This window comes from Dactylosporangium sp. NPDC049742 (assembly GCF_040674675.1).
Taxonomy (GTDB): Bacteria; Actinomycetota; Actinomycetes; order Mycobacteriales; family Micromonosporaceae; genus Dactylosporangium; species Dactylosporangium maewongense.
This window is the reverse complement of record NZ_JBFANF010000027.1, coordinates 1-113,453: the sequence shown is the minus strand read 5'-3', so window position 1 is coordinate 113,453 and position 113,453 is coordinate 1. Positions and strand designations below refer to the sequence as shown.

The 113,453-nt window shown below is 73.4% G+C and carries 102 protein-coding genes and 1 pseudogene (1 of these 103 running past the window's edge); 57 read left to right on the top strand and 46 right to left on the bottom strand.

Going from position 1 to position 113,453, the window contains the following annotated elements:
* The 5 genes in view from AB0J72_RS29860 to AB0J72_RS29840 are tightly spaced (at most 30 nt apart) and all read left to right on the top strand, a layout consistent with a single transcriptional unit that may run on beyond the window.
* Window positions 1-459, top strand: partial view of a carbohydrate ABC transporter permease gene (locus AB0J72_RS29860; protein WP_363404286.1) — the 3' portion only. It extends 399 nt beyond the left edge of the window; 459 of the gene's 858 nt are visible here — the last part of the coding sequence; the start codon falls outside the window, past its left edge; it ends in the stop codon at window positions 457-459.
* The gene (locus AB0J72_RS29855; RefSeq protein WP_363404284.1) at window positions 456-1,568 is read left to right on the top strand and encodes a Gfo/Idh/MocA family oxidoreductase; all 1,113 of its coding nucleotides are present in this window, start codon (window positions 456-458) and stop codon (window positions 1,566-1,568) included. The genes AB0J72_RS29860 and AB0J72_RS29855 overlap by 4 nt, the downstream gene beginning before the upstream one ends.
* Complete coding sequence (locus AB0J72_RS29850) at window positions 1,565-2,401, top strand: sugar phosphate isomerase/epimerase (RefSeq protein ID WP_363404282.1); 837 nt, start codon at window positions 1,565-1,567, stop codon at window positions 2,399-2,401. The genes AB0J72_RS29855 and AB0J72_RS29850 overlap by 4 nt, the downstream gene beginning before the upstream one ends.
* Window positions 2,402-2,431: 30 nt before the next feature.
* Window positions 2,432-2,968 carry a sigma-70 family RNA polymerase sigma factor gene (locus tag AB0J72_RS29845; RefSeq protein WP_363404280.1) on the top strand — a complete coding sequence of 179 codons (537 nt, stop codon included), beginning with the start codon at window positions 2,432-2,434 and terminating at the stop codon, window positions 2,966-2,968.
* Window positions 2,965-3,960, top strand: a complete 996-nt coding sequence (locus AB0J72_RS29840) for a hypothetical protein (protein ID WP_363404278.1) — start codon at window positions 2,965-2,967, stop codon at window positions 3,958-3,960. The genes AB0J72_RS29845 and AB0J72_RS29840 overlap by 4 nt, the downstream gene beginning before the upstream one ends.
* A 63-nt stretch (window positions 3,961-4,023) precedes the next feature.
* Here the strand turns inward: AB0J72_RS29840 and AB0J72_RS29835 are convergent, their stop codons facing one another.
* The gene (locus tag AB0J72_RS29835) at window positions 4,024-4,707 is read right to left on the bottom strand and encodes a copper homeostasis protein CutC (protein ID WP_363404276.1); all 684 of its coding nucleotides are present in this window, start codon (window positions 4,705-4,707) and stop codon (window positions 4,024-4,026) included.
* Window positions 4,708-4,806: 99 nt separating this feature from the next.
* On the opposite strand from AB0J72_RS29835, the gene AB0J72_RS29830 reads away from it, so the two are divergent.
* On the top strand, window positions 4,807-5,796 hold the full coding sequence (locus AB0J72_RS29830; RefSeq protein ID WP_363404274.1) for a LacI family DNA-binding transcriptional regulator: 990 nt from the start codon (window positions 4,807-4,809) through the stop codon (window positions 5,794-5,796).
* Between the two features lie 28 nt (window positions 5,797-5,824).
* Entirely contained in the window at window positions 5,825-6,736 is a 912-nt protein-coding gene (locus tag AB0J72_RS29825) for a fatty acid desaturase (protein WP_363404272.1), read from the top strand.
* Between the two features lie 3 nt (window positions 6,737-6,739).
* Here AB0J72_RS29825 and AB0J72_RS29820 read toward each other — a convergent pair whose 3' ends face one another.
* From AB0J72_RS29820 to AB0J72_RS29770, 11 genes are all read right to left on the bottom strand, one after another.
* A complete protein-coding gene (locus AB0J72_RS29820; RefSeq protein ID WP_363404270.1) occupies window positions 6,740-7,687 on the bottom strand; it encodes a DUF916 domain-containing protein in 948 nt (315 codons plus the stop codon).
* Between the two features lie 72 nt (window positions 7,688-7,759).
* Window positions 7,760-8,968 (bottom strand): Ig-like domain-containing protein, encoded by a 1,209-nt coding sequence (locus tag AB0J72_RS29815; protein WP_363404268.1) that lies wholly within the window; start codon window positions 8,966-8,968, stop codon window positions 7,760-7,762.
* 163 nt (window positions 8,969-9,131) lie between these two features.
* Entirely contained in the window at window positions 9,132-9,896 is a 765-nt protein-coding gene (locus AB0J72_RS29810; protein ID WP_360573175.1) for a phosphate ABC transporter ATP-binding protein, read from the bottom strand.
* Window positions 9,897-9,975: 79 nt separating this feature from the next.
* Complete coding sequence (locus AB0J72_RS29805; protein WP_363404266.1) at window positions 9,976-10,986, bottom strand: sortase; 1,011 nt, start codon at window positions 10,984-10,986, stop codon at window positions 9,976-9,978.
* An 85-nt stretch (window positions 10,987-11,071) separates the two neighbouring features.
* Window positions 11,072-11,779: a hypothetical protein gene (locus tag AB0J72_RS29800; protein ID WP_363404264.1), complete on the bottom strand. Its 708-nt coding sequence runs from the start codon at window positions 11,777-11,779 to the stop codon at window positions 11,072-11,074.
* A gap of 82 nt (window positions 11,780-11,861) precedes the next feature.
* On the bottom strand, window positions 11,862-12,956 hold the full coding sequence (locus tag AB0J72_RS29795) for a hypothetical protein (RefSeq protein ID WP_363404262.1): 1,095 nt from the start codon (window positions 12,954-12,956) through the stop codon (window positions 11,862-11,864).
* A 104-nt stretch (window positions 12,957-13,060) separates the two neighbouring features.
* Window positions 13,061-15,832 (bottom strand): hypothetical protein, encoded by a 2,772-nt coding sequence (locus AB0J72_RS29790; RefSeq protein WP_363404260.1) that lies wholly within the window; start codon window positions 15,830-15,832, stop codon window positions 13,061-13,063.
* A complete protein-coding gene (gene pstS / locus AB0J72_RS29785; protein ID WP_363404258.1) occupies window positions 15,829-17,415 on the bottom strand; it encodes a phosphate ABC transporter substrate-binding protein PstS in 1,587 nt (528 codons plus the stop codon). The genes AB0J72_RS29790 and pstS overlap by 4 nt, the downstream gene beginning before the upstream one ends.
* On the bottom strand, window positions 17,405-18,994 hold the full coding sequence (pstA, locus tag AB0J72_RS29780) for a phosphate ABC transporter permease PstA (RefSeq protein ID WP_363404256.1): 1,590 nt from the start codon (window positions 18,992-18,994) through the stop codon (window positions 17,405-17,407). Before pstA ends, pstS begins: the two co-directional genes overlap by 11 nt.
* Entirely contained in the window at window positions 18,991-20,004 is a 1,014-nt protein-coding gene (pstC, locus tag AB0J72_RS29775) for a phosphate ABC transporter permease subunit PstC (RefSeq protein WP_363404254.1), read from the bottom strand. Before pstC ends, pstA begins: the two co-directional genes overlap by 4 nt.
* Window positions 20,001-20,552, bottom strand: a complete 552-nt coding sequence (locus tag AB0J72_RS29770) for a hypothetical protein (protein WP_363404252.1) — start codon at window positions 20,550-20,552, stop codon at window positions 20,001-20,003. Before AB0J72_RS29770 ends, pstC begins: the two co-directional genes overlap by 4 nt.
* 222 nt (window positions 20,553-20,774) lie before the next feature.
* On the opposite strand from AB0J72_RS29770, the gene AB0J72_RS29765 reads away from it, so the two are divergent.
* On the top strand, window positions 20,775-21,494 hold the full coding sequence (locus tag AB0J72_RS29765; RefSeq protein WP_363404250.1) for a peptidylprolyl isomerase: 720 nt from the start codon (window positions 20,775-20,777) through the stop codon (window positions 21,492-21,494).
* 9 nt (window positions 21,495-21,503) lie between these two features.
* Window positions 21,504-21,887 carry a VOC family protein gene (locus AB0J72_RS29760; protein WP_363404248.1) on the top strand — a complete coding sequence of 128 codons (384 nt, stop codon included), beginning with the start codon at window positions 21,504-21,506 and terminating at the stop codon, window positions 21,885-21,887.
* Between the two features lie 378 nt (window positions 21,888-22,265).
* Here AB0J72_RS29760 and zwf read toward each other — a convergent pair whose 3' ends face one another.
* A complete protein-coding gene (gene zwf, locus AB0J72_RS29755) occupies window positions 22,266-23,786 on the bottom strand; it encodes a glucose-6-phosphate dehydrogenase (RefSeq protein ID WP_363404246.1) in 1,521 nt (506 codons plus the stop codon).
* Between the two features lie 298 nt (window positions 23,787-24,084).
* Between zwf and AB0J72_RS29750 the strand changes: the two genes are divergently transcribed.
* Complete coding sequence (locus AB0J72_RS29750) at window positions 24,085-24,543, top strand: hypothetical protein (protein ID WP_363404244.1); 459 nt, start codon at window positions 24,085-24,087, stop codon at window positions 24,541-24,543.
* Between the two features lie 79 nt (window positions 24,544-24,622).
* Here AB0J72_RS29750 and AB0J72_RS29745 read toward each other — a convergent pair whose 3' ends face one another.
* From AB0J72_RS29745 to AB0J72_RS29735, 3 genes are all read right to left on the bottom strand, one after another.
* Window positions 24,623-25,519 (bottom strand): acyl-CoA desaturase, encoded by an 897-nt coding sequence (locus AB0J72_RS29745; protein ID WP_363404374.1) that lies wholly within the window; start codon window positions 25,517-25,519, stop codon window positions 24,623-24,625.
* A gap of 97 nt (window positions 25,520-25,616) precedes the next feature.
* The gene (locus AB0J72_RS29740; RefSeq protein ID WP_363404242.1) at window positions 25,617-26,963 is read right to left on the bottom strand and encodes an FAD-binding oxidoreductase; all 1,347 of its coding nucleotides are present in this window, start codon (window positions 26,961-26,963) and stop codon (window positions 25,617-25,619) included.
* 58 nt (window positions 26,964-27,021) lie between these two features.
* Entirely contained in the window at window positions 27,022-30,744 is a 3,723-nt protein-coding gene (locus AB0J72_RS29735) for a BTAD domain-containing putative transcriptional regulator (protein WP_363404240.1), read from the bottom strand.
* A gap of 126 nt (window positions 30,745-30,870) precedes the next feature.
* Between AB0J72_RS29735 and AB0J72_RS29730 the strand changes: the two genes are divergently transcribed.
* Both AB0J72_RS29730 and AB0J72_RS29725 read left to right on the top strand, forming a co-directional pair.
* On the top strand, window positions 30,871-31,239 hold the full coding sequence (locus tag AB0J72_RS29730) for an Mth938-like domain-containing protein (protein WP_363404238.1): 369 nt from the start codon (window positions 30,871-30,873) through the stop codon (window positions 31,237-31,239).
* A gap of 34 nt (window positions 31,240-31,273) precedes the next feature.
* Window positions 31,274-31,780 carry a shikimate kinase gene (locus AB0J72_RS29725; RefSeq protein ID WP_363404236.1) on the top strand — a complete coding sequence of 169 codons (507 nt, stop codon included), beginning with the start codon at window positions 31,274-31,276 and terminating at the stop codon, window positions 31,778-31,780.
* A 15-nt stretch (window positions 31,781-31,795) separates the two neighbouring features.
* On the opposite strand, the gene AB0J72_RS29720 is transcribed toward AB0J72_RS29725, so the two are convergent.
* A complete protein-coding gene (locus AB0J72_RS29720) occupies window positions 31,796-33,190 on the bottom strand; it encodes a PLP-dependent aminotransferase family protein (protein WP_363404234.1) in 1,395 nt (464 codons plus the stop codon).
* Between the two features lie 46 nt (window positions 33,191-33,236).
* On the opposite strand from AB0J72_RS29720, the gene AB0J72_RS29715 reads away from it, so the two are divergent.
* The 3 genes from AB0J72_RS29715 to AB0J72_RS29705 are packed head-to-tail and all read left to right on the top strand — an operon-like array spanning window position 33,237 to window position 36,822.
* Window positions 33,237-34,532, top strand: a complete 1,296-nt coding sequence (locus AB0J72_RS29715) for an FAD-binding oxidoreductase (protein WP_363404232.1) — start codon at window positions 33,237-33,239, stop codon at window positions 34,530-34,532.
* Between the two features lie 8 nt (window positions 34,533-34,540).
* Window positions 34,541-35,497 carry a HEAT repeat domain-containing protein gene (locus AB0J72_RS29710; protein WP_363404230.1) on the top strand — a complete coding sequence of 319 codons (957 nt, stop codon included), beginning with the start codon at window positions 34,541-34,543 and terminating at the stop codon, window positions 35,495-35,497.
* Window positions 35,497-36,822, top strand: coding sequence for a HEAT repeat domain-containing protein (locus AB0J72_RS29705; protein ID WP_363404228.1), 1,326 nt, complete (start codon window positions 35,497-35,499; stop codon window positions 36,820-36,822). Before AB0J72_RS29710 ends, AB0J72_RS29705 begins: the two co-directional genes overlap by 1 nt.
* 213 nt (window positions 36,823-37,035) lie before the next feature.
* Here the strand turns inward: AB0J72_RS29705 and AB0J72_RS29700 are convergent, their stop codons facing one another.
* Window positions 37,036-37,524 carry a GNAT family N-acetyltransferase gene (locus tag AB0J72_RS29700; RefSeq protein WP_363404226.1) on the bottom strand — a complete coding sequence of 163 codons (489 nt, stop codon included), beginning with the start codon at window positions 37,522-37,524 and terminating at the stop codon, window positions 37,036-37,038.
* A gap of 221 nt (window positions 37,525-37,745) precedes the next feature.
* Between AB0J72_RS29700 and AB0J72_RS29695 the strand changes: the two genes are divergently transcribed.
* The 10 genes from AB0J72_RS29695 (at window position 37,746) to AB0J72_RS29650 (ending at window position 46,705) form a co-directional block, all read left to right on the top strand.
* Window positions 37,746-39,113: a TrpB-like pyridoxal phosphate-dependent enzyme gene (locus AB0J72_RS29695; RefSeq protein WP_363404224.1), complete on the top strand. Its 1,368-nt coding sequence runs from the start codon at window positions 37,746-37,748 to the stop codon at window positions 39,111-39,113.
* Window positions 39,110-40,075, top strand: a complete 966-nt coding sequence (locus AB0J72_RS29690; protein ID WP_363404222.1) for a DMT family transporter — start codon at window positions 39,110-39,112, stop codon at window positions 40,073-40,075. The genes AB0J72_RS29695 and AB0J72_RS29690 overlap by 4 nt, the downstream gene beginning before the upstream one ends.
* The gene (locus AB0J72_RS29685; protein WP_363404220.1) at window positions 40,072-41,553 is read left to right on the top strand and encodes an AMP-binding protein; all 1,482 of its coding nucleotides are present in this window, start codon (window positions 40,072-40,074) and stop codon (window positions 41,551-41,553) included. The genes AB0J72_RS29690 and AB0J72_RS29685 overlap by 4 nt, the downstream gene beginning before the upstream one ends.
* Window positions 41,550-41,831, top strand: a complete 282-nt coding sequence (locus tag AB0J72_RS29680) for a hypothetical protein (protein ID WP_363404218.1) — start codon at window positions 41,550-41,552, stop codon at window positions 41,829-41,831. The genes AB0J72_RS29685 and AB0J72_RS29680 overlap by 4 nt, the downstream gene beginning before the upstream one ends.
* Before the next feature lie 4 nt (window positions 41,832-41,835).
* Entirely contained in the window at window positions 41,836-42,210 is a 375-nt protein-coding gene (locus tag AB0J72_RS29675; protein ID WP_344504715.1) for an ectoine synthase, read from the top strand.
* A gap of 1 nt (window position 42,211) precedes the next feature.
* A complete protein-coding gene (locus AB0J72_RS29670; RefSeq protein WP_363404216.1) occupies window positions 42,212-43,369 on the top strand; it encodes an acyl-CoA dehydrogenase family protein in 1,158 nt (385 codons plus the stop codon).
* On the top strand, window positions 43,366-44,028 hold the full coding sequence (locus tag AB0J72_RS29665; protein WP_363404214.1) for a transglutaminase family protein: 663 nt from the start codon (window positions 43,366-43,368) through the stop codon (window positions 44,026-44,028). The genes AB0J72_RS29670 and AB0J72_RS29665 overlap by 4 nt, the downstream gene beginning before the upstream one ends.
* A 103-nt stretch (window positions 44,029-44,131) precedes the next feature.
* Window positions 44,132-45,136, top strand: coding sequence for an ATP-binding cassette domain-containing protein (locus tag AB0J72_RS29660; RefSeq protein WP_363404212.1), 1,005 nt, complete (start codon window positions 44,132-44,134; stop codon window positions 45,134-45,136).
* A complete protein-coding gene (locus AB0J72_RS29655) occupies window positions 45,133-45,918 on the top strand; it encodes an ABC-2 family transporter protein (protein WP_363404210.1) in 786 nt (261 codons plus the stop codon). The genes AB0J72_RS29660 and AB0J72_RS29655 overlap by 4 nt, the downstream gene beginning before the upstream one ends.
* A gap of 1 nt (window position 45,919) precedes the next feature.
* Entirely contained in the window at window positions 45,920-46,705 is a 786-nt protein-coding gene (locus tag AB0J72_RS29650) for an ABC-2 family transporter protein (RefSeq protein WP_363404208.1), read from the top strand.
* Here the strand turns inward: AB0J72_RS29650 and AB0J72_RS29645 are convergent.
* A complete protein-coding gene (locus AB0J72_RS29645; protein WP_363404206.1) occupies window positions 46,684-47,364 on the bottom strand; it encodes an NUDIX domain-containing protein in 681 nt (226 codons plus the stop codon). The two genes, AB0J72_RS29650 and AB0J72_RS29645, sit on opposite strands and share 22 nt — an antisense overlap.
* A 79-nt stretch (window positions 47,365-47,443) precedes the next feature.
* Here AB0J72_RS29645 and AB0J72_RS29640 point away from each other — a divergent pair, with 79 nt between their 5' ends.
* From AB0J72_RS29640 to AB0J72_RS29630, 3 genes are all read left to right on the top strand, one after another.
* Window positions 47,444-48,559 (top strand): SPFH domain-containing protein, encoded by a 1,116-nt coding sequence (locus tag AB0J72_RS29640; protein WP_363404204.1) that lies wholly within the window; start codon window positions 47,444-47,446, stop codon window positions 48,557-48,559.
* 181 nt (window positions 48,560-48,740) lie between these two features.
* On the top strand, window positions 48,741-49,646 hold the full coding sequence (locus AB0J72_RS29635) for a hypothetical protein (protein ID WP_363404202.1): 906 nt from the start codon (window positions 48,741-48,743) through the stop codon (window positions 49,644-49,646).
* 26 nt (window positions 49,647-49,672) lie between these two features.
* Window positions 49,673-50,731 (top strand): hypothetical protein, encoded by a 1,059-nt coding sequence (locus tag AB0J72_RS29630; RefSeq protein WP_360565366.1) that lies wholly within the window; start codon window positions 49,673-49,675, stop codon window positions 50,729-50,731.
* Between the two features lie 124 nt (window positions 50,732-50,855).
* On the opposite strand, the gene AB0J72_RS29625 is transcribed toward AB0J72_RS29630, so the two are convergent.
* From AB0J72_RS29625 to AB0J72_RS29615, 3 genes are all read right to left on the bottom strand, one after another.
* Window positions 50,856-51,482, bottom strand: a complete 627-nt coding sequence (locus AB0J72_RS29625; protein WP_344504725.1) for an FMN reductase — start codon at window positions 51,480-51,482, stop codon at window positions 50,856-50,858.
* Complete coding sequence (locus tag AB0J72_RS29620; RefSeq protein WP_363404199.1) at window positions 51,479-52,567, bottom strand: LLM class flavin-dependent oxidoreductase; 1,089 nt, start codon at window positions 52,565-52,567, stop codon at window positions 51,479-51,481. The genes AB0J72_RS29625 and AB0J72_RS29620 overlap by 4 nt, the downstream gene beginning before the upstream one ends.
* Window positions 52,568-52,739: 172 nt before the next feature.
* On the bottom strand, window positions 52,740-53,486 hold the full coding sequence (locus tag AB0J72_RS29615) for a CHAT domain-containing protein (RefSeq protein ID WP_363404197.1): 747 nt from the start codon (window positions 53,484-53,486) through the stop codon (window positions 52,740-52,742).
* A gap of 133 nt (window positions 53,487-53,619) precedes the next feature.
* Here AB0J72_RS29615 and AB0J72_RS29610 point away from each other — a divergent pair, with 133 nt between their 5' ends.
* A complete protein-coding gene (locus AB0J72_RS29610; protein WP_363404195.1) occupies window positions 53,620-54,033 on the top strand; it encodes a hypothetical protein in 414 nt (137 codons plus the stop codon).
* A gap of 9 nt (window positions 54,034-54,042) precedes the next feature.
* Here the strand turns inward: AB0J72_RS29610 and AB0J72_RS29605 are convergent, their stop codons facing one another.
* From AB0J72_RS29605 to AB0J72_RS29575, 7 genes are all read right to left on the bottom strand, one after another.
* A complete protein-coding gene (locus AB0J72_RS29605; RefSeq protein ID WP_363404193.1) occupies window positions 54,043-55,083 on the bottom strand; it encodes a LacI family DNA-binding transcriptional regulator in 1,041 nt (346 codons plus the stop codon).
* Between the two features lie 96 nt (window positions 55,084-55,179).
* Window positions 55,180-56,481 carry a DUF1996 domain-containing protein gene (locus AB0J72_RS29600; protein ID WP_360565397.1) on the bottom strand — a complete coding sequence of 434 codons (1,302 nt, stop codon included), beginning with the start codon at window positions 56,479-56,481 and terminating at the stop codon, window positions 55,180-55,182.
* Window positions 56,478-58,580, bottom strand: a complete 2,103-nt coding sequence (locus AB0J72_RS29595) for a discoidin domain-containing protein (protein ID WP_363404191.1) — start codon at window positions 58,578-58,580, stop codon at window positions 56,478-56,480. The genes AB0J72_RS29600 and AB0J72_RS29595 overlap by 4 nt, the downstream gene beginning before the upstream one ends.
* 291 nt (window positions 58,581-58,871) lie before the next feature.
* On the bottom strand, window positions 58,872-59,432 hold the full coding sequence (locus AB0J72_RS29590) for a GNAT family N-acetyltransferase (protein WP_363404189.1): 561 nt from the start codon (window positions 59,430-59,432) through the stop codon (window positions 58,872-58,874).
* On the bottom strand, window positions 59,429-60,274 hold the full coding sequence (locus AB0J72_RS29585; RefSeq protein WP_363404187.1) for a hypothetical protein: 846 nt from the start codon (window positions 60,272-60,274) through the stop codon (window positions 59,429-59,431). The genes AB0J72_RS29590 and AB0J72_RS29585 overlap by 4 nt, the downstream gene beginning before the upstream one ends.
* The gene (locus AB0J72_RS29580; RefSeq protein ID WP_344504700.1) at window positions 60,271-60,771 is read right to left on the bottom strand and encodes a SigE family RNA polymerase sigma factor; all 501 of its coding nucleotides are present in this window, start codon (window positions 60,769-60,771) and stop codon (window positions 60,271-60,273) included. The genes AB0J72_RS29585 and AB0J72_RS29580 overlap by 4 nt, the downstream gene beginning before the upstream one ends.
* A gap of 31 nt (window positions 60,772-60,802) precedes the next feature.
* The gene (locus tag AB0J72_RS29575; protein ID WP_344504699.1) at window positions 60,803-61,183 is read right to left on the bottom strand and encodes a MerR family transcriptional regulator; all 381 of its coding nucleotides are present in this window, start codon (window positions 61,181-61,183) and stop codon (window positions 60,803-60,805) included.
* Window positions 61,184-61,245: 62 nt separating this feature from the next.
* On the opposite strand from AB0J72_RS29575, the gene AB0J72_RS29570 reads away from it, so the two are divergent.
* Window positions 61,246-62,559: an MFS transporter gene (locus tag AB0J72_RS29570; protein ID WP_363404184.1), complete on the top strand. Its 1,314-nt coding sequence runs from the start codon at window positions 61,246-61,248 to the stop codon at window positions 62,557-62,559.
* Window positions 62,560-62,569: 10 nt separating this feature from the next.
* On the top strand, window positions 62,570-63,817 hold the full coding sequence (locus tag AB0J72_RS29565) for a PQQ-binding-like beta-propeller repeat protein (RefSeq protein WP_363404182.1): 1,248 nt from the start codon (window positions 62,570-62,572) through the stop codon (window positions 63,815-63,817).
* A 271-nt stretch (window positions 63,818-64,088) separates the two neighbouring features.
* Here AB0J72_RS29565 and AB0J72_RS29560 read toward each other — a convergent pair whose 3' ends face one another.
* The 6 genes and pseudogenes from AB0J72_RS29560 to AB0J72_RS29535 all read right to left on the bottom strand — a co-directional run bounded on the left by AB0J72_RS29560 (window position 64,089) and on the right by AB0J72_RS29535 (window position 71,644).
* A complete protein-coding gene (locus tag AB0J72_RS29560; RefSeq protein WP_363404180.1) occupies window positions 64,089-64,475 on the bottom strand; it encodes a hypothetical protein in 387 nt (128 codons plus the stop codon).
* Window positions 64,476-64,729: 254 nt separating this feature from the next.
* A pseudogene (locus AB0J72_RS29555) lies at window positions 64,730-65,263 on the bottom strand (transposase); the annotation flags it as partial.
* 198 nt (window positions 65,264-65,461) lie between these two features.
* Window positions 65,462-67,885 carry a glycoside hydrolase family 3 N-terminal domain-containing protein gene (locus AB0J72_RS29550; protein ID WP_363404178.1) on the bottom strand — a complete coding sequence of 808 codons (2,424 nt, stop codon included), beginning with the start codon at window positions 67,883-67,885 and terminating at the stop codon, window positions 65,462-65,464.
* A 262-nt stretch (window positions 67,886-68,147) separates the two neighbouring features.
* The gene (locus tag AB0J72_RS29545) at window positions 68,148-69,464 is read right to left on the bottom strand and encodes a pectate lyase (RefSeq protein WP_363404176.1); all 1,317 of its coding nucleotides are present in this window, start codon (window positions 69,462-69,464) and stop codon (window positions 68,148-68,150) included.
* Window positions 69,465-69,561: 97 nt separating this feature from the next.
* Entirely contained in the window at window positions 69,562-70,668 is a 1,107-nt protein-coding gene (locus AB0J72_RS29540) for an LCP family protein (protein WP_363404174.1), read from the bottom strand.
* A gap of 31 nt (window positions 70,669-70,699) precedes the next feature.
* Window positions 70,700-71,644, bottom strand: a complete 945-nt coding sequence (locus tag AB0J72_RS29535; protein ID WP_363404172.1) for a sulfotransferase — start codon at window positions 71,642-71,644, stop codon at window positions 70,700-70,702.
* Window positions 71,645-71,741: 97 nt separating this feature from the next.
* Here AB0J72_RS29535 and AB0J72_RS29530 point away from each other — a divergent pair, with 97 nt between their 5' ends.
* On the top strand, window positions 71,742-72,167 hold the full coding sequence (locus AB0J72_RS29530; RefSeq protein WP_363404170.1) for a hypothetical protein: 426 nt from the start codon (window positions 71,742-71,744) through the stop codon (window positions 72,165-72,167).
* A gap of 186 nt (window positions 72,168-72,353) precedes the next feature.
* On the top strand, window positions 72,354-73,790 hold the full coding sequence (gene gndA / locus AB0J72_RS29525) for an NADP-dependent phosphogluconate dehydrogenase (RefSeq protein WP_363404168.1): 1,437 nt from the start codon (window positions 72,354-72,356) through the stop codon (window positions 73,788-73,790).
* Window positions 73,791-73,857: 67 nt separating this feature from the next.
* On the opposite strand, the gene AB0J72_RS29520 is transcribed toward gndA, so the two are convergent.
* Window positions 73,858-74,301 (bottom strand): hypothetical protein, encoded by a 444-nt coding sequence (locus AB0J72_RS29520; RefSeq protein ID WP_363404166.1) that lies wholly within the window; start codon window positions 74,299-74,301, stop codon window positions 73,858-73,860.
* Between the two features lie 460 nt (window positions 74,302-74,761).
* Between AB0J72_RS29520 and AB0J72_RS29515 the strand changes: the two genes are divergently transcribed.
* The 13 genes from AB0J72_RS29515 to AB0J72_RS29455 all read left to right on the top strand — a co-directional run bounded on the left by AB0J72_RS29515 (window position 74,762) and on the right by AB0J72_RS29455 (window position 85,176).
* The gene (locus tag AB0J72_RS29515; RefSeq protein WP_363404164.1) at window positions 74,762-75,199 is read left to right on the top strand and encodes a DUF3307 domain-containing protein; all 438 of its coding nucleotides are present in this window, start codon (window positions 74,762-74,764) and stop codon (window positions 75,197-75,199) included.
* A gap of 41 nt (window positions 75,200-75,240) precedes the next feature.
* Window positions 75,241-75,732 (top strand): sigma-70 family RNA polymerase sigma factor, encoded by a 492-nt coding sequence (locus AB0J72_RS29510; RefSeq protein ID WP_363404162.1) that lies wholly within the window; start codon window positions 75,241-75,243, stop codon window positions 75,730-75,732.
* On the top strand, window positions 75,725-76,885 hold the full coding sequence (locus tag AB0J72_RS29505; protein ID WP_363404160.1) for a hypothetical protein: 1,161 nt from the start codon (window positions 75,725-75,727) through the stop codon (window positions 76,883-76,885). Before AB0J72_RS29510 ends, AB0J72_RS29505 begins: the two co-directional genes overlap by 8 nt.
* A gap of 81 nt (window positions 76,886-76,966) precedes the next feature.
* Window positions 76,967-77,521, top strand: a complete 555-nt coding sequence (locus AB0J72_RS29500; protein ID WP_363404158.1) for a hypothetical protein — start codon at window positions 76,967-76,969, stop codon at window positions 77,519-77,521.
* Entirely contained in the window at window positions 77,518-77,907 is a 390-nt protein-coding gene (locus tag AB0J72_RS29495) for a DUF393 domain-containing protein (RefSeq protein ID WP_363404156.1), read from the top strand. The genes AB0J72_RS29500 and AB0J72_RS29495 overlap by 4 nt, the downstream gene beginning before the upstream one ends.
* A complete protein-coding gene (locus AB0J72_RS29490; RefSeq protein WP_354890972.1) occupies window positions 77,885-78,568 on the top strand; it encodes a TetR family transcriptional regulator in 684 nt (227 codons plus the stop codon). The genes AB0J72_RS29495 and AB0J72_RS29490 overlap by 23 nt, the downstream gene beginning before the upstream one ends.
* 149 nt (window positions 78,569-78,717) lie before the next feature.
* Window positions 78,718-79,920, top strand: coding sequence for a glutamate-cysteine ligase family protein (locus AB0J72_RS29485; protein WP_363404153.1), 1,203 nt, complete (start codon window positions 78,718-78,720; stop codon window positions 79,918-79,920).
* A 126-nt stretch (window positions 79,921-80,046) separates the two neighbouring features.
* On the top strand, window positions 80,047-81,342 hold the full coding sequence (gene egtB, locus AB0J72_RS29480; RefSeq protein ID WP_363404151.1) for an ergothioneine biosynthesis protein EgtB: 1,296 nt from the start codon (window positions 80,047-80,049) through the stop codon (window positions 81,340-81,342).
* Entirely contained in the window at window positions 81,342-82,082 is a 741-nt protein-coding gene (gene egtC, locus AB0J72_RS29475; RefSeq protein WP_363404149.1) for an ergothioneine biosynthesis protein EgtC, read from the top strand. Before egtB ends, egtC begins: the two co-directional genes overlap by 1 nt.
* Window positions 82,083-82,084: 2 nt before the next feature.
* A complete protein-coding gene (egtD, locus tag AB0J72_RS29470; RefSeq protein WP_363404372.1) occupies window positions 82,085-83,056 on the top strand; it encodes an L-histidine N(alpha)-methyltransferase in 972 nt (323 codons plus the stop codon).
* A gap of 670 nt (window positions 83,057-83,726) precedes the next feature.
* Window positions 83,727-84,410 carry a hypothetical protein gene (locus tag AB0J72_RS29465; protein ID WP_363404147.1) on the top strand — a complete coding sequence of 228 codons (684 nt, stop codon included), beginning with the start codon at window positions 83,727-83,729 and terminating at the stop codon, window positions 84,408-84,410.
* On the top strand, window positions 84,407-84,691 hold the full coding sequence (locus AB0J72_RS29460; RefSeq protein WP_363404145.1) for a hypothetical protein: 285 nt from the start codon (window positions 84,407-84,409) through the stop codon (window positions 84,689-84,691). The genes AB0J72_RS29465 and AB0J72_RS29460 overlap by 4 nt, the downstream gene beginning before the upstream one ends.
* An 11-nt stretch (window positions 84,692-84,702) precedes the next feature.
* A complete protein-coding gene (locus tag AB0J72_RS29455) occupies window positions 84,703-85,176 on the top strand; it encodes a hypothetical protein (protein ID WP_363404144.1) in 474 nt (157 codons plus the stop codon).
* 431 nt (window positions 85,177-85,607) lie between these two features.
* On the opposite strand, the gene AB0J72_RS29450 is transcribed toward AB0J72_RS29455, so the two are convergent.
* Window positions 85,608-86,582: a GNAT family N-acetyltransferase gene (locus tag AB0J72_RS29450; RefSeq protein ID WP_363404142.1), complete on the bottom strand. Its 975-nt coding sequence runs from the start codon at window positions 86,580-86,582 to the stop codon at window positions 85,608-85,610.
* On the bottom strand, window positions 86,579-87,160 hold the full coding sequence (locus tag AB0J72_RS29445; RefSeq protein ID WP_363404140.1) for a dihydrofolate reductase family protein: 582 nt from the start codon (window positions 87,158-87,160) through the stop codon (window positions 86,579-86,581). The genes AB0J72_RS29450 and AB0J72_RS29445 overlap by 4 nt, the downstream gene beginning before the upstream one ends.
* 100 nt (window positions 87,161-87,260) lie before the next feature.
* On the opposite strand from AB0J72_RS29445, the gene AB0J72_RS29440 reads away from it, so the two are divergent.
* Entirely contained in the window at window positions 87,261-87,863 is a 603-nt protein-coding gene (locus AB0J72_RS29440) for a TetR family transcriptional regulator (protein WP_363404138.1), read from the top strand.
* A gap of 41 nt (window positions 87,864-87,904) precedes the next feature.
* On the opposite strand, the gene AB0J72_RS29435 is transcribed toward AB0J72_RS29440, so the two are convergent.
* A complete protein-coding gene (locus AB0J72_RS29435) occupies window positions 87,905-88,984 on the bottom strand; it encodes a hypothetical protein (protein WP_363404136.1) in 1,080 nt (359 codons plus the stop codon).
* 225 nt (window positions 88,985-89,209) lie between these two features.
* Here AB0J72_RS29435 and AB0J72_RS29430 point away from each other — a divergent pair, with 225 nt between their 5' ends.
* Window positions 89,210-92,173, top strand: coding sequence for a protein kinase (locus tag AB0J72_RS29430; protein ID WP_363404134.1), 2,964 nt, complete (start codon window positions 89,210-89,212; stop codon window positions 92,171-92,173).
* A 25-nt stretch (window positions 92,174-92,198) separates the two neighbouring features.
* Complete coding sequence (locus AB0J72_RS29425) at window positions 92,199-92,627, top strand: protein phosphatase (RefSeq protein ID WP_363404132.1); 429 nt, start codon at window positions 92,199-92,201, stop codon at window positions 92,625-92,627.
* Here the strand turns inward: AB0J72_RS29425 and AB0J72_RS29420 are convergent.
* Window positions 92,620-94,788 (bottom strand): glycoside hydrolase family 3 C-terminal domain-containing protein, encoded by a 2,169-nt coding sequence (locus AB0J72_RS29420; protein WP_363404130.1) that lies wholly within the window; start codon window positions 94,786-94,788, stop codon window positions 92,620-92,622. The genes AB0J72_RS29425 and AB0J72_RS29420 overlap by 8 nt on opposite strands.
* A 104-nt stretch (window positions 94,789-94,892) precedes the next feature.
* Between AB0J72_RS29420 and AB0J72_RS29415 the strand changes: the two genes are divergently transcribed.
* Window positions 94,893-95,522 (top strand): helix-turn-helix domain-containing protein, encoded by a 630-nt coding sequence (locus AB0J72_RS29415; protein ID WP_363404128.1) that lies wholly within the window; start codon window positions 94,893-94,895, stop codon window positions 95,520-95,522.
* A 43-nt stretch (window positions 95,523-95,565) separates the two neighbouring features.
* Here AB0J72_RS29415 and AB0J72_RS29410 read toward each other — a convergent pair whose 3' ends face one another.
* Window positions 95,566-97,137 (bottom strand): bis-aminopropyl spermidine synthase family protein, encoded by a 1,572-nt coding sequence (locus tag AB0J72_RS29410; protein ID WP_363404126.1) that lies wholly within the window; start codon window positions 97,135-97,137, stop codon window positions 95,566-95,568.
* A gap of 583 nt (window positions 97,138-97,720) precedes the next feature.
* Here AB0J72_RS29410 and AB0J72_RS29405 point away from each other — a divergent pair.
* The 5 genes from AB0J72_RS29405 (at window position 97,721) to AB0J72_RS29385 (ending at window position 103,432) form a co-directional block, all read left to right on the top strand.
* Window positions 97,721-99,796: a M4 family metallopeptidase gene (locus AB0J72_RS29405; protein WP_363404124.1), complete on the top strand. Its 2,076-nt coding sequence runs from the start codon at window positions 97,721-97,723 to the stop codon at window positions 99,794-99,796.
* Window positions 99,797-99,942: 146 nt separating this feature from the next.
* Window positions 99,943-100,449 (top strand): hypothetical protein, encoded by a 507-nt coding sequence (locus AB0J72_RS29400; protein ID WP_363404122.1) that lies wholly within the window; start codon window positions 99,943-99,945, stop codon window positions 100,447-100,449.
* Window positions 100,446-101,564, top strand: a complete 1,119-nt coding sequence (locus AB0J72_RS29395; RefSeq protein ID WP_363404120.1) for a sensor histidine kinase — start codon at window positions 100,446-100,448, stop codon at window positions 101,562-101,564. Before AB0J72_RS29400 ends, AB0J72_RS29395 begins: the two co-directional genes overlap by 4 nt.
* Window positions 101,561-102,241: a response regulator transcription factor gene (locus AB0J72_RS29390; protein ID WP_363404118.1), complete on the top strand. Its 681-nt coding sequence runs from the start codon at window positions 101,561-101,563 to the stop codon at window positions 102,239-102,241. Before AB0J72_RS29395 ends, AB0J72_RS29390 begins: the two co-directional genes overlap by 4 nt.
* A 54-nt stretch (window positions 102,242-102,295) precedes the next feature.
* Window positions 102,296-103,432, top strand: coding sequence for a hypothetical protein (locus AB0J72_RS29385; protein WP_363404116.1), 1,137 nt, complete (start codon window positions 102,296-102,298; stop codon window positions 103,430-103,432).
* Here AB0J72_RS29385 and AB0J72_RS29380 read toward each other — a convergent pair.
* From AB0J72_RS29380 to AB0J72_RS29360, 5 genes are all read right to left on the bottom strand, one after another.
* Entirely contained in the window at window positions 103,423-104,103 is a 681-nt protein-coding gene (locus tag AB0J72_RS29380) for a class I SAM-dependent methyltransferase (protein ID WP_363404114.1), read from the bottom strand. The genes AB0J72_RS29385 and AB0J72_RS29380 overlap by 10 nt on opposite strands.
* A gap of 226 nt (window positions 104,104-104,329) precedes the next feature.
* Window positions 104,330-105,442 (bottom strand): alpha/beta hydrolase, encoded by a 1,113-nt coding sequence (locus tag AB0J72_RS29375; protein WP_363404112.1) that lies wholly within the window; start codon window positions 105,440-105,442, stop codon window positions 104,330-104,332.
* A gap of 98 nt (window positions 105,443-105,540) precedes the next feature.
* Complete coding sequence (locus AB0J72_RS29370) at window positions 105,541-106,206, bottom strand: response regulator transcription factor (RefSeq protein WP_363404110.1); 666 nt, start codon at window positions 106,204-106,206, stop codon at window positions 105,541-105,543.
* Complete coding sequence (locus AB0J72_RS29365) at window positions 106,203-107,477, bottom strand: histidine kinase (RefSeq protein WP_363404108.1); 1,275 nt, start codon at window positions 107,475-107,477, stop codon at window positions 106,203-106,205. Before AB0J72_RS29365 ends, AB0J72_RS29370 begins: the two co-directional genes overlap by 4 nt.
* A gap of 28 nt (window positions 107,478-107,505) precedes the next feature.
* A complete protein-coding gene (locus tag AB0J72_RS29360) occupies window positions 107,506-111,744 on the bottom strand; it encodes an AAA family ATPase (protein ID WP_363404106.1) in 4,239 nt (1,412 codons plus the stop codon).
* Between the two features lie 104 nt (window positions 111,745-111,848).
* Here AB0J72_RS29360 and AB0J72_RS29355 point away from each other — a divergent pair, with 104 nt between their 5' ends.
* Together AB0J72_RS29355 and AB0J72_RS29350 are read left to right on the top strand one after the other, a co-directional pair.
* The gene (locus AB0J72_RS29355) at window positions 111,849-112,361 is read left to right on the top strand and encodes a GNAT family N-acetyltransferase (protein WP_344504653.1); all 513 of its coding nucleotides are present in this window, start codon (window positions 111,849-111,851) and stop codon (window positions 112,359-112,361) included.
* A 167-nt stretch (window positions 112,362-112,528) separates the two neighbouring features.
* Window positions 112,529-113,453: biosynthetic peptidoglycan transglycosylase (locus tag AB0J72_RS29350; RefSeq protein ID WP_363404103.1), on the top strand; the 925-nt coding region annotated here is incomplete at its 3' end.

The following is a 113,453-nucleotide window of genomic DNA, read 5'->3' as shown; positions in this document are numbered from 1 at the left end:
TCCGCGGTCCTCGGCGTGCAGGTCATCGGCACCCGGTGGGCGCTGTTCGTCACGTACCTGACGTTCGCGCTGCCGTTCTCGACGTGGGTCATGGTGACGTACCTGCGGGGGCTGCCCACGGAGCTCGACGAGGCCGCCCGCCTCGACGGCGCCTCCTCGTGGCGGATCCTGCGCTCGATCATCATCCCGCTCAGCTGGCCCGGCCTCGTCGTGGCGAGCATCTTCGCGTTCCTCCTCGGGTGGAACGACGTGCTGTTCGCCTCCGTGATGACCAACCCCGACAGCCGCACCGTCGCGGTGGCCCTGCAGGTGTTCGGCGCCACCCAGGAGGGTGGTGCCATCCCGGTCTACGGGCAGCTGATGGCCTCCGCGCTGATCTGCGCGCTGCCGGTGGTGGTGTTGTACCTGGTGTTCCAACGGTTCCTGGTCGGCGGCCTGACCGCCGGGGGAGTGAAATGACAGACCTGATCAACGTGGCGATCGTCGGCAGCGGCATCATCGGCGGCAACCACGCCGACGCGATCCTGCGCCATCCCCGGCTACGGATCGTGGCCCTGGTCGACGCGGTCGACGCCGCGAACGCGGCCCTGGCCGCCCGGATCGACCCGCCGCCGTCCTGCCACCGCACCCTGGGTGCCGCGCTCGCCGCCGAGCGGGTGGACCTCGTCGCGATCTGCACGCCCAGCGGCCTGCACGTCGAGGCCGCCGAGGAGACCCTGCGGTCCGGCGCGCACCTCTTCGTCGAGAAGCCCCTGGACGTGTCGCTGCCGAAGGCCCGCGCGTTCGCGAAGGTCGCCGCGGAGGCCGAGCAGCGCGGGCTCGTCTGCGCCGTCGTCAGCCAGCACCGGTTCGACCCGGCGATGGTCGCCGTGCGGCGGGCCGCGCGGGATGGCCGGCTCGGCCGGCTCACGTCCGCGGTCGTGTCCATGCCGTGGTGGCGGGACCAGGCCTACTACGACTCCGCCGACTGGCGCGGCACGTGGGAGTTCGACGGCGGCGGCGCCGTCGCCAACCAGGGCATCCACCTCGTCGACCAGATGCTGGCGCTGCTCGGCCCGCCGGTCGAGGTCACCGCCCGCACCACCCGGATCGCGCACGAACGGATCGAGGTCGAGGACCTCGCCGTCGCCACGCTCCGCTTCGCCGGCGGCGCGCTCGCCGTGCTGCACGCCAGCACCAGCGCCCACCCCGGCCTGCCGGTGCGGCTGCAGTTGCACGGCACCCGCGGCTCGGCGGTGCTGCACGACGACCAGCTGGAGTACTTCCACAGCGCCGACACCGGCGAGACCGCCGCCGACCTCGTCGCCGCCGAGGACCTGTACGGCGCGCCGAAACCGGCGGACGGCTTCGTGCTCGGGCACCTGCGCCAGTACCAGGACCTCGTCGACGCCATCGACGAGCGGCGCCCGCCGGGAGTCCGGGTCGCCGACGGCCTCCTGGCCCTCGCCACCGTGCGTGCCGTGTACGTGGCGGCCACGCTCGGCCGGCCGGTGCTGTTCGACCAGGTCCTCGACGGCGTCCACGACGACGTGCAGCCGGTGGTTTCGACACAGGAGGTTCAGGCGTGAGGTTCTCGGTCTTCACCGCATCGACGCCCGACTGGGCGCCCGACGAGGTCGTGCGGCACCTCGCCGCGCAGGGCTGGGACGGCGTCGAGTGGCGCGTCGTCGACCAGGATGACGCCGACCAGCCCGGCTTCTGGAAGGGCAACCGGGCCACCTGGCCGCTGACCGGCCTGGAGGCGGCGCTGCCGGAGATCGCCGCCCTCACCCGCGGCGCCGGCCTCGAGTTCTCCGGCGTCGGCGGCTACGCGCGCAGCTTCGAGCACGACGACGTCGCCCGGCTCCTCGCCGCCACCGCGATCCTCGGCGCGGGCCGGGTCCGGGTCACCATGCCGCTGCTGTCGACCGGCCGCTACCCGGACCTGTTCGGCGCCACCCGCAAGGACCTCGAGTGGGCGACCGGCCTCGCCGAGCAGCACGGCGTCACGATCCTCATCGAGCTGCACCACGAGACGATCGTGTCGTCGGCGTCCGCCGCGATGCGCCTCGTCGACGGGCTCGACCCGAAGCACGTCGGCGTCATCCACGACCTCGGCAACCTCGTCATCGAGGGGCACGAGGACCACCGCGCCGCGTTCGAGCTGCTCGGGCCCTACCTGCAGCACGTACACGTGAAGAACGTCGCGTGGCAGCCGGTGTCCGAGGCCCCCGACGGCACGGTCACCTGGGCGCACGACTGGGCACCGCTGCGGACCGGGCAGGCACACGTCGGCCGCTACCTGGCGGCGCTCACCGCGCACGGCTACGACGGCTGGGTCACCGTCGAGGACTTCTCCACCGCCGTGCCGCTGGAGCAGCGCACCGCCGACAATCTCGAATATCTGCGGAGCCTGCTGTAACGCCTCCCGGGGACGGGACATAGAAAGGGTATGGACGACGCAAACGACCGCGACGCCGGCTGGTTCCGGGACGTGTACGCCCGCCACTACGCCGACGTCGTGCGCTACGGTCTGCGCCGGCTCGACGGGACCGCCGCAGCGGAGGAGTTCGCGCAGGAAGTGTTCCTCGTCGCCTGGCGGCGGCGCGGGGAGGTGCCCGAGCCCGCGCTGCCCTGGCTGTACGGGGTGGGCCGCCGACTGCTGGCCAACCACCGTCGGGCGCGCCGGACGGCCCCGGCGCCAGGTGCCCTCGGCGACCACCCGGCCGCCGACCGGCACGACGGCCTCACCGAGCTCCTCGCGGTCCGGGCCGCGCTGACTCGGCTGTCCGACGACGACCAGGAGATCCTCCGGCTCGTCGCGTGGGAGCAGCTGTCCGTCGCGGAGGCGGCGCTCGTCCTGAGCTGCGGCGTGACCGCGGCACGGGTCCGGCTGCACCGTGCCCGGCGTCGCCTCACCGTCCTGCTCGCCGGCACTCCTGCCCCTGCACCTCCCTCTGCACCTACCCGAACGGGAGGAACCCGATGACCGAGCGCACCCTCGACCTACTGGCTGCCGCCGACCCCGCCCGAGACGTGCCGGTCGGCCCCGGCGACGTGGAGACGCTGCTGCGGCTGGCCGCCAACGACGTCACCAGCTACGAGCTGCACCTTCCCGACCGCCGCCGGCGGCGGGCCCTGGCCGGGGTCGCGGCCGCCGTCGCGGTCGTGGCGGTGACCGGGGCGGCCGCGGCCGTCGTGCTCGACCGGGCCCCGGCCAACCGTCCCGTCGCGCCCAGGGTGTGGCCGTCGGACTGCCTCGCAGAGCTGGCCGCGGGACTGCACGCGGCACCGTATGAGGCAACCACCGGCCAGTACGAGTACGTGCGAAACGCAGGACGCTACAGCCACAGGGCGCCGACGCCTGGCGGGGTCGCCTGGGTGCAGTACGTGGGGGAATATTCCACCTGGACCACCGCCGACCGCCGGAATGTGCGTCAACGCACGGTCATCGAGTCGGTGACGTTCGCCGACGACGCGTCGCGGGCCTACTTTCAGAGCCACCCGGAGCGGATGCAGACGGTCGGTACGACCGTCGTCGACATGCGCCAGGGCGTACCCCCGGAGTTCATGGGAACGAGCTCACCCCCGCCCCCGGATTCATTGATCGACGGGCTCGACACCACGGGAAGCACCTTCCCACCAGCGCAGGTGCTCGCCAGCGCCTCCGGGCTGTACGGGTATCGGATCCTGGACGCCGCGGCCCGGTCCGCGTTGCTGAGGTTCATCGCTGCCGCCGACGGCGTCGTCTGCGAGGGCGAGGCCACCGACCCCACCGGCCGCCGGGGCGTCGCCGTCACAGGCCCGCTCGACAGTTCCCTGGAAAGGGGCCCGTTCGAGCACGGTGTCAACCGGATCCTCGTGGATCCTTCGACCGGCGATCTCCTGGCGGCAGGTTACGCCGACGGCACCGGCACCATCTGGCTGGCCGTCTACCTCGAGCGCGGCTTCACCGACTCCCGGCCCGCTGTGACCCAGTGACGGCACCGCTCCCCCATGATCCCGGATGGTTCCGGTGGCCAGAGGTGCCGCAACCGTCCGGGATCATGGCAAGTGGGGCGTGTCCAGGGTGAGCCGCAGGTCGCGCACCAGGAAGGGGTCGACGGGGGTCGTCCAGGTGCCGCCCTCGCGGACCGCGCTGCCGGAGTGGAACGCGGTCACCCCGGCCGCCCGCAACGGGGCGACGTGTTCGTGCCGCAGGCCGCCGCCGGCGAGGACCTGCGGGCGGGTGGGGGCCTCCGCGAGGATCGTGGCGAGGCCGTCGGGCAGGCCGGTCGGTGCGCCCGAGGTCAGCACGGCGTCCAGGCCGGGCAGACCGGTGACCGCGGCCCAGGCGGCGCGCCGGTCGGCCGCGTGGTCGATCGCCCGGTGGAAGGTCCACGGCGCGCCGTCGAGGACCTCCAGGACCGCCAGGACCGCCGGGAGGTCGACCGCGCCGGCGGGAGTGAGGAAGCCCAGGACGAACTCGGCGGCGCCGGCCGCCCGGAGGTCCTTCGCGGTGCGCCGCAGGGCCCGGACGTCGCCGGCGGCGAAGCCCGCGGCGGTGCGCACCATCACGCGGACCGGCAGCTCGGCGGCGTCCCGGACCGCGGCCACGGTCGCCGGCGCCGGGCTGAGGCCGTCGGCCGCCATGTCGCTGACCAGCTCCACCCGGTCCGCCCCGCCCTCCAGCGCCAGCCGCGCGTCCACGGCGTCGAGGGCGATGACCTCCAGCAACGGCCTGATCATGGTTCAATCGTGCCAGCGCCGTCCCCGGACCTGCCCGTGCCGGGCCGCCGAGGTGTCCGGCGGCACACCCGGGCGGGTCAGGGCGCTAGGGTTGGTGCGGTGCAGCACAAACGCCCCACCCTGGACGACGTCGCGCAGGCCGCCGGGGTGTCCCGGGCCACCGTCTCGCGGGTCATCAACGGCAACCCGCGCGTCGCGGCGGACGTCCGCGATCTGGTGGACCGGGCCGTCGAGCGGCTCGGCTACCGGCCCGACCCGGTCGCCCGGGCGCTCGCCCGCGGGCACGGCGACGTCGTCGAGCTCATCGTCATCGACGACGAGCCGACGTGCTTCGGCACCAACCCCTACTACGGGCGGGTCGTCGCCGGGATCGTCGACGGGCTGCGGCGGTCCGAGGCGCAGATGCGCGTGCACGTCGTCGGGCAGGCCGACGCGCCGCGGCTGCTCGACCGCGTCGCGCACACCGTGAGCGCCGGCGCGATCCTCGTCAACGTGCCCGACCCGCTCGCCGCCGCCTTCCACGCGATCTGCCCGCGCGTGGTGTCGATGGGCCGCACGGCGGCGCCCGTGCCGTCGATCGTGCCGGACAACACGACGGGGGCGTACGCGGCGGTCCAGCTGCTGCACCGCAACGGCCGGAAGCGCATCGCGGCCGTGCCCGGGCCCGAGCACATCGCCGACGCCGTCGACCGCCGCGCGGGCTACCTCGCCGCCGTCCGCGACGCGGGGCTCGAGCCGATCACCGGCGAGGCCGGCGAGTTCAACCGGACGTCGGGCGCGGAGACCACCCGCCGGCTCCTCGCCGAGCACCCGGACATCGACGCGCTGTTCGTCGCGTGCGACCTGATGGCCTCCGGGGCGCTGCAGGCGCTCGCCGCCGCGGGCCTGCGGGTCCCCGAGGACGTGGCGGTCATCGGCTTCGACGACAGTCTCATCGCCACGTGTACGACGCCGCCGCTGACCTCCGTCCGCCAGCCGGTCGAGGAGATGGCGGCCGCCGCCACCCGGGCGCTGCTCGGCAGGGAGACCGGGCCCGGCTGGCACGGCACGTTCCCCACCACACTGACCGTCCGCGACAGTTCAGGCTGAGTTCTCCTACCGGCGCTACGTTTCGGGCATGGCTGCCCGTCAGACATTGATCACGGGGGTACTGACCACCGCCGCCGCCGGCACGCTCGTGCTGCAACTGCTGATCCTGCCGGTGTGGCTGCTGCCCGCCGACCCGCGCTGGGGCTGGCTGCTCGTGCCCCTCGCGCTCACCACCGTGCCGCTGTGGTCGCTCATCCACGAGGGGATCCACGGCACCCTCCTGCGCGACCGGACCTGGAACGACCGCCTCGCCCGGGTCCTCGCGACCGGCTACGGCGCCCCGTTCTCGCTGCTGAAGGCCGGGCATCTGCTGCACCACCGGTACAGCCGCACCCGCCGCGAACGGACCGAGGTCTACGACCCCGCGGTCACCACCTGGCTCGCCGCCGCCCGCGGCTACTACCCGCGCCTGCTCGGCGGCCTCTACGTGCTGGAGGCCGCGTCGGTGGTCCTCGCCGCCGTGCCCGCCGCCGGGTGGCGGTGGCTGGTGCGCCGCACCGACTCCCTCGACTCCGTCACCGGGCTGCTCTTCGAGCGGGTCTCGAAGCGGGACACGCTGCGCCGCTTCCGCGTCGAGGCGCTGGCGGTGGTCGTCACCTACGCCGGCTCGGCCGTGGGCTACGGGCGGCACGCGTGGATGCTCGCGGTCGCCGTCGGCGGGCGGGCGCTGCTGGTGTCGCTCGCCGACAACGCCTACCACTACCGCACGGAGCTGGAGCGGCCGCTGGAGGCGATGAACCTGCGGCTGCCCCGGCCCCTGGAGCTGTTCGTGCTGGCGTTCAACCTGCACAGCGTGCACCACCGGCACCCTGGGCTGCACTGGTACGAGCTGCGCGGCGCCTTCCACGCCGAGGCCGACGAGTGGCATCTCGGCTGGGGCGCCGCCGTCGTGCGGCAGCTGCGAGGGCCGATCCCCGAATCGGCCCTGCGCCGGCGGTGACGGTCAGGCCCGCAGCAGGCGGCGGCGCAGCCGCCAGCGGACGACCAGCGCGACCGCGCCCAGGACCAGGACCAGCAGCCCGACGAGCCCCCACGGCGACGCCCACACGGCGGCGCTGCGGCTGGCGATCGGCAGCCGGCCCTCCTTCGCCTCCGCGTTGACCGTGACCGCGGCCGTCAGGCGCCCCAGCGACATGACGCCCGGGATGCGCTTCTGGACGCTCAGCTCCGCGCCGGGCAGCAGCTCCGGCACCGTGATCTCCTCGCTCTCGCCGAGGGCGACGCCGAGCAGCCCGCTGGCGCGGACCCGGGCGGTGCCGTGGACGCGGACGTTGCCGGCGTTCTTCAGCCGGTACGTGACGACGAGGTCGCCGGTGCCGAACGGCAGCGCGGGCGAGCCGTAGTCGACGTCGAGCGAGGACACCTGCACGAGCGGCTGGACGGGTCCGGCGACCCGCAGGTACATGCGGGCGGCGATGCGGCGGTCGACGTTGACCTGCTGGCCCTGCGGGTTCGTCTCGCGCTCGATGACCGAGGCGACGATCCCGCCGGCGTGGTCGCCGGGCGTCGCGTTGGTGGGCACGCGCAGCGTGAAGGCGATGTCGGCGCGCTTCTTCGGCTGCACCGTGTAGGACTTCGGCGTGAGGTCCGTCCACGCGCCGATCCCGGTCGGCTGGGTGGAGCCGGTCAGCAGCGCGAACGCGCCGTCGGGCGCGGTGAACGCGTCCGTGGAGTAGACGGTGAAGGTGATCGGGGCGTCGCTGAGGTTGCTGACGCCGACCATGTCGGTGATGACGTCACCGGGCTTCGCCTCGAAGTCGAAGGCGGCGCGGCCGTTCGGGCCCTCGGGCCCCGACGGGGTCACCGCCCAGCGCAGGTCGCCGCCCTCGCGGGCCCCCGCGGGAGCGGGCGCTACCAGTACCGACGCGGCAACCGCCAAGACGAGAAGCATTCGACGCACGGAAGTCCTCCTACGACGCAAGGGTGCGGCCCGTGACGGACCGCACCCTGCTTGATGAACCGATCAGGCGAGCGTCAGCGTCAGGGTGGCGCTGTACGCACCGGGCGCGACGTTGTCCGGGATGACCAGGGTCAGGCCGGCGCCGCACTCGAACGTGCCGGCGCTGCTGCCGACACCTCCCTTGCAGAGGGTCGACGGGTTGCCGAGGCCGGACGCGTTCGCGCCGGTGACAACCGCGCCCGAGCCGCTGACCTTGGTGGACGACGGGGCCCAGCCGAGGTTCGAACCCGGGATGGTGCTGGTGGCACCGCTGAAGTCGCTGACCTGGCCGACGAGGTTCCAGCCGGCGTTGGTGCCGCGCAGGTCCACGACGGTGGCCTTGTTCAGGTTGCCGGTCGCCTGGCCGCCGACCGAGCCGCCGGTCAGCGCGACGGTGGTGCCGGCCACGTTGAGCGAGAACTGACCCGGCGCGATGTCACCGGTGATCGTCTGCTCCTTGGTGATGGTGCCGGCCGGGGCGGTGATGGTGAACGGGACGTTCACCGACGCCGAGGCCTTGTACTCCGCCGTCGCCGGCGAGAAGGCCGCCGAGAGCGAGAACGCGCCCACCGGCAGGTTGTTGACCGTGAGGGTCGCGGTGCCGTTGACGACCGGCGCGGTGCCGATCGCGGTCGCGCCGCGGTTGAACGTGACCTGGCCGGTCGCCGCGGCCGGGGCCACGGTGGCGGTCAGGGTCACCGGGGTGCCGGCGACCTGCGGGCTCGCCGGGGAGACCGCGAGGGAGGTGGTGGTGTCGACGGCCGGCTCGGCCGCGCCCTTCACCTTCCAGTTCTCACCGGTGACCGTGATGACCGTGCGGAACATGTCCGGGTGGTCACCGGCCGACTCGCTGGTGCACAGCACCGCGATCTCGTAGTCGCCGTTGGTGAGCGGGGTGCCGCCGTACGCCGCGACCAGGGCGCGGTTCGCCGCGAGGGTGAACGGAGCCTGGTCGTAGGTGCCCTCGTCGCCGACGCGGGCCAGGTTGCGGTAGTCACCGCTGCCGACCTTGCCGATCTTGAGGCCGGCGTTGGTGCCGTACGTCGCCGGGCAGGCCGCCGACGTGAGCGCCGACAGGGCCGGGTTGGTCGTGGTCAGGCCCTGGGTGGGCGTGAGCGTGAGCGTGCCCAGGTCAGCGGCGTTGGCCGGGGCCGCGGCGAGGCCGACGACCGCCACGGAGGCCGCGGCGGCCAGGACGACCGCCCGGACCAGCAGGGACTTCGGACCCTTCATGAATCACTTCCTCCACTCGAAAGAGGCGTGCTTGCGTTGCGGGATCAGGTTTTCGGCGCGGCGTTGCCCGGCGGGCAGGCCAACTCATACGCCGGACATGCGCAAAGCGAATTCGAGGTGTCAGCCCCTTGTTCGCCTCGGCAACTCGTCCGGACCGGCCGTTTTATCCGAACCGGCCGTGGACGTAGTCGGCGGTGCGGCGGTCCTGCGGGGTGTCGAACATCGCCGAGGTCAGGCCGTGCTCGACGATGACGCCCGGGGTCCCCTGCTCGGCGAGGAAGAACGCGCAGTGCTGCGACACCCGCTGCGCCTGCTGCATGTTGTGGGTGACGATGACGATGGTGACCTCGGTGGACAGCTCGCCGATCGTCTCCTCGATCCGCCGGGTCGAGGTCGGGTCCAGCGCGGAGCACGGCTCGTCCATGAGCAGCACCCGCGGGCGCACGGCCAGGGACCGGGCGATGCACAGCCGCTGCTGCTGGCCGCCGGACAGGGCCCCGCCGGGCGAGCGCAGCCGCGTCTGGACCTCGTGCCACAGCCCGGCCTTGCGCAGGCACTCCTCGACGAGGTCGTCCTTGGTGCGGCGGGACGCCCGCACCGCGGTGAGCTTCAGCCCGGCCAGGACGTTGTCGTAGATGGACATCGCCGGGAACGGGTTCGGCTTCTGGAACACCATGCCGACGTGCCGCCGGGCGTCGGTGATGCGGCGCGACGGGTCGTAGAGGTCCTCGCCGTCCAGCAGCACCTCCCCGGCGAGCTCGGCGCCGGGGACCAGCTCGTGCATCCGGTTGAGGATGCGCAGGAACGTCGACTTGCCGCAGCCGGACGGGCCGATGAGCGCGGTGACCTGGCCCGCGGGCATCCGCAGCGAGACGCGGTCGAGGACCTTGTGGCCGCCGAACCACGCGGAGATGTTGCGCGCGTCCAGCTCGGCGGTCGTCGGGGTTTCGGCGGTGTGCGGTTCGAGCGTCGTGCTCGTCACGGCAGGTCCCTCACAATCGGTGTGGTCACAGGACGTTCGGCAGGAGCCGGACGGCGACGTCGGACGTGGCGGTGCCGATCACGGCGAGGACCGGGACGCCGACGATCCACGCCTGCACCCCGCCCCACCGCCGGCGCGCCCAGGTGATGCCGAGGCCCGCGGCGAGCAGCGCCTGCCCCCACAGCACCAGCGGCATCCAGGCCGCGTCGTCGCCCGCGAGGACCCGCTCCGACGCCGGCAGCTGCTTCGTGCCGAGCGGCCGCGGCGGCGCCGGCACCGTCTCGGTGCCGTTGTCGAGGTCGGCGTCGACCCGGATCACGTCGGACGGGAAGAACATCGCGCCGGCCGCGGTCATCAGCGTGACCCGGCTGCGGCCCACCGCGACCGGTGCCGGGGTGAGGTCGCCGGCGTGGCGCACGCCGAGGACCACGAACGCGAACTCGCCCTGGCCGGTGACGACCTCGATCCGGTCGCCGGAGTTGAGCAGGAACAGGCCCGCGAACGGGGCGCCGTAGGCGGCGTGCCGGCCCATGATGATGCTCGTGCCGGCCTGCCCGGGCAGCGGCGTGTCCCGGCGGTGGCCCGGCCCGGACTGCATGACCTCGCCGGTGGTGCCCTCGAACACGACCTGCTGGAGGCCGAGCGCGGGGATCCGCAGCACGGCGACGGGCGTGCCGAGCGCCAGCAGCTTGCCGTCCGGGCCGGTCTGCCCGACGGGGGCGGTGGCCTCGGCGAGGGCGGCGCGGAAGTCGGCGTACGCGGTCTGCTGCACCCGGCCGTACCCGAGCTGCGACAGCAGCGCCACGTGCAGCGTGAAGCCGACGAGCAGCACCGCGAGGATGCTCAGCCCGTTGCCGGCGATCCGCAGCCCCGACGCCGGCCGGTCCGGCGGCGTGCCCACCGTGCCGGGCAGGTCTGGCTTCCCGGCCTCGGGCGCCGCCTCCGGCGCCTCGGACGTCATCTCGATCGCCGGCTCCACCGACGGGAGCTGCATGGTGACCGTGCCGCCCCCTTCGCTGCGCTCCGGGCCGCTCACGCCGCCACCTCCGCTGCGCTCCGGCGTCGGCCTGAGCCACACCTGCAATGCCGATTCGCGGCCGCTCCGCTGCGCTCCGGGCCGCTCATGCCAGCCGCCGGCGGCGGACGAGGCGGACGATCAGTACACCGGCGGCGACGAGGCCGAGACCGATGGCCGCGGTGCGGGCGACCGCCGAACCGGTCCGTGGCAGGCCGCCGCCGGGGGTGCCGGTCGGTGACGGCGAGGCGCTCGTCGCGGCCGGGCCGACCTCGGTGTTCAGGGTCTGCTTGTTGCTGGTGCCGCCCGTGCCGCCGGTGGGCCCGGTGGTCGGGCCGGTCGTGGGGCCGGGGCCGCCGCCGCTCGCGGTCCAGGTGGTGCCGCTGACCCGGATCGTGGCGCTGAAGACGTCGGGGTGGTCGCCGGTGCTCTCGCTGGTGCAGACGATGATGAGCGTGTAGTCGCCGTCGGTGATCGGCGTCGTGCCGAAGGCCGCCCGCATCGACCGGTTCGGCCGCAGCGTGGGCGGCACCGCGTCGTAGTTGCCCTCGTCGCCGACCCGGGTCAGGTTCGCGAACTGCGACGTGCCGGCCCTGGCGATGCGCAGGCCGGCGTTGGTGCCGTAGGTCGCCGGGCAGGCCGCGGACGCGGTCGCCGTGGCGAACATCGGGTCGGTGTCCACGGTACCGGTCGCCGGCGTCACGGTGATCGTGCCGAGCGGCGCGGCGTGGGCCGTGGCCGTCAGGGGACCGGGCAGGGTGACGGTGGCCACGGTGACGGCGGCGGCCATCGCGGCGATTCGGCGCAGGCGCATGGAGGATCCTCGTCTCGACAGGGATGGCCGGGCGTCCACAGTGGACGCCCGGCCGGTAGGCCTTACAGTGCTGCCGCGGTGCTCAGGACGCGGCCTTGAGCGTGGTCGAGCCGCAGGCACCCTCGAACAGGGTGGCGCCGGCCGTGGCGCGGAAACCGAACCCGAAGAGCTCGATGACCGACTGGTTGACGCAGACCGCGGACGTGGAGCCGACGAACGTCTGCGCGATGACCGGCTCCGCCAGGCGGCGGGTCGGGACCACGTTGTAGACGTCGCGGATCAGCTGCGGACGGAAGTTGATGTTGAGCTTGCCGTTGACGATCGGCTGGAGGCCGTTGACGCGGCCGATGCGGGAGGTGCCGCGCCGGTCCTCGACGACGACGCCGGTCTGGGTCGCGATCGCGGCGGCGTTGCCCTGCGCGATGAACTGCCCGACCGAGAACGGCATGATGTAGTCGTTGTGGCCGGCGAGGACCCGGGCGTCGTGCTCCTGGATCTGCTGGCCGTTCACCGTCTGGATCAGGCACGGGTAGTCGCCGTTGGCGATGTCGGTCTCGGCGATGCCCATCTTGCTGAGCCAGAAGGACCGGGTGCCGGAGCCCGGCTGCACCAGCAGCGGCTTGACCGGCACACCGCTGACGACCGTGGTCAGGCAGCGGTAGATGCGCTGCAGCTGCACGAAGGTCAGGCTGGTCGGCAGGTCGCTGTCGGTGTTGACCGCGAACGACACCGCGTCCACCCCGAACGGGATGTACGTGTAGTTGCCCGTGGTCTGCGGCGAGGAGCCGCCGCCGTAGCTGGACGAGCGCGCGAAGTCCACGCACCCGGTGACGTTGACGCCCTGGTAGACGTTGCCGCCGTCGTTCTCGGACGCCTTGAGGGCGGTCCGGCCGGCACCGGAGCCGTCGGGACGGTTGAACTCGCAGCCGGTGGTCTTGGTCTTGATCAGGCCGGTCGGGCGGGCGTCGTAGGACGCGATCACCTTCGAGCCGCCGCTGGTCACGGTCTCGCCGAGACCGTTCAGCACGTCCTGGGTCGTGTCGGAGCCGACGCCGGCCAGCTGGCGGTACTCGCCGGCCGGCGGGTTGGCGGCGGCGGGTGCCGCGGTGACCGTCAGGGCGACAGCAGCGACCGCGAGGCCGAGGCTGACAGCCCGTCCGAAGGTCAGCACCTTCATGCGTTTCCCCTTCTACTTCAGCATGTTCGAGAGGCGAACGGGGTCATCATTCGCAGGCGGTTCGTAGCAGGCCGGTCGCCAACATGTAGGCCGGATGAACAGGCTCACCGGCGTTCGCGTCGCCGGGCCACACCGGTCAGGACGGGGCCGGCGGCGGCCGCGAGGAGCCCGGCACCGAGGACCATCGACAGCAGGTACCGCTGGGCCCAGTCGACGGGTTCGGGGTCGGTGGACCGGGCCGCCGGAACGGGCGCCACGGACAGGCTCGGCCGGGCGCTCGTCGGCGCCAGCGACGGCGTCGACCCGCGCGCGGGCACGGTCCCGGCCGCCACGGGGGTGGTGGCCTCCGCGGGCTCCGGCGGCGCGGTCCAGCCGGCCCGGATCGCCACGGCGGCGCTGCGGGCCTTGGCCTTCAACGCATCGGGCAGCGGCACATACCCGGGCGGCAGGTCCCCGACCGCGACACCTTCGCGCTGGCCGTCACCGGCGGCGAACTCGACGAACTTCGCGTAGCCCTCCCGGACCGCGCTGCCGCGGCTCGGGTCGACGGCGGCGTAGGTGAGCATCGTCAGCGGGTACGCGCCCGGCTTCTTGAGGCTCGGGTCCAGCGCCAGGACGTCGGGGTTCGCCGTCGCCCCCATCGCCGCGACCGCCGTCTGCAGGCTCTGCTTGGTCGGCGCGACGTACTGGGTCAGGTCGTTGGGGTTGTTGCCGTTGAGCAGGCTCGCCGAGTAGAGGCCGAACCGGGCCGCCGACGCCGAGTCGGTGATCGCCATGACCCACCGGTTGCCCTGCTGCTGCGGCGGCGACCGCTTCAGCGTGACGATCTGGTGGTCGCTGCTCTCGTACTTCGCGACGTCGAACTCGACCTCGGAGTGCGTGTCGGTCTTCAGGGTCTGCTGCGCCCCGTCGGTCATCGACGAGGTGTACGGCTGCTTGTTGAAGATGCACACCTTCAGCTCCGGCACGATGTCCGGGGCCGGCTGGCTGCAGGTGGGGTCGGACTTCGGGAACCGGTCCGGCACCACGCCGTCGAGGCCGAAGTTCGTGTAGAACGAGTTGACCTTCATGTGGTACGTGACGCCGGTGACCGGGTCCGTGTACGCCGGGTCCGGGACCCCGGACAGGAAGTCGCGGGCCGGCTTGTCCGCGAGGATCCACGCCCACACCGCCCGGTTCGCCGCGGAGCCGCCCAGCGGCACCATGACCGGCTGGATGTCGCGGTTGAGCCGGGAGAACCGGAAGTCGGGGTTGATCGTGCGGAACTCGGGGTCCGCGATGATCGTGCGGTAGTTCTCCTTGAGGTGCTCGGCCCTGGAACCGTCGGGGATGTCACGCTGGTAGGAGGACGTGAGCAGCTTCGCCATCAGCTTCGGGGTGAGCCGCATCCCGTTGACCTGTTTGGCCCGCAGCAGTTCCTCCTCCGGGTTCGTCGAGCCGGGGTTCACCTGGTTGTCGATGGTGAACGCGACGACCACCGACGACAGCGCCACTGGCGCGTGCACCGGCGTCGGGCCGCCGGGCCGGGCGGTCACCGGGCTGGAGGTGAACCCGAGCCCCGGCGAGTCGTCGCCGGTGCCGCGGACCTGCCCGGCCGTCTCGTCGTCGGAGGTCGGCGTGTACCCGTACACGTTGCCGGTCTTGCCGCACAGTGCCGGCTGCCACGCCTGCATCGCCGGCGCGATCATCTCCGAGCCGACCGTCGGGCGTTCGGCCTGGTCGATGGGGCACGGCGTGTGGACGGACCGGAAGTCCAGCCGGACCGCGACGTGGTGCTTCCAGTGGCTGACGGCCATGGGTGAGCCGCTGACGGGCAGGCCCGTGCCGGTGAGGTCCGCGCCGGTCAGCGGGTCGGTGTGGCCGCGCGGCACGATCACCAGCCAGCACGGCTGGATGACGCCGGCGGAGTCCGGCAGGCCGCAGCCGAGGTGCGGGGCCTCCATGTCGGTCTGCGTCTCGAACACGACCCGGCCGGTGCCGTCGCCGGCGGTGTAGCCGTAGGGGATCTCGTTGGTCTTGTTCCGGTCGAAGTACTCGGCCATGACGACGTCGGAGCCGGTCTGCGGGCCCAGGCCGCCGGGGTACGGGTCGGACGCGCCGCCGTGGCCGATCCGGGTGCCCTTGACGGAGCGGAACGGCGCGATGACCGCGTCCTCGGGCAGCGTCTCGTCCGGCTCGTGGACGCCGTTGATGCCGATGGTGCGGATCGTGCCGCCGCCGGGCGCGTTGTCGCCGCCCCACAGCGGGGTGTCCAGCAGCGCGCCGAACTGGCACGTCTCCCGGCCCCAGTTGGGGTCGGGCTTCCCCGGCACGTGCGGGGCCGGGTCGGGCGCGTCGGGGTTGCCCCAGCACTGCATGAACGCGAACACGTTCTGCCCGAGCGTCGCGTCGGGGGTCGGCGGCGCGCCCTTCCAGGAGATGGTGATGCCCTGGTTGCCGAGGTCGCGGGTCTGCGACACGGTCATCGTCGTGCCGGCGAACTCGCCGGTCAGGTTGATCGTCTGCGCCGACGGGGTCGGCACGTCGACGCCGAGCGGCGGGGCGAACGTGTCGCCGGCGGTCGCCGACGTGCCCCGCACGAGCGTGCCGAGCAGCAGCATCCCGACCACGCCGGCGCCGGTCAGGCGGCGGCGCCACGCCGCGCGGGTGGCCGTCCGCGCCGCGCGCCCCGACGGCGGCAGGTCGGCGACGACGTCCCGGGCGTCGGGTGCGTCGCGGCGCGCGCCGGGCGCGGGCCGGGCGTCGCGCTCGTCGCGGCCTGCGCCGGGCGCGAGTCGGGCGTCGTGCTCGTCGCCGCTTGCGCCGGGCGCGGGCCGGGCGTCGTGCTCGTCGCGGTCTTGGTCCGGTGCCGGCGGGCGCGGTGCGGGGGCGCTCATCGCCGGCCGCCGTCACGGTCGCGCCGGCCGCCGAGGGAGCGGGCCAGCAGCGGCGGGCCGAAGATCAGGCCGAGCAGCAGCGCGGCGGCGACGATCATCAGCGCCCGGCGCAGGCCCCACGTGCCGGCCTGGTCCAGCGACACCGGCACACCCGCCACGTCGTTGCCGCCGGCGGCCTGCGCCGCGTCGACCGTCTCACCGGTGTCCGGGTCGACGACCGGGGGCGCGGACGACGACGCCGACGGGCCTCCCGTCGCCGCCGGTCCGGTGGTGCCACCACTGCCACCGCCGGTCCGGGTCGGCGTCTTGGCGCCGCCGGTGCCGGTGGCGCACTGGTCGCCGCTGGCGACGTTGTCGCACTCGGGCGGGAAGGGCGCCGTCGCCGCCAGGGCGTTCTCGCCGTTGGGGCCGAAGGTCGGGTTCTGGCACTTGGTCACGTCCCACGGCGAGGAGGCGCTGCCCGGGATCCGCGCGACCTGGGCCGCGGCCGCGTCGACGAGGTTCCTCGGCAGCGGCGAGTACCCGAGGTCGTCCGCCTGGGCCTGGCCCTTGCACAGGAAGTAGTGCGCGAACTCCGCGAGGGTGTAGCCCTTGTCCTCGGTCATCCGCATCTGGGTGTCGGTCGGCAGGATCATGTACGAGTACGACGACAGCGGGTAGGTGCGCTTGTCGTCGTTCGCGTAGACGTTGTCGAGGTTCTGGGTCAGGTCGCCGTTGATCGTGGCGTGGGTCAGCGCCACCGCGACCGCGGTCGCCGTCGGCTCGACGAAGTAGCCCTTCGTGTTGCGCACCTTCACCACGGGGAAGTTGGCGGTCTTCGCGTAGGAGTACTCGACGTAGGTGATGGCGCCCTCGTACCGCGGCTGCGCGACGTAGCCGGCGACGCCGTTGGAGCCGCTCTGCCCGATGTTCTTGCCGCTGATCACGGGGAAGTAGGAGGTCAGCCCGCACGGGTTCTGGTTGCGGCCGACCGACCGGCAGAAGTCGCCCCAGATGCCCTGGTGCTGCTTGCTGAGCCAGAGCGTGAACTGGGCGCTGGTGCCGGAGCCGTCCGAGCGCACCACGGGAATGATCTTCCGGTTGGGCAGGGCCAGCTTCGGGTTGTCCGTCTTGATCTGCGGGTCGTCCCAGTACGTGATCTTGTTCGTGAAGATCTTCGCGATGGTGTCGCCGGACAGGCGCAGGTTGGTGACCCGCTGGCCGCCGATGGTCAGGTTGTACATGAACGAGGTGCCGCCGGCGACGATCGGCATGTACGTGTAGCCCCGGCCGGTCGGCGGCGAGTCGATGTCGCGGGTGGCGCTGTCGGCCATGCCGTACGGGATCTCGGAGACGCCGAAGTCGACCTTGCCGTTGGCGAACTGCTTGCGGCCGTCGGTCGAGCCGGTGTCGGCGTACGACACCTTCAGCCCGAACTGGGTGACGTTGCCGATCCACGCGCGCAGCGCCGGCTGGCTCCAGGTGGAGCCGGCGCCGGCGATCTGCACCTTGATCGGGGCGGCGTACGCGGGACTCGGCTGCGCCGCGATGGCCAGAAGCCCGAGGACGACCCCGGCCGCGGTCTTGGCGACGCTACGGAACATCGAGAAACTCCTTATCGGATTCACCGCCGGGATTCGCCGGCCGGCGGCGCTGGAACCGCTTGACGTCGAGGGCCGACGCGACCGCCCGGCGCCGCAGCTGCCCCGGGGAGAGCTCGCCGGGGCCGCGGCCGCCGATGACCCGCGCCGCCGCGAAGAGCACCAGGACGAGCAGCATGAGCAGCGCGCCGGCGCCGAAGCCGCGGGTCACCATCTCCTGCTGCGGGAAGCGCACGCTGTTGAACACCAGCAGCGGCAGCGAGACCTGCGGGCCGGCCGCCGGGTTGAGCGCCATGAACTGGGTGAACCCGGCGGTGATGAGCACCGGCGAGGTCTCCCCGATGCCGCGCGCGGTGCCGAGGATGACGGCCGTCGTCAGGCCGGAGCGGGCCGTCGGCAGGACCACGTGCCAGACGGTGCGCCACTGGGAGGCGCCCAGCGCGTAGGACGCCTCCTTCAGCGTCCCCGGCACGAGCCGCAGCACCACGTCGGCGGCGCGGATGATGATCGGCAGGGTCATCACCGACAGCGCGATGCCGGCCGCCAGGCCCGACTTGTTCTGGTCGAGCGCCAGGATGAGGCCGGCGTAGATGAACAGGCCCGCGACGATCGACGGCAGCGCCGTCATCGCCTCGACGAGCGTGCGCACGAACCGGCTGAAGCGGCCCGGGATCTCACCGAGGAACACCGCGCAGGTGATGCCGAGGGGCACCGACAGGATCAGCGCGATGCCCATCTGCTCGAGCGTGCCGACGATCGCGTGCAGCGCCCCGCCGACGTCCAGCGGGCTCGCCGGCTGGACGACGCTCATGTCCTCGACCCAGAAGTTGCCGTGCACCAGCGCCGGCCACGCCCGCCAGAACGTGAAGCCCACGACGACGATGAGCAACGCCAGCAGCAGCATGCCGATGCCGGTCATGACGGCCGCGGCGATCCGGTCGCGGATCGCGGGCCCGTCCTCGGTGAGCGAGGTCAGCAGCCCGAGGAACGCCAGGAACGCGAAGAACACCACCACGATGAAGCCGAGCACGCCGTCGAACGGGGCGATCTGGCCGAACAGCAGGGCGGTGAACGCGAGCGCGGCGATGAGCGAGCCGGTCACGTTGAGCCGGTCGAGGCGCCGGCCGGCGCGCAGCTCGCGGCGCCGCTCCTCGCCCGGGGCGGCCTCGGGCAGCGGGCGCCGCACGAACGTCAGGGCGGTGTCGGGGCGCGCGTGCCGCGGTCCCCCACCGGCGGGTGCCTTCGACGGACCGGCCGCCCGGGTCGTGCCGCCTTGCCCGCTCCCGGCCGCCTCGGGCGTCGCCGCGCCGGGCGTCGCCGCACCGGACTCAGGCCGGTCCGGCTTCGTCAGGTCGACACGGGTCCGCTCGATCGCCGCGGCGGCCTGGTCCTGGTCCTGCTTCTGTGCCTGCGCCGGCCCGGTCGCCGCGGCGGTGTGGGCGTGGTCCTGGGCCTGCGCGGCCGCCGCGGCAGCGTGGTCCTTCGGCTGCGCGCCCACCTCGGCGGCGTGGTCCTTCGGCTGCCCGGTCGCCGGGGCCGTGTCCGGCTGGTCCGTCGTCCGGGCGGTGTCGGTGGAGGTCATGTGCCGGCTCCGGAGCGGGTGCGGCCGATGACGATCGACGCGGCGAAGTTGACCAGCAGGGTCATCACGAACAGCGCGAGGCCCGCGGCCATCAGCGCGGAGACGGCGAAGTCGGCCGAGTCCCCGTAGCGCAGCGCGATCAGCGACGACACCGAGATCGCGCCGGTCTGCAGCACGTGCCACTGGATGTCGAACACCGGCGAGATGATCATGTACACGGCGATGGTCTCGCCCAGCGCCCGGCCCAGGCCGAGCATCGAGCCGCCGATGACGCCGCCCTTGCCGTACGGCAGGACGACGGTGCGGATCATGCCCCAGCGGGTGCCGCCGAGGGCGTAGGCACCCTCCCGCTCCCCGATCGGCGCCTGCGAGAAGACCTCGCGCGAGATCGAGCAGATGATCGGGGTGACCATCATCGCCACGACCGTCCCCGCGACGAAGCTCGACGCGGTGAACACGGTGATGCTCGACAGCGGGTTGGTCGTGTCGTAGTCGGCGACCTCGAAGATCGGGATCCAGCCGAGGTACGTGGCGATCCACCGCGACAGGTGGATGATGTTCGGCTGCAGCAGGAACACGCCGAACAGGCCGTAGACGACGCTCGGCACGGCCGCCATCATGTCGACCAGCGTCACCAGCATCCGGCGCATCCGCCGCGGCGCGTACTCGCAGATGTACAGCGCCGTGCCGACGGCCATCGGCACGGCCAGGACGATCGCGATGCCGGCGATGATGACGGTGCCCGGGACGACGGCGGCGATGCCGAAGCTCCCGGAGATCGGGTCGGGCTCCCACTGCTTCGTGGTGAAGAAGCTCCACCGCACGACGCTGAGGGCGGTCACCGCGCGGTACGCCAGGAACGACCCGACGAGCAGCGCCACCAGCAGCACGGTCGCGCCGGCGGCCCTGGCGACGCCCCGGAAGACCCGGTCGGCGGGCGAGGGGCGCCACTTCAGCCGCCGCGGCTCGTCGACCTCGTCGACCGCCGCGGGAGCCTCGACGACCGTCATGCCGGCGGGTTGCCGGGGGTCGCCCGGTACATCAGGCGGGCGCCCTGGGCCCGGACGTCGCGCTCCCCGAGGCGGGGGCGGTCGGCGTACGGGCCCCGGGCGCCCCGCGGCGCCGGGCGCGGCGGGAGGACCGCCGTGTCACCGCCGGCGCCGGGCACCAGGGGATGACCGCCTCGGACGCTGCGGGTGCCGGCCACCACGACCGCCGCCGGCACGGCTTCCAGGAAGCGCTCGAGGTTGTAGTGGCATTCCCTTGCGCGCAGATAGGAACGACTGGACATTCCGACGGTGCTGCCGTCGATTTCAACCCGCCAGACCCACTGCCCGCTGGACTCCACCGCGGCGACCGTGCTGCTCGCGCCGGCGAACCCGGCCCGCAGGTACAGCACCGAGTCGCGACAGGCTCCATAGGTGTCGAACAGCCGTGCCGCTCTGCCCAGCGGCCGGTTGTTCGGCGAGACCAGCATCCAGGTCGTGGCCTCGGCTACCGTGCCGTCATCGGCGGCCGCCGCGGCCAACGCTAAGAAGACGAACCTCGATTGTTGCACCAGCTACCCCTTCGTCCACCCGGCACGCCCACCCTCTGGGACACACGCTCGGGACAGCGCATGTCCAACAGGCGCGGCCGTGTGCGCACGCCGGACATGCAAGAGGTGAACAACGGGAAGGGGCACTGCCGCTGCTATGCCGCCGATCCGGGCCCAATCGGGCATCGGCCTTGACGCGGTACATCGACATCCGTTAGACCTCTAAAAGATTCCCAATCTTCGATGGAGGACAACGTGGTCCGGATCCGTGCCGTCGTGGTCATGCTCGCGGTGGCGGCGTTCGCCGTCGCACCCACACCCGCCTCGGCCGCCGCTCCCGGCGGACCGACGACCGGGCCGTGCGCGTACACCCCGACACCCGACGACCCGGCGGTCCGGCCGGTGCCGCTGCCCCGCGACCCGCGGCACACGCCGTCGCACGGCACGGTGACCGTCACGCTCTTCACCAACCTGGGCCTGATCCCGCTGACCCTGGACCGGGCGCAGGCGCCGTGCACCGTGCAGAGCTTCCTGCACCTGACCCGGCACGGCTTCTACAACCGCACGATCTGCCACCGGCTGACGACGTACCCGACGCTGAAGGTCCTGCAGTGCGGCGACCCGTCCGGCACCGGCGAGGGCGGCCCGGGCTACAAGTACAAGGACGAGCTGCCGACCGACCTGCCGCCGGCCCCGACCGACCCGACCGGCGCCCGCAAGGTGTACGCCCGCGGCGTGCTCGCCATGGCCAACGCCGGCCCCGACACCAACGGCAGCCAGTTCTTCCTCGTGTTCGCCGACTCGGCGCTGCGCCCCAACTACACGATCTTCGGCAGCGTCCGTCCGCTCGGCCTGCACACCCTGGACCGGATCGCCGCGGGCGGCGTCGCCCCCACCGACGAGGACCCGGCCCCGGTCGACGGCGCCCCGGCCCTGCGTACCTCGATCCTCCTGGCGGCGTAGATTCCCGCTGTGGCTCACTACAGCAGGCTGTACACCATCGTCCTGGACGTGCCCGCGTCCGACGAGGACACGACCGTCACGTTCTGGCGGGGCGCGCTCGGCGCCCCGCTGGAGCGCGTCGGCAAGTACCCCGACTTCCACGGCGCCCGCATCCCGGGCCACGACCTGGTCCTGCTGACCCAGCGCCTCGGCGAGGGCACCCCCCGGGTCCACCTGGACTTCCACACCGACGACCTGGAAGCCGAGGTCGCCCGCCTGGAGTCCCTGGGCGCGACCCGCCTCGACCGCCACGACCGCTGGTGGACCATGCGCGACCCCGCCGGCATCACCTTCTGCGTCGTAGTCGACCCCCCAGGCACCCTCAACCCCACCAACGCCACCGAATGGCCCTGACGGACTCACCCCGTTTCCGTGATCCGGAAGACTTATTGCTGCTGTAGCGACCATAAGTCTTCCGGATCATGAGAAACCCCCACCCCCGCCACCGCGAAAGGGAAAGGTGCGCGCCGACACCACCACGGCCCGCCACCCCTGACCCCGTTTCCGTGATCCGGAAGACTTATTGCTGCTGTAGCGACCAAAAGTCTTCCGGATCATGAGAAACCCCCACCCCGGCCACCGCGGAGGGCGGGCACGGGATGGGCGCGGATGCGCGATCCGGCCGCGCGGAGCGCTGGCTGTGCGAGCGCAGCGAGCATTGGGGGTCCGGGGTGAGAATCCCCCGGCGGGCCCCGCCGCGGCAGCGGTGGGGAGGCGAGCTATAGCCGAAGGCTAAGGGCGGGAAACAGTGTTGCGCCAGGCGCGCCCGCTGCGTTCGATGAGGCGGTTGGCTTCGGTGGGGCCCCAGGAGGCGGCCTCGTACGTCGGGATCGGGCCGGTGTCCTCGGACCAGCGCTCCAGGATCGGGTCGACGATGCGCCAGCACTGCTCGACCTCGTCGGAGCGGATGAAGAGGGTCGTGTCGCCGATGAGGGCGTCGAGCAGGAGCCGCTCGTAGGCCTCCGGGGACTCCTCGCGGAAGGTCTTGTCGTAGGAGAAGTCCATGCTCGCCGAGCGGACGCGGAACGAGTGGCCCGGGACCTTGGCACCGAAGCGCAGGGCGATGCCCTCGTCGGGCTGGATGCGCAGGATGAGGGCGTCGGGCTGGAGCTCGGTCAGCTGCCGGTTGGGGATCGGCAGGTGCGGCGGGCGCTGGAACTGCAGGGCGACCTCGGTGACCCGGCTCGGCAGGCGCTTGCCGGTGCGGACGTAGAACGGCACGCCGGCCCAGCGCCAGTTGTCGACGTCCAGGCGCAGCGCGGCGAAGGTCTCGGTGCGTGACAGCGGGTCGACGCCGGGCTCCTCGCGGTAGCCGGCCATCAGCTCCTCGCGGGAGCCGCCGCGCGTGTACTGGCCGCGGACCGCGATGTCGTCGATGGCCCGACCGCTGGGCAGGCGGATGGCCTGCAGCAGCTTCACCTTCTCGTTGCGGACCGCCTCGGCGCTGAACGACGCGGGCGGCTCCATCAGCGCGAGCGCGAGGACCTGCAGCACGTGGTTCTGCACGATGTCGCGCATCGCGCCGGCGTGCTCGTAGAAGCTGCCGCGGGTGCCGACGCCGAGCGTCTCCGCGACGGTGATCTGCACGTGGTCGACCCAGGTGCGGTCCCAGATCGGCTGGAAGATGGCGTTGGCGAAGCGCAGCGCGAGCACGTTCTGGACGGTGTCCTTGCCCAGGTAGTGGTCGATGCGGAAGACCTGCGACTCGTCGAACGCGGCGTGCACCGTGGTGTCGAGCTGCTTCGCGCTGGCCTCGTTGTGCCCGTACGGCTTCTCGATGACCAGCCGGGCGAACGACCCTTCGCGGGCCCGGTGCAGGCCGGCGCCGGCGAGGCCGTTGATGACGAGCGGGAACGCCTCGGCGGGCGTCGACAGGTAGAAGATCCGGTTGCCGGCGGTGCCCCGGTCGCGGTCGAGGTCGTCGAGCACGGTGGCGAGCCGCTTGTAGGTCTCCGGGTCGTCGTAGCCGCCGGCGATGTACCGCACGGCGCCGTTGAGCTGCGGCATGCCGGACAGGCCGCGGTCGCCGAGCACGGCATGGATGAACTGGTCGTCGTCCATCGGCGTCCGGGCGACGCCGACCACGGCAAACTGCCCGGTGAGCCGGTTGTGCCTGGCGAGGCTCTCGATCGCGGGGATCAGCTTGCGCCGGGTGAGGTCACCCGAGGCGCCGAAGATGACGACGGTCGCCGGTGGGGCGTGCCGGTCGTCGGACTCCTGCGGGATGGTGACGTGCTCACTGTCGCTCAGCATGGATGCGCGCCTCTCCTCGGACTGCCGCCGTGACACTACGAGTCAACCGCCGCGCACAGCAACGATTCCAGAACGTGACCGGCGTCTCGCGAATCCCACCCTACGGCCCTACAAGCGTTTGCATGACCCTCGATCGCTGCCGGGCGTCCCACCCACCGGGACCCAGGACCCTCATCGAACACAGGAACAACAGTGGGCACCACCCAGCCGGTCGGCTGGTTACGGGCCGCCCCGGCAGGTACCTTAGGGTAGCCAAGAGCATTCGGAGAGTAGTCGTGTCGCAGGACGGGGATGCGCGATGTCGATCACACCGGTAGCAGCCACCACCACCGGTCTCACCGCGACCCAGGTGCAACAGAACCGCCAGATCGATCTGGTCGACCAACAGCGCCTGGAGGACCAGCGGACCCAGGACCGGGCGCAGGAGCAGCGGCTGCAGGACCAGCGCCTGGAGGACCAGCGCAGGATCGACGACCAGCAGGCGGTGCGCCAGGATCTGGTGCGCCAGGACCAGCGCCGCGCCGACGACCTCCAGCAGGCCCGCGACGACCAGTACCGGATCGAGCAGCAGCGGCTGCAGGACGACCGCCGGCTCGAGGACCAGCAGCGGATCCAGGACCAGCTGCGGCTGGAGGACCAGCTGCGGCAGCGGGCGGAGGACGCCCGCCTGCAGTTCGAGCGGACCAACGACGCCACGCAGCGCCTGACGACCCAGACCAACGGCATGTTCAGCGGCCGGGTCGACGTCTACCTCTAGAGACGTCCACCTCTACAGACGTTCACCTGTACAGACGTCCACCTGTACAGACGTCCACCTGCGACCAGGTGGCCGGCGGCTACCTGGCGACGGCGAGGCGGGCCAGGCGCTCCGCGGAGGGCCAGCGCACGTCCCACGCCCACCCGGCCCGCTCGAAGAGCCGGATCAGCGCCGCCGACACGTCGATCTGCCCGGGCAGCACGCCGTGCCGGGCGCTGGTCGGGTCGGCGTGGTGCAGGTTGTGCCACGACTCGCCCATGCTGAGGATCGCGAGCGGCCAGAAGTTCGCCGACCGGTCCCGCGCCGCGAACGGCCGCTCGCCGATCATGTGGCAGACCGAGTTCACCGACCAGGTGACGTGGTGCAGCGCCGTGACGCGCACCAGGCCGGCCCAGAAGAACGCGGTCGCCGCGCCCCACCAGGTCCAGGTGGCCAGGCCGCCGATGACCGCCGGCAGGATCAGCGTGAGGATCGTCAGCGGGCCGAAGAGCCGGTGCACGAGCCGGATGTCGCGGTCGGCGAGCAGGTCGGGCGCGAAGCGCTGCTGGTTGGTAAGGCCGCGGTCGAGGACCCAGCCGAGGTGCGCGTGCCAGAAGCCGCGCACGAGCGCCGCCGGGCCGGTGCCGAAGAGCCACGGCGAGTGCGGGTCGCCTTCCTTGTCCGCGAACGCGTGGTGCCGGCGGTGGTCGGCGACCCAGTGCAGGATCGGCCCCTGCACCGCCATGCTGCCGGTGACCGCGAGGGCGATCCGCAGCCACCGGCGGGCCTTGAACGCGCCATGGGTGAAGTACCGGTGGAACCCGACCGTCGCCCCGAGGCACGTCACGGTGTAGAAGGTCACCGCGAGTGCGACGTCGAGCCAGGTGAGTCCCCAGCCCCAGGCGAACGGGACGGCGGCGACGAGCGCCAGGAACGGCACCGTCACGAACGCGTACACCGCCAACTGCGCGGGTAGCGGGCGCCTAGCGGCCAGCATCGGAAGTGCCACGGCCGCCAGGCTAGGCGGCCACGGTGACCGGCACGCCGCGCGAAGGATGCCAATCGACGACCGCCAGAATGCCGGTCGGCGACGGTCAGATGGCGTGGTTGGCGACGAACAGCCCGGACGGGTCCACGGCGGCCCTGATCGACCGCAGACGATCCCACGCGGCCGGCGGGTAGGCGGACTCGACCGAGGTCGGCTCCTCGGCGAAGTTCAGCAGCCGCGCGCCGGTCGACCACGGTGCCATCGCCGACACGACCCGTGCGGCGTCCCGCACGGCCGCCGCGCCGATCGCCGGCGTGGCCGCGATCCCGGCCGTGTACAGCGCGAACGACCCGTCCAGCGTCGGCAGCGCGCCGGCGCCCGGGGCGGGCCGAGCCAGCGCGCCGCCGAGGTGGCGCAGCTCGGCGGCGACGAGCAGGGACGTCCCGGAGTCCGGGCCGGCGACCGCCAGCAGCGCGTCGACGGCGGCGGGCGGCAGGTCGCCGAGCAGCGCCGACCTCGACACCGTCGGCGTCGGGCCCTCCGGGTCCAGGTGCAGCCGGATCAGCGACGCGGCCGGCGCGTCGTCGAACGTGTCCAGCAACGGCCGCAACGCCCGCAGCGGGGCGACCGTGGAAGGGCCGGCGGGGCCGAGCACGGCACCGTCGATCACGACCAGCCGGCGGCCCCGCAGGGCGGGCGGGACCTGCGGCATCGGCGGGACCCGCAGCAGCCGCAGCGCCGTCGTCGCCTCGTCGGGCGCGGTCGCGGCCCAGTCGAGCCACGCCGGCAGCACCCGCGCGGCCTCGCGCCAGTCCCAGGCGAGCAGCCCCGCGTACGCGGTCCGGACCGGGAACAGGTCGAACTCGACGGCGGTGACCGCGCCGAAGTTGCCGCCGCCGCCGCGCAGCGCCCAGAACAGGTCCGCCTCGGTGGTGGCGTCGGCCCGCACCAGGGTGCCTTCGGCCGTGACCAGTTCGGCGGCGGTGACCGCGTTCGACTGCAGGCCGAGCGCGCGGGCGTACCAGCCGAGGCCGCCGCCGAGGGTGTAGCCGGCGACCCCCACGTCGGGCGACGAGCCGTGCAGCGCGGCGAGCCCGTGCGGCGCGGCCTGCTCGACCACGTCGATCCACAGCGCGCCGGCCTCGGCCCGGGCGGTGCGGCCGGTGATGGTGACGCCCGTCATCGCGGACGTGCGCAGCAGGACCACGTCGTCGAGCGGGCCGAGGGCGGCCGCGCTGTGGCCGGTGCTCTGCACCGCGACCCGCAGCCCGGCGGCGGCCGAGGCGCGGACGACCGAGGCGACCTCGTCGGCGTCGGCCGGGTACGCGACGGCGGCGGGCCGCTGGTCGACCGTGACGTTCCACGGGGTCCGCGCCGTGTCGTACCCCGGGTCGCCCGGGAGGTGCACCGCGCCGCCGCACAGGCCGCGCAGTGAGTTCGCAACAGTGGTCATGGCGTACACCCTGCGGCCGCGCCCTTGGAGCGAACTTGCGGCAGACCTGAGACCTGCGTCAGACGTGCGCGCGCAGCTCCGCGAGGGTCGTGACGCCCAGCTTGCGGCGGATCGCGGCGAGCGTGTCGCTGACGGTGTGCGGGGTCAGGAACAGCGCCTGCGCGATGTCACGGTCGTCGGCGCCGCCGACGGCGAGGGACGCGATGCGCCGCTCGCCGGTGGTCAGCGTCACGGACGGCTCCGCGGGCACGGTCTCGCCGAGGCCGGTGAGCGCGGCGGCGACGACGGCGCGCAGCGGGGCGGCGCCGCACTCCTCGGCGAGGCCGAGTGCCGCGCGCAGCGTCGCCGGGTCGCGGTCGAGCTCGCCGAGCGCGAACAGCGCCCGCGCGTGCTCGAGGCGCGCGTGCGTGCCGGCGAGCAGCTCGACGGCCGCCACCAGGTCCGCCCGGTCGCCCCGCAGCGCCCCGACGGCCCGCAGCGACCGCCCGACGCCCTGCGGCGCCCCCCACCGCCGCATGCCCGCCAGGTCCGCGGACACCAGTGAAAGCGCCTCGGCCGAGCGCCCGAGCGCGGCCAGGGCGGTGGCCCGCAGCGACCGCTCCTCGTACCACAGCGGGTTGCCGGGTGCCCCGACGTCGAGCAGCGCGAGCGCCGGCTCGAACGCCCCCTCGGCGATCAGCAGGGCCGCCTCGGCCTGCCGGAACAGCCGGATCCCGTCGCCGACCCGGGGCCGGCCGCGGTGCTCGTCGACGAACGCGCGGGCCTCGGCCAGCTCGCCCCGGTCGACGAGGGCCCGGACCAGGCACGCCTCGCCGTAGGAGATGCCGAGCGCGGGCGCGCCGCCCCAGCGCAGGCTCTGCTCGTTGGCCGCGATCAGCGAGGTGCAGGCCTCGGGCAGGTCGCCGCGCAGCCACTCCCGCCACCCGCGCCACAGGTGCGCGGCGAGCACGGTGAACAGCGACCCGCGGGTGTGCCCGAGCGTCAGCGCGTCGTCCCAGAGGGTGCCGGGGTCCTGGTCGGCGCCTTCCAGCACGACGCCCGCGATGACCCAGAAGAGTCCCGGGTCGCCGCGCATGAGGATGCCGTCGGCGAGCGCGAACCGGGCCAGCCGCACCGCCTCGTCCAGGTCCACCCCGCGGGCCATCAGCTCCCAGGCGCGGCACGCGGCGAGCATCCGCGCCCCGAGCCCGTCGCCGGAGATCACCGGCACCTCGGCGGGGAACGAGTCCGGGGCACCGCTGTACATGTATGCGGCGATGCGTTCCAGGGCCTGCATCCCCTGCCGCTCGTCGACGAACCCGGCCGCGAGGCGCGCCGACGCCCGCCGCGCGAACTCCGGCGCGTTCCCCTCGGGCCCGGCGAAGATCAGCGTGTGGATGAGCATCCGTGCCACCGCGGCGAACGTGACCGGGTCGGTGATCGGGTCGTCGTACGCGGCCCGCAGGTGCGCGATCGCCGCCGGACCGTCGTTGAGGGTCTCCACCTGCCCGAGCGCGAGCAGCACCGCCGGGCGCTGCGGCGGTGCGGGCGGCTCGGCCAGCGCCCGCCGCAGGTAGGTCGCGGCGCCCTCCGGCGCGCCCCGGTGCAGCGCCGTGTCGGCCGCGGCCCGCAGCACGTCGACGACCCACTGGTCGGCGCGCTCCGGGATCTGCAGCAGGTGCGCGGCGACCTGCTCCGGCGCCGCGGACAGCCCGCTGAGCACGCGGGCGGCCCGCTCGTGGTGCAGCTGCCGCTCGCCGGGCGGCAGGTCCTGGTAGACGGCGTCGCGGACGAGCGGGTGCACGAACCCGACCGGGTACTCGTGCCGCACCACCTCGGCCCGCGCGAGCGCCGCGACGGCCGCCGCGGCGGTGGGCTCGTCGACGCCGGCGAGCGCGGCGATCGTGGGCAGGCCCGCCCCGTCGCCGAGGACCGCGATGGCCCGGGCGACGGCGGTGCTGGCCGCCGGCATCCGCCGCAGCCGGATGAGCACCATGCTGGACACGGCCCGCGAGCCGATGGCCGTCACCGTGCCGGCGTGCGCGTCGGTGGGGCGCACGCCGTTGGCCTCCAGGGCTCGCAGCAGCTGGCGCAGCAGCAGCGGGTTGCCGGACGTGGTGCGGTGGCACGCGTCGACGAACCGCGGCTCGGCGCCGTCGCCCAGCCGCTGCCGCACGAGGTCCGCGACGCCGGCGGCGCTCAGCGGGCCGGGCCGCACCGGCGCGGCCGCCGGGTCCAGCTGCAGCTCGGCGAGCAGCGCCTCGTCGTCGTACTGCTCCCCGGTCCGCAGCGTCGCGACGAGCAGCACGGGCAGCCCGTCGAGGCGGCGCACCAGGTACGCGAGGAACCGCAGCGAACCGGTGTCGCACCACTGCAGGTCGTCGACGACGATGGTGACGGGCCTGGTCGCGGCGACGTTCGCGGTCAGCCAGTAGAGCCCGTGCAGCGCCGCGAACGTGTGGTCGCCGCGCTCGCCGTCCACCGCGAGGTCGAAGACGGACGCGGCGCTCGCGGCGGCGCCCGCCAGGAGCCGTTCCCGCTCGGCCGGGTCGGTGAGCAGCGCCTCGAACAGCTGCCGCACGACGCCGAAGCCGAACTCCTTCTCCAGCTGGCTGCCGCGCGCCGTCAGCGTGAGCGCCCCGTGCCCGTCGGCGATCCTGCGCGCCTCCGTGAGCAGCCGGCTCTTGCCGATCCCGGCCGGGCCCTCGATCATCGCCAGCCGCGGCACCCCACCGAAGGCGTCGGCCGCCGCCATCCGCAGCTCGGCCACCTCCGCGTCCCGGTCGACAAGGTGCTCGTCCGGCGTTTTCCGCGTCTGTACCGCCACCGGGTCGACCTTCGGCGCTGCGCGGACCGGACCCGTGGCCGGCGTACCCTCGCCCGCCGGGTCCTCTGTCACCGGATCGCTCGCGGGGTCCACCCCTGCCGGCGTGCCCTGGTTTGCCGGCGTGCCCTGGTTTGCCGGCGTGCTCTGGTTTGCCGGCGTACTCTGGCTTGCCGGCGTGGTCGGCGCGGCCGGGGCGTCGAGGGACTCCGACTGGGCGAGCACCTCGGCCTCCAGCGCGCGCAGCGCCGGCCCGGGGTCGACGCCGAGCTGCTCCGACAGCGTCTGCCTGGCCCTGCGGAGCGCGGCGAGCGCATCGCCCTGCCGGTGCGCGCGGTACAGCGCGAGGACCAGCAACCGCCAGCGCTGCTCCCGCAGCGGCTCCTCCGCGACGAGCGCCTCCAGCTCGGGCACCAGCAGCGCGCTGTCGCCCAGCGCCAGCCGCGCCGCGAGCAGCTGCTCCCGTGCCACCTCGCGCAGCTGGCGCAGCCGCGCCGCTTCCGCCTGCGCCCAGGTCTCGTCCGCGTACTCCGCGTAGGCCGGCCCGTGCCACAGCCGCAGCGCCGCCTCGAGCAGGTCCCGCTGCGCGGCCGGGTCCGCGGTGCCGAGCGCCTCGGTGACACCCCGGTCGAAGCGCCACGCGTCGACCGCCCCGGCGTCCAGGGTCAGCGCATAGCCGGGCGGCCGCGACACGATCACGTTCCCGCGCGCCCGGGCCGTCGCACCGGGCTCCAGCCGCCGGCGCAGGTGCGACACGTACGCCTGCAGCGCCCCGGCCGCGTTCGCCGGCGGCTGCCCGCCCCAGACGCGGTCGATGAGCCGGTCGGTGGGCACGATGTCGCCCCGGTTGACCACCAGCACCGCGAGCACCGCCCGCTGCCGCCGCCCCCCGAGGTCCACGACCTCCCCGTCGACCGTCGCGGTCATGTCTCCGAGCACACTGACCCACAGCCTGCCGGACAGCGGCGTGACCTGCACCGATCCTCCCCTGCCCGCACCCGTGCCGAGCGATCAACGTACCGCGCTTCACCCGGACGCATCCTCAGCCGTCTGGCGTACTTTCGAGGCTGGTCGTGTGCGGCACCGGATCGGGAGGTTTCCGTCATGCAGGCACGTTCGCCGCGGATCGTGGATGTGAGCTGGGGCAGGCTCGAGGTGGAGGGGGTCGGCGTGGTGAAGGACCTCAAGGCCTGGCCGGGTGGTGGCCGGGCCTGGGACTGGGGCGAGACGGGCACCCGGCACTCCCCCGGCGTCCAGGTCGCCGACGTCGAGGAGCTCCTGGAGCACGGCGCGACGGTGGTCGTGCTGTCGCTCGGCATGGACGAGCAGCTCGGCGTCCCCGACGCGACGGTCGACGCCCTCGAGGCGCGCGGCATCGAGGTACACGTGGCGGAGACCCGGGAAGCCATCGACGTGTATAACAGTCTGGTGGGGTCGGCGGCGGTCGGCGGGTTGTTCCACAGCACGTGTTGAGCCGGGAGCGAATCGGGGGCAGCGGGTGCGGCGGGTGTCGGTGGTGGGCAACTCCGGATCGGGCAAGTCGACGCTCGGCAAGGCGCTCGCGACGCGCCTCGGGGTGCCGTTCGTCGAGCTCGACGCGATCCACCACCTCCCCGGCTGGCAGCCGATCGACGTCACCGCGTTCCGCAAGCAGGTCGGCGAGCTCGCCGACGGCGACGGCTGGGTCATCGACGGCAACTACAGCGCCGTCCGCGACCTCGTCTGGGCCCGCGCCGACACCGTCATCTGGTTCGACCTGCCCCGCCGCACCGTGATGCGCCAGCTCCTGTGGCGCACCCTCCGCCGCGGCGTCACCCGCCAGGTGCTGTGGAACGGCAACCGCGAGCACCTCGGCAACCTCTTCCGCCTCGACCCCCAGAGGTCCATCCTGCGCTGGTGCTGGACCCGCCACCACGTCTACCGCGACCGCTACACCCGAGCCGCCACCGAACGCAGGGACATCGTCTTCATCCGCATCGCCGCCCACCAGGACGCCGCCCACCTCCTGGCCTGAGGGCCGGGTGGGAGCTCATCGGCCGGGTACACCGTCGCGGAGAGCGGCGGCGAGGATGGTGACGCCCTCCTCGATGGCGGGTTCGGCGAGGTGGCCGTAGCCGAACAGCAGGCCCGGCGGGCCGGGGGCCAGGCGGAAGCGGCCGACGCCGTACACGACGAGCCCTCTCGCCAGCGCGGCGGCCTCCACCGCTTCCTCGGACAGGCCGGGTGGGAGCCACGCGACGAGGTGCTGGCCGGCGGCGATCCCGACGGGGCGGAGCCGGGGCAGGTGCCTGGCGAGAGCTGCCAGGAGGGCGTCGCGGCGGCGCCGGTACAGGGGGCGCATCCGCCGCAGGTGCCGGTCGAACTCGCCGCCGGCGAGGAAGTCCGCGAAGGTCAGCTGGTCGATCGCCGGGGAGCCGCGGTCGGCGAGGACCTTCGCCTCGACGACCGGGGCGACGAGGTGCGGCGGCAGGACCATCCAGCCGAGCCGCAGGCCGGGCGCGAGGGTCTTGCTGGCGGAGCCGACGTACGCGACGCGGTCCGGGGCGAGGCCCTGCATGGCGCCGACGGCGGCCCGGTCGTAGCGGTACTCGGCGTCGTAGTCGTCCTCGATGACCAGCGCGCCGGCGGCAGCCCACCGGATGACGGCGGCGCGGGCGGCGGCGGGCAGGACGCCGCCGGTCGGCCACTGGTGCGACGGGGTCAGCACGAGCGCGTCGGCGGCCACGCCCGCGAGGGCCGTGACGTCGACGCCGTCAGGGCCGACGGGGACGCCGGTCACGGCCATGCCGGAGGCCAGCGCGAGGGCGCGGGCGTCGTCGTCGGAGGATGGGTCCTCGACGGCGAGGCGGGTGGCGCCGGCCGCGCGGAGCACCTGGATCAGCAGGTTCGCCGCCTGGGCGTAGCCGCCGCAGATGACGATCGTCTCGGGGCGGGCGTCGGTGCCGCGGACCCGGTTGAGGTACTCGGCGAGGGCGGCCCGCAGCTCGGGGGTGCCCTGGCCGCTGGTGTAGCCGAGCCGGTCGGTGGGCGCGGTCGTCAGGACCCGGCGGACGGAGCGCAGCCACGCGGCGCGGGGGAACCGCGACACGTCGGTGCGCCCGTAGCCGAAGCTGATCCGGGCCGGCGGCTCGGCCTGGCGCGGCGGCGCGGCCGTGGGGGCCGGTCCGGTGGCGATCGTGGTGTACCCGCCGGACCGGCTGGTCAGGTAGCCCTCGGCGGTCAGCTGCTCGTACGCCGTGACGACGACCCCGCGGGAGACGCCGAGCGACGCCGCGAGGGCCCGGCTGGACGGCAGCGCGCTGCCCACGGCGAGCCGGCCGCCGCGGATGCCCGTCCTGATCGCCGTCTCCAGCTGGCGGTGCAGCGGCCCGCCGGCCGGGTCGAGCGCGACGAGCAGCTCCGGATTGGTCCTCTCACGAGCCACAAGAACGGACCTTACCGCGGGGTCCAATCGGCGGGAAGCTCGACGCATGACGACAGGGACAGCAGAGGTGCTCCGGCCCGGCGACCGCGGCTACGACGACGCCCGGCAGGTGTGGAACGCGATGTTCGACCGCCGGCCCGCGATGATCGTGCGGTGCCGGACGGTCCAGGACGTGGCCGGCGCCGTCCGGGTCGCCCGCGAGCGGGACCTGGAGATCTCGGTGCGGTGCGGCGGGCACAGCGCGGCCGGGTTCGGGGTCACCGACGGCGGCCTGATGATCGACCTGACGCCGATGGGGCGGGCGAGCGTCGACCCGGCCCGGCGCCGCGCGTACGTGCAGGGCGGCGCGCTGCTGGGCGCCCTCGACGACGCGGCGCAGCGCTACGGCCTGGCGACCACGGCGGGCAACGTGTCGCACACCGGCGTCGGCGGCCTCACGCTCGGCGGCGGCATGGGCTGGCTCGCCCGGCAGCACGGTCTCGCCTGCGACAACGTCGTCTCCTACGAGCTCGTCACGGCGGACGGATCCGTCGAGCGGGTCTCCGGCGGGGAGCTGTTCTGGGGGCTGAAGGGCGGCGGCGGCAACTTCGGGATCGTCACCGGGTTCGAGTTCGCGCTGCACGACACGGGCACCGAGGCGCTCGTCGTGGAGGCGACGTTCACCGGCCCCGCCCGGCACGCGGCGATGCGCCGCTGGCGCGACGAGCACCTCACCGCGCCGCGGCAGGCGACGTTCACCGCGTCGACCGGCCCCGGCACCCTGACCCTCGGCTATGTCTGGACCGGGCCGGACATTGGTTACCAGCCCTTGTTCACCGAGGGCGGGACCGTGTTGCGGCAGCCCATGTCGTACCTGCAACTGCAGCGACGCGACGACGCCACGGGCCGGCACGCGCTGCGCCGGTACGGGCGCTCGCACTACCTCAAGTCGATGCCCGACGCGGCGGTCGACGCCTTCATCGCCGCCGGCGAGCACTGCGGCGCGGGCCTGCAGGGGTACGGCGGTGCCATCGCCGACGTCGCCGAGGACGCCACCGCGTTCGGCCACCGGGACACCATGTTCGAGTTCGGCGCCGGCTCCTCGTGGACCGACCCCGCTCAGGACGGCGCCCGCCGGGCCGCGGCACGGGCCGCGGCGGCGCTGCTCGAGCCCTTCGCCGGCGGCGTCTACGTCAACTCGCTGGGGGACGAGGGCGCGGCGGGGGTGCGCCGGGCGTACCCGCCCGCGAAGCTGGCCCGGCTGACCGCGCTGAAGGACCGCTACGACCCGGACAACGTCTTCCACCTGAACCAGAACATCCCGCCCTCCGCCGCCCGTTTTTGTCGTACCCCGCCGGCATGATGACGGGCATGACACCCGACGTGCGGGAAGCGATGACCGCGCTGCTCGCCCTTCCGTCCCCGACGCCCGACGACGTCGACTGGGCCGGGTTCGAGCACTTCTACGGCAAGGCCGACGACGTGCCGGCGCTGCTGCGGGGCTTGCCGGACCCCGATCCGGAGGCGGCCGCGCGCAGCCTCGCCACGTTGGGAAACAGGGTGTGCCATCAGGGTGGCAGCAGCGCGCCGGCGGCGCTGGCGGTGCCGTTCCTGATCCGCGCGGCGGCCGACCCGGGCGTCCACGGCCGGGAGAATCTGCTACTGCTGGCGGCTCAGGCCGTCCGCTCCGACCGCACGGGGCAGGCCTTGCGTTCCGACCTGCTCCGGGCCGCCGACGACGGTGACAGCTTCGGCGACCCGTCACCCGAGGCGGCGCGCGCCGCCGTGCTCGCCGGCGTGCCGGCGCTGCTGCCGTTGCTCGGCGACGCCGCTCCCGGCATCCGGTCGGCGGCGGCGTATGCGCTGGCCACGGTGTCACCGGCCGGCTCGCCCGAGGCGGCGGCGGCACTGCGCGGGCGGCTGGCGGCGGAGGCCGACCCGGTGGTGCGGATCTGTCTGGTGCTGGCCGTCGCGCAGCTGGCCCTCGACCACGGCGACGCTGCGGAGGTCGTCGCCTGGGCCGGGGACCTGTGCGGCGGCGAGGTCCATCCGCTCGACGTGCGGTTCGCCGCCGGGCTCGCCTGGCTGTGCGTGACCCCGGCGGCACCGCCGGAGCCGCTGCTGCGGCTGCTGCTGGCCGGCGCCGGCGAGGCGGCGGCTTGGATGCGGCTGGTGCCATGGATGAGCCAGCAGCTGGACCACGGCGTGGGCGCGTGGCTCGTGGCGTTGCTCGGTGACACGCACGGGTTCCCGCTGCGGCCGGACCCGGTGGGCTGGCCGGGGCGGCGGAGGGGCGCGAGGTGGCCGGCCGGTGCACTGCGGCGCTGATGACGCACGCCGATCCGGCGGTCGTGGTGTCGGCGTGCGAGGCGGCGGCACGGCAGGTCAGGATGTGGCGGGACGGGACGGGGGCGATGCTCGAGCTGCTCGCGGAGTGTCTCCACCACCCGAGCCGCGTGGTGCGGTCGGCGGCCGGCTCGCGCCTCGCGCGGTGCGGCGCCGTCCCGGACCGGGTCGCCGACCGGGTCGCGGCCGTGCTCGACCGCGACGACGACCCGGAGCTGCGGGGATGGGCCGCGCTCACCCTCGCCCACCGCGGCGACGCCCGCGCCGTCGCGCCGCTGATCGACCTGCTCACCGCCGACACCTGCGCGCTGCCGGAAGGGTGGATCTGGCTGGACAGCACGCCGCAGCGGCTGCTGGACCTGCTGCGGCCGCACGCGGCCGCGCTGTTGCCCGCGGTCGTCCACCGGCTCACCGCCGAGGACACCGACGGCTGGCGGCACGTCCGGCAGGACCTCGTCGCCGGGCTGTCCGGCTGGGGCGAGGACGCCGCCGGCGCCGCCGAGGCGCTCGCCCGCCTGCTCGGCGACGCGGAGTTCGACCGAACGGCCGGCCATGCGTCCGGGCACAAGGCCGTGGCCATGGCGCTCGGCAGGATCGGGCCGGCCGCCGGGGTCGCGGTGCCCGCGCTGGATCGACTCACCGCCGGCGTTGCGGTGCCCGCGCAGGATCGGCTCGCCGCCGGGGTCGCGGCGCATGCGCTGGATCCGCTCGCCGCCGGGGTCGCGGCGCCTGCGCTGGATCCGCTCGCCGCCGGGGTCGCGCCGGACTCCCTCGGCGTCCTGCTCTGGGCGCGGTGGCGGATCACCGGGGAGGAGACCAGCGCGACCGCGGCGGCCCTCGCCCGGCTCGCCGCCGCCCCGCTGGCCGACGTGACGGCGCTGTCGCTGCTCGCGGATATGGGTCCCGCCGCCGCGGGGCACGAGGCGGTGATCCGCGGCAGACTCAATGACTCCTTCGAATGGGCCCGGGCCGAGGCCGCGAACGCCCTCTGGCGGTGCACCGCCGACGCGTCCGGCGCGCTGCCGGTCCTGACCGGGCTCGTCGACGGGGTTCCGTGGGCTCCGCTGTTCGGGGCCGGCCACGGGACGGTCGTCGGGTGTCTGGCCGACATCGGGCCGGCGGCTGCGCCCGCGGTCCCGGCGATGGTCGCGTTCCTCGACCGGGACCGCAGGCCGGGCACCGACGGGCCGCGGCACGATCCGGTCAGCTGGGACCAGCACGCGGTCGCCACCGTCAGGTCCGCCGTCCACCGGATCCGTGGCGGGCCGGCGCCGCGCGGGGTCTTCGCGGCTGCCGACGGCGGTTGACGTGGTCGACGGCAGCGGTCGGTAGCAGGGCGCGGCAGGCGCGGGACACGACGGGCCACCGGCCGTGCCGGTGGCCACGCGGCGGAGGTTGCGGCGCCGTCGCGTGCGCGCGACCGCGCTCGACCAGCCACGCCGTATGGGCAGGTCCCTGGCGCCCTGTCCGGGTCGTGGACGGCCTCGGTCGCTTGACGAACGTCTGCGTTCGAGGCGGGGTCAGGCCTGCCTGGCGAGGTCGGCGAGCGGCGCGCCGGTGAGCCGGTAGATGGCGATGTCCTCGCCGAGCACGGAGGGGATCTCGGCGCCGATCGAGCGGTAGTACGCGTCGACCGGGTCGTTGGTGGGCCGGCCCCACCACTGCATGTGGCGGTAGCCGCGCTCGGCGCAGACCGCGGCCACGGTGCTCAGCAGGGCGGTGTCGACGCCGGTGCCGAGGGCGTCCTCGCGGATGTAGATGTCGTCGACGTGGATCGCGGTGCCGCGCCAGGTGCTGTAGACCAGCGCCCACAGGGTATACCCGACGACGTCGCCGGTCTTGTCGTCGATCGCGAGGTGGGCCCAGGCGACGGGTGCGGGGCCGAACAGGGCGCGGCCGAGCTCGGCCTCGTCGGTGCTGATCTGGTCGGTCGCCTCCTCACTGGCCGCCATGTCCAGCACCAGCGAGTGGAGCAGGCCGAGGTCGTCGGCGGTGACTTCACGAATCATGGCGGTCGTCCCTGCGCTCGGTCGCCCCGGGACGGGTCCGTCGCGGGGTTCGGAGCGTTCACGATGCCACGCGCGAGTCCGTGGAATTGCCAGTACTGGGGCTTCCCCTAGCATCCGCCGCAACTCCTACCACCACGGGGGGTTCGGTACTGACCATGAGGCATTCGCGGCGACCCCGAGGCATGGCCACCGCGCCCCCGTAGCCCAGAGAGGCGGCCTCCATGGAGGCGGTACGTTTCGATCTCAGCCCCTCGGAGATCCCCGAGACCTGGTACAACATGGCCGCCGACCTCGACTACGTGGCGCCGGCGCTGAGCCCGGCGACGGGCGAGCCGGTGACCCGTGACGACATGCTGCGGACGATGCCGGAGGCGCTGGTCGATCAGGAGCTCAGCCGGGAGCCGGAGTTCGAGATCCCGGGTGAGGTGCGGCAGTTCTACGCGCAGTGGCGGCCCACACCGCTGATCCGGGCCCGCAACCTGGAGAAGGCGCTGGACACGCCGGCGCGGATCTACTTCAAGTACGAGGGCGTGGGCCCGACCGGCAGCTTCAAGCCGAACTCGGCGATCCCGCAGGCGTACTACAACAAGCGGGCCGGCAAGTCGGGTCTGATCGCCGAGACCGGGGCCGGGCAGTGGGGCAGCGCGATCTCGTTCGCGGCGTCGCTGTTCGGCATGTCGGCCAAGGTCTTCATGGTGCGGGTGAGCTTCCAGCAGAAGCCGCACCACCGCTCGCTGATGCAGATGTTCGGGGCGAGCTGCACGCCGAGCCCGAGCACGGAGACCGAGGCCGGACGCGCGGTGCTCGACGAGAATCCGGACTTCCCGGGCAGCCTGAGCGTCGCGAAGTCGGAGGCGTTGCAGGTCGCGTTCGCCGACCCGCGGTGGGGCTACACGCGCGGCAGCGCCCTGAACCACGTGTGCGCGCATCAGACGGTCATCGGCCAGGAAGCCATCGTGCAGATGGAGCGGGCCGGCGACTACCCGGACATCGTGGTGGCGTGCGCGGGCGGCGGCAGCAACCTCGCCGGCCTGGCGTTCCCGTTCCTGCGCGCGCGGATGCACGGCGGGCCGGACGTGCGGCTGATCGCGGCGGAGCCGGCGGCGTGCCCGTCGCTGACGCAGGGCCGGATCGCCTACGACTACTCCGACACCGCCGGGCTCACCTCGCTGACCCGCACGCACACGCTGGGCCACCGGTTCGTGCCGCCGCCCGTGCACGCGGGTGGCCTGCGGGCGCACAACATCGCGCCGCTGGTCAGCCGGGTGGTGGAGGAGGGCCTGATGGAGGCGGTCGCGCTGCGCCAGCGGGACTGCTTCGAGGCGGGGGTGCTGTTCACCCGGACCGAGGGCATCGTGCCGGCACCCGAGTCGACGCACGCGATCCGCGGCGCGGTCGACGAGGCGGTCCGGGCCCGCGAGGAGGGCGTGGCGAAGACGATCCTGTTCGGGCTCTCGGGGCACGGCAACTTCGACCTCAGCGCGTACGAGCGGTATCTCGGCGGCACGCTCGCCGACGACAGCATCGACCCGCGGGCCCTGGAGATCGGGCGCGACAGCATCCCGGTGCTGGCCGGAGCGTCGTCGTGAAGGGGATCAGCGCGCTGCAGTTCCTCCTCCTGGGCGTCATCTGGGGCTCCAGCTACCCGCTGATCAAGCTCGCCGGCGAGGACCTGAGCCCGGGCCAGCAGGTGCTCGGCCGGCTCGTGCTCGGGTCGGCGGTGCTGGTGGTCGTGGCCGCGGTCACCCGGTCGCGGCTGCCGCGCTTCGGCTTCGTGTGGGTGCACATCACCGTCACCACCGTGCTCGGCATGGTCGCGCCGTTCCTGCTGCTGGCCTGGGGCGAGCAGCACACCAGCGCGTCGCTGGCGGGCGTGCTGACGGCGGCCACCCCGCTGCTGACGCTCGCCCTGGCCACGGTGCAGCTGCGCAGCGAACGCGCCACGGTGCGGCGCACGGCCGGGGTGGTCCTCGGGTTCGCCGGGATCGTGCTGGTGATGGCGCCGTGGTCCGACCTGGGCGGCACCATCGGCGGGCAGCTCGCCTGCCTCGCCGTCGCCGGGATCTACGCCGCGCACGCCGTGTTCGTCCGCAAGTTCCTCTCCGACCGGGGCATCCCGCCGGTCTCGTCGGCGACGGCGCAGACCCTCGTGGCGACGGTGCTGCTGGCCGTGCTGCAGCCGTTCCTCGGCTGGCACACCCCGTCGGCGGTGAGCTGGCAGGTGGTGCTGAGCATCGTGTCGCTCGGCGTGTTCGGCACCGGCCTCGCATACGTGCTCTACAACCGCCTGATCGCCGACATCGGCGCGACCGGCGCCTCCGCGGTCAACTACCTGGTGCCGTTCATCAGCCTGCTGCTCAGCGCGGTGTTCCTCGGCGAGGCGATCACCTGGAACGTGCTGGTCGGCGGCGTGGTGATCGTGGCGAGCATCCTGCTCGGCGAGGACCAGCTGCGGCCCGGCGCCTGGCGGACCCCGTCCGGCGACGCGGAGCCACCGGACGAGAAGGAGCCGGTCGCCCAGACCGCACCCGCCGGCCGGGAGGTCTCATGACCGGGCGTGCGCTGGCCGACGCCGTGTACGCCGCGGCCCGGCTCGCTCCGGAGCGCACCGCCGTGTCGTACGGTGGCGGCGGGACCACGTTCGCCGAGCTCATCGCCGCGAGTGAGACGGCCCTGGTGGCGCTCGACGAGCTGGACCTGCCGGCGGGGCAGCCGATCGCGGTCCGCGCGGCGAAGTCGCCGCAGACCGTCGCCCTGATCCTGGCCTGCTTCACCGCCGAACGGCCGGTGCTGCTGCTCTCCGTCGATCTCGGCACGCAGGTGGCTGGCAGCCTGGTCCAGCGGGCCGGGTGCGCCGGCGTCGCGGAAGCGACCGGCGACGGCGCCCTCGACTGGTCCCCAGCGCCGGTCGCGGCCGATGCGCCGGCCCTGCCGCCGGACACGTGCCTGATGCTGACCACGTCCGGCTCGACCGGCGTACCGAAGATCGTCCCGCTGGGCGGGCCGGCGGTGGGCCGCTTCACCGGCTGGGCCGCCGGCACGTTCGGGCTGGGCGCCGGCACCCGGGTGCTCAGCTACGCACCGCTGAACTTCGACCTGAGCCTGCTCGACGTGTGGGCCACCCTGGCGCACGGCGGCACCGTCGTGCTCGTCGACCCCGACCGGGCGGCCAACCCCGCCTACCTGCTGGACCTCGTCACCACCACCCGGCCGCACGTGGTGCAGGCCGTGCCGATGTTCTACCGGCTGCTCCTGGACGCCACAGCCACAGCCGCAGCCGCAGCCGCAGCCGCAGCCGCAGCGGGCGGCGGGGACGTGGTGCCGGACGTGCGGCACGTCGTGCTGACCGGCGACCACACGCCGCCCGCGCTGCGCGCCGCCCTGGCGGACCTGTTCCCCGCGGCGGTCCTGCACAACGTGTACGGCTGCACCGAGACCAACGACAGCTTCATCCACACGTTCGGCGCGGACGAGGCCCGGGACGGCGAGCCGCTGCCGCTCGGGGCACCGCTCCCCGGCGTGCGGGCCTACCTGGCCGGCGACGACGGGGAGCCCTTCGACGGGCCCGGCACCGGCGAGCTGGTGGTGTCGACGCCGTTCCAGACCGTCGGGTACCTGGCCGGCGACCGCTTCCCGGTCCGGGACGGCCACGCCTGGTACCGCACCGGCGACCTGGTCACCCGCGACGACCGCGGCCGGCTCGTGCTCGTCGGCCGCACCGACTTCCAGGTCAAGGTCCGCGGCGTGCGGATCAGCCTGGAGGAGGTCGAGCAGGTCCTGCTCGCCCACCCCGACGTCGCCGAGGCGGCCGTGGTCGCGCTGCCCGACACCGCGGCCGGGGTCCGGATCACCGCCGTCGTGCGCCCCCGCTCCGCCGGGCTGACCGGCCTGCAGGTGCGCACCTGGTGCGCGCAGCGCCTCACCCGCGCCGCCATCCCCGCGGTCTTCGACCTGCGCAGCGTCCCGCTGCCGGTCGGCGTCACCGGCAAGGTCGACCGCGCCCGCCTCAAGAAGGAACTGACCGTATGAGCACCCATCAGCGCGAGATCAGCGAGTACCTCGTCACGCGGTACCTGCCCGGGACCCCGGCCACCGAGCTGCCGGGCGACTACGACCTGCTCGACAACGGCGTCATCGACAGCCTCAGCCTGCTGGAGCTGGTCGGCTGGGTCAGCGAGCGGTACGCCGTCGCCCTCGACCAGATCGACCTGAACCCGGACGACTTCCGTTCGGTGGCGGCGGTCGACCGCTTCATCGCCCGCAACACCCGGGTCCGCGACGCCGCCTTAGCGGCAGAGAAGGAGTGACTCCATGATCGTCCGGGACCAGAGCCAGGCCAAGACGGTCGACTGGGGCAACGGCCTGAGCCGCCGGTACCTGCTGGAGGCCGACAAGATGGGCTTCACCGTCTGCCACACCACGGTGCGCCCGGGCACCAAGTCGCGGCTGCAGTACCGCCGGCACCTGGAGGCGTGCCTGTGCATCCGCGGCACGGGGCGGGTGGTCACCGCGGACGGCCAGGAGTTCGAGATCACCCCCGGCGTCATCTACGCCCTCGACGCGCACGACGCGCACTTCCTGATCGCCGACCCCGACAGCGAGCTCGAACTGATCAGCGTCTTCAACCCGCCGCTGATCGGCGACGAGGTCCACTCGCTGGACTCCGACGAGTACTCCCAGTACTGAGATGGCCTGGTCCCGGGAGCAGCAGGAGCTGCACGACGCCGTGCTCGCGGTCGCCGCGACGCTGGGCACCGACCACGTCGAACGCGACGCGGCGGGCACCTTCGACACCGAAGGCTGGAAGAAGCTCGCCGAGCTGGGACTGTTCGGGCTGCCATTCGCCGAGCAGTACGGAGGACTGGCCCAGGACCTGCCGACCACGATGTACGCGCTGGAGGCCCTCGGCACGGCGTGCCGCGACGGGGGCCTGAGCTTCTCGGCGGTGACCCACCTGGTCAGCACCGGGGTGGCCCTGCACCGGTTCGGCTCGGCCGAGCTCAAGCAGCGGTACCTGCCGGACGTCTGCGCCGGCAGCGTCATCGGGGCGCACGCCGTCACCGAGCCGGCGGGCGGCTCGGACATCACCCCGATGCGCACCACGGCGGTGCCCGACGGCGACGGCTTCGTCCTCAACGGCAGCAAGGCGTTCGTCAGCAACGGGCCGATCGCCGACGTCATCCTCGTCTACGCCCGCACCGGCAAGCTCGGCAACCCGGCCGCGATCAGCACGTTCCTGGTGCCGCGCGGCACCCCCGGGCTCAGCGTCGGCCGGCCGGTGGACAAGATGGGGCTGCGCACCTCGCCGCTGGCCGAGCTGTTCCTCGACGACGTCCGGGTGCCCCGCGCGAACCTGGTCGGCTCGCCGGGCGCCGGCCTGCTGATCCTCGACGCGGTGATGAAGTGGGAGATCCTCTGCGGCTTCGTCGTCAACCTCGGCGAGATGCAGCACCGGCTCGACCGCTGCGTGCAGTACGCCCGCACCCGGCGGCAGTTCGGCGCGCACATCGGCCGCTACCAGTCGATCTCGCACCGGATCGTCGACATGGGCACCGACGTGGAGACCGCTCGCATGTGGCTCTACGGGACCGCCCGCAAGCTGGCCGCGGGCGGCAACGTGACCACCGACGTCGCCCGCACCAAGCTGATCGTCAGCGAGAGCAACGTGCGCTCCGCCCTCGCGGCCGTGCAGATCTTCGGCGGCTACGGGTACACGACGGAGTACGGGCTGGAGAAGGAGCTGCGCAACTCGGTGTCCGGCACGATCTACTCCGGCACGTCGGAGATCCAGCGGGAGCGGCTCGCCGCCCTGATGGGCCTGCACCGCCCGTTGGAAGTGTCATGACAGCGAACCCGACGGCACCTACGTTCTTCCTGGACCACGACCACCCCGCCGTCGCCGCCTTCGTCGGCAATGCCCTGGCCGGCCTGGACGAGGGCGCCACCGACGTCGACAAGGCGGTCCGGCTCTACTACGCCGTGCGCGACGGCATCCTGTACGACGTCTACCACGCCGACCTGAGCCGCACCGGCCTGACCGCCAGCGCCGTCATCGGCCGCGGCCGCGGCTTCTGCCTGCACAAGTCCATCGTGTACGCGGCCGCGGTGCGTGCGGCCGGCATCCCCAGCCGCATCACCTACGGCGACGTGCGCAACCACCTCGCCTCGCCCCGGCTGCGCGACCTCGTCGGCGGTGACGTGTTCTTCCACAGCCTGACCACGGTGCACCTGGACGGGCGGTGGGTCAGAGCCACGCCGGTGTTCAACAAGCTGCTGTGCAGGCTCTACGGGATGGCGCCGCTGGAGTTCGACGGCCGCGCCGACAGCCTCTACCACCCGTTCGACGGCGACGGCAACCGGCACATGGAGTTCCTCAAGTTCTACGGCGACTTCGACGACGTGCCGTACGACCTGGTCATCTCAACCATGCGCAGCAAGCACCCCAGGTTCCTGTCGAGCGCGTCCACGACCCCGTCCGGTTCGCTGGTCGCCGAGGCTCCGTAGGGACCGCCCACGGCCGGCACCGGGGAGAAACAGCGACGGGCGCCACGGTCCGCCGGCGGAAAACGGGTTAATCCGGATCGCGAAGAAATACTAGGCTCCGGCGATGGCACTTGTGGAGGCTCGAGAACTGACCAAGGTCTTCCGCAGGCCGGACAAGGATCCGGGGCTGCGGGGGGCCGTCAAACATCTCTTCGTGCGGCGGTTCGTGGACAAGACCGCCGTCGATCACGTCGACCTGACGATCGAGGCCGGTGAGGCCGTCGCGTACGTGGGGCCGAACGGCGCCGGGAAGTCGACGACCGTGAAGCTGCTCAGCGGGATCCTGATGCCGACCTCGGGTGAGGTCCGCATCGACGGGTTGTCGCCGCAGAAGGACCGGATCGCGATGTCGCACCGGATCGGGGTGCTGTTCGGGCAGCGGACGCAGCTCTGGTGGGACCTGCCGGTGTCGGAGTCCCTGGCGGTGCTGCGCGACGTGTACGGCATCGACCACGGCACGTTCCGCAAGCGCATGGCCAGGTTCGAGGACGTCCTGGAGCTCGGCGAGGTGCTGCCGGTCCTGGGTCGGAAGCTGTCGCTCGGGCAGCGGATGCGGGCCGACCTCGCCGCGGCGCTGCTGCACGACCCGCCGGTCGTGTACCTGGACGAGCCGACGATCGGGCTGGACCTCGCCGTGAAGGACCGGGTCCGGGAGTTCTTCCGGACGGTCCGCGACGAGGGCACCACGGTCATGCTGACCAGCCACGACCTCGGCGACATCGAAGGGTTCTGCCGGCGGCTCGTCATCATCGACGAGGGCAGGATCATCTTCGACGGGGACCTGGAGGCGGTGAAGGACGCGTTCGCCCGCGAGCGGATCCTCAACGTGCAGACGGAGACGGCGGTGCCGCTGGACGACGTCCGCGCCGCGCTGCCGGGCGCGACGATCGAGCCGGGCGAGACGCCGTTGCAGTTCGCGGTGCGGTTCGACCGGTTCGCGATGACCGCGGGACAGGTCGTCACGGCGCTCGCGCCGCTGGCGAACCTCGTCGACTTCGGTGTCGACGAGCCGTCCATCGAGGATGTCATCCGGCGGGTGTACAGCGGGGAACTGGTGCTCCAGTCATGAAGCCGTATCTCGCCCACGCCCGGGCGACGGCGTTGAGCGCGCTGGCGTACCGCGCCAACTTCCTGCTGTCGCTCGGTGGCGTCGCGTTCCAGCTCATCGCGCTGCTCGCCGTCTGGCGGGTGCTGCTCGCCGACGGCCCGGTCGGCGGGTTCGCGTGGCCGCAGATGCGCGCGTACCTGGTGGTCGCGTTCGCCTCCGGCGCCCTCGTCGGCGCGTTCGTCGACTTCCGCATGTCGCACCGGATCCGGTCCGGGCTCGTCGCGCTGGACCTGGTGAAGCCGGTGGACTACCAGCGGGCCAGGTTCGCCGAGACGGTCGGCGGCGTGTGGATCGAGGTCGTGGCGGTGGCGGTGGTCGTCGCGGTGACCGTCGCGGTCGGCGGGGCGCTCGACCTGCCGCCGGGGCCGATGCTGGCGCTGTTCGCCGCCAGCATGGTGCTGATCGTGCCGCTGAAGTTCGCCGTGTCGTACCTGAGCACGCTCGCCTGCTTCTGGACGGAGAACTTCGTCGGCGTGATGTGGGCCAGGCAGGCGCTGACCGGGCTGCTGTCCGGTGCGCTGGTGCCGCTGGTGTACTTCCCGGGCTGGATGGCCACGGCGGCGCAGTGGTCGCCGTTCGCCGGGCTCACCTCCACGCCGGCGCTGATCTTCATCGGGAAGGCGTCCGGGTCGCACGCGGTCCTGCTGGTCGCCACCCAGCTCGGCTGGGTCCTCGTGATGTGGTTCGGCGCCCGGCTGCTGTTCCGGCGGGGGCTGCGCCGGCTGACCGCGAACGGGGGTTGAGATGCGCACGGTCCGGCTCTACGTAAGGCTGCTCGGCGCGCACCTGCGCTCGCTGCTGGAGTACGAGAGCGACTTCTGGATCATGATGGCCGGCACGGTCGTCATGCAGGTCGTCAACGTCGCGTTCCTGGCGGCGATCTTCGCCAAGGTGCCGCACATCAACGGCTGGTCGTTCTGGGCGGTCGTGGCGATGTTCGCGATGGTGGCGATCGCCGAGGGCGTCGGCTCGCTGTTCTTCGAGGGCATGTGGAACCTCGCCTGGCAGATCAACCAGGGCGACCTCGACTACATGATGGTCCGCCCGTACCCGATCGTCCTGCAGGTCAGCAGCATGCAGATCGGGATCAACGGGCTGTCCAACATCGTCACCGGCGGGCTGATGCTGGGCGGGGCGCTGACCCACCTGGACATCGACTGGACCGCCGGCCGGGTCGCGGTCGCCGTCGTGGTGCTGGTGTCCGCCATCGCCATCAAGGTCGCCATCAACCTCGCGACCAACGCGGTGTCGTTCTGGATGCAGAGCCCCAGCCCGCTGTTCGCGTTCGCCGTGCACCAGGTCGGCGACCTCGCCCGCTTCCCCCTGTCCATCTATCCGCTGGCGCTGAAGGCGGCGCTGGGCTTCGCCCTGCCGTTCGCGTTCGTCAGCTTCTTCCCGGTCAGCCTCCTGCTCGGCGGCAGCTCCGCGTGGGTGGGCCTGCTGACCCCGCTCGTCGCCGCCTACTGCCTGGCGGTGGCGTGGTTCGTCTTCTCGCGCGGCCTGCGCCGCTACGAGAGCGCCGGCAACTGACCCTTCCGCAGCAGCGGAGGGTGGAGCACCGGGGCCGTCCCGCGCGTGAACAGCTGCGCGGGGCGGCCCCGCTCGCCGGCCGTGCTGCGACCCGTCGCCTCGACGAACCCCTCGGTCGACGTGACCTTGCGGTGGAAGTTGCGCGGGTCCAACCTGGTGGCCCACACCGCCTCGTACACCTGCCGCAGCTCGGCGATGGTGAACTCGGGCGGGCAGAAGGCGGCCGCGAGGGGCGTGTACTCGAGCTTGGCCCTGGCCCGCTCGACCCCGTCGGCGAGGATGCGGTCGTGGTCGAAGGCCAGGCCCGGCAGCCCTTCGAGGGGCACCCAGTCCGCGGCGGCGGCGTCGCTGCCGGCCCGCGGCGCCGGCGCGTCGGGCAGCAGCGCCAGGTAGGCGACGGTGACGACCCGCCCGCGCGGGTCCCGGCCGGGCGCGCCGTAGCTGCCGAGCTGCTCGAGGTGCCCGGCGCCGCGCAGGCCCGTCTCCTCGGCCAGCTCCCGCTCGGCGGCCTCGCCGAGGTCCTCGTCCGGCAGCACGAAGCCGCCCGGCAGCGCGTACCCGCCCTGGAACGGGGGGATCGCCCGGCGGATGAGCAGCACGCTGAGCGCGCCGTCGCGGATCGTCAGCATCACCAGATCGACGGTCACGGCGAACGTCATGTATTAATCACCACATTGACGAGAAAGGGCGACGACGGTTATCGTCAAGTCGACGATAACTCATCCTGGGAGTGCCGACATGGCCGACGTGACCACCCGCTTCTTCCTGCGCCACCTGCGTGGCGCGCCGACCTCGTGGGTCCGCCACCACGTCAAGGGCAAGGTGCGGCACGAGGGCATCGGCCAGTCGTTCTACTACCGGCCGCTGACCGCCGTGCTGTCCGAGGTCCCGGTCGACGACCGCGAGCTGCCGCTGCTGTTCCACGCCCGCACCGCCGACTTCGCCGACGTCACGGTGCAGGCGACGGTCACCTACCGGATCAGCTCCCCCGACGTCGCCGCCGCCCGCCTCGACTTCTCCGTCGACCCGCGGTCCGGCGCGTGGCGCGGGCAGCCGCTCGACCAGGTGGCCACGCTGCTGGCCGAGCTCGCCCAGCAGCCCGCCCTGGACCTGCTGGCCCGGCTGCCGCTCACCGACGCCCTGACCGCCGGGATCGCGCCCGTCCGCGAGGCCGTCAGCGTGGCGCTCGGCGGCGACCCGCGGCTCACCGACACCGGCGTCAGCGTCGTCAGCGCCCGCGTCGTCGCGATCCGCCCCGAGCCCGACCTGGAGCGGGCCCTGCAGACGCCGACCCGCGAGGCCGTGCAGCAGGAGGCGGACCGCGCCACGTACGCCCGCCGCGCCCGCGCCGTCGAGCAGGAGCGCGCGATCGCCGAGAACGAGCTGCAGAACAAGATCGAGCTGGCCCGCCGCGAGCAGGCGCTCGTCGAGCAGCACGGCGCCAACGCCCGCCGCAAGGCCGAGGTCGACGCCGCCGCGGCGCTCGTCGCGGCCCAGGCCGTCGCCGAGCGCGAGCAGGTCGCGGCCACCGCGGCGGCCGAGCGCTCGAAGATCACGGCCCTCGCCGACGCCGAGCGCCTGAAGGTCACGGCGGCCGCGGACGCGGACGCCGACCGGGCCCGCACCGAGGCCCGGGCCGAAGGCGTCCGCGCCGTCGGGCTCGCCGAGGCCGAGGCGGAGGCCGCACGCCTGGCCGCCTACCGGGACCTCGCACCCGGCGTCCTGCAGGCCCTGGCGCTGCGCGAGCTCGCCGGCAACCTGCCCGAGATCGGCCAGCTCACCGTCACCCCCGACGTGCTGACCGGCCTCGTCGACCGCCTCGGCGGCGGCCGCTCCCTCGGCGGCCCGGCGTGACCGCCGTGTCGAGCCGGACGGTGATGGCCCGCCGCTGGTCCGCGCAGCACCGGATCCTGCGGCCCCGCCACCGCCGCCTCGTCCGCCGCCGCATCGTCGCATCGGGCACCGGCTGAGCCGCCGGCGCCGTACCAGCGACGCAAACGCTTGACAGCATTGGAGAGGGGCTCGTCATGAGCGCATGGGCAGGGCCGTCGTGAGCACGCTCGCGCCACGGGTGGTGCTGGTGTCGCGGCGCAGCGAGCTCGACGAGCTGCTCGCCCGGCACGGCACCCGCGCCGCCGCCGCGTACTTCCTGCGGCAGCGGGGCAGGGACCTCGACGAGGTCGCGGCCCGGCACGCGGCGCAGCAGGCGGCGCTCACCGTCGCCGGCGCGGCCGTCCCCGCCGACTGGCGGCGGGGGCACCTCGACCGGGGCGACCTGTCGCGGTTCCTGTTCTCGCCCGAGGACGTCGTCGTCGCCGTCGGGCAGGACGGCCTCGTCGCCAACGTCGCGAAGTACCTCGACGGGCAGCCCGTCATCGGGGTCGACCCGGCGCCGGACAGGAACCCGGGCGTGCTCGTGCGCCACCAGCCGCAGGCATTGAAGCAGCTGCTGCGGGACCTGCCCGGCCTGCCGGCGCAGGAGCGCACCATGGTGTCCGCGACGCTCGACGACGGCCAGGAGCTGCTCGGCCTCAACGAGGTCTACTTCGGGCACGTCACCCACCAGTCGGCGCGCTACACACTGTCCACATCGGACGGAGCGCGGGAGCGGCACTCGTCGTCCGGCGTCGTCGCCGGAACGGGTACCGGCGCCACCGGATGGTGCTCCTCGATCGCCCGGCAGCGGGCGGACGCGCCGGCGAGCCCGGCCCCCGGCGAGGCCGCGCTGACCTGGTTCGTGCGCGAGGCGTGGCCGTCGCCGGCGACCGGTGTCACTCTGACGAGTGGCCGTCTGGACGGTGCCGAGACCCTGGAGCTGGCGAGCGAGGGCGAGGGCCTCGTGGTGTTCGCCGACGGCCTGGAGGCCGACCGCCTGGAGCTGTCGTGGGGGCAGCGGGTCACGATCGGCGTCGCCGCCAGAAAACTGCGTCTCGTCATGTGACCTGTGGTGTGACACCATCTGCGGGCATGATCCGTGAACGGCTCCACGACCACGCGGTCCTGTTGCACCGCCAGGGCAAGGACGACCCGCTGCCCGCAGGCGGCGAGCCGTTCCCCGACGACCAGCGCCCCCGCACCGGCATCGGCCGCGACGCGCGGCGGGTCGGTGCGGACGTCGCCGCCATCCTCGACGCGCACTTCGCCTCGCCAGCCGCGGCGCCCAGGGCGCTCGTCGGGGCGTTCGACAAGGTGTACGTGCCGACCGCCGACAACGAACACGTCGCCGCCGCGGCGCTACGGGCCGGGCGCAAGCGCGTCCGCCGGACCGGCCGGTGGCTGGTGCGCTTCGGCGTCGACCGGCGCGAGGTGGCCGTCGGCCTGGCGCTGCTCGGCACCGAGGCGACCACCTCGGACAAGGACATCGAGCTGATCCGCACGATCGGGCTGCTGTCCGCGGAGTTCGGCGAGCTCGCCGCCGAGTCGCTGCGCCACCGCGGCCCGGCCGGCATCGAGGCGCTGCTGTGGCTGGCCGCCCGGACCTCGGGCTGGGGCCGGGTCCACGCCGTCGAGGCCCTGTGCACCGTCGCCGTCCTGCCCGAGGTGCGCGACTGGCTGCTGCGGCACGCGTGCGCCGGCGACGACCTCGACGCGGTGACGGCCGGCGCCGTCGCGACCGCCGCGCACCTGCACGCCGCGATCATCGCCGACGAGGTGGACGACGCCCTGCTCGACCACGCCGGCGCGCTGCTGCGGGCGATGGCCGACGGGTCCGGCCAGGGCATGACGCTCGCCGACTACCCGCCGGCGCGGTTCGTGCTGGCCGCCTACGCCCGCCACCTCGCCCGGCGCAAGCCCACCTGGGCCCGCTACGCCACCGCCGCCGTCATCGCCGACCGGATCGCCCACCTCGAGCCGGAGGACCTCGGCTGCACGAAGAAGGAGCGCGAGCGGCTCGTCGAGCGGTTCGAGAAGATCCTCCGCCAGCGCCGCTGGCAGGCCACCGTCCCGCGGCGCAAGGCGAAGAAGGCCAAGCCCGCCGCCACCCGGCGCCGGACCGCCCGGCGCCGGGGCAAGGCCAAGGGCTAGCGACCGCGCGACCCCGGCCCCTGCCCCGGGCGGGGGCCGTAGCGATCGCGGCCCCGGCCCTGCCCTTCGTGCCGGCCCCGGCCTTCGTGCGGGGCCTGGTCCCGGCTTTCGTGCGGGGCCGGGCTCAGCGCCGCAGGTCGTCGGTGACCGCGCGGCCCTGGCCCGACAGCAGCGCGTCGAACGAGGTGGTCAGGGCGAACGGGTCGGCGACCACCGGCGACTCGCGCCGGCCGGCGAGCTCGGCCAGCTCGCGGCCGGCCCGGTCGATGCGCCGGTGCAGCGTCGCGTCGCCGCCGCCGGCCCAGTCCTCGGTCGCGGCGAAGACCGAGGTCGGCGCCACGACCGCGTGCAGGTAGGTGAACATGGGGCGCAGCGCGTGCTCCAGGGCGAGCGAGTGCCGGGCGGTGCCGCCGGTCGCGCCGAGCAGGACCGGCTTGTCGGCGAGCACGTCGTCGCCGAGGACGTCGAAGAACGACTTGAACAGGCCGCTGTACGAGGCGTTGAAGATCGGCGACACGGCGATCACGCCGTCGGCGGCGGCGACCGCGTCGAGGACGTCCTTGAGCGCGGGCGCCGGGAAGCCGGTCAGCAGGTGGTCGGTGATCGCGTGCGCGTGGTCGCGCAGCTCCACCACCCGCACGTCGGTGTCCACCCCCAGCTCGCGGACGGTCGCGGCGGCGAGCCGGTCCGCGAGCAGACGGGTCGACGACGGCTGGCTCAGCCCGGCGGAGATCACCACGAGGCGCTTCACGCGTCCACCTTCTCGGTCTGCCGCGCCTTCAGGGCGGCGTGGGTCGGGGCGTCCGGCACGTGCGCGGGCCGGCCGACCGCGAACTCCTTGCGCAGCACCGGCACGACCTCCTCGCCGAGGATGTCGAGCTGCTCCAGGACGGTCTTCAGCGGCAGGCCCGCGTGGTCCAGGAGGAACAGCTGGCGCTGGTAGTCGCCCACGTACTCGCGGAACGACAGCGTCCGGTCGATGACCTCCTGCGGGCTGCCCACGGTCAGCGGGGTCTGCGCGGTGAAGTCCTCCATCGACGGCCCGTGCCCGTAGACGGGGGCGTTGTCGAAGTACGGCCGGAACTCCCGCTTGGCGTCCTGCGAGTTCTTCCGCATGAACACCTGCCCGCCGAGGCCGACGATGGCCTGGTCGGCGGAGCCGTGCCCGTAGTGCTCGAACCGCTGCCGGTACAACCCGACCATGCGCTGGGTGTGCTCCTTGGGCCAGAAGATGTGGTTGGCGAAGAAGCCGTCACCGTAGTACGCAGCCTGCTCGGCGATCTCGGGGCTGCGGATCGACCCGTGCCACACGAAGGGCGGCACGCCGTCGAGCGGGCGCGGGGTCGCCGTGAAGCCCTGCAGCGGGGTGCGGAACTTGCCCTCCCAGTCCACCACGTCCTCGCGCCACAGCCGGCGCAGCAGCGCGTAGTTCTCCACCGCGAGGGCGATCCCGTTGCGGATGTCCTGCCCGAACCACGGGTACACCGGCCCGGTGTTGCCGCGCCCCATCATGAGGTCCACCCGGCCGTCCGCCAGGTGCTGCAGCATCGCGTAGTCCTCGGCGATCTTGACCGGGTCGTTGGTCGTGATCAGCGTGGTCGCGGTCGACAGCTGCAGCGTGCTGGTCTTCGCCGCGATCCACCCCAGCATCGTGGTCGGCGACGACGGCACGAACGGCGGGTTGTGGTGCTCGCCGAGCGCGAACACGTCCAGCCCGACCTCCTCCGCCTTGAGCGCGATCGTCACCATCGCCTTGACCCGCTCCGCGTCCGTCGGCACCCGGCCGGTCGTCGGGTCCTGGGTGACGTCACCGACGGTGAACACTCCGAACTGCATCTCGCACGCTCCAAGCTCCTGGGTCTGACGCGCAGTAGAACATAGCTGCCGAGTCAAACATTCCGCCGGTGAACTATCGCACGCCCCGCCGCCCCGCGGTGTAACGCACGCCTCACCGGGCCCCGTGGCGGGCGACCCCGACGCGAGTGCCGTGCCGGTGCTGGACCTGCGCTCAGCGTGAGATGGGGAAGGGGTTGGCGCCGGGGCGGGTGAGGAGTTCGGGGACGGAGCCGCCGGGGAGGGAGTTCAGGTCGAGGGCGACCTTTGCCTGGTCGAAGGCCTGCGGGACGGGGCGGTGGAAGGCGAGTGCGGAGTAGAACGCGGCGGCGAAGACGGCGGCGGACCCGTCGTCGATGGGGGCGCGCATGCCGATGACGTGGTCGATGTGCTGGCTGATCGCCTGGGCCTGGGTCGTGGAGTAGCAGGCGTTGAGCACGACGATGCGGGTCTCGTCCCGCACGGTCCGGAACAGTTCGGCCAGGGCGGCGGTGCTCACGCGCTGCTCGCCGCGGGTGCCGGCCGACAGGACGATCTCGCCGGAGCGGTTGCCGTGGCCGCTGAAGTGCACGATCTGGGGGCGGTGCTGGTTGAGGTGCTGCAGGACGTCGGACGGCCGGACCGCCCAGCGGGTGATGAGGTCGAACTCGTCCCGGGCCTGGGCCAGCTGGAGTTTCTCGGTGATCTCGCGGGCCTCGATGTCGAGAGCGAGGCGCTGCGTGCCGGCCGGGTTCGCGGCGAGCATCAGGATCCGGGTGCCGGCCTGGGACCGGCTCCGCGGGTCGACGGCACGGGCCGGGTCGCCGGGCAGGCCGTTGAAGGTGTTCGTCGTGTTGTGCTGGTCGCGCCCGACGATGCTGCCGCCGCGACCCACCCGCGCGCCGGACTGGTCGGACCAGCTGAAGGAGCTGCCGTTCGTCACCCTGTGGCCTGCCTTTCAGCGTCGGTCGCCCATCAGCCGCTGTCTGACGGACGGCGAACGGACGGCGCCGCAGCGGGGTCCCGTCCGTCAGAAGGGGCGGACGGGGCTACGACACCGGAAGGCGGGCACCGAGATGACGAACGACAACTCCTCCACATGGTCCAATCAGGCCGGGGCCCAGGCGGGCAATGGTGGCAGCGTCGTCGGGCGGGACCAGTACAACAACCAGCGCAACACCAAGAAGACCCAGTTCGGCGGGCTCGTCGCGGTCGTTGCCGTGATCGTCGTGGCGATCGTGGCCATCCTCGCCGGCCGGGCCATCTACGCGAAGATCCAGTCCAGCGACCTCACGGCCGAGTCGACCTGCGCGGAGTTCCTGCAGGCGCCGGAGGACGAGGAGCGCAGCGCGATCCGGAAGATCGGCATCGAGAAGGGCGTCGGCGGCACCGGGAGTCCCCTCGCGCTCCCGGCGATCTCGTACGCGTGCAGCAGCCACCCCGACATGCGGCTCGGCGACGTGATCGTGAAGTTCAAGGGCCAGTTCTGAGCGGTCGGGTCAGGCGGAGGCGCGGAGGATCAGTTCCGGGTTGAAGATGACCGAGCGCGGGGAGCGGCCGGGTTCGCGGATCCGGGTGAGCAGGAGCTGGGCCATCTCGCCGGCCATCTCCTCGACGGGCTGGCGGACGGTGCTCAGCTGGGGGTGGCACTCGAGGGCGGCGGTGCTGTCGTCGAAGCCGATGACCGCGACGTCGTCCGGGACGGTGCGGCCGGACTCCTGGATGACGCGGAGCGCACCGTCGGCCATGAGGTCGTTGGCGACGAAGATGCCGTCGACGTCGGGGTGGGCGGCCAGCAGCGCGCGGGCGGCGCGCTCGCCGCCGCCGCGGGTGAAGTCGCCCTCGACGTGGGGGGCGTCGGCCTGGCCGTGGGCGGCGACGGCGGCGTGGAAGCCGGCGAGGCGGTCCTGGGCGGCGGGCATGTCGAGGGGGCCGGTGATGGTGGCGATGCAGCGGCGGCCCAGGGCGGCCAGGCGGTCCACGGCGAGCCGGACGCCGGCGCGCTGGTCGACGTCGACGAAGCTGGTGTGGACGGGCCGGCCGGGGCGGCAGGACAGGACGCAGGGCACGCCGAGGTCGACGAGCTGGCTCGGGAGCGGGTCGTCGACGTGGCTGGAGATGAGCAGGGCGCCGTCGACGTGCCCCTGCCGCAGGTAGCGCATGACGTGCTCGCGGGCGGGCGGGTCGGCCAGGAAGATGACCAGGTGGATGCCGAGCGGGCGGAGCACCTCCTGCGCCCCCGCGGTGACCCGGCCCAGGTAGGGGTCGGTGAACGTACGGGTGAGGAACGGCGTCTCGTAGCCGCGGTTCTCCGGCTCCGACACCACGAGCGCGATCGAGTCGGTGCGGCGGGTGACGAGCGAGCGGGCGGCGAGGTTGGGCACGTAGCCCGTCGCGGCGATCGCCCGCTCGACGGTGCGCCGCAGCTCAGGGTCGACGGTCTGCACCCCGTTGATCACCCGGGAGACCGTGGCGCGGGAGACCCCGGCGTAGTTGGCGACCTGTTCCAGCGTCGGTGGTCGCGTGTCGCTGCCCGTCATGGTTCTCACGGTAGATCGTGCCCCCGCGCGGTGAGAAAAGGGAGCCGTGGATGGACGGCGCTTGCGTCTCGTCCATCCACGGCCAGATTCAGAAACTTACGCGGTGCCGTTGGCGCCGCACTTGACTTTCAGGCGGATGCAGTACGCGACCCGGCGCTCCATCTCGGCCTGCGGCCAGGCGTTGAAGAAGTCGCCGTGCATCGTGAACCCGGCACCCGAGCTGAGCCGGATCCTCGACGGGTCACCGTTCACCGGGTACCGCAGGACCTGCCGCAGCTTGGGCACCGGCACCGGGTGGGTGGACGGGCAGGCGCCGTTGACGGGGTAGGCCATGTGGCTCTTGTGATCGGCCGAGTCGAGGTCGCGGCCGTTCCAGCACTGCGGGAAGTCGAGGTACGACTCCAGCATCGAGTCGGCCGGGCAGTTGATGAAGTCCTTCCCCGCGCCTGACTCGTTGTGGTGCAGGCAGGACCAGCGGGAGATGGTGGTCGCGTCGGGTGCCGTCGCCTTCGCGTTGCCGGCGACGATCCGCAGCCCGAAGGGCAGCGGCTGGGTCTGCTCCCGCACGGCGTCGCTGACGCCTTCACCGAGGTAGTAGAAGGTGGTGATCACCGGCTCCTTCGCGACCCCGTCCTGGTACAGGGTGGGCACCCAGTACGAGGACTTGTCGACGGCCGGGTTGCAGTTGCTCGGGCCGTTGGCGAGGTCGTTGACCGTCGAGTTGCCGTTGGTGACGGTGCTGCCGAAGAAGCTGTGCATGTGCGACGCGCCGGGCAGGCCGGGGAAGACGATCGGGTCGTCCGGCAGCCGGTGGCTGAACGGGCAGTCGGCGAGGAACTCCGCCACCCGGACCGCGCCCGGCGGGATGGTGGTCGGGTTGTTCGTCGGCGTGCTGCCGCCGGTCCCGAACACCTGGAACTCCCACAGCGACACGCCGTACTGCGTGGCCCGCCGGGTCGTGTTCAGCTTCACGTACCGGCCGGAGCCGGACACGTTCAGCGTCTGCACGCCGCCGGTGCCGTTGACGGTGGTGTTGATCGTCGTCCACGAGGTGCCGTTGGCCGACGTCTGGATGGTGAAGTCGCGGGCGTACGCGGCCTCCCAGTTGATCACCACCCTGGTGATCGTGGCGGGCGCGCCCAGGTCGACCTGCAGCCACTGCGGGTCGCTGAACGCGCTCGACCACCGGGTGCCCCCGTTGCCGTCCACCGCGTTCGCGGCGGCGGCGCCCCCGTTCTCCACGGACGACGCCGTGACCGGCTTCCCTTGGGAAATCGGGATCTCAGCGGCGTCCGCGGAGAACGCACGGACCGAAGCGTACGTGCCAACCAGTGCGGTGAGCGCCAGCCCGATCAGGAACTTCCTGGTCAGGCCCCTCCCCAGGACCCGGGCGCTCACTTGTAGACCCGCACGTAGTCGACGTACATCCGGGACGGGAACGGCGTGGTGGCGTCGATCGGGCCCGGGAAGTCACCGCCGACCGCGAGGTTGAGGATCAGGTAGAACTGGTGGTCGTACACCCACGGGCCGCGGGTCGTCTCGACCGTGTCCTTGTCGGCGACCAGGATGACCTGGTTGTCGACGCGGAAGGTCATGTGCTTGCTGTCCCACTCGGTCGAGTAGACGTGGTAGTCCAGCGACAGGTCGACCGTGGAGATCTTCTGGCCGTAGCCGCCACCGCCGTTGTAGGCCGGCGCGTGCAGCGTCGAGTAGATCTCGTTGGTGTTCTTGCCGAGGATCTCCATGATGTCGATCTCGCCGTTGTACGGCCAGGGGCGGCCGGTCAGGAAGTCGGTGCCCATCATCCAGAACGCGGGCCAGAGGCCGTTGCCCTTCGGGACCTTGATCCGGGCCTCGACCCGGCCGTACTGGGTGGAGAACTTGTTGCTGGTGTTGATCCGGCCCGAGGTGTAGTCGCGGCCGCCGAGGGTCTGCTTGCGGGCCTCGATGACCAGCGAGCCGCCCTGGATGCTGGTGTTCTCCAGGTTCGTGTAGTACTGGATCTCACCGTTCTGGCCGGTACCGGGGTCGATCGTCCACTTGGAGGTGTCGACGTTGGTGCCGGTGTTGAACTCGTCCGACCACACCAGGTTCGTCGCCGGGAAGATCGGGTCGGCGGGGTTCGCCGGCGGCTGGACCGGCTGGCCGCCGGTGCCGTACACCTTGAACTCCCACAGCGAGTAGCCGTAGCCGTTGGAGCGCTGCGTGCCGTACATGCGCACGTAGCGGCCGGTGCCGGTGACGTTCAGGGTCTCCTTGAAGCCCTTGCCCGTCGTGGTGTTGTAGATCGGCGTCCAGTTGGCGGCGTCGTTGGAGGTCTGGATCTGGTACGACACGGCGTACGCCGGGTCCCACTGCAGCACGACCTGCTTGATCTGTGCGGTCGCGCCGAGGTCGACGTAGATCCAGCCCGGGTCGACCCAGCCACCGGTCGGGTTCGTCGCCCAGCGGCTCGCCGGGTCGTTGTCGAACGCCTTGTCCGGCGTGCACGGGTTGCAGTTCGCGTCGTTCTGCGAGGTCGACGCGAAGCCCGGCTTCTTGTACGACAGCAGGACCGTGTTGCCGGGCTGCTGGCTCTGGCTCGGGCTGCTGCTCGGGGTGTCGTTCGTGGTGGGCGGCGCGCCCGTCACGCGGACCTGGACCTCCCACAGCGAGTAGCCCCACTGCGTGGCCCGCGCGGTGCCGTTGATGCGCACGTACCGGCCGGAGCCGGTGACGGTCAGCTCCTGCACGCCGCCGGTGCCGGTGGTCGTGCCGTAGATCTGCGTCCAGGTCGTGCCGTTGGTGGACGTCTGGATCTGGAACGCGGTCGCGTAGGCCGCCTCCCAGTTCAGGGTCACGCCGCAGATGGCCTGGGTGGTGCCGAGGTCGACCTGCAGCCACTGCGGGTCGGACGCGGCGCTGGACCAGCGGGTGCCGTTGTTGCCGTCGAACGCGGACGCGGCGGGCGTGCCGGCGTTCTCCGTCGAGGAGGCGGTGGCCGTCTTGCCCTGCGCCACGTTGGCGGTGCCGCAGCCGGACGGCGTGCTGCCGCCGTACACCTGGAACTCCCACAGCGAGACGCCGTAGGCGGTCGCCCGGGCGGTGGTGTTGACCCGCACGTAGCGGCCGGAGCCGTTGACGGTGAGGCTCTGGTTGCCGCCGGTGGAGGTCGTGGTGGCGTAGATCTGCGTCCAGGTCGTGCCGTTGGCGGAGGTCTGGATCTGGTACGCGGTCGCGTAGGCGGCTTCCCAGTTGAGCGCCACGCGGGTGATGGTCTGCGTGGAGCCCAGGTCGACCTGGATCCACTGCGGGTCGCTGAACGCGCTCGACCAGCGGGTGCCGGTGTTGCCGTCAGTCGCGTTGGAGGCGGGGGTGCCGGCGTTCTCCGTCGACGAGGCGGTGGTGGGCTTGCCCTGCGACAGCAGGGTCTCCGCGGCGTCGGCGCGGGTCACGACCAGCACGATGTAGGTGCACAGCATCGCGGCCACCGCGGTGACGATGGCGCCGGTGCGCATGGCGCGCCGGCCGGTCGTAAATCGTGAGAGACGTCGATGGCCGGGGGCGGGTGCCGACCAAGGCATAGGGAGCTCCATTCGTGTCGCTCGGGTGACCAGTGTGTTACGGGGTGATGAGAGAGCGCTCTCTCATCCGGTCACTGTGGACCCTTGGTCGAGTCGTGTCAATGCTTCAGCACGAATGGGAGAGCGCTCTCCAAACATCGACTACCAGCAGCTCACGGGCCGTCGACGCTGCGTGGAGCAGTGACGAACCCTGATATGCCCGGCGCGGGGAGCGCTCTCCCCAGGTCAGGCCCGCGGGCGGCGCATGATCCAGACCGGCAGCCGGCCGTCGACGGTCAGGTGCTCGACGACGTCGAACCCGGCCCGGCGGTACACCTCGACGTTGCCGGGATTGGAGGTCTCCAGCAGCGCGGGCAGCCCGTCCTCCGCCGCCCGGCGCAGGGCCGGTGCCATCGCGGCCCGGGCGAGGCGCCGGCCGCGGTGCTCCGGGTGGCAGGCGAGGACCCCGAGGTACCAGCGCCGGTCCTTCGGCATCACGGCGGCGACGGCGTGCTCGTACACGGCGAACCGCCCGGTCGGCACGTGACCCGACGGCGGCGCGTCCGGCCCGTCCCACATCGCGACGGCCGCTCCCCCGTCGGCGACCCAGACGGTGCCGTGGCCGACCCGCGCGTCGAAGAGCCCGCCGGCCAGCGCCGCCGCGTCGCCTTCGAAGGTGGCGTCGTCCGGGTAGAAGAAGCGGAACGCGGGGTCGGCGGCGAACGCGGCGACGACGGTGGCGACCACCGCGTCCCGGTGCGCGGGGGTCGCCACCTCGATGACGGGCTGGGTCAGGGGTGTGGTCACGTCCAGGTCATACCACGCAGCACCGCGTCGAACCCGGATTTTCCGATCGCCGGATCGACGGCCGTGATCGTGTACCAGACCTGGTGGTCGTCGGACCACCAGCCCGCCGACCGGTCGCCGGGACGGTCGTAGACGGCCGCCGTCCGGCTGCCGAGCCGCAGCGTGTGGTCGGGTTCCGAGAGGACGACGCCCGCGCTCAGCCGGTAGGCGCGCAGCGCGAGGTCCGGGCCGCCGGGCCGGGTGAAGCGCCACGCCAGGACCCCGTGCAGCCGGACCGCCGGGAGCTCGGTCCAGCCGCCGGCCGCCAGGTCGGGCAGGTCCGCGGCGCGGACCAGGACCCGCGGCTCCAGGGGCTCCCGGCCGTCCACGATGCCCCGGCCACCGACCGCCTGAGGCAGCTCGAACGTCCGCGACGCCGGTTGGCTGTCGTCGCCGCAGCCGGTGTACGAACCGGCGAGGTGCAGCGTGATCCGGTTGTCCGCCCACTCGACCCGGTCGTCGGCCGGGTCCCGCTCGACGCACTTGCCGGGCAGCGGCGCCGCGTACACGGTGATCCGGGTGCCGGTGCGGTCGATCTGCGCCACGTCCCACGGGACCTGCGGCACCCACGCCCGGCCCGTGGACGCGGACGGTCCGCCGGTGGGCACGTAGGGCGCCCCGCCGGTGGGCGCGGCGGCGAACCCCGCCAGCACCGCGAGGGCGGCGGCCACCACGGCCCCCGCGCGGGTCATGCGACGCCGGCGGATCCGGCGGCGGATCCCGGCGTGCGGCGCCTGCAGCAGCGCCGGCGGTACCTCGGCGACCGCCCGCTCCAAGAGGTCGGTGACCTGCTCGTCGGTCATCGGCGCACCCCCTCACTCAGTAGCGCCAGCAGTTGCGGATCGTTGCGCAGCGCAGCCAGGGCCCGGGCCGTGTGCGACTTGACGGTGCCGAGCTTCAGACCGAGGGCGCGCGCCGTGTCGGTCTCGGTGAAGTCGCCGTGGAAGCGCAGCATCAGCACGGCCCGCTGCTGCCTCGGCAGGCGGGCGAGGGCACCGGCGAGCAGGTGGCGCAGCTCCACCCCCTCGAGCTCACCCCCGCCCGCCGGCAGTTCCGGCAGCCGCTCCGTCGGCAGCTCCCCCCGCCACTTGCGGCGCCACCAGCTCAGGTACGTGCTGGCCAGCATCGCCCGCAGGTACGCGTCCGGCGCGCCGTCGCGGATCCGCGGCCAGCGCCCGTACGCCCGGGCCAGGACGGTCTGCACCAGATCCTCGGCCCGGTGCCAGTCGTGCGTCAGCAGCCAGGCCGAGCGCAGCAGCCGTGGCCAGGCCGCGCTCACGTACGCCTCGAAGTCGTCCACCGGTTCCCTCCCCCGGGGCGGTCCCCCGCGGTCAACGACGCCGTCCCGGCGAAAGGTTGTCCTCCACCTTCTTGAGATACGCGGCAATCGCGTCGCGGTTGCGCGCCAGGCACGCGATCCGCGCGTCCATCCTGTCGCGCTCGGCCGTGAGCAGCGCGATCAGCTCGTCGCTGGCGTCGGAGACCGTGATCGTGCACGGGTTGTCGGTGCACGGCAGCACCTCCCGGATCACCCGGGTCGGCAGGCCGGCGTCGAGCAGCCCACGGATCTGCTGCACCCGGTCGACGAGGTGTTCGGCGTAGTCGCGGTACCCGTTGTCCTTCCGCTCCGGCGTCAGCAGGCCCTGCTCCTCGTAATAGCGCAGCAGGCGGGCCGGGATACCCGTCCGGCGGGACAACTCACCTATGCGCATGCTCACTCACCCTCGCGTTCCGCTTGACCTTCACATCAGTGTGAACCTCCGACGATGCGGGCATGCCACTGCTCCTGCTGTCCCTCGCGCAGTTCCTCCTGGCCCTGGACTACTCGATCGTCTACGTGGCGCTGCCCGCGATCGCCGCCGACCTGGACCTGTCGCTGACGGCCGCGCAGTGGGTGGTGAGCGCGTACGCGGTGCCGTTCGCCGGCTTCCTCCTCCTCGGCGGCCGGCTCGCCGACCGGGTCGGGGCGGGCCGCCTCTTCGTCGCGGCGACGGTCCTGTTCGGCGCCGCCTCGGTCGCCGGCGGCGTCGCCGGGAGCGGCGAGGTCCTGCTGGGGGCCCGCCTCGCCCAGGGGGTCGCCGCCGCGCTGCTGCAACCGGCGATCCTCGGCCTGCTCGGCACCCTCTTCGTCGCGCGGGCCCGGGCGCTGTCCGTCTGGGGTGCCGTCGGTGCCTCAGGTCTCGCCGCGGGTGTCGTACTGGGCGGCGCCCTCACCCGCGTGTCCTGGCGCTGGACCTTCTTCGTCAACGTCCCGGTCACCCTGCTGTGCGCCCTCGGCGGCCTCGCGTGGCTGCTGCGCCCCTCCCCGCGCGGCGGCAACCGGATCCCGCTGCCGGGCGCGCTGCTCGGCACCGGCGCGGCCCTCGCCGCGGTGCTGGCGCTCACCTTCCCGGGCTCCGCGCTGCTGCTCTGCGCCGTGGTGGCGGTGCTGCTCGGCGCCGGGTTCGCGCTGCACGAGCGCACGTCCCGCACCCCGCTCATCCCGCTGCCGCTGCGCCGGATCCGCAGCCTGCGGGTGGGCGTGGCGGCGACCGCGCTGTACATGGCCAGCGTCGGCGCGGAGTTCTACGTCGTGACCCTGCTCCTGCAGACGTCCCGCGGCTACCCTCCGCTCCGCGCCGGCCTGGCGTTCCTGCCGCTGGCCGCCCTGGTCACCGTAGGTAGCGCCGTGACCGGCCGGGCGGTGCGCCGGTTCGGCTCCCCCGCCGTCCTCTCCGCCGGCTTCGCCCTGGCCGCCGCGGGCCTGGCCTGGCTGGCGGCGTTCGCCGGCGGCTCCTACGCCGGCGGCCTCCTGCCCGGCCTGCTGGTCACCGGCTTCGCCCACGGCATGGTCTACACCGCGATGTTCGTCCTCGGCGCCCGCGACGTCCCGGCGGCGCACCAGTCCTCGGCGGGCGCCGTCCTGACCACGTCCCAGTACCTCGCCGGGGCGGTGACGATCGCGCTGCTCACCCCGGTCCTGACCAGCGGCTCGTTCGCGTGGGCCTTCCTGCTGACCGCCGGGGCGGCCGCGGTGGGAGCGCTGATCGCCGTCGTCGCTGTGCCCGGCTTTTGGCCACACGGTATCCGCGCGGTCCGTGCTGAGTGACACTGATGCGGTGATCGACCTCGATGCCGCCGGCCCGGTGCGGCCGGCGCCGGCCCGCCGCCGCCCCTGGTGGTTGCCGGGGTTGCTCGCCGTGGTGCTGCTCCTGCCCGGCAGCGGGCCGATGACGGCCGACCCCGCTTCGGGGCCACCGCCCCCGTCGGTGGTGCTGGAGGGCGACGGGATCGGCGACATGCGCGCCGACGGCGACACGCTGGTCCTGCTGATGCGCACCGCCGTGGCGGCGTACCGGATGCCGGGCGGCACCCGCCGCTGGAGCGTCCCGGTCGAGCCCGGCGCGCGGCTGCTGGCCGCCTCGCACGGCCGCGTGGTCCTCGCGGTCGAGGAGCCGGCGACCGGCACGGCCGCCCTCGTCGGCCTCGACGCGACGACCGGCACCGAGGTCTGGCGGCGCGACGGGTCCGTGCCGTCGCCGCCGACCGGCGAGGGCCCGCCGGGGCTGCTGCTCGCCCGCGCGGACGACGTGATCGACGGGCGCCTCCTCGGCCTCGACGTCCGCACCGGCGAGGTCCGCTGGCAGCTCGGCACGCCCTCGGTCCGCCGCGTCCTGGCGGCGGCCGGTGGCCGGCGGGAGATCGCCGACCTCGACCCCGACGGCACGCTGCTCATCCGCGACGCCGGCTCGGCCTCGGTCGTGCGCACGGTCGCGCTGCCCGGCCTCGGCGCGGTCGACGGTTTCGACGTCGCCGGCGACCGCCTGCTCGTCTACCACTTCGAACGCACCACGCTGCTGGACAGCGCCGTGTACGACCTGACGACCGGCCGCCGCCTCTGGCAGCGCACCGCCATGGCGGCCGCCGGCGGCCTGTGGTGGTGCGGGACCCTGCTGTGCACCGGCACCGTCGGCCGGACCACGGTGGTGGACCCCGACACCGGCGACCCGCGGTGGAGCATCACCGGCTGGACCGACCTCGGCCCGTTCGGCGACGGCCTCATGTGGGCCACCGAACCCACCCCCGACACCGCCGACCCGGCGCTCGGCGCCGTCGTGCTCGACGCCACCACCGGCCGGGTCGTGCGCCGCTTCGGCCCGTGGGACGTCGTCGCCGCGCTCCCCGGCCACGCCGCCCTGGTCACCGGCCGAAACCCCGGCGGCTCGCTGGTCGCCCGCCTCGACCTCACCACGGGCGCGGTGACCGTCCTGGGCCGCACCGAGCACTGGCCGGCCCCGCCGAAGTGCCTCGCCACCGCCACCCTGCTGGCCTGCCACCGCGAGCGGGTGTCGGTCTGGCAGCTGTGACGCCGGCTACCGGTCCGTTTCGAGGGGGTACCCGCACGTGGCGTCGAGCGTGCCACCCCGGGCCGCTGAACGCGGGCTCGGCGGCCAGGGCCTCGAACTCCTGGGGAAGCCCGTCGAGCAGCCCCGGCCACAGCCCGCCGTCCGTGTACCCGAACATCGACGAATCGTGGTAAGCACCCCGGAGGAAGGCACCCCCGCCGGCGGTGAAGACGATGTCGTACTCCTCACCGCTCCCGTTGCGCATCGTAAGCCGCAGCCAACCAACGGCCGGTCAGGCGCTTCCTTCGCGGCTGCGGATGTACGCCTCGATCTCCTCGTCGGTCGGCGTCCGGAAGTAGTCGTACGGCGCCACCGAGACACCCTCGCACACAAGGCGGGGATCATCGTCCGCAGCCGCAGGGTCGAGGTCCCACGCGCCCAGCGACGCCATCGAGAAGATCGCGAATCCCGGCTCGAAGCGAAAGCCGATGTCGATCGGCTCGTACCGGTGCCCCTTGGCCGCCAAGTCAGCCACGACGTCGTCGAGGAACCGGAAGGTCAGCTGCACCCCGTCGAAGTAGACCTCCTCACCACCGCCGCCGGAGTACCCGATCTCGACCACCTCGACGGTCTCGTCCTGCGCGTAGGTCAGAACGAGGCACGGGCTCGTGTCGTACACCGCCCTGCTGGAACGACCAGGGTGAACGGGGCCACCGATGCGGCTCTCCACGTCCGCACGGCGCTCGCCGACCTTCGCCACCGCCACACCTTCCCCGGGAACGATCTCCATCCGGGCGATTGTGCCAGGGCGGTTTCAGCTGGTGGCGAGGCCGGGCAGTGCCGCGAACCGGGCCCGGATGCCGACCAGCCGGGCCGGGGGCGGCGCGGACGGCGGGTGACCCGCCCGCTGCGCAGCGCCCCGCCCTGAACGAGCCTGAGCATGGCGAACAGGACGTCGCAGCGGCGGCGGGCAAGGCAGATGAGGGCGGCATTGTGGCGTTTGCCTTGAGCTCGTTTGCGGTCGTAGTAGGCGCGTGATGGTGGGTGGGCCAGGGACGCGAACGCGGCGAGGAAGAACGCGCGTTTCAGCTGTTTGTTGCCGCCCTTGGGCGGGCGCTCGCCGCGGATGGAGGTGCCAGAACGGCGGGTGACCGGGGCCGGCGTAGGCGGCCAGATGCCCGGGTGTAGGAAGGCGGTGCCGTCGCCGACTTCGAGCAGGATCCGGGCTGCGGTCCTGACCCCGATGCCGGGCATCGACGTCAGGACCTGGGCAAGAGGGTGAGCATCGAGTATCCCCTCGACCTCACCGGCGACCTGGTCACGCTGCAGCAGGACGTCGCGGAGGCTGTCAGCCAGTCGGGGCAGGACCTTCTCCGCCGCGCTCGTGCCGGGCACGGTCACGGTCTGCTCGTCCAAGGCGGTCATGATCTGCTCGACGAGGCGCTCTCCCAGGCGAGGTGCGTTCTTCGAGGCGATCTCCAGAAGCGTGGAACGGCCGGCTTTGCGCAGACCAGTCGGCCCGCCGCAACGCGAGGTAACGGGGTAAGAACGCCGGACCGCCACGCTGGTGGGACTGGATGGCGTGGCGGTCCGGAAGAGGGCGGGTCAGTCGGGTGCGGGAGTGAGCGCACCGCCGGGGGTGGGGGCCGGCGGCGCGGGCGGTGCTCAGCTGACGGTGCAGGCGGCTCCGTTCACGGTGAAGGCCGTCGGGCGGGGGTTTGTGCCGGTGTACGAGCCGTTGAAGCCGATCGACACGGTGCCGCCGGCGGGGAGGGCGCCGTTCCAGGACTCGTTGCGGGCGGTGACGGCGGCGCCGGTCTGGGACCAGGTTGCCGACCAGCCCTGGGTGACGCGCTGGTTGCCGGGGAACGTGAACGCCAGGGTCCACGCGGAGAGCGGGGTGCCGCCGGTGTTGCGGATCGTCACCGCGCCGCCGAAGCCGCCGCCGCCCCACTCGCTCGCCGTGTACGTGACCGCGCAGGTGGCGGTCGGGTCGGTGCCGCCCGGGGTGGTGACCGTCGCGGCCGCCGAGGCGGGACCCGTCCGGCCGGCGGCGTCGACGGCGACGATCGTGTACCGGGTCGTGGTGCCCGGCGTGAGGCTGGTGAGCTGGTACGACAGGCCCGCGACCGTGGTCAGCAGGGTGCTGTCGCGGTACACGCGGTAGCCGGTCGGTGTGCTGCCGGAGGTCGGCGCGGTCCAGGTCAGCGTCGCCGACGTCGAGGTGACCGCCGACGCGACCGGGGTGCCGGGCTGGCCGGGCGACTCGACGGTGCCGGTGTAGGTCAGGCCGAACCCGAACGGGAACAGCGGTGTCTTGCCGTCGCCGTCGTTGATGGGTTCCTGGGAGGCGGTCTGCATCCAGGTCACCGGCAGCTTGCCGCTCGGGTTGTGGTCGCCGAAAAGCACGTCGGCGACGCCGGCGCCCTCGGTGCCGGGCAGCCACGCGGCGAGCAGGGCGCGCCAGTCGGGCAGCTGCGCGGCGATGTCGAGCGGGCGGCCGGAGACGAGGACGACCACGACCGGGACGCCCGACGCCTTGAGCGTGTTGAGCGTCTGGAGGTCGGTCGCGTCCAGGCCGAGGGAGCCGGGCCGGTCGCCCTGGCCCTCGGCGTAGGGGGTCTCGCCGATGACCGCGATCGCCGCCGTGTAGGAGCCGTCGATGCCTGCGCCGGTCGCGTTGTACTGCACCGTCGAGCCGGGCGCGGCGGCGCGGATGCCCTGCAGGATCGTGGTGCCTGTGGTGGTCTGTCCGCTCGCGCCCTGCCAGCTGATCGTCCAGCCGCCGCTCTGGTTGCCGATGTTGTCGGCGCTCTTGCCGGCCACGAAGTAGCGTCCGCCGCTCTTCGCGAGGGGCAGCACGTTGCCGGTGTTCTTCAGCAGCACCTGCGACTCGCGGACGGCCTGGCGGGCGACGGCGCGGTGGGCGGCGCTGCCGACGGTCGGGGTGAACGTGCGGTCGGCGAAGGGCTTCTCGAACAGCCCGTACTCGAACTTCTTCGTCAGGATCCGCCGGTTGGCGTCGTCGATGCGGGCCGTCGTCACCCGGCCGGCCTGCACCTCGGCGCGCAGCGTGGTGATGAACGACTTCCACTCGATGGGCACCATGACCATGTCGATGCCGGCGTTGACCGCGCGGCGGACCTCGGAGGCGGTGAACCCGGTGCCGCCCTCGATCTGGTCGATGCCGTTCCAGTCGGACACGACGAAGCCCTTGAAGCCCAGCTCGCCCTTGAGGACGGAGTTGATGAGGTAGTCGTTGCCGTGCAGCTTCTGGCCGTTCCAGGAGGAGTACGACACCATCACCGACGCGACGTTGCGCCGCACGGCCTCGGTGAACGGCGGCAGGTGCACGGCGCGCAGCTCCGCCTCGGACAGCTGGGTGTCGCCCTGGTCGACGCCGCCGGTCGTGCCACCGTCGCCGACGTAGTGCTTGGCCGTGGCCAGCACGCCCTTGCTCTGGTAGCCGTCGATGATCGTGGCCATCTGCACGGGCAGCTCGGGCTTCTCCCCGAACGACTCGTAGGTGCGGCCCCACCGGTCGTTGCGGGCCACGCACAGGCACGGCGAGAAGGTCCAGTCGACGCCGCTGCCCTGCACCTCCTCGGCGGTGGCCGCGCCGACCTGCTGCACCAGCGCCGGATCGCGGGTCGCGCCGAGGCCGATGTTGTGCGGGAAGATCGTGGCGCCGGCGAGGTTGTTGTGCCCGTGGACCGCGTCGGAGCCGTAGATCAGCGGGATGCGCAGCGGGGTGGCCAGGGCGCCGTTCTGGAACCGGTCGACCATGTCGGCCCAGCCGGTCGCCGTGTTCGGCGAGGGCGCCGAGCCGCCGCCGGAGAGGATCGAGCCGATCTTGTACTGGGTGACCTCGGCCGGCGTGATCGACGCGCGCTCGGCCTGGGTCATCTGCCCGATCTTCTCGTCGAGCGTCATGCGTGACAGCAGGTCCTCGACCCGGGTGGCGACCGGCAGCGACGGGTCCTCGTACGGCACGGCGGCCAGCGCCGGCCGGGCGACGATGAGGGTCACGGCGACGGCGGCGACGGTCACCGCGCAGGTCGCGGCGAAGGTGATGGCGGAGCGGCGCATCCGGGTGTTCCTCCTCGGCGGCAGGGGGCTCCGACGCTAAGCCGCGGCCGCCCCTGTACGCCGTTCACCGCCCCTGCGGGAGCGCGAAATCCCTGCTCACCGCGCCGCCGGGAATGAAAGCTACAAAGCCGCACCGGGCCGGCGGAAACCGTCGGCCCGGTGCAGTGGTGGGGTGTGTCAAACAAGCGGGTGTCGAACAAGCGGGGTGTGTCGAACAAGCAGGGTGTGCCGAACAAGCGGGGTGTGCCGAACTACCGAAGTGTCAGAAGCCGAGCTTGCCCGCGCCCGCCTTCGCGGACACCAGGGCGGGGACCGCCGTCGCGGGGTCCGGGGCCGCGGCCCGCAGGGTCGGCACCCAGGTGCCGGCCGTCAGGTCGGGGTCGTGGGTGGCGTTGTACTCGTCGACGAGGCTGACCGCCGAGACCGGGCCCGTGCCGATCCGGGTGGCGGTGCCGACCTCGGTGATGGTGCCGGGGGCGGTGCCGCGCCAGTCGTACACGACGGACGACAGCGGAATGTCGGCGCTGCGGAGCAGGAAGTTGTTCTCCGCGTACAGCGATGCGTAGACGCCGACGCCCCACGAGTAGCTGTAGCTGTCCTCGTCGGTGGCGTAGAAGTAGTTGGAGTAGACGTCGACCTGGCCGAAGCGGACCCGCGGCACGCGCTGGCCGACGTTGGCGAAGCGGTTGTGGTGGATGGTGACGCGGAGCTTGCCGACGTCGGCGCCGACGGTGTTCGAGGAGCCGATGAGCATCGTCTTGTCGTGGTCGAAGAAGTTGTTCCACGAGATGGTGACGAGGTCGGAGGCGCGGATCACGTCGAGGGCGCCGTCGTGGACCTGGTACGGGCGGCCGAAGTACAGCGGCTGCGTCTCGTCGGTGTTGTTGCCGTCGCTGAAGTTGTTGTGGTCGGCCCAGACGTGGGTGGAGCCGGTGACGGTCACCGTGTCGTACAGGGAGTTCCAGTTGCCCAGGGCGCCGTCGGTCGGGTCCCACGAGGGGAAGCAGTCGTGGGCGTCCTCGAGGCGCAGGTTGCGCAGGATGACGTTGTCGACCTTCTCGACGAGCAGGTTGGCGCCGGTGATCTTCGAGCCGCCGAGGCCGACGATCGTGGTGTTGCCGCCGACCTTGATGTTGACCCGCGCGCCCTGGTTCTTCGCCGACCGCGCCCGGGCGTCCTCGAGCGGGCCGGTGGGCTTCGTGGCGCGGCCCCAGACGGCCGGGTCGTACGCGGCGAGGAACGCGTCCAGGCTGTACGCCGGGTCGGCGTAGTCGGCGCACGTGAAGCCGGCGTTGGCGTCGATCCCGCCGGCCACGAAGACGATCTTCGGGGTGTCGCCGGCGACGGCCGCGGCCAGCTCGTCGCGGGTGCGGACGGTGAAGACGTGGTCGGCGTCGGCGGCGGAGCCGCCGGTGGTGCCGGTGGTGTCCGAGGCCCAGCCGTCACCGGCGGGCAGGGCCTGGCGGGCTAATGCGAGTGCGGCGGAGGGCGTGCCAGCCGCCGCGGACGCGGTGACGGCCGCGCCCGCGAGCAGTGCCGCGCCGGCAACAGCGGCGACGACGACGGTGGTCTTGCGCATGCAGACTCCAAAGAGGCGAGGAAAGCGCATTCCTAGCGTCAACGTGCCACCCGGTACAGAGTGGAGTCAATGCTCTGCGTTTGCAGGAATGTTGCAGTCAGGACGGCTGGATGACCCAGTCCGGGTGCTGACGGGCGAACGCGTCCAGCGAGTCCGAACAGGCCGCGGCGAACAGGTCCAGCGTCACGGGGTCCAGCTGCTCGAACGCCGTGCCGTTGCGGGTCGCGGCGTTGAACTGCCCGCCGTTGGTCCGCAGCATCGTCACCGCGTCGGGGCGCAGCCCGCGCAGCTGAAACATCCAGTCGGTGACGGACCGCCCGTTGCCGTCGAAGGTCAGCGACTCGCCGACCGCGGTCAGCGTCCGGTCGATCGCGAGGGGGTTGCCCAGCACGCCGGCCGAGGTGACCCGGCGCGCGAGCGCGGTGAGCAGCTGCTGCTGGTGGCGCTGGCGGCCGTAGTCGCCGTCCGGCAGCAGCTCCCGCTGCCGCACGTAGTCGAGGGCCTCCCAGCCGGCGAAGTGGCGGCAGCCCACCTCGTACACCTGCGGCCTGACCCCGGGGATCCGCTCGGGGCGGAACGTCGGCGGGATCAGGCGGAACGGCGGGGTCTGCCGGCCCTGCGCGTCCCACCCGATGTGCACGGACACGGTCCGCACGTCGACGCACAGGTCGACGCCGCCGACCGCGTCCACGACCCGGCGCAGCCCGGCGAAGTCGATGATCGCGCCGGCGTCGAAGGCGAGGCCGGTGAGCTGCCGCACGGTCGTGGCGAGCAGCGCGAACCCGCCGGCCCGCCCGCCGCCGCCCTGCGACCCGGCCGCGAACGCGGCGTTGAGCTTGTCGGTGCCGTGCCCGGGGATCTCGACCCGGGTGTCCCGCGGCAGCGACACCAGCCAGGCCCGGTCGCCGCCCGCCGACACGTGCAGCACGATGATCGAGTCGGCGCGGGCGCCGGCCTGGTCCTCGCCGGGCCGCGCGTCGATCCCGACGAGCAGGATGTTGCGCCCCGGCTGCTCCGACGCCGGCGGCGGACTCCACCGGGGCGCCGACTCGATGGTGATCTGCCGAGGGGGCGGGCGGTCCCGCGCCGCCTCGCCGAGCAGGTCCACCTGGTCGACGGCGCCCTCGTAGTGCCGCCACGCCACGGTGCCCCCGCCGACCAGCGAGACCAGCGTGACGGCGGTGACGATCAACCCGCGCCACACACTGGACCCATCGGCCGGGCGGCGCCGGATGTTAGGAGTCGCGGTACCCGTACCGGCGCCGCAACGGCACGGTGAAGGCCCCGGTCAGCCGGCGGTGCCGCGGCGCCATCCCCGTCGTCCACTCGTCGTCGAGCCGCAGGTGGACCGGCCCGGAGCGGAACCGGACGGGGTTGCCGGAGACCTGGTGGGTAGGGCGCACGAACACCTCGCCGCGGTCGCCGACCGGCACCGCCGCGGCGGGGACGCCGCTGAGCCGGGTGACGGCCCGCAGCGTCGCGTCCGGCGCGGCGACCAGGTCCTCGTAGCGGAACCGCAGGTACGGCAGGCCCGCCCGGCGGGTGATCCGCTCCGTCGCGAGGTTCCACGCCGACCAGTACAGCGCCGTGGACGCCGGGTGCATGCGGGGCATCAGCTCGCCGTTCGGCGCGTCCGGGTCCTTCTTGTGCCGCTGCCACGAGTACGCGACGGCCCGCGGATCGCGGACGATGTGCGCCACCCGCACGTCCAGGCCGGGCGCCTGCAGCAGCGCCGTCAGGTAGGACGGGAACTTCGAGGAGTCGACGACGACGTCGGCGCCGCTGACCTTCGCCACGGCCCGGTACAGGTCGGCCAGGGCCTGGTAGTACCAGCGCAGCTCGTCCGCGCCGGGCGGCCGGGTCGGGCGCAGCGCCAGCCCCGGCAGGTGCCGGGTCCGGAAGCGGCGGGACGCCTCGTCGAGCTCGCGCAGCTCGTCGTCGTCCGGGATGCGGCCGAACGCCTCGTGCAGGACCTCCACCCAGAACTCGCACGAGCGCAGCGGCGTGCCGCAGCTGCACCGCCGGTTCTGCAGCAGGCCGCGCTCCCAGAGAAACTTGATCTCACCGACGCCGACGAGGCCGGGCACCTGGTCCAGCATTCCCTCCGCGAGGGTGCTGCCGCTGCGGCCCCACCCGGCGAGGTACAGCACGCGGGTGGTCGGCGGCTCGTCGGTATGCACCTTCGTCCAACGTTGCGCCGCCATCGCGGGTTACGACCTGGTTGGACCGTTTTGCCGGGGCGTTTGACCCGCCATGGATCGGGGGTACCACGGCGTGATGCGACGCGGGTTGGTCATCGTCGCCGTGGTCCTCACCCTGGTCCTCGGCTGGGGTGCGTTCGCTTCGACCCAGCCGCCGGGCCGGCACGAGTTCCGCGCGACGGCGGTCGAGGCCGCCCAGTCGGCGCACGACGCCCTCGAGTCCGCGTATGTCGCCGGTACCGAGCTGCGGCAGGGCCGGGTGACGACGCTCTACGTGACCGTCCTGCTCGACGGCGGCACCAGGCGCACCGCCACGCGGATCGACAAGCTCGCCCACCTGCCGCCGCCGGACGACGACATGCGCGCGCTGCGCGACGAGCTCGCCCCGATGCTCACCGAGAGCATGCGGCGCCTCGGCGCCACCGCCGCCGAACCCACCGAGGTCGGGGCGCTGCCCCCGCTCACCGAACGCCTGTCGGTGTTCCTTGAGCAGTACGGGTGAAGCGGTCCTTCCCGCATCACCCCCCGCTACGGCTCCTGGACGCTCCTGGATCCTGGAACCCGCCGCCCGTGCCGTGCCGGGGCGCAACAGCAGGCGGGTAGCCTGGTCCGACGCGCGCTTCGAACCGAGATCCCGGGGTAGTGATCGCCGGTCGGGGCGAGATCGTCTTTGACTGGAGAGGTTCCGATGTCCGACCTTGCTCAGATCGGCGTGACCGGTCTCGCGGTGATGGGACGTAACCTGGCCCGCAACCTGGCCCGCAACGGTTACGCCGTCGCCGTGCACAACCGCTCCTACGAGCGGACCCGCCGCCTCGTCGACGAGTTCGGGCACGAGGGCACGTTCGTGCCGAGCGAGTCGATGGCCGACTTCGTCGCGTCCCTCGCTCGCCCGCGGGCCGTCATCATCATGGTGAAGGCCGGCGGCCCCACCGACGCCGTCATCGACGAGCTGATCCCGCTCCTGGAGCCCGGCGACATGATCGTCGACGCGGGCAACGCCCACTTCGCCGACACCCGCCGCCGCGAGCAGGCGCTGCGCTCCGCCGGTCTGCATTTCGTCGGTACCGGCGTCTCCGGCGGCGAGGAGGGCGCGCTGCTCGGCCCCTCGATCATGCCCGGCGGCTCGCCCGAGTCGTACCAGACCCTCGGCCCCATGTTCGAGAAGATCGCCGCGGTCGTCGACGGCACCCCGTGCTGCGTGCACGTCGGCCCCGACGGCGCCGGCCACTTCGTGAAGATGGTCCACAACGGCATCGAGTACGCCGACATGCAGCTCATCGCGGAGGCGTACGACCTGCTCCGCGCCGGCATCGGCGCCACCCCGGCCGAGATCGCCGACATCTTCCGCACCTGGAACACCGGCGACCTCGAGTCCTTCCTCATCGAGATCACCGCGGACGTCCTCGGCCACGTCGACGCCGAGACCGGCCAGGCCTTCGTGGACATCGTCCTGGACCAGGCCGAGCAGAAGGGCACCGGCCGCTGGACCGTGCAGAGCGCCCTCGACCTGGGCGTGCCGATCACCGGCATCGCCGAGGCCACCTTCGCCCGCTCCCTGTCCGGCCACGCCGAGCAACGCGCCGCGGCCCGTGCGGCCTTCCCGTCGACCTCGGGCGGCTTGTCGGTCTCCGACCGCGACCAGTTCATCGAGGACGTGCGCCTGGCCCTCTACGCCTCGAAGATCGTCGCGTACGCCCAGGGCTTCGACCACATCGAGGCCGGCTCCGCCGAGTTCGGCTGGGACATCGACCGCGGCGCCGTCTCCACCATCTGGCGCGGCGGCTGCATCATCCGCGCCCGCTTCCTCAACCGCATCCGCGAGGCCTACGACGAGAACCCGTCGCTGAAGAGCCTCATGGTCGCCCCGTACTTCGCCGACGCCGTCAACTCCGGCGTCCCCTCCTGGCGCCGCGTCGTGGTCGCCGCCGCCCAGGCCGGCATCCCCACCCCCGCGTTCTCGTCCTCGCTGGCCTACTTCGACGGCCTGCGCGCCGAGCGCCTGCCCGCCGCCCTGATCCAGGGCCTCCGCGACAACTTCGGCGCCCACACCTACCGCCGCACCGACCGCGACGGCTCCTTCCACACCCAGTGGGCCGGCGACAAGAAGGAACACACCGCCTGACCCACCCGCTATCTGGCGGCCGCCACGCTGCGCTCCCGGCTCGGCGTGGCGGCCCTCGGCGGCAGTGCTACCGCTCGAACTGATCGAGGTAGCGCTGCCGCACGGTGTCGAGCCGCTCGCGGGTCCGCTCGACCTGCCAGAAGGCCCAGCCGTTGCTGGCCACGCCGACCGCGTGCTCCATGGCTTTGGTGGGTGAGGTAGCCCTGGCGTCGGAGGCGGTCTCGAAGTAGAAGCGTCCGCGCGCGTCGATGAACGGTTCCAGTTTGGTACTCGCGTCGTAGGTGGCGACCATCTGGAGCAGACCGTGACCACATAGGAACTCCCGAAGCCGGACGTTGCTCCGCTCGAAGAAGTCCGGATTGAGCATCCCGGCCAGCAGGGTGTCTTTCCGATAGCGCACCAGCTTGTCTTCGAGGAGCATCCCCCCGTAGGTTCCGTTGTCGCGTCCGTCCAGGAGCAGCAGGGCCCCGATCCGGTTGCGCAGGTAGCTGTAGTAGCCCTCATCCGGCACCTTGTGCGCATACTTCGACGCCGTGCCGGTGAAGCGATGTTGAAAGCGTTGTACCGCACAGCTTTGAGACCCGGTTTCAGCTCGGAAGGGCCATGACCAGGGGAGCGATCGCGGCAGGCGCCGACGCCGGCAACAGGGTCCCCGCAGCGTCGGGGTGCCGCTGGTGGCCGGATGTAGAGGCGAACCTAGTCGGCGCTCTCCCACCGGTCCGGCGTGCAACGGGGAGAAAGTCGGGCGGGTGGTCCGACGGGTCCACCATGCCACCGCTCATACCCGTCGGGGAACCTCTGCGTGGGAGTGGATCACGCGACTCACGACACATGTGTTCTGCAACGTTCGACATAGAAGTCTGGTGCGGAGCGGGCGGATGATGGCGGCTCCATCAATGTCGATGCGGCGGGACGGTCCCATCCTCCAAGACCGAACCGTCCCGCTGCTCCCCGTGAGGAGCCCCTCCATCATGTCCTATGAGACGCTGAGCCGGTCCGTCGTTTTCGTGGTGACGCTCGTGGTCCTGCTCGTCGGGCACTCGCTCGGTGATCACGTGGCGCAGACCGACCGGCAGGCGACGCACAAGGCGACCCGCGGCGCCGCCGGCTGGCGGGCCCTCGCTGGGCACCTGCTGACGTACCACGTGACGATCACCGCGGCGCTGCTGCTGACCTGCGCGGCGCTGCGCCTGCCGCTGTCGCCGGCCGGTGTGACCGCCGGGGTGGTGTTCTCCGCGCTGACCCACGGCCTGCTCGACCGGCGCTGGCCGGTGCGGGCGGTGCTGCGGGCGACGGGCTCGCCGCGGTTCGCCGACACGACCAGCCCGGTCTGCGGCATGTACGTCGCCGACCAGGCCCTGCACCAGGTCTCGCTGCTGATCTCAGCACTGCTCGTCGCCGGCCTGTAGATCGGGTGCAACAGATCGGTGGGTTCAGGCGTGATACCGGCATGCCACGCCCACCGGAAGATTTCGCGGAGCTGTACCGGGCCCGGTTCGCCGGGATCGCGGTGCAGCTCTACGCGTACCTGGGCGACCATGCGGAGGCGCAGGACCTGACCCAGGAGGCGTTCTGCCGTGCCCTGGAGCGCTGGCCGGCGGTGTCCGGCTACACCGACCCGGCCGCGTGGGTGCGGCACGTCGCGTGGAACCTGGCGACGAGCCGGCTCCGGAGGTTGCAGCACGCGGTGCGCTTCCTGCAACGCCAGCGCGTCCCCGACCCGGTGCAGGGCCCGTCGCCGGACCGGGTCGTCCTGGTGGAGAGCCTGGCGAAGCTGCCCGCGGCGCAGCGCCGGGCCCTGGTCCTGCGGCACCTGGCGCAGCTGACGACGGCGGAGATCGCCGAGCAGGAGGGTGTCGCCGAGGGCACCGTGCGGTCGTGGCTGAGCCGCGGCCGGTCGGCGCTGGCCGCCGAGCTCGACCGGGAGGTGTGGCATGCGTGAGACACAGGTCGAGGAGGAGTTCGCCCGGTTCGCCGAGGAGTTCACCGGCACGTTCCGGCCGCTGCCGGTGGAGGACCTGCCGGTCCGGGTCACGCCGGGGTGGATCGTCCACCGCCTGCGCGGCTGGCTCGCGGGGATCCTGGTCGCCGCGGTCACGATCGGCGGCGGGCTGGCGCTGCGCACGGCCGGCGCCGGCCGGCCCATGCCGAGGCCTTCCGGTTTCCAGCTGGTCGAGCGGCCGGTGGTGCTCGACGGCGCCACCGGCCCGCGCCAGCTCATGTTCACCGACAGCCGGCACGGCTGGGTGCTCTACAACCGGTGCGTCGCGGACGTGTGCGACCCGCTCCTGGGCTACACCGACGACGGTGGCCTCACCTGGCGGGCGCGGCAGCTGCCGCGCCTCGGGGCCGCGGGCGTCCTGTACCACGCCCTCGAGCGGGAGGTCTGGCTCACCGACGGGCAGGGCGCGTGGTCGTCGTCCGGCGGCGGCGGCACCTGGACCGTGCGGTCGCGCGACGACGGCCCGTGGACGCGGTCGCCGGTGATGCTGACCACGACCTGCCCGCAGCCGCCGGCCGACAGCTGCACCGGCCGGCTGCTGCGGGGCGGTGCCGAGGACGTCGGCGCGGTGCCGGCCCGGGCCGGCTGGATCCCGGCCGCGGGTGTGCGCACCGCCGACGGCCACCTGTGGGTCGTGATGAAGCGGCACCTGATGGACGCCCCGTCCCTGCTGGTGCACTCCGCCGACGGCACCACCTGGACGGACGTGCGGGAGGTGCGGGAGACGATCCGCCTGCTGCTGTCGCCGGACCAGCGCGAGCTCTGGTACTCCAGCGACCAGACCGGCATCGTCGCCCGGCTGGTGGACGGCCGGGCGGTCGACCAGCCGCCGCTGCCGGCGGACGCCCGCGACGCGGCCGCGCTCGGCGGCGGGCGCCTGCTGTGGCTGTCCCGTCAGGACGGCCGGGACGGCCTCGACGGGCTGCGGCTGCGGGGCGCGGACGGCACCGAGGAGTGGATCTCGATACCGCTGAGCACGATCAACAAGCCGACGCTGCAGGTGCTCGGCGACGGCTCGGCGGTCGTGGGCGGCGACGACGGCAAGGTGACGACGGTGGGCACGGTCGGTGGCATATGGGTCACGTACACGTGAGCCGGACTCACGTACACGTGAGCCCGATGAGACCGGGCGCACAATTGAACGCGTTCAAGAACGGGGCTACCGTGAGCGTAGTTGAACACGTTCAAGAAGGGGCCGGTCATGGACCTCAAGCTCGGCACGTACCTCATCTATCTGGCGGTGAGCATCGTCCTCACCGTCTGGGTGGCGCGGACGCTGCTCAAGAACGGCCAGGTGTTCCTCGACGACGCGCTCACGGACGAGCGGCTCGCCAAGTCGGTCAACCATCTGCTGGTGGTCGGCTTCTACCTGCTGAACCTCGGCTACGTGGCGGTGGCGCTGAAGATCGGGCAGCGACTGCCGGACGGCAGCTCGGCGATGGAGGCCCTGGCGTGGAAGCTGGGCCTGGTGCTGCTCGTGCTCGGCGGGCTGCACTTCTTCAACCTGTTCGTGCTGAGCCGGTTCCGCCGGCGGCGGATGCTGGACCAGCTGCCGCCGCCCGTCCCGCCGACCAGGATGATGCCCGCTCCGTATCCGCCGCTGCCGCCGTACGGGATGTCGCCGCGCCCGGCCGCCCCGCACGGCTACCCGAAGCCCGCCCCGCAGCCGGTACCGCAGCAGGCACCGCGGCCGGAGACCCAGCCCGACGAGCCGCTGCCGCCGCAATGATCACGAAGCTCACTGTGCTCTACGACGCGGGTTGCGGGCTGTGCCGGACGGCACGGGCGTGGCTCGCGTCGCGGGCGCAACTGGTGCCGCTGGAGTTCGTTCCGGCGGGTTCGGATGAGGCGCGCCGCCGGTATCCGGCGCTCGATCCGGCAGAGACCCTGGCCGACATCACGGTGGTCGCCGACGACGGCGGCGTCTACACCGGCGACGCGGCATGGATCATCTGCCTGTGGGCGCTGGAAGGTTATCGGGGGCTGGCGGCGCGCCTTGCCCGGCCAGATCTACGCCCGACGGCGCGGCGGATGGTGGCCGCGGCGGCCGCCGTACGCCGGGGAACAACGCCACAAGGATATGGTGCGGACTGTGGTGGAACCTGCGACGTCTGACACCGAGCCGACCGCGAAAGGCGAACAGACCCGGCGGCTGATCGTGGACACCGCGGTGCGGCTCTTCGGCGAACAGGGCTACGACAAGACCACCATGCGCGCGATCGCGACGGCCGCCGGCGTCTCGGTCGGCAACGCGTACTACTACTTCCCGTCCAAGGATCACCTGGTCCAGGCGTTCTACACCACGGTCCAGGACGCCCACGCCGAGGCGTGCGAGCAGCTCCTGGCCGCGCCGGGGACGTTCGTCGACCGGCTGCGCGCCGCGATGCTCGCCGGCGTGGAGACGATGGCGCCCTATCACGGCTTCGCCGGCACGTTCTTCAAGACGGCCGCCGAGCCCGGCTCGCCGCTGAGCCCGTTCAGCGCCGAATCCGCGCCGGCGCGGGAGCGGTCAGTGCGGATGTTCCGGTCCGTCGTGGACGGCGCCACCACGAAGATCGACCCCGAGCTGCGGGCCGAGCTGCCGGAGCTGCTGTGGCTCGCGCAGATGGGCGTCACGCTGTACTGGGTGCACGACACCTCCCCCGGGCAGGAGAAGACCCGGCTGCTGGTCGAGCGGTCCGCCCCGCTGATCGACCGGCTGGTCGCGATGTCCCGCTTCCGGATGTTCAAGCCCGTCACGCGGGAGATCCTCGGCCTGTACCGGTTGCTGCGCTGAGGTGTCGGCGTTCACTCGGGCGGGTACACCTACGGTTCACGACCAGCAGGTGTTCGCCCAGTTCGAACGCGTGTACGTAACGGATCGGTAACCACTTGTTCAACGTGAACGTTCGCCGACGGCCGGATCCTCGGGTAGCGTCGGCTCGCATGGCGACCTTGCGTATCGACCGCACGGCCGCCGACTCCGATGCGGTGATCTGTGCTATTGAGCAGGCCGAGGGCTACATTGCATCGATCTGCTTCAAGACGGGACCACCGGAGACGGTCGGCGTCGAGCTCGAGTACACCGTCCATGCCAGCGCTGACCCGACGACATACGTCGATCCCGATCGAATGTGTCAGGCGCTCGGCGACCACGCACCGCCCGCCCTGCACGCCGGCACGGCACACCTGCCGTTGCGGCACGGGTCGGCCGTCACCCTCGAGCCGGGTGGCCAGGTGGAGCTGTCCACCGTCCCGCAACGCTCCCTGACGGACCTCCACGAGGCCGTCAGCGCCGATCTCGCGGAGCTCACCGGGCGACTCGCCCGCGCCGGGCTGGAGCTCGGCGGCACCGGCATCGACCCGCACCGCCGGCCGCGGCGGATGCTCTCCACTCCCCGGTACGACGCGATGGCGTCGGCGTTCGCGCGCCGCAACGACGCCGGGCGCACCATGATGTGCAGCACCGCGGGCCTGCAGGTCTGCCTCGACGCGGGCCCGCCGTCACGCTGGGCCGCGGTGCACGACCTCGGGCCGCCGCTCATCGCCCTGTTCGCCAACTCGCGGCGCCACGCCGGGCACGACACCGGCTGGGCGTCGGCGCGGATGCGCACATGGCTGGCGATCGACCCGTCCAGGACCCGTCCGGTCCCCGCCGGCTCCGACGGAGCGCTCGACTGGGCCCGGTACGCGCTGGACGCGCAGCTGCTCTGCGTCCGGCGCGCCGACGGGCCGTGGACCGCGCCGGCGGGGGTCACGTTCGCGGACTGGATCGGCGGGGCGCTCGGCTCGCCGCCGACCTGGGCGGACCTCGACTACCACCTGAGCACGCTGTTCCCGCCGGTGCGCCCGCGCGGCTACCTCGAGGTGCGCTACCTCGACACGCTGCGGGGGTCCGACTGGTTCGCGCCGGCCGCGATCCTCACCGCGCTGCTCGCCGACGAGCCGACCGTCGACCGGGTGCGTGAGCTGTGCGCGCCCGTCGCCGGCGAGTGGGCCCTGGCCGCCCGCCTCGGCATGGCCGACCCGGCCCTGGCCCGGGCCGCGACCGCGGTCCGCGACCTGGCCCTGTCACGGCTCGACCTGCCCGACGACCTGCTGCTGGACGTCATCGAAGGGAGCACCCGCCATGAACGGTTCGAAGCGTAGCGTCTGGTCCGTCCGTCGCCAGGGCGCCGCGGAGACCGGCCGTCGCCGGAGCGCGGCTCGCCGGGGCGCCGCGGAGACCGGCCGTCGCCGGAGCGCGGCTCGCCGGGGCGTCTCGGGGGTGACGGCATGAGCCTGAGAGAGCGCGTGGCCGCCGAGCTGGAACGCACCCGCCGGCGGTCCGAGATCCTCACCGACGCCGTCGACGACACCGACCTCGTCCGGCAGCACTCACCGCTGATGTCGCCGCTGGTGTGGGACCTGGCGCACATCGGCAACCAGGAGGAGCTGTGGCTCGTCCGTGACGTCGGCGGCCGCGAACCCGTCCGGCAGGACATCGACCACCTCTACGACGCGTTCAAGCACGCCCGGCGGGACCGGCCGCAGCTGCCGCTGCTCGGCCCGGCGGAGGCCCGCGCGTACGTCTCGACCGTCCGCGACAAGGTGCTCGACGTCGTCGACCGCCTGCCCGCCGACCCGGCGCGGCCGCTGCTGCGGGACGGGTTCGCGTTCGGGATGATCGTGCAGCACGAGCAGCAGCACGACGAGACGATGCTCGCCACCCACCAGTTGCGGGCGGGTTCGCCGGTACTGGCGGCAGACCCGCCACCGTCCGCGGTCGTCGCCGTGGGCGGGGAGGTGCACGTGCCGGCCGGACCGTTCGACATGGGCACGTCGGCCGAGCCGTGGGCCCTGGACAACGAGCGCCCCGCGCACCGCGTCGACGTGCCCGCGTTCTGGATCGACGCCGCCCCAGTCACGAACGCCCAGTACGCGGCGTTCATCGACGCCGGCGGCTACGACCAGCCGCGCTTCTGGTCCGCCGCCGGCTGGGACCACCGTGTCTCGGCCGGGCTGGAAGCACCGCTGCACTGGACGCGGGACGGCGGCGACTGGCACGCCACCACCTTCGGCCGCACGGCTCCGATCGTGCCGGACGCGCCGGTGGTGCACGTCTGCTTCCACGAGGCCGCGGCGTACGCCGCCTGGGCCGGCCGGCGGCTGCCGACCGAGGCCGAGTGGGAGAAGGCGGCCAGGTTCGACCCCGCGACGGGCCGTTCCCGGCGGTACCCCTGGGGCGACGACGACCCGGCGCCACGCCACGCCAACCTGGGGCAGCGGCACCTGCAGCCGGCACCCGTCGGCGCCTACCCGGACGGTGCGTCGCCGCTCGGCGTCCACCAGCTCATCGGCGACGTCTGGGAGTGGGTCGACAGCGACTTCCTGCCGTATCCGGGGTTCAGCGCCTTCCCGTACCGCGAGTACTCCGAGGTGTTCTTCGGCGGCGACTACAAGATGCTGCGCGGCGGGTCGTTCGGCACCGACCGGGCGGCGTGCCGGGGCACGTTCCGCAACTGGGACCACCCGATCCGCCGCCAGATCTTCAGCGGCTTCCGCACCGCCTCCTCCTCGGGGCCCGCCTAGTGTGCCGTCACCTGGCGTACCTGGGTCCGCCGATCCCGCTGTCGCGCCTGCTCTTCGACCCGCCGCACGGCCTGTCACACCAGTCGTGGGCGCCGCGCGACATGCGGGGCGGCGGCACCATCAACGCCGACGGCTTCGGGCTGGGCTGGTTCCCCGGCCCCGTGGTGTACCGGTCGGCCCGTCCACTGTGGACCGACCCGGCGCTGCCCGCACTGGCCGCGGCGACCTCGTCGGGCGCGGTGCTGGCCGCGGTGCGCTCCGCCACGGTCGGCATGCCCGTCACCGAGTCGGCAGCCGCGCCGTTCACCTCCGGGTCGTGGCTGTTCAGCCACAACGGGCGCGTCGCCGGGTGGCCCGACAGCGTCGCCGCGCTCGCGTCCGAGCTGCCGGTGCGCGACCTGATCACCCTGGACGCCCCCACCGACAGCGCGCTGCTGTGGGCCCTCGTCCGGGCGCGCCTGCGGGCCGGCTCCTCCGTCGGCGACGCGGTGACCTCGGTCGTCACCTCGGTGGCGGCCGCGGCGCCCGGTTCCCGGCTCAACCTGCTGCTCACCGACGGCCGGTCCGTCGCCGCCTCCGTGTACGGCCATGCGCTGTCCGTCCGCGCCGTTCCCGACGGCGGGGTGCTCGTCGCGTCCGAACCGCTGGACGACGACCCCGGCTGGCGCGCCGTCCCCGACTTCTCCCTGCTCGTCGCGGACCCGTCCGCGGTACACATAACGGAAGGTGCCTTCTCGTGACACTGCACGATCCCGACCTCGACGTGTACCTGCTCGACTCCGACCTCACCGCCGCCCTGCGCGCCGACGCCCGGGCCGGTCTCACCGCCACCCCTAAGACACTCCCGCCGAAGTACTTCTACGACGCCCGCGGCAGCGAACTGTTCGAGGAGATCACCCGCCTGCCCGAGTACTACCCGACCCGCGCCGAACGCTCGATCCTCGCCGACCGGGCCTCGTCGATCGCCCGCATCACCGGCGCGAAGACCCTGGTCGAGCTGGGCTCCGGCTCCTCGGAGAAGACCCGCCTGCTGCTCGACGCGCTGCGCGACGCCGGCACACTGGGCTCCTTCGCCCCGCTCGACGTGTCGGCCTCCGCCCTCCGCGACGCCGTCAGGACCCTCCGAACCGCATACCCTGACCTGCACATCCACGGCATCGTCGCCGACTTCGTCAACCACCTGGAAACCCTGCCCGACACCGGCGACCGCCTGGTCGCCTTCCTGGGCGGCACGATCGGCAACTTCACCCCCGCCGAACGCGCCCCCTTCCTCGCCGCGCTCCGCGCCCGCCTCAACCCCGGCGAGTGGTTCCTCCTCGGCGCCGACCTCGTCAAGTCCCCGTCGGTCCTCGTCCCCGCCTACGACGACGCGGCCGGCGTCACCGCCGAGTTCAACCGCAACGTCCTGCACGTCCTCAACCGCACCCTCGACGCCGACTTCGACGTCGCCGCCTTCGAGCACGTCGCCCTCTGGGACCCCGCCAACGAGTGGATCGAGATGCGCCTGCGCTCCACCACCGCGCAGCAGGTCCACGTCGCCGCCCTCGACCTGACGGTCACCTTCACCGCCGGCGAGGAGCTCCGCACCGAGGTCTCCGCCAAGTTCCACCAGTCCGGCCTGACCGCCGAACTCACCGCGGCCGGCTTCTCCGTCCGCCACTGGTGGACCGACCCCGCGCAACGGTTCGCCCTGACCCTGGCCACCGCGGCGTAACCACTCCCACCTTCCGGCGGCCGCGGCGACGCACTCCTGTCCCGCGGCCGCCGCCTGGCCGCTCCTCTCCACGGCTGCCGCCGGGGACGCTCCACTCAGCCGACCGCCGCCCGGGACGCTCCACTCCACGCTGCCGCCTGGGCGCTCCTCTCCACGGCTACCGCCGGGGACACTCCACTCAACCGACCGCCGCTGGGACACTCCACTCAACCGACCACCGCCGCGACCCTCTACTCCACCGGCCACCGCCGGGACACTCCGCTCCACGGCCACCGCCTGGAGGTTTTTCTTCTCCGGCCGCCGCCTGGACGCGCCACTCCACCGGGCCACCGCCGGGACGTTCCTCTTCACGGCCGCGCCTGGGATGCTCTCCCGTCCCGCAGTCGCCGCGGCGCTGCACTCCTGTCCCGCGGTGACCGCCGTGTCGCCCTCGTGTCCCCGCGGCATCCCGCACCCAGCCACCGCCCCGCTCGATCCACCCTCCTAGCCGCTCTGGTCTTCTCGGTGGTGTCCGCTCCCCCGCGCCCTGCTGGCTCGCCGATTCGCTGAGGTCGCACTGTCCATCGGACCCCCGCCCGCGGCGCACGTGCGTCCTCGGGCGCCGCTGCTCAGCGCCGGCTGCTCAGCGCCGCTTCAGCGCCGTTTCAGCGGACCGCCGCATGCTTCTGGCATGACCGCATCGCCCCCGGCACGGACCGTCTTCGTCGGCACGCCGGCGTTTCTCGGCCGGATCGACGGCGTGACCCGTTGCGCCTTCTGGACCACCGAACCCGTCGAGCACGACTTCGACCCCGCCCGTCTGATCAGCGTGGACCTGGCCCGTGCCCCATCCGCCGCCGTCGCCGAGGAGATCTCCTGGGCGGACGTCGACGTCGACGACTGCTTCAGCGCCCCGGACGGCGACACCGGCGGGTCCACCCTCGGCCCCGCGTGGCCCGAGCTCCGCCTCACCGGCGCCGTCTACCTGGCAACCGCCTTCATCGACCGCCTCCCTCCTTCACTGCGCCCCACCCCGGCCTCCACCGGCTTCACGGGCGCCGAATACGAGTGCCAATCCGTCGTGTACTGGCCCGGCACCCCCGACCCGCGTTCCGGCAACCGCTACGCCGGCCACTGCGCCGAAGTCCTCGAGCAGCGAGGCACCCTCGCCCGCGTCGCCGTCTTCCCGCCGGGCCGCTCCACCGACCCGGCCACGTCCCCGGTCACGATGTGGCTCGACCTCGCTTCCCCGGAACACTGCGACGCCGGCCCAGCCAGCCTCACCACCATCGGCGGCCCGGTGACCCGAGGCCCCTTGTTCCTGATCGCCGGCCGTGTCCCTTCCCCTTCGACTACCAACGGGAGCACCGAATGACGAACCATCACCTGCTGCACACCACCGTCCCCACGAGCGCGATCGCCCCGAAGATCCCACCGTGGGCGGGCCCCAGCCGCCTCGCGCCGTCGGCCCTGGTCGCCGGCCCGCGCCCGACCTCGACCGCCAACCACTCGCCGGCCCTGGCCTCCGGCGCCGCGCGCACAGCGTCACCCTCCGCCGGCACGGCTGCGGCGACACTCCGCCGCACGTCGGTGGTGATCTCCGCGCGGGCCGGATCGCTGCAGGCGATCAAGTGGCCGGACGCGCTCGGCGATTGACCGGCGGACCGGTGTCCCTCCCTTCGCTGAACGTCGCCTCGCCGGACTGCTCCGAGCCGTTCTTCGCCAGCCGCGTCGCCAGGTGCGTGCAGCTGCATCACGCCGCCTCCCTTACCGAGCTGCGTGACGTGCTGACGACGGCGGCGTGGCCGGCAGGACCGGTGCACCTGGACCTGATCGGCCACTCGACCCGCGGGCACCACCTGCTGCGGCTCGGTCGCACCCCGATCGACATGCTCGAACGCGACGTGGCCCGATTCTTCACCCACTTGGCCGCCGACCGGATCCTGGACCGCCACGACGTGGTGGCGGTCCGGCTCCTCGGCTGCCAGACTGCGGTGACCGACCCGGGCCGCCGCACGCTGCGGATGCTGTCACGGGTGCTGGGCATTCCCACGTACGGCACGCTCGTCCCCCTCCTCAAGAGCCACTCCGACACGTCGGGGCTGTCGCCCCGGTTCGCGCACGTGCTTGCCTCCGGCTGACCCTCCACCCCACCGAAGGACCACTACATGCACCGGCTTCCAACCGTTCCGCCGCCATGCCACCCACGACGGCCCGGCCCACACCGCAGGACCTGGTGCCGCCGCGAGCGCCTCCGCCGCACCTGGCACCCACGAACCTGGCACCGCAGGCAGTAACCCGGCAGCCGCCGCCCGCAGACACCTGCCAGGTCCAGCCCACGGGTGCCAGCAGACACCGCCCTCAGCCGCAGGCGTACGCAGTCTGCAAGCACCGAGCGCAGCGACCGAGCAGACGCAGCCCGCAGACACCCTGGCAGCTCAGCCCACAGGCGGTCGGCACGCACCACCGGACGGGTGGCTGCCCGCACCCGTTCCGCGACTGCAGTGGGTGCGACTTCAGTCCGCGGGCGGCCTGCGATCAGGCAGCATCACCGCGCCGGTGGGTCACGGCCTCACGGGGTCGAGGGCTGTAAGCCGAGCGCCTCGCCCGCCGGTGGCGCGGAGTACACGATCCTGATCTCGGTGGTGCGATACCCGGCCCGGGCGAAGGCGGCTGCCATCGGTGCGTTGGCAGCGTCGGTGGTCGCGGTGATGACCTGGGCGCCGTCGGCGGCATGGATGCGCGTGATCTCACCGAGGATGTCGTCGACATAGCCGTGGCCTCGCATCTCGGGCACGACGCCGAGATACCCGACATTGCGGTGGTACGGCGTCGCCGACGGCACCGCCAGCCCCACCAGCACCCCGTCCCCCGTCCTGACGATCCGCCACCACGAACGGTCCCCCGGGCACCCGAGATAGAAGTTCATCTCGGCGCGTGCCGTGGCGTCGACGCCGTCCGCGGCCACGCTGCGCCGCGTCTGTGCGTCGAGGCTGCCCGACGCGACCCGGCGGAACGCGTGCAGGAACTCCTCGTCGCTCGCCTCCTCGAACACCAGACGGTCGCGCGCCTGCCCGGCCACTCCCGAGGCGACCGGGCCGGGCGTCCACTCGAACCGCAGCCGCTCCACCTCGTCGGTCAGGCCGGCGGCGATCGCCGCGTCCCGCCGCCAGCCGACGGCCGCCACCGTCGCGGGGTCGTCCCGCCAGCCAGCGGCGACCGACACCGTGAACTGCGGCGCCACCGGCGCGCCCAGCGCCGACATCCCCGCGCCGAGCAGCGCGGCCGCAAGCGCCGCGCGGTCGGGCACCGACGGGTCGACGCTGAGACAGTCGAGCGCGACCGGATGGGTGTCGCCGGACAGTCCCCACCACAGTGCCCTGGCGATGATCTGGCCGTCACGCTCGGCGATCCAGGTCCACTCGGGGCGGTACATCCGGGCGGCGAGATCAGACCGGAAGCGCTCGGCACTGATCCAACCGACCGGCTCATCGACGACGACAGCGGCGACCCGGTCGATGTCGCCGGGCGTCGCAGCCCGGATCATGGCGTCACCCGCTCGTACGTCATGAACGCGACACCCGTGTCGAACGTGCGCGTGCCCGCCAGCCGGAACGGTATGGGCTTGAACGGCGCGGCGAACAGCGGTACACCGGAACCGATCGCGACCGGATTGACCTTGAGGATCAGCTCGTCGATCTCGCCGACCAGCTGCGATGCCAGCGCGCCGCCGCCGCACAGCCAGATGTCGAGCCCCTCGCGCCGCTTCAGGTCCCGGACGAACTCGGCGGGATCGGTGTCTGCGCCCAGGAACGTGACCGTCGGGTCGACGTCGGTGAGCGTCCTGGAGAAGACGAACTGCTCCAGATGTCGATAGGGACTGGTGATGCCGATCGCGAGGCCGGGCTCATAGGTGCCGCGGCCCATCACGACCGTGTCGAACCGCTTGTTGGGCACGTCTTCCAAGCCGAGCGGCACGCGGGCGTGCGTGGGCAGGGTCTCGGGCCAGGAGGCGATGATCGCCGCCGCCGAGTCGTCCTCGAACCCGAGGAAGTCGAACTGTCCGTCGGGGCCGGCGATGAAGCCGTCGAGCGTGGCGGCAACCAGGTAGGTCAGCTTTCGCATGTCAACCACTCACTCCGTTTGATTCACTGTGGATGAAGTGGTTTGAATGTAGTACTGTGCTTGCAGTGGTGTCAACCAGCCCGCACGGAAGGACTCAGCGATGCGTCAGAACCCCGCCAGACGGACCGCCCTGCTCGACGCCGCGATCGAGGTCCTGGCCGACGAGGGATCACGGGGGCTGACACTGCGCGCGGTGGACCAGCAGGCAGAGGTGCCGACCGGCACGACGTCCAACTACTTCAGCAACCGCGCCGATCTGCTGGAGCAGCTCATGGTCCGGGTGCGCGAGCGGCTCACGCCTGACCCGGCGGAGCTTGCCGAGACGATGCGCGCGACACCGTCCCGCGATCTCGTGAAGACGCTCATGCACCAGTTACTGGACAGGACCCGCCGGGAGCGCAGCAGCCACCTCGCTCTGCTGGAGTTACGACTGGAGGCGACCCGCCGGCCCGAGCTCGACACCATGCTGACCCGGTTCTTCACGGCGGACCTGGAGGCGAATGTCGCGTTCCACGTCGACGCGGGCCTGCCCGGCGACAGCGGTTCTGTGTTGCTGCTGTATCTGGGCATGCTCGGCCTGATCGTCGACGACCTCACCGTGCCCGAGGTGCTGCGGCCGCACGGGGTGGAGGCGCTCGTCGACAGCCTGGTCGACCGCGTGTTCCCGCCGCCCGCCGGGGCGGAGGTGGTCGACCAGGGCTGAGGCGTCAGGGGGCCAGCCGGGTCAGCCGGGGCCAGGCGAGGTCAGGCGGACGTCCCGGCCGCGCGGTGACGGGCACGGACCGAGGAGGGCTGCAACGGCGACGGATCGGTCACGGGGGCGAGCGCCATCCGCATCGAGGGCTCGATCGGGGGCGAGGACGTGATCGTGTCGAGGTTCTGCGACGGTACGACACCCCGCAGCCGCCGGGACGAGTGCCGTGACGACGACGAGTCGGTCCGGTCATGCACAGCGGGTTGATCGCCCGTCCAGGCATGCGCACGGGCCCACTCCTGCGCGCTTGACGGGTGCTGCGAAGCGAAGGGCTCCGGCGAGGGCGCGAGGCTCGAACGAGAGGAGAGTGACGGCGACGGCTGGAGGTGGTTCGCGGAGCCCTGGAACCGGGCGGTGATGTGGTCGTCCAGGGCGGGGCGCGGCGCGGGGACGTTGTGCGGCTGCGGGGCGGGGACGTTATGCAGTGGCTGCGGCGCGAACCGGGGCGGCGTCGGGAACGCGGGCGGCGGGGCGATCGCGTGCCCGTGGAACCGCCGCTGGGCGGCGGGCGTCGCCAGGTGGGCAGGGGCCGGACCGGTCGGCGCCAGGACGGCCGTGGTCAGGTGCGCACCCGAAACCGGGGCCGAGTGAGCACCAACCGGGAACAGGTGAGCGCCGAGCGAGGAGGAACGGGTGGCGGGCGAGGGCAGGAACGGGTCGGCCGGGGCAAGGTGAGTGGAAGGCCAAGGTGCGTGAACGGGGACAGGAACCACGGGCGGGAACGGGGAGTTGGGCTCGGTGTACGTCCGGGCGGCTGCCGGGTGCGGCCGGGACAGGCGGGTCGGGGCGTGGCGGCGGCTGTACGCGCGGCACGTGCCGATGATCGCGATCGTCGTCAGCGACAGCGGGGCAAGCAGGACGGCCAGGCCGATGAGCATCGGGCCGCCGGTGAAGAGGACCTTGGCCGACCAACCGGCGAACGCGAGGCCGAAGGTGACGCACACGAGGCGGAGCCGGGAGGCGTTGCCGGGGAGGAAGCCGGCTGCGGCGGTGATGACACCGGCGATCACATAGCAGATGAGGAACAGGGTCCCCGCCGTGCTGCCGAGGTGCGAAACGTTCTGGTGCACAAATCCCTCCGAGCCGTACAAACCGTTCCGCCGATAACGGTAGGTGATCGGTTGCGGGGCGGTTGTCAGCAGTTCGGGCGGGTTTGGGGGCAGTGGGGGCGACGGGTTGCCGTGGCGATGGCGGCAGGTTGCACGCGGGTGGCAGCCGTGATCCTCACGACGGTCCGGGTGCGGTGCGGTGTGCCGATTGCGTGCTTGGGTGAGCGATCGGGTACACCTTTGTGCATGACCGCCGCGCCCGCCTTCGTCGCCGACCGATATCGCCTTTTTGAACCACTTGGGGCGGGCGGGATGGGCAGGGTGTGGCGGGCCCGCGATGAGACGCTCGGGCGGGACGTCGCCGTGAAGCAGATCATCCTGCCGCCGGAGCTGCTCGACAACGCGCGGGACGTCGCGATGGAGCGGACGTTGCGGGAGGCGCGGGCGGCCGCCAGGCTCACCCATCCGAACGTCGTCCGCGTGTACGACGTGCTCGCGTTCGACGGGCAGCCGTGGCTCGTCATGGAGTACGTGCCGTCGCGGTCGCTCGACCAGACGCTGCGTGCCGACGGGCCGCTCCCGCCGCGGCGGGTCGCCGAGATCGGCCTCGCCGTGCTCGCCGCGCTGCAGGCGGCGCACCGCGTCGGCGTCCACCACCGGGACATCAAGCCGGGCAACGTCCTGCTCGGCGACGACGGCCGGGTCGTGCTCACCGACTTCGGCATCGCGCGGATCGAGGGCGACGGCCACGTCACGCGCACCGGGCTGGTGCTCGGTTCGCCGGAGTACATCGCCCCCGAGCGCGCCCGGGACGGCACAGCGGGTGCCGCGGGTGACCTGTGGTCGCTGGGGGCGACGCTGTACGCGGCGGTGGAGGGGCGTTCGCCGTACGGGCGCGGGTCCGCCATGGAGACGCTGATGGCGCTGGCGTCGGACGAGCTCGACCCGCCGCAGCGGGCCGGGGCGCTCGCGCCGGCGCTGCGTGGGCTGCTGCGCAAGGACCCGCGGGCACGGGCCGGGTTCGCCGAGACCGAGGAACGCCTCCAGGCCGTCCTCACCGCGCCCACCGAACGCCGCCGCCGGTCCTGGCTGGGCGGCTGGGGGCGTTCGACGCCCGCTCCGGCCGCGGCACCCGCCACGCCGGCGCGTCCGGCCCCTCCGGTCCCCGCACAGCGCCCCGCCCCGGAGCCGCCGACGGTCGTGCAGCCCCGCACCCGGCCCGACCCGCCGACGGTGGTGCAGCCGCCGATCCCGGTGCCGGCACCCGCTCCAGCGGCGGAGTTCGCGTCGGTACCGCCAGCGCCCGCCGACCCCGCCCCCGTGCTGAACGAGCCGGCGGCCTCCGAGCCCGCCCCGCGACAGGAAACCGCGGCGGACGGTTCCGGGGCGTCCGGCGGCGACCTCCGGACGGAGCCCGCCGACGAGCCGGCGACGGACGCTGAGCCCGAGGCCGCACTGGACCCGGAGCCCGAGCCGCACGCCGAGGCCGAGGCTGTGCTCGCGCCTGCCGGCGAGTCTGAGGCCGAGCCGGAGACTGAGCTCGCGCCTGCCGACGAGTCTGAGGTCGAACCCGAGGCTGTGCTTGCGCCCGCCGACGAGTCTGAGGTCGAACCGGAGGCTGTGCTTGCGCCCGCCGACGAGTCTGAGGTCGAACCGGAGGCTGTGCTTGCGCCTGCGGGTGAGTCTGACGCCGAGCCGGACGCCGGCCACGCGACCGGGGCGGAGCCTGAGCCGGTGCAGGCGTCGGAGGCGGCGCTCGAGTCCGCGACCGAGCCGGAGAGTGAGCAGCTGCCGGAGCCGGTGAGCGCGGCCGGACTGGTCACCGGGGGTGAAGACGAGACCGACCTTGAGCCCGCGCCGGAGGTTGCGGCGGCGGAAGCTGAAGTCCAGCCGGAGCCTGCGGTCGTGCAGGCTGAGGTCGACCCCGCGACAGAGGCGGAAGCCGAGTCGCAGCCGGAACCGGAGAACACGGCCGGACTGCGCGCCGGGTCGTCGTCGGAGTCCGGGAGTGCGGCTGCACTGCGCGCCGAGTCGGAGGCTGCGTTCGCGGCCGTGGCGGAGCCCGAGACCGGCCGCGCCGACGAGGAGCCCGAGGCGACGTACGTCGTGGCGGAGCCCGAGGCAGCGCACGTTGAGACGGAGCCCGGGGCAGCGCACGTCGAGGCAGAGCCCGGGGCAGCGCACGTCGTGGCGGAGCCCGAGGCGGCGCGCGTCGAGACGGAGCCGGAGGTCGTCGCGGAGCCGGCGACCGAGCGAGTCCCCGCGGAGCCGGCGACCGAGCGGGTTCGCGCGGAGCAGGAGACCGAGCGGGTTCGCGCGGAGCAGGAGACCGCGCGACTGCGTGCCGAGCCGGAGGTCCAGGGGCTGCCTGCCAAGGCGGACGGACGCGAGGCCGGGTCGGCGGGCGGCGGGAAGAGCGCGCCGGCTGTCACGTCCAAGGCGACCAGCAGGCAAGAACCGGTTGTGCCGTCAGTTGGGGGCGCTGCCAGTACAAACGCGAAACCGCGGGCCAAGGTCCTTGCGGCGATGGCAGGTGCGCTCGTGATCGTCGTGCTGGCGGCGTGGCTGGTGCTGCGGTCGGGTGGGGATGACAGCAACCGGACCGCGGCGTCGGCGAGTTCGGAGGGTGCGACGGCGACGGCGACGGGCGGGGGGACGAGCGCGCCGGCCGGGTCGCCGAGTGTGGCGCCGTCGAGTGAGGCCGCGGGGGGTACGCCGTCGGCGACCGTGCCCGCCTCGCCTCCCGGTGGCGGGAACGCGACGGGGCAGTTGCCGCCGTTGCCCGCCGGGTGGATCGACTATCACGATCCGTCGGGGTTCTCGGTGTACGTGCCGGCGGGCTGGCGGCAGAGCAAGGACGGCTCGATCGTGTACTTCCGCGGGAACGGGCGGGTGCTGGGCATCGACCAGACCGACAAGCCGAAGTCGGACCCGGTGCGGGACTGGCAGGCGCAGCGGGACTCGCGGCGTGCGGCCGGCGACTTCCCCGGGTACGTTGAGGTCCACATCCAGCCGGTGCCGTACTTCGTGACGGCGGCGGACTGGGAGTTCACATTCGTGCGGGGCGCGCGCCAGCATGTCAACAACCGTGGTGTGGTGACGTCGCCGACGCAGGCGTACGGGTTCTACTGGCAGACCGCCGACGCCGACTGGGCCGCGGCCCGGCCGGATCTCGACCTGGTGTTCGCCAGCTTCCGTCCGCGCGTCTAGGAATCAGCGCAGGTAGAGGGGGGACGTGGGCGAGTTGTGGCCGGCGGACACGCCGGGGTTGCTGCGGCTGCCGTCGGGGTTGACCGTCCGGGGGCGGCCGCTGTCCAAGCCGGTCCCCGACGGGCCGGTGCCGACGCTCGGCGTGTACGCGCTCGGCCGCGAGCCGGCGCCGACGAGCTGGCCGGCCCGCTGGGTGCGCTGGCCCGACTTCGGCCTGCCGAAGGACCGGGACGAGCTGCGGGCCGCCCTCGACGCGGCGCTGCTGGAGGCGCGGACGGGCCGGGTCGAGTTCGGCTGCGGGGGCGGCCGCGGCAGGACCGGGACCGCCCTCGCGTGTCTGGCGGTGCTGGACGGCGTGCCGGCGGGCGAGGCTGTCGCGTACGTCCGCCGGCACTACTCCCGTCACGCCGTCGAGACGCCGTGGCAGCGGGGGTTCGTCAAACGGTTCAGTTGACCGCCGCGGACAGCTTCTCGATGGCCGCGGGGCTGAACGCCTCACCGGCGAACACGGACAGGCGCGCCAGCGGCAGGCTCCCCATCAGCGTCAGCATCTCCGGGTCGGCGGCGGTGTGCGCCATCACGCCCGCCTCGCCGCTGCCGGCCAGGGCCGCGAACACCTCGCCGAGCGCCTGGGCGCCCCGCGGGTCGCTGAGCCACTCCGCGATCGTCGACTCGCCGGTCAGCGGCACCCGGGCGTCGTCGCCGGTGACGGTGGCCGTGGCGGTGACGCGCAGGTCGCGCGACGAGGCGCCGATCTCCACCTGGTACGTGCCGCCCTCGACCACCCAGCGGGACAGCCGGGTGTCCCAGTAGGCGAGGTCGTCGCGGGCGATCGGCAGCTCCACCTCGACGGTCTCGCCGGCGGCGATCGCCACGCTCGCGAACGCCTTGAGCTCCCTCGGGGCGCGGCGGACCCGTGAGCCGGCGAGGGCGACGTACGCCTGCACGACCTCGCGGCCGTCGCGGTCGCCGGTGTTCGTGACGCTGAGCCGCACGCTCAGCCCGCCGTCGGTGGCGGTGACGGTCGCCGGGCCGTACTCGAACGTGGTGTAGGACAGGCCGTGGCCGAACGGGTACGCGACCTGCTGGCCCCGGGCGTCGAAGCCGCGGTACCCGATGTGGACGCCCTCGCCGTAGCGGACGTGCCCGGCCTCACCGGGGAAGTCCAGGTAGGACGGGTGGTCGGCGAGGTGCAGCGGGATCGTCTCGGTGAGCCGGCCCGACGGGTTGACCCGGCCGAACAGCACGTCGGCGATCGCGCCGCCGCCGGCCTGGCCGAGCAGCCAGCCCTCGACGATCGCGGGCACCGCCGCGTCCCACGGGCCGGTGCGCAGGACGGCGCCGTTGGAGAGCACGACGACGGTGCGCGGGTTGGCGGCGGCGACCCGTTCGATGAGCTCGACGTGCGCGGCCGGCAGGTCGATCGACTCGCGGTCGGCGCCCTCGGTCTCGCGGTCGGTGCCGGCGAAGACGACCGCGACGGCCGCGTCCCGGGCCAGGGCGGCCGCGGCGTCGACGTCGTCGTAGCCGGACGCGAACGTGACGGGACCCTCGGCCAGGGCGGTGATCTCGTCGAGGGCGTTGTCGAGCCGGGTCGGGTTGATCTGCGAGCTGCCGCCGCCCTGGAAGCGGGGCGTCCGCGCGAACTCGCCCAGCACCGCGATCGTGCCGTCGTGCCGCCCGAGCGGCAGCACGCCGCCGTCGTTCTTGAGCAGGACGATGCCCCGACCCGCCACCTCACGGGCGAGCGCATGGTGCTCGTCCTTGTCGTAGGCCGCGTCGGTACGGGAGGCGAGCGCTGCCTGTACCAACGAGGAAACCCGCGACACGGCGGTGTCCAGCGTCGACTCGGGCAGGTGTCCACTGCGGACCGCCTCGACGAGCCGGCGGTCGCCGTCGGGGTCGGGGCCGGGCATGGTGAGGTCGAGCCCCGCGCGGACCGCCTCGACCCGGTCGGCGACGGCGCCCCAGTCGGACACGACGAGCCCTTCGTAGCCCCACTCGCCGCGCAGCACCTCGGTGAGCAGCCAGTGGTGCTGGGAGGCGAGGACACCGTTGATGCGGTTGTACGAGCACATGACGGTCCACGGCTTGGCCTGCGTGACGACACGCTGGAACGCGCGCAGGTAGATCTCGCGCAGCGTGCGCTCGTCGACGTCGGCGGAGACGCGCATCCGGTCGGTCTCCTGGCTGTTGACCGCGAAGTGCTTCAGCGAGGCGCCGACGCCGCGGCTCTGCAGGCCCTTGACCCACTCGGTGGCGAGGATGCCGGTGAGCAGCGGGTCCTCGGCGAAGTACTCGAAGTTGCGGCCGCCGAGCGGGCTGCGCTTCAGGTTGATGCCCGGGCCGAGCAGGACCTGGACGTCCATCGCGCGGGCCTCGTCGCCGAGGGCCTCGCCGACCCTTCTGGCCAGCTGCGGGTCCCAGGTCGAGCCGAGCGCGACGGCGGGCGGGAAACACGTGGCCGGCTCGCTGTCGAGGATGCCGCCTCCCGGCGTGGCCTTCCGGACGCCGTGCGGGCCGTCGGTCAGCATGATGTCGGGCACGCCGGTGACGGCGGTGCTGCGCCAGAAGCTGCTGCCGCTGGTGACGGCGGCCTTCTCCTCGAGGTCCATGGCGTCTCGTCTCCCACGTCTCGCGCTACTGAGTACTTGTAAAGTAATAGGTACCCGGTAAGGTAGCGCTACGGGCCTCGATGCGACAAGAGGGAACGACTGGGATGGCACGGCACGACAGGACCCGCCTGCCCGCGGCCGAGCGACGCCGGCAGATCATCACCGCCGCCACGCGGCTCGTGGCGGAGCGCGGCTTCTGGGGTCTGTCGATGCAGGACGTCGCGACCGCCTGCGGTCTGACCGTGCCTGGCCTGCTGCACCACGTCGGATCGAAGGACGGCCTGCTCATCGCGATCCTCGAACACCGCGACGCCGAGGACGCCCGGGCCCTGGACTCGCTGCTCGCCGGCCCTTCGGGTTCCGCCGGTGCTGCGGATTCCGCGTGCGCTGCCGGTCTCATCGGTGCTCCGGGGGCGACGTTGCGGGAGGTGTGCGCGGCCGTGGTGCGGCGCAACGCTTCGCAGCCGGAGATCGTGCGGCTGTTCGCGGTGCTGCAGGCGGAGTCGCTCACCCCCGATCACCCCGCGCACGACTACTTCGTCGAGCGGCAGCAGCGCATCCTGAACGAGATCACGGCCCTGGTGAAGACCGCCGGCACCACCGTCCCGCCGGAGACGACGGCTCGGCGGATCATCGCGCTCATGGACGGGGTACAGCTGCAGTGGCTGCGCTCCCCCGGCTCCGACCTGGTCCAGCTCTGGGCCGCGACGGCCGACGGTCTGCTGCCCGACTGACCCGGTCCTGGGTCGCGCGCCGGTCAGGGTCGGCCGGGGCCGGTCAGGGCCGGCCGGGTCGCGTCGTAGGCTCGGGGTCGTCCGGCGATTCGGGGGTGAGGGCTTGGACGAGGTCCGCGATCGCGTAGCGGGGCAGGTCGAGCAGCCGGGCCTCGAGCCACGCCGGCGGGACGAGCTCGGCGACCTTCGCCCTGGCTTCGTTCTTCGTCAGGCCGTGCTCGCGGACGAGCCCCTCCCGAAGCACATTGCCCAGCTTTCCGTGCGCGTGCCCGAGCAACCATCCCACCGCGGTCCGCGACCCGTCACGCACCGCTGCCGCCTCGACGATCGCGAGCCGCGGAGACGGCGTGCTACGGCGGTATCGCAGCGTGTACTTTGCGGCGACGACTGCGCGTAGCGAGGCCTGACTCTTCGCATCGATGAGGTCGGGGGATTTGTTGGGGACCTGTAAGCTCAGGGAAGAAGCATTGAGCGCCAGCAGCACCCGCAGGAGCCATGGGCCTGGATCGCCTGTGAGGTCGACCTGTCCCGGCACCGACTGCACCGGCCCCGCCAGCAGCTCCGCAGGCCCGCGCCCGACCACCTCGCCCTCCAGCGAGTGCTCACCGTGGGTGTACATGTTGACGGCCGCCCCGCTCAGCCGCTTCTCCAGCACCTGCCAGGTCCGCGCCGTCGGCCTGCACACGTAGAGGTCGCTCGCGGACCCGACGGCCTGCGCGCCGTGGTACCGGTTGAACGCCGGTAGGATCGCTTCGACGGCGAGGTCGAGGTCGAGCACGGCCCGCTGCACCTTCACCCCGAGCGCCGGCGTGAGCGGGCTGAAGCCGTAGGCCATGACCAGCCGCCCGTTGACCCGGTCCCGCAGCGCCTGCGCGCCGCGCCCGAGGAACAGCTGCACACCCTCCGGCGTGTACGGCGGGTCGGTGAAGACGAGGTCCGCGGACTCGGCGACGACCGGGGGCAGCCCGAACCGCAGGTCCGCGTGCCAGCACTCGACGGCGTGACCCCGCTCGGCCGCCCGCTCCGCGATGAACTCCAGCAGGCGCTCGTCGACGTCGATCACCGTGACTCGCACGTCGGACCTGACCGCGAGGACCGCGAGCGAGGTCAGGTCATGATCGCCGATGCAGACGAGGTGGGCGCCGGCCAGGTCGTACGTCTCGTCCAGCCAGCGCGCCCGTTTTGCTGCGGTTTCGGCGGTTGCGGAAACGTGGTCGAGGGCGCGGTCGGTGGGGACCTCGGCGATGAGGCGGGTCATGTCGGCGATCAAGGCCTCGTCCGAGATGCCCGACAGGCCGGATGAGATGACCGGCAGACCAGAATCGGCCGGCTTGGGCGATTCAGCCGGATTGACCGACTTATCCGGAGATAGTGGCGAATGTGGCTGAAATTGGGCGGTGAAGCGGGTGCGGTAGGTGGCGGGTAAGCGGAGGGCGCCGTTGCGAAAGGTGTGGAGGTCGGGGCCGGCGGCGCGGAGGAGGTGCTCGACAGTGCGGCGGGGCAGGGCGTGCTCACGGATCAGGTCGTCGAGGGTGGCCGGGGTCGTCGCCAGGTGAACGAGGGCCTCGCGAAGGCGGCGGGCGGTGATGCCCGCGGACTTGACCAAGTCGGTCACCGCGTCCAAGGGCGTCGGGCCCGCCGGAGCATCGTCGGACTGAGCCACCGGCGCAGCGGCCGGGCCCGCCGGAGTGACAGCCGAGTCCGCCGCGGCAGCACCCGAATCCAGTGAAGCCGCGGCCGCGGGGGACGAGGGCTCGCCGGGAGCGGGCCGCGGCAGCGGGGAGTCCGATGAGAAGGAGGCGGCTGGCGGCGTCATCGTCGTTCACCTTACGGGGCCGGGCTCAGCGAGCAAGACCGGTAAAGGTCATCGATGAGTTAAAAGTTAATGACCTGCAGTTATTCAACGACGGAGGCGTGAATTCAGTTAAACCGTTTCGGTGGTGTTTCAGGGCGGCGGTGGGGTTGAAGTACAGGGTGGCGGCAAGGGTGGGCAGAGGGCATCAAGTCTTGTCCCGGCGATTCCGGCTGTGTGATCGTCCTGAAATCGCCAAGAGTCGATGAAGCTCGCGGTTGGCCGATCGGCGCGCGCACGCCGGCCGTTGCTCCTGTGATTCGACGCTTGCGTGTCTCGATTGGTTCCGGCGCACACCCGACGTTGCACCCCCGGCACAGTGCGCCGCCCCGGAAAGAAGGCACCCTTGAAGCTGTCCCCACGGTTCGCTACAGCGGCCGGAGTGCTCGCGGTCGGGCTGGTAACAGCCGGCACCGCCGCAGCCGTGCAAGCCTCGCCCGCGTTGCCGTCGGCGCCCACAGGCGTCGAGGCAGCCAACGCCGTCGCGGCCAAGTCGGCCGAGACGTTCGTGTCCAGCCGTCCGAGCGTGCTGCAGCCCAGCAGCGACGACGCGTACGTGCAGAAGTCGGTGACCGCGTCCGGCAGCGCGAAGTACATCGCGTACGAGCGGACGTACAAGGGTCTGCCGGTCGTCGGTGGTGACTTCGTGGTCGTCACGGACGCGGCGGGCGCGACCAGGTACACGTCGGTCGCTCAGACGCAGTCGATCGGCGCCCTGTCGACGACGGCGAAGATCAGCTCGGCGGACGCCGAGGCGGCCGCGCGCAAGCTGCTCACGTCGGTGAACGCCGTCGAGAGCACCAAGCTCGTCGTCTACACGCTGGACGGCGCGGCGAAGCTGGCGTACGAGACGACGCTCAACGGCACCGGTGCGGAGGGCGCGAGCCGTCTCACCGTGAACGTCGACGCCAGCACGGGCGCCGTGCTCAGCAAGCGTGAGCGGGTCATGCACGGCACGGGCACGGGCTGGATCGTCGGCAACGTCACCATCAACACGTCGTTGTCCGGCAGCACGTACAGCATGAAGGACCCGAGCTACCCGACCATCGCCTGCCAGAACGCCACCGGCAACGCGACCTTCACGGGCACCGACGACGTCTGGGGCAACGGCGACGGCACCAACCGGGAGACCGGTTGCGTCGACGCCCTGTACGCGGCGCAGAAGGAACTCGGGATGCTGTCGTCGTGGCTGGGCCGCAACGGCTTCAACGGCAGCGGCGGCGGCTGGCCGATCCGCGTCGGCCTGAACGACCAGAACGCGTACTACGACGGCACGCAGATCCAGATCGGCAAGAACACCGCCGGCAAGTGGATCAGCTCGCTGGACGTCGTCGGCCACGAGGTCGGCCACGGCATCGACGACACGACCCCGGGCGGCATCTCGAACAACGGCACCCAGGAGTTCGTCGGTGACGTGTTCGGCGCGGCCACCGAGGCGTTCGCCGCCAACGCGAACGACCCGGCCGACTACCAGGTCGGCGAGGAGGTCAACCTGGTCGGCAGCGGCCCGATCCGGTACATGTACAACCCGTCGCTCGCCGGTGACGACAACTGCTACTCCAGCAGCACGCCGTCGCAGGAGGTCCACGCGGCCGCCGGCCCCGGCAACCACTGGTTCTACCTGCTCGCCGAGGGCACCAACCCGACCAACGGCCAGCCGTCCAGCACCACGTGCAACGGCTCGACCGGCCTCGTCGGCATCGGCATCCAGAAGGCCACGAAGATCTTCTACAACGCGATGCTGATGAAGACCTCGTCGTCGTCGTACCTGAAGTACCGCACCTGGACGCTGACCGCGGCCAAGAACCTGTACCCGGGCAGCTGCACCGAGTTCAACGCGGTCAAGAACGCGTGGACGGCCGTCAACGTCCCGGCGCAGTCCGGTGACCCGACCTGCACCGGCGGCACCACCCCGCCGCCCACCACGTCGAACCCGCCGACCTCCAACCCGCCGACCGGCAGCTGCTCCGGCCAGAAGCTGCTCAACCCGGGCTTCGAGTCCGGCGCGGCGTCGTGGAGCGGCACCACCGGCTCCATCGGCCAGTGGGCCAGCCAGGGCCAGGCCGCGCACGGCGGCACCTACAGCTCCTGGCTCGACGGGTACGGCTCGACGCACACCGAGGCGATCCAGCAGTCGGTGACCATCCCGGCCGGGTGCAAGGCCACGCTGACGGCCTACATCCACATCGACTCGGCCGAGACGACCACGACCGTCGCGTACGACAAGCTGACCATCACGGCCGGCTCGACCACCCTGGGCACCCTGTCGAACCTGAACAAGGCGTCCGGATACGTCCTGCGCACGTACAGCCTGAACGCGCTCGCCGGCCAGACCGTGGTGATCAAGTTCAGCGGTTCTGAGGACTCGTCCCTGCAGACGTCGTTCGTCCTCGACGACCTCGCAGTGACCCTGAGCAACTAAGTACCGCAGCACGACGCAAGCAGCAACATCCAGGGAGGAAGCCCGGGTCGCGCGCCGGCCCGGGCTTTTCCCTGCGGCACGGTTCCACCCGGGCTCCACCCGTGGGTGGCGGCGCTCCACCCGGCCCGAAACCTAGCGTCATCCTCATGAATCTCACCACGATCCTGCTGATCGCCGCCGCCGTCCTGTACGTGCTGATCCGCCGGTTCACGGGCGAGCCGTTCGAGGTGCGTCATCTCGTGCTGCCGCCGGTGCTGCTGATCGCCCTGGGCGGCTACCAGGTCGCACACACGTCCGGGCAGCACCCGGTCCTCGACGGCGCCGTCCTGGGGGCGGGCGCGCTGCTCGCCGTCGCGGGCGGGATCGTGCGGGGGCTGACGGTCAGGGTCTTCGTCAGGCAGGGGCGGCTCTGGTACCGCTACACGGCGTGGACGGTCGTCGTCTGGCTCGTGGTCGTCGGGCTCCGCTTCGCCGAGAGCGCGGCCGGGACGGCGCTCGGCGCGGACACGGCCGTCGTCGTCGCCGCGCTGCCGCTCATGTTCGGCCTGAGCCTCCTCGGTGAGGCGGCCGTCATCGGCCGCCGCGGCATCGCCACGGGCGTCCCGTTCGGCGACTGGTACCGCAGCAGCCGCCGCGACCTGATCCACCGGTGAGCGCCGCTGCGGTGGAGACTGGCACGGTGTTCACGGTCACCGACACCGCGGTCGCCCGCTGGCGTCAGGCGCGCAGCATGGCGTTCCTCGTCTTCATGAGCGCCGCCCTGGTGCACACCAACCCCCGGCCGGACCTCACCGGCCGGGGGATCGCCGTCCTCGGGTTCGGCGCGGTCGCCGCCGCCGGATGGATCGCGATGACGTTCCTGACCGGCACCCGGCAGGCGGCCGGTGTCGGGGGGTGCGCGGCGGCCGGGCTGGCGGTGGCGGCGCTGGACACGCGGGGGTTCGCGCCGCTGTACCTCATCGCCGCCGGCACCGTCGCCGTGGCGGCGCTGCCGCTCAGGGAGGTGGCGGCGGGCACCGCCGTCGCGGCCGGCACGCTGACGCTCATCCTGTGGGCGCAGGGCGAGGGCTGGCGGGAGATGCTCGTCTGGGCCGGGTCGCTGCTGCTGGTGCTGCTGCTCGGCGTGGTCCGGCGGCAGCGGGAGGAGCAGGCCCGCCAGGCGGAGCGGGTCGCGGCCCTCGACGAGCGCGCCAGGGTGGCCCGGGAGATCCACGACGTGCTCGCGCACTCGCTGTCGGCGCTGTCGGTGCAGCTGGAGACGGCGGCGGCGCTGCTGGAGAAGGACCGGACGGCGGACGCGGCCGTGCTGGTCGAGCGGGCCGGCCGGCTCGCCCGCGACGGGCTCACCGAGACGCGCCGGGCCGTCGGGGCGCTGCGCGGGGACCCGGTGCCGCTCGGCGAGCTCGTCGGCGCGCTCGCCGACGGGTACCGCGCCGACCTGAACGCACCCGCGGACGTGACCGTGACGGGCACCCCGCGGCCCCTCGCCGCCGAGCCGGGCCTGGCGCTGTTCCGCACCGCGCAGGAGGCCCTGACCAACGTCCGCAAGCACGCGCCGGGCAGCGCCGTCACCGTCCACGTCGACTACCAGCCGGACGGGGTGCGGCTCACGGTCCGCAACGACGGCGACGCGACCGAGGGCCGGAAACCCCCGGAGGGCGGGCACGGGCTCGCCGGGATCCGGGAGCGGATCGGGCTCGCCGGCGGCACCGTCACCGCGGCGCCGGACGGCGGCGGGTGGCTCGTCGATGCGAGGATCCCCGGATGATCAGGGTGGTGGTGGCCGACGACCAGACGGTGGTCCGGGAAGGCCTCGAGGTGCTCCTCGGCCTGCTCGACGACGTCGAGGTCGTCGGTACGAGCGGCGACGGCGACGGGGCCGTCGAGCTGGTCGCCGCGCACGATCCCGACGTGGTCCTGATGGACCTGCGGATGCCGGGCTGCGACGGGGTCACCGCGACCGCCAGGATCCGGGCCGCGCACCCACGGACGCGGGTGGTGGTGCTGACGACGTACGCCGACGACGCCGACATCCTCGGCGCGATGCGGGCCGGCGCGCTGGGCTACCTGACCAAGGACGCCGGCCGGGCGCAGATCGCGCAGGCGGTGCGGGCCGCGGCGGCCGGGCAGTCGTTCCTGGACCCGGTGGTCCATGCGAAGCTCGTCGCCGCCGCGACCGGACCCGCGACCGGACCCGCGGCGACGAGGGAACCGCCGGCGCCGGTCGTACAGACGCCGCAACCGCTGCCGGACGGGCTGACGGCACGCGAGGCGGAGGTCCTCGGCCTGATCGCGGCCGGGTTGTCGAACCGGGAGATCGCGAAGCGGCTGTTCGTGACCGAGGTGACCGTCAAGTCGCACGTGAACCGGCTGTTCGCCAAGACCGGGGTGCGGGACCGGGCGCAGGCGGTGCGGTACGCGTACCAACACGGTCTGACCGGCTGAAGTGGCCCTCAGGCGATAGACTGGCGTCGACCTCCGGGGAGGTGCGCCGCTCGCATGACCGACAACGGGGACGACGACCGTCGTGCGGCACGTCCGCTGGTGTCCGTGCTCGTGGTCATCTCCGGCGGGCTCGGGATCTCGCTGCAGCAGCTGTCGACCGGCACGCCCGAGTCGACCGGGCGCTGGGTGATGCTGATCGCCGGGGCGTTCATCGGCGGCGCCGCGAGCATCCTCGCCACCGGGCTGTTCGAGCGGCTGCTGACGTGGTTCGGGTTCGGGTGGACGTTCCTGTGGACCCGCACCAGGCTGCGGACCGTGGTCGCCGGCGTCGTCGCCTGCGTGCTCGCGGTGGCCGCCGGGCTCGTCATCCCCGTCCTGTACGAGGCGCTGCACCGCCGCCTCTACGGGTGCCCGCAGCCCGCCGCGGTGCGGGTCATGACGTCCGCCGAGCAGCTGGGGGCGGCGCTGCGCCTCGCCGACGCCTACGAGACCGCCACCGCCGAGCACCACCACGGCTGCCCGACCGCGGACCTGTACGTCTACGGCGCGGGCCCCACCGAGGCGCGGGCGGCGGTCGCCAGCGGGTGGCTCAACGACGCGCTGCAGCGCATCGGGCCGCGCGCCGACGTGTGGCTGCCCGACTCGACCCTCGACGTGACCGCCGCCGTCGCCGCGTCGGCTCGCTTCGGGGTCACGGTGCCGGTCGCGGAGCAGCGCGGCGTCGGCTCCTCCCCCGTCGTCCTCGCCACGCCGCCGGACCTGTCATCGGCGCTCGACGGCGACCTGAGCTGGCGGCAGCTGTGGGCGGAGACGGGCCGGCTGGGCCTGGACGTCGTGCGGCCCGACCCCGCGGTCTCCACCGTGGCCGGCCAGAGCCGGCGGCCGGCGGCGGCGCGGGCGCTCATCGAGTTCCTCACCGGCGAGCGCAGCCAGCAGCTGCTGTTCGAGCGGGGCGGGTTCGCCGCGACCCGGGAGATCGTGTACCGGGACGCGGCGGTCGTGAAGCTGTACCGCTACGCGCCGACGCTGCTGGACGCGATCCGGTCCGCGCACAGCCGGCCGGTGACGGCGCATTACGCGCAGTTCTCCGAGACGTTCCGGCAGGTGGTGCGGGCGGCCCTCGCCGACGGCGGCCGGCTGCCCGCGGACGCGAAACCCCGCCTGCAACGGGCTTTACAGGGCTACAAGTAGGCGAAGAGCATCGGGTTCGCCGACGCCGCCGCGTGCACGGGAGCGGCCAGCCGCAGTTTGTGCTTGAGCCCGACGAGCCGGTCGTGGGTGTCCGGGTCGGCGGCCGGCGACGCCGTCAGGTGCCCGATGCCGTGCCGCCGCAGCCAGCCGAGCACGACGGCGCCCTCGCTGACCGGCCACGGGCGCCGGCCGTGGAACACGTCGTGGACGGCGACGGCGGCACCCGGCCGGAGGCGTTCGAAGAGCGTCGTGGTGTACCAGCGGGCGAACCGCGCCGTGTGCGCGGCGTCGACGAGGACGAAGCCCGGGTCGTCGGGCAGCGGCCCGTCGCGCACGTCGCCGCGGGTGAACCGCCACCGGTCCGCGGCGAGCTCCCGCGGCACGGCCGCCGTGGCGTCGCCGGTGAGGTCGAACGTGTGCAGCTCCCCGGCGCCGTTGTCCCCCAGCGCGCGCAGCAGCCACGTCGTGGACCAGCCGCGGGCGGAGCCGATCTCCAGCACGGCCCGCGGGCGCAGCGCCCGGATCGTCAGGTAGCTGATCTCGGCCTCGAGGTCGTCGAGCCGCGGCCGCATCGGCCGCTGGGCGAGCAGCTCGCGCTGGGCGTCGCGGGCGGCGCGGAGGTCGTCGGCGTAGGTCCGGTACCAGCTGACGAGCGTGTCGAGCGGCAGCATCCAGTTCTCCGTCCGCGGTCGCTGTGATGGCCGGGCGTCATGGTTGCCGGGCGGCACCCCGTTCGCCGTCCGGGAGCGCGGTGAGAGCCGGGCGTCGTTGTTGCCGGGAGGCACCCAAGTCTCCGTCCGCGGTCGCTTCTCCGTCCGCGGTCGCTGCGAAGGCTGGGCACCAGGCGAGCCGGGCGGCACCCAGGTCTCTGTCCGCGATCGCGGTGAGGGGCGGGCGTCAGGCGTGGCGGGCGGCATCGAGGTCTCCGTTCGCGATGGCGGCGAGGGCGTCCAGGGAGGAGGTGCCGGGGACGAAGTAACCGTCATGACCGGTGACGCCGTCGACGGGCAGCGGGGTCGCCCCGAACGCGGGGTCCGTCGGGTGCGTGCCGTGCCCGGCGCCGAGGATGCGGAGCCCGGGCAGGCGGCGGGTCCAGTCGCCCGGCGCGGTCCCGGCCCAGACGCGGGCGGTGGTGCGCAGGTCGGCGGCCCGGTCGACGCCCATGCCGGGGCTGCCGAGCGCCACGATGTCGGTGACCCTGCCGCCGGTCCCCGCGTCGAGGCGCGCCGCCGCCAGGCCGATGACGGTGGAGCCGTAGCTGTGCCCGACGAGCACGATCCGCGGCGCGTCCACGTCCCGGAGGAACCGCAGCAGCGCGTCCGCCCCGCTCGCCGCGGCGTCCTCCCGGACCGCGTCGAGCCGGACCCCGCCCGGCGGGTGGTACCCGAGCCAGGCGATCACCGCGACCCCGCCCCGCCGCCCCACGGACGCCGCCGCCCCAGAGGTGGCGCCCGAGCGCCCAGGCGACCCCGACCCAGCGGCGATCGAAGCAGCAGACGAACCCGCGGACGAAGGCGTGGGCGACACCGACCCAGCGGCGGACGAAGCCGCGGGCGACGCGACGGACGAGGGCCCAGGCGACACCGACCCGGCAGCGATCGAAGCAGCAGACGAACCCGCGGACGAAGGCGTGGGCGACACCGACCCAGCGGCGGGCGACGCGGCAGGCGAAGCGGCGGGCGAGGAGGCGGTCGAAGCGGTAGACGAAGCAGTGGGCGGAGGTTGTTGCAGGTCGGCGGCGCGGGTGGCGAGCTGCCTGGCCTGCCAGGCGGGGGCGCGGCGCTGGACGCCGCCGAGGCCGCGGTCGAAGTTGGCGGCGGTGGTGGCCACGCCCGGGACCAGGACGACGACCGTCGCGGCGGTCGAGGGGTCGCCGACGACCTCGACGGCGAGGCCGTTCGCGTAGCGGGCGCTGTGGACGCCGACGGCCGGCAGGACCGTGGCCTGCGTGGGGCCGAGCACCGACCAGAGCACCGCGATCAGCGGCAGCGCGAACAACCTGCGAAGCATGCAGCCGAAGGTAGGTGCGGGGCCGCGGCCGGATCGTCACTCTGGGGGACCATCTGCCGGGCGGCCGGGGGTAGTACCCCGGTACTACGGGGACGACCCTACGCCCCGGCGCTGACGAGGCCGGTCTCGTAGGCGAAGACGACGGCCTGGGCGCGGTCGCGGAGGTCGAGCTTCGTGAGGACGCGGCTGACGTGGGTCTTCACGGTCTGCTCGGCGACGACGAGGTCCTCGGCGATCTCCGCGTTGGAGCGGCCGCGGGCGACGAGCCGCAGCACCTCCGTCTCGCGGGGGGTGAGGGCGGCGAGCCGGCCGGGCTGCTGGCCGGTGTGCTTCGGGCGGGCCGCGAACTGCTCGATGAGCCGCCGGGTCACGGACGGGGCGAGCAGGCCGTCGCCGGCGGCGACGACCCGGACGGCGTTGACGAGCTCCGCCGCGGGGGCGTCCTTCAGCAGGAAGCCGGACGCGCCGGCGCGCAGCGCCTCGAAGACGTAGTCGTCGAGGTCGAACGTGGTGAGGATGACCACCTTCGGGCGGTGCGTGCCGGGAGCGGTGGCGAGGATGCGGCGGGTGGCCTCGATGCCGTCGAGGACGGGCATGCGGATGTCCATGAGGACGACGTCGGGCGCGTGCTCGCGGGCCATCGTGACGGCCTGGGCGCCGTCGGGGGCGTCGCCGACGACGACGAGGTCGGTCTGGGCGGCGAGCAGGGCGGCGAACCCCTGCCGGACCATCGCCTGGTCGTCGACGATCATGACCCGGATCACGGCGTGACCTCCAGGGGAAGGGTGGCGTGGACGGTGTAGCCGCCGGCGGCGTCGGGGCCGGCCTCGAACGTGCCGCCGATCGCGGTGGCCCGTTCCCGCATGCCGAGCAGCCCGTGCCGCTCCCCGCCGGAGTCACCCGCGTCGCCGGAGCCCGCACCGGAGCCCGTACTGGAGCCCGCGCTGGAAAGAGCACCGGAACGGGCGCCGGAGGACGGGTCGCCGGCGGTGTTCCGCACGGACAGGTCCAGGGCCGACGGGCCGAGGGTGAGAGCGATGTGGACGGGCGCGCCGGCGGCGTGGCGGCGGGCGTTGCTGAGGGCCTCCTGGGCGATGCGGAACGCGGCCAGCCCGACCGCGGGCGGCACCGTCGCGCCCGGCAGCGGGTCGAACGTGACGTCGACGCCGGCCTCGCGGGCGTCGCGGACGAGCCGGGTGAGGTCGTCGAGGACGGGCTGCGGCTCCACCAGCGGCGTCTCGGTGCTGCGCAGCACGCCGAGCAGGCGGCGCATCTCGACCAGCGCCTCGCGGGACGTGCCGGCGATCGCGGCGAGCTCCTCGGCGACCGCCGGTGGGACGCCGTCGATGCGGTACACGGCGGTCTCGGCGCGCACGGCGATGAGCGACATGTGGTGGGCGACGACGTCGTGCATCTCGCGGGCGATCCGGTTGCGCTCCTCGGCGACGGCGCGGCGGGCCTGGGCGAGCTCGGTGCGCTCCTCCTCCTGGGCGAGCGCGGCCTGCACCTCCCGGCGGCGGCGGACCTGGTCGCCGATGACGAGGATCGCGGTGACGGCGAGCAGCAGCCCGGCGATGTTCTGGGACCTGACGGTCCCGACCACGAGCAGCGTCGCGGACAGCCCGACCCAGATCAGGACGCCGCGGCGGTGCCGGACCGCGACGACGGCGAGCAGCACCGGGTAGGACAGCATCTGCACCGGCGACCACGGCCACGGGGTGCCCTGGTCGATGTCGACGGCCAGGTACGTGTACACGGCGACGAGCCACGCGACCCGCCACGCGAGCAGCGGCCGGGTCGCGACGAGCCCGATCGGGGCGACGATGAGGGCGGCGTCGAGGGTGAGGAACAGGGAGCCGACGTGCGGGCCGTTGCCGCGCAGGTACTCGTAGCTGGCGAGCCCGCACAGGATCGCGACGACGACCCCGATCGTCGGCAGGGACCTGCCGAGCCGGGTGCGGGGCCGCACCGGCGGGTCGGGGCCGATCAGGAACGTGCGGAGGTCCCGCAGCCCGACCTTCCACACGCTCCGCACCCCGAAACCGTAACAGCGCGTCGCGGCCTCACCGGGGCGGTGGGGTGACGGCGGCGCCGCCGAGGAGCTGGATCAGTTCGCGGCGGGAGCGGATGCCGAGTTTTCGGTACACGTTGCCGAGGTGGTAGTCGACGGTGCGGACCGACAGCACGATCCGGTCGGCGATCTCCCGGCTGGTCCGCCCTTCCGCCGCGGCGTACGCGATCCGCCACTCGTGCGGGGTGAGCTGCTCGGTCCCGGCGGGCGCGCCGGCCGTCGCGGCCGGCCCGGAAGCGGCGGCGCGGGTGCTGGAGGGTGCCAGCTCGGCGCGGGCCAGCTCGGCGAACGCGTCCGCGCCCGCCGCGGCGAACAGCTCCAGCGCCCGGGTCAGCTGCTCCCGGGCCGGCCCGCGGCGGCGCGCCCGGCGCAGCCACTGCCCGTAGGCGAGGTGCGTGCGCCCCAGCTCCACCGGCAACAGCCCGCCCACCGCGAACCCCGGCGAGGCGCCCGGCGCGAACCCCGGCCCGGACAACGGCGAGGCGCCCGGCGCGAACCCCGGCCCGGACAACGGCGAGGCGCCCGGCACGCCGCCCGGCGGGGCGCCCGGTGGCGGGACGGTGGTGTCGAAGGCGGTCAGGGCGGACTCGTACGCGGCGCTGTCGTCGGCGAGGAGGGCCGCGACCCTGGCCGCGACCGCCGTCAGCCCCGGCAGGCGCCGCAGCCCGGCCGCGGCGGCGAGCCGGTCGGCGACGAGGTGCGCGGCGCGGGCCTGGCCGGTCTTCACCAGGGCCTCCGCGAGATCCGCGGCGACCGGCAGGAACGCGGGCTCCACGACCCCGCCGGCGCGCAGCAGGTCGTCGGCGCGGCCGAGCTCGGCGACCGCGGCGTCGTGGCGGCCGGCGGTGAGGGCGGCGACGCCGAGCGCCGCCCTGGCGTGGGCTTCCACGGCCAGGTGGCCGGGGGCGAGGGCGAGCGCGGCGGCCGCGTGCCCGGCGCAGTCGTCGTGCCGGCCGACGACGGCCTCGACCTGGGCGAGGGCGGTGAGCGCCTCGGCGGTGTTGACCGGCAGGCCCATCGTCTCGGCGAGCTCCACGCCTTCGAGCGCGTCGGCGTACGCGGCCGCGACCCGCCCGGCCCGGAGCCTGAGCCTGGCCCGCAGCGGCAGCGTGTACGCGAGCAGCGACACGTCGTCGAGCCGCCGCGCCCCTTCCACGTCGTGGTCGAACAGCCGGGCCGCCGTGCCGTGGTCCTCCAGCCACCCGATCACCTCCCCCAGCTCCGCCGCCGAGCCGTCGGCGTGGCGGAGGCAGGCGGCGACGCAGCGGCGGGCGAGCAGCGCCTCCTCCGGCCGCGCGGCGAGGACCCCGGAGTGGGCCAGCCGGATCGAGATCTTCGGCAGGTCCGGGTGCGGCACCACGTCGCCGGCGATGGCGGCGGCCCGGGTGGAGACCCGCAGCATCCCGTCGACGTCGAGGCGGCGATTCGGCCCGTTCATGGCGAGGCTCAGCGTCCGCGCCGCCCGCAGCGCCAGGTCCGGGGGGAGGTCGGCGCCGAGGCGGTCGACCTCGGCGGCGATCGCGGCGAAGGCGTCCTCGGCGTCGCCGCGGAGCATGGCCAGGTAGGCGCGGGCGGACAGGACCTCCAGGCGGCCGTGGGCGCCGGTGGCGAGGGGCAGCGCGTCGTCGAGGAGGGCGACGGCGTGCTCGACGGCGCCGATGCTCACCCAGGCGCGGGCGGCGTTCGCGAGCCGCTCCCCGCGCGGCTCCGCGTCGACCGTGAAGGCGGCGGCCCGCTCCAACGCGGTGGCCTCGGCGACCAGGCCGCCGCGGCGGCGGGCCCGGCCCGCGGTCTCGGCGAGGGCGTCGGCGACGGCGTCGTCGGGGCCGGCCAGGGACAGCGAGAGGTGCCAGGCGCGGCGGTCGGCGTCGTCGGCGGTGACGCACGCGCCGGCGAGCGCGGCGTGGACGTCGCGGCGCTGGCCGGGCAGCGCCCGGTGGTAGACGGCGGAGCGGACCAGCGGGTGGCGGAAGCGGACCGTGTCGCCGGTCTCGGCCAGCAGGCCGGCGCGGATCGCGGCGTCCAGGGCCGACGGTCGCAGGCCGAGCCCGGCGAGGGCCCGCGCGAGCAGTGCCGGGGTGCCGGTGCCGGCGGCCGCGCAGACGAGCAGCGCGACCTGCTCGCCGGCGGCGAGGGCGGCGACCCGGTCGGTGAACGCGCGCTCGATCCGGTCCGTCGCCGGCAGCGGCTCCGTCAGCGGGCTGCGGCCGGCCCGCTGGTCGTCGGACAGGGCGCCGGCGAGCTCGCGCAGCGCGAGGGGGTTGCCTTCGGTGGCGGTGAGGATCCGTTCGGCGACGGCGGCGGAGCCGATCCCGCAGCGGCGCAGCAGCGCGGCACCGGCCTCGCCGTCCAGGCCGCCGAGCTCGACGGTGGCGGTGCCCGGGGCGGTGAACCCGGTGCCGGGCCGGGTCGCGTACACGATGAGGACCCGCTCGGCGAGGAGCCGGCGGGTCGCGAACAGCAGCGCCTGCGCCGAGGAGTGGTCGAGCCAGTGGGCGTCGTCGACGAGGCACAGCAGGGGCCGTTCGTCGGCGGCGGCGGCCAGCAGCGACAGCGTCGCGGCGCCGACCGCGAACCGCTCGACCACCGCGGCCGCGGGCCGGCCGTCGTCGGCGAGCCCGAACGCCGCCCGCAGCGCGGCGGCCTGCGGGGGCGGCAGCTGGTCCAGCAGGGCGAGCAGCGGGCGGGTGAGCGCCGCGAGCGCCGCGAACGGCAGGTCCGCCTCGAACTCGACGCCGGCCGCCCGTACGACATGGAAACCGTGCGCGGAGACGGCGAGATCGTCCAGGAGGGTGGTCTTGCCGATGCCGGGCGCGCCGCGCACGACGACGCCGCGGCTGTGCCCGTCGCGGGCCTCCGACGCGAGCTGCAGCAGCCGCGCGCGCTCGGCGTCCCGGCCGAGGATCTCGTCGCCGGCGGGCGCGACGTCGAGGTCGGCGGCCTCCGCGGCGGCGGTGTCCAGCTGCTCGCGGGCGTCGTCGGCGTCGCCGGGCAGGTCGCGGCGCAGCAGCGCCTCCGCGAGCCGGCGGCGCGAGTGCAGCGCGGCGGGGCGGTGCCCGAGCGCCTGGTTGTCGCGCAGCGCGACCCGGAAGTGCGCGACGGCGGCGTCCGCGTCGCCGGTGGTGAGCGCGGCGACGCCGAGGGCGTGCTCGGCGGCGCCGAAGCAGGCGATCGCGAGGCTCGCGGTCATCGGCAGCCGGGCGTGCGGGGCGAGCAGCGCGGCCGCCTCCGCGGCGAGACCGGCGTCGCCGAGCAGGTTCGCGGCCTCGACGACGCCGTACAGGGTGACGAGCCAGCTGCTGCCGCGGGGCAGCGCCGCGAGGCCGTCGCCGCGGAGCCGGGCGAGGACGGCGGCGGCGCGGGCCCGGTCACCGGCGGCGGCCGCGGCGACGGCGAGCCCGGCGAGGGGCGACCGGTCGATGGCGCTGAGTGTCGCGGCGTGCGCGAGGTCGCCGAACATCGGCAGCAGCTCCGCGATCCTGCCCTGGAACCAGCGGATCGCCATGAGCTGCCCGCCGTGCCAGCCCTCGGTGTCCTCGTCGCCGGCGTCCCGCCCCCGGTCGGCGCAGGCCGCGGCGAGCCACTCGGCGTGGTCGAGCCGGCCGGCGCGGATGGTGAGCATGACCCGGACGGCGGCGGTGACGTACCCGACCGCGAGGTGGTCACGCTCGCCGAGCGCGTCGGTGAGCGCGGTCAGCCGCCGCTCGGCCAGCAGGTCACCGGCGAGGAACAGGTCGACCGTGTGCCACAGCATGCCCATGAGCAGGTCGCCGCGGCGCCCCGTGCCGGCGGCGACGCCGAGCAGCTCCCGCGCAAGGCGCTGCCGGGTCGCGGCCTGCCCCGGCGCGAGCAGGCAGTGGTGGGCGAGGCTGAGCGCCTCGGCGAGCGCGACCGGGTCGCCGAGCGCCCGCGCCGCGTCCACGACGGCGAGGACCGCGCCCGGGTCGCCGTCGCGGTAGCCGGCCTCCGCGGCGACCCGCGCCTCCAGCCGCAGCTGCAGCGGCTCCGGCGCGCCGGCCCGGGCCAGCGCCAGGGCCTGGGTGAGGCGGTGGTCGAGGACGGCGGCAGCGGCGGCGTCGCGGTGCTCGTGGACCCACAGGCCGGCGAGGCCGAGGGCGGCCTCCGGGTCGCCGGGGGACTCCTGCCACGCCTGCTCGAAGAGGGCCCGGGCGGTGCGCAGGTCACCGTCGACGTGCAGGGCCGCGACGGCCCGCGCCAGCACCGAGTCCACGGCGGATGCTATCGCGGGCGGGCGGCTTTCCGACACATGGTTACCGGCGGGTGCCGGTAGTTCTACGGATCCACCGGACCGGTCCGGGTCGCGATGCTGGGGGCATGCCCGACGTGACTCCGCTCCCCGATGCCAGACGCCTGCGGGTCAGGCCCCTCGCCCGCGGGGAGGTCGACGTGCTGCAGGACGTCTTCGACGGCCTGTCGGTGCGGTCCAGGTATCTGCGGTACCACACGGCGATGACCAGCCTGACCCCGGCGAACCGGGCCGCACTGTCCGCTGTGGACGGCCGGCGCAGGATCACGCTCGTCGCCGAGCGGATCGGGCCCGCCGGGTGGGTCGCCGAGGGGCTCGGTCATCTCGTCGCGACCGGGCCGGACCGGGCCGGGGTCGCCGTCGAGGTCGTCGACGCGGCGCAGGGCCGCGGCGTCGGCCGGACGCTGCTGCGGCACCTGGTGACCGTCGCGGAGGCCCTCGACTACCGTGTCGTCGAGGCGGACGTGCTCACGGCCAACACCCCGATGCTGCGGCTGCTCGGCCGTTTGTTCCCCGACGCCCGCACCACCCCGGCGACCCCGGCCGCCACAACGGTGGCGGTCGAGGTCCGGCTCGGCTGAGCGGCCGGGACGCACGCTCGACCGGGGTCGGCCGCTCGGGCTACTCCGCCGGTGGTCGCTCGCTCGGCCGATCGGCGGGGCGGCCCGCGGAGGCTAGCGTTGCCCGCGACATGGACCTCTCGAAGCGGCGTCCAGGCGCCTGGCGACGGGGCACCTGCCGGGCAGTCATGCTCCTCGTCCTGGTCACCATCGCCGGCGACGCCGCCCTCGAGCTCTGGATCGCGTCGGTGCACCTGCCGGGGGCGCCGCTGCGGCCGCAGGCGTCGGTGCTGTACTACCGCGACGGCCGGACGGTGCTCGCGCGGGTCGGCGTCACCGACCACACCGACGTGCCGCTGTCCGCGATCCCCGAGCCGGTCCGCCGGGCCGTGATCGCCGCCGAGGACCGCGGCTTCCACGAGCACTGGGGCGTCTCGGTCCGCGGGGTGTTCCGGGCCGCCGTAGCCGACGCGGGCGGGGCCCGGCAGGGCGCGTCGACGATCACCCAGCAGTACGTGCGCAACGCGTACCTGACGCAGCAGGTCACGGCGGGGCGGAAGGCGCGGGAGTTCGCGCTCGCCGTCAAGCTGGAGCGGGCGGTGCCGAAGGACGAGATCCTCGCCCGCTACCTGAACACCATCTACTACGGCCGCGGCGCGTACGGGATCGCGGCCGCCGCGCACGCGTACTTCGGCGTCCCGCCCGACCGGCTCGACGCCGCCCAGGGTGCCGTGCTCGCCGCCGTCGTCAAGGACCCGTCGTACTTCGACCCGGCGGTCAACCCGGCCGAGGCCCTCGACCGGTGGCGGTGGATCGTGGCCGCGATGGGCGCCGCCGGCACCCTGGCCTACCCGGCGGTGCTGCCCGCGACGCGCGGCACCGCCGAGCTCGGGCTCGTCGTCGACCAGGTCGAGCGGGAGCTGGCCGCGCGCGGCATCACGGCGCAGCAGCTGCACACCGGCGGGCTGGCGGTGGTCACCACGCTCGACCCGGGCGCGCAGGGCGCCGCCCTCGACCTCGTCCGGGGGGTGGTCTCGCTCTGGCCGGCGCGGGCTGTGCGATTGTCGCGATCGGCCTGGTCAGCCTCGCGCCCGGAGGCGGCGCCGGGCTTTC

Bases quoted from the DNA above. Each gene is read 5' to 3' on its own strand.
- AB0J72_RS29855 (WP_363404284.1), top strand. From the start codon at position 456: ATGACAGACCTGATCAACGTGGCGATCGTCGGCAGCGGCATCATCGGC.
- AB0J72_RS29845 (WP_363404280.1), top strand. From the start codon at position 2,432: ATGGACGACGCAAACGACCGCGACGCCGGCTGGTTCCGGGACGTGTAC.
- AB0J72_RS29840 (WP_363404278.1), top strand. From the start codon at position 2,965: ATGACCGAGCGCACCCTCGACCTACTGGCTGCCGCCGACCCCGCCCGA.
- AB0J72_RS29835 (WP_363404276.1), bottom strand. From the start codon at position 4,707: ATGATCAGGCCGTTGCTGGAGGTCATCGCCCTCGACGCCGTGGACGCG.
- AB0J72_RS29825 (WP_363404272.1), top strand. From the start codon at position 5,825: ATGGCTGCCCGTCAGACATTGATCACGGGGGTACTGACCACCGCCGCC.
- AB0J72_RS29820 (WP_363404270.1), bottom strand. From the start codon at position 7,687: ATGCTTCTCGTCTTGGCGGTTGCCGCGTCGGTACTGGTAGCGCCCGCT.
- AB0J72_RS29815 (WP_363404268.1), bottom strand. From the start codon at position 8,968: ATGAAGGGTCCGAAGTCCCTGCTGGTCCGGGCGGTCGTCCTGGCCGCC.
- AB0J72_RS29800 (WP_363404264.1), bottom strand. From the start codon at position 11,779: ATGCGCCTGCGCCGAATCGCCGCGATGGCCGCCGCCGTCACCGTGGCC.
- AB0J72_RS29795 (WP_363404262.1), bottom strand. From the start codon at position 12,956: ATGAAGGTGCTGACCTTCGGACGGGCTGTCAGCCTCGGCCTCGCGGTC.
- AB0J72_RS29790 (WP_363404260.1), bottom strand. From the start codon at position 15,832: ATGAGCGCCCCCGCACCGCGCCCGCCGGCACCGGACCAAGACCGCGAC.
- pstS (WP_363404258.1), bottom strand. From the start codon at position 17,415: ATGTTCCGTAGCGTCGCCAAGACCGCGGCCGGGGTCGTCCTCGGGCTT.
- pstA (WP_363404256.1), bottom strand. From the start codon at position 18,994: ATGACCTCCACCGACACCGCCCGGACGACGGACCAGCCGGACACGGCC.
- pstC (WP_363404254.1), bottom strand. From the start codon at position 20,004: ATGACGGTCGTCGAGGCTCCCGCGGCGGTCGACGAGGTCGACGAGCCG.
- AB0J72_RS29765 (WP_363404250.1), top strand. From the start codon at position 20,775: ATGGAGGACAACGTGGTCCGGATCCGTGCCGTCGTGGTCATGCTCGCG.
- zwf (WP_363404246.1), bottom strand. From the start codon at position 23,786: ATGCTGAGCGACAGTGAGCACGTCACCATCCCGCAGGAGTCCGACGAC.
- AB0J72_RS29750 (WP_363404244.1), top strand. From the start codon at position 24,085: ATGTCGATCACACCGGTAGCAGCCACCACCACCGGTCTCACCGCGACC.
- AB0J72_RS29745 (WP_363404374.1), bottom strand. From the start codon at position 25,519: ATGCTGGCCGCTAGGCGCCCGCTACCCGCGCAGTTGGCGGTGTACGCG.
- AB0J72_RS29740 (WP_363404242.1), bottom strand. From the start codon at position 26,963: ATGACCACTGTTGCGAACTCACTGCGCGGCCTGTGCGGCGGCGCGGTG.
- AB0J72_RS29730 (WP_363404238.1), top strand. From the start codon at position 30,871: ATGCAGGCACGTTCGCCGCGGATCGTGGATGTGAGCTGGGGCAGGCTC.
- AB0J72_RS29715 (WP_363404232.1), top strand. From the start codon at position 33,237: ATGACGACAGGGACAGCAGAGGTGCTCCGGCCCGGCGACCGCGGCTAC.
- AB0J72_RS29710 (WP_363404230.1), top strand. From the start codon at position 34,541: ATGACACCCGACGTGCGGGAAGCGATGACCGCGCTGCTCGCCCTTCCG.
- AB0J72_RS29705 (WP_363404228.1), top strand. From the start codon at position 35,497: ATGACGCACGCCGATCCGGCGGTCGTGGTGTCGGCGTGCGAGGCGGCG.
- AB0J72_RS29700 (WP_363404226.1), bottom strand. From the start codon at position 37,524: ATGATTCGTGAAGTCACCGCCGACGACCTCGGCCTGCTCCACTCGCTG.
- AB0J72_RS29695 (WP_363404224.1), top strand. From the start codon at position 37,746: ATGGAGGCGGTACGTTTCGATCTCAGCCCCTCGGAGATCCCCGAGACC.
- AB0J72_RS29685 (WP_363404220.1), top strand. From the start codon at position 40,072: ATGACCGGGCGTGCGCTGGCCGACGCCGTGTACGCCGCGGCCCGGCTC.
- AB0J72_RS29680 (WP_363404218.1), top strand. From the start codon at position 41,550: ATGAGCACCCATCAGCGCGAGATCAGCGAGTACCTCGTCACGCGGTAC.
- AB0J72_RS29675 (WP_344504715.1), top strand. From the start codon at position 41,836: ATGATCGTCCGGGACCAGAGCCAGGCCAAGACGGTCGACTGGGGCAAC.
- AB0J72_RS29670 (WP_363404216.1), top strand. From the start codon at position 42,212: ATGGCCTGGTCCCGGGAGCAGCAGGAGCTGCACGACGCCGTGCTCGCG.
- AB0J72_RS29665 (WP_363404214.1), top strand. From the start codon at position 43,366: ATGACAGCGAACCCGACGGCACCTACGTTCTTCCTGGACCACGACCAC.
- AB0J72_RS29660 (WP_363404212.1), top strand. From the start codon at position 44,132: ATGGCACTTGTGGAGGCTCGAGAACTGACCAAGGTCTTCCGCAGGCCG.
- AB0J72_RS29655 (WP_363404210.1), top strand. From the start codon at position 45,133: ATGAAGCCGTATCTCGCCCACGCCCGGGCGACGGCGTTGAGCGCGCTG.
- AB0J72_RS29650 (WP_363404208.1), top strand. From the start codon at position 45,920: ATGCGCACGGTCCGGCTCTACGTAAGGCTGCTCGGCGCGCACCTGCGC.
- AB0J72_RS29645 (WP_363404206.1), bottom strand. From the start codon at position 47,364: ATGACGTTCGCCGTGACCGTCGATCTGGTGATGCTGACGATCCGCGAC.
- AB0J72_RS29640 (WP_363404204.1), top strand. From the start codon at position 47,444: ATGGCCGACGTGACCACCCGCTTCTTCCTGCGCCACCTGCGTGGCGCG.
- AB0J72_RS29635 (WP_363404202.1), top strand. From the start codon at position 48,741: ATGGGCAGGGCCGTCGTGAGCACGCTCGCGCCACGGGTGGTGCTGGTG.
- AB0J72_RS29630 (WP_360565366.1), top strand. From the start codon at position 49,673: ATGATCCGTGAACGGCTCCACGACCACGCGGTCCTGTTGCACCGCCAG.
- AB0J72_RS29620 (WP_363404199.1), bottom strand. From the start codon at position 52,567: ATGCAGTTCGGAGTGTTCACCGTCGGTGACGTCACCCAGGACCCGACG.
- AB0J72_RS29610 (WP_363404195.1), top strand. From the start codon at position 53,620: ATGACGAACGACAACTCCTCCACATGGTCCAATCAGGCCGGGGCCCAG.
- AB0J72_RS29605 (WP_363404193.1), bottom strand. From the start codon at position 55,083: ATGACGGGCAGCGACACGCGACCACCGACGCTGGAACAGGTCGCCAAC.
- AB0J72_RS29595 (WP_363404191.1), bottom strand. From the start codon at position 58,580: ATGCGCACCGGCGCCATCGTCACCGCGGTGGCCGCGATGCTGTGCACC.
- AB0J72_RS29585 (WP_363404187.1), bottom strand. From the start codon at position 60,274: ATGACCGACGAGCAGGTCACCGACCTCTTGGAGCGGGCGGTCGCCGAG.
- AB0J72_RS29575 (WP_344504699.1), bottom strand. From the start codon at position 61,183: ATGCGCATAGGTGAGTTGTCCCGCCGGACGGGTATCCCGGCCCGCCTG.
- AB0J72_RS29570 (WP_363404184.1), top strand. From the start codon at position 61,246: ATGCCACTGCTCCTGCTGTCCCTCGCGCAGTTCCTCCTGGCCCTGGAC.
- AB0J72_RS29550 (WP_363404178.1), bottom strand. From the start codon at position 67,885: ATGCGCCGCTCCGCCATCACCTTCGCCGCGACCTGCGCGGTGACCGTC.
- AB0J72_RS29545 (WP_363404176.1), bottom strand. From the start codon at position 69,464: ATGCGCAAGACCACCGTCGTCGTCGCCGCTGTTGCCGGCGCGGCACTG.
- AB0J72_RS29530 (WP_363404170.1), top strand. From the start codon at position 71,742: ATGCGACGCGGGTTGGTCATCGTCGCCGTGGTCCTCACCCTGGTCCTC.
- gndA (WP_363404168.1), top strand. From the start codon at position 72,354: ATGTCCGACCTTGCTCAGATCGGCGTGACCGGTCTCGCGGTGATGGGA.
- AB0J72_RS29515 (WP_363404164.1), top strand. From the start codon at position 74,762: ATGTCCTATGAGACGCTGAGCCGGTCCGTCGTTTTCGTGGTGACGCTC.
- AB0J72_RS29510 (WP_363404162.1), top strand. From the start codon at position 75,241: ATGCCACGCCCACCGGAAGATTTCGCGGAGCTGTACCGGGCCCGGTTC.
- AB0J72_RS29505 (WP_363404160.1), top strand. From the start codon at position 75,725: ATGCGTGAGACACAGGTCGAGGAGGAGTTCGCCCGGTTCGCCGAGGAG.
- AB0J72_RS29495 (WP_363404156.1), top strand. From the start codon at position 77,518: ATGATCACGAAGCTCACTGTGCTCTACGACGCGGGTTGCGGGCTGTGC.
- AB0J72_RS29485 (WP_363404153.1), top strand. From the start codon at position 78,718: ATGGCGACCTTGCGTATCGACCGCACGGCCGCCGACTCCGATGCGGTG.
- egtB (WP_363404151.1), top strand. From the start codon at position 80,047: ATGAGCCTGAGAGAGCGCGTGGCCGCCGAGCTGGAACGCACCCGCCGG.
- AB0J72_RS29465 (WP_363404147.1), top strand. From the start codon at position 83,727: ATGACCGCATCGCCCCCGGCACGGACCGTCTTCGTCGGCACGCCGGCG.
- AB0J72_RS29460 (WP_363404145.1), top strand. From the start codon at position 84,407: ATGACGAACCATCACCTGCTGCACACCACCGTCCCCACGAGCGCGATC.
- AB0J72_RS29450 (WP_363404142.1), bottom strand. From the start codon at position 86,582: ATGATCCGGGCTGCGACGCCCGGCGACATCGACCGGGTCGCCGCTGTC.
- AB0J72_RS29445 (WP_363404140.1), bottom strand. From the start codon at position 87,160: ATGCGAAAGCTGACCTACCTGGTTGCCGCCACGCTCGACGGCTTCATC.
- AB0J72_RS29440 (WP_363404138.1), top strand. From the start codon at position 87,261: ATGCGTCAGAACCCCGCCAGACGGACCGCCCTGCTCGACGCCGCGATC.
- AB0J72_RS29430 (WP_363404134.1), top strand. From the start codon at position 89,210: ATGACCGCCGCGCCCGCCTTCGTCGCCGACCGATATCGCCTTTTTGAA.
- AB0J72_RS29420 (WP_363404130.1), bottom strand. From the start codon at position 94,788: ATGGACCTCGAGGAGAAGGCCGCCGTCACCAGCGGCAGCAGCTTCTGG.
- AB0J72_RS29415 (WP_363404128.1), top strand. From the start codon at position 94,893: ATGGCACGGCACGACAGGACCCGCCTGCCCGCGGCCGAGCGACGCCGG.
- AB0J72_RS29400 (WP_363404122.1), top strand. From the start codon at position 99,943: ATGAATCTCACCACGATCCTGCTGATCGCCGCCGCCGTCCTGTACGTG.
- AB0J72_RS29390 (WP_363404118.1), top strand. From the start codon at position 101,561: ATGATCAGGGTGGTGGTGGCCGACGACCAGACGGTGGTCCGGGAAGGC.
- AB0J72_RS29385 (WP_363404116.1), top strand. From the start codon at position 102,296: ATGACCGACAACGGGGACGACGACCGTCGTGCGGCACGTCCGCTGGTG.
- AB0J72_RS29380 (WP_363404114.1), bottom strand. From the start codon at position 104,103: ATGCTGCCGCTCGACACGCTCGTCAGCTGGTACCGGACCTACGCCGAC.
- AB0J72_RS29375 (WP_363404112.1), bottom strand. From the start codon at position 105,442: ATGCTTCGCAGGTTGTTCGCGCTGCCGCTGATCGCGGTGCTCTGGTCG.
- AB0J72_RS29355 (WP_344504653.1), top strand. From the start codon at position 111,849: ATGCCCGACGTGACTCCGCTCCCCGATGCCAGACGCCTGCGGGTCAGG.